Source organism: Leptospira limi (assembly GCF_026151395.1).
GTDB lineage: Bacteria > Spirochaetota > Leptospiria > Leptospirales > Leptospiraceae > Leptospira_A > Leptospira_A limi.
In genome coordinates this window covers 1,722,501-1,837,843 of sequence record NZ_JAMQPV010000001.1, presented here as the reverse complement: position 1 = coordinate 1,837,843, position 115,343 = coordinate 1,722,501, and the positions used below count along the sequence as shown (strand labels likewise).

At 37.3% G+C, this 115,343-nt stretch carries 106 protein-coding genes, 1 tRNA gene, 1 other RNA gene and 1 pseudogene (2 of these 109 cut by a window edge); 63 read left to right on the top strand and 46 right to left on the bottom strand.

Annotated elements, in window-relative coordinates:
- From cysD to ND812_RS08465, 3 genes are all read left to right on the top strand, one after another.
- Positions 1-681, top strand: the 3' portion of a protein-coding gene (gene cysD, locus ND812_RS08475) for a sulfate adenylyltransferase subunit CysD (protein ID WP_265375094.1). 228 nt of this gene lie to the left of the window's left edge; the window shows 681 of its 909 coding nt (coding positions 229-909); its start codon lies beyond the left edge, outside the window; it ends in the stop codon at positions 679-681.
- Positions 681-1,913 (top strand): sulfate adenylyltransferase subunit 1, encoded by a 1,233-nt coding sequence (locus ND812_RS08470; protein ID WP_265375093.1) that lies wholly within the window; start codon positions 681-683, stop codon positions 1,911-1,913. The genes cysD and ND812_RS08470 overlap by 1 nt, the downstream gene beginning before the upstream one ends.
- 69 nt (positions 1,914-1,982) lie before the next feature.
- Positions 1,983-3,053: a TauD/TfdA family dioxygenase gene (locus ND812_RS08465; RefSeq protein WP_265375092.1), complete on the top strand. Its 1,071-nt coding sequence runs from the start codon at positions 1,983-1,985 to the stop codon at positions 3,051-3,053.
- A gap of 70 nt (positions 3,054-3,123) precedes the next feature.
- Here the strand turns inward: ND812_RS08465 and ND812_RS08460 are convergent, their stop codons facing one another.
- Entirely contained in the window at positions 3,124-4,797 is a 1,674-nt protein-coding gene (locus ND812_RS08460; protein WP_265375091.1) for an NADPH-dependent assimilatory sulfite reductase hemoprotein subunit, read from the bottom strand.
- Positions 4,798-4,804: 7 nt separating this feature from the next.
- A complete protein-coding gene (locus tag ND812_RS08455) occupies positions 4,805-6,568 on the bottom strand; it encodes a diflavin oxidoreductase (protein WP_265375090.1) in 1,764 nt (587 codons plus the stop codon).
- Positions 6,569-6,732: 164 nt separating this feature from the next.
- Between ND812_RS08455 and cobA the strand changes: the two genes are divergently transcribed.
- Both cobA and ND812_RS08445 read left to right on the top strand, forming a co-directional pair.
- Positions 6,733-7,530, top strand: a complete 798-nt coding sequence (cobA, locus tag ND812_RS08450) for a uroporphyrinogen-III C-methyltransferase (RefSeq protein ID WP_265375089.1) — start codon at positions 6,733-6,735, stop codon at positions 7,528-7,530.
- Positions 7,527-8,120: a precorrin-2 dehydrogenase/sirohydrochlorin ferrochelatase family protein gene (locus ND812_RS08445; protein WP_265375088.1), complete on the top strand. Its 594-nt coding sequence runs from the start codon at positions 7,527-7,529 to the stop codon at positions 8,118-8,120. The genes cobA and ND812_RS08445 overlap by 4 nt, the downstream gene beginning before the upstream one ends.
- Before the next feature lie 3 nt (positions 8,121-8,123).
- Here ND812_RS08445 and ND812_RS08440 read toward each other — a convergent pair whose 3' ends face one another.
- Positions 8,124-8,723: an LBF_1134 family protein gene (locus ND812_RS08440; RefSeq protein ID WP_265375087.1), complete on the bottom strand. Its 600-nt coding sequence runs from the start codon at positions 8,721-8,723 to the stop codon at positions 8,124-8,126.
- A 43-nt stretch (positions 8,724-8,766) separates the two neighbouring features.
- Between ND812_RS08440 and ND812_RS18440 the strand changes: the two are divergent.
- Positions 8,767-9,156, top strand: a pseudogene (locus tag ND812_RS18440) (nuclease-related domain-containing protein); the annotation flags it as partial.
- 1,151 nt (positions 9,157-10,307) lie between these two features.
- On the opposite strand, the gene rnpB reads toward ND812_RS18440, so the two are convergent.
- Positions 10,308-10,656, bottom strand: an RNA gene (rnpB, locus tag ND812_RS08435) — RNase P RNA component class A.
- Positions 10,657-10,762: 106 nt separating this feature from the next.
- Here rnpB and ND812_RS08430 point away from each other — a divergent pair.
- Positions 10,763-11,215, top strand: a complete 453-nt coding sequence (locus ND812_RS08430) for an LEPBI_I1174 family sigma 54-regulated protein (RefSeq protein WP_265375086.1) — start codon at positions 10,763-10,765, stop codon at positions 11,213-11,215.
- A 17-nt stretch (positions 11,216-11,232) separates the two neighbouring features.
- On the opposite strand, the gene msrB is transcribed toward ND812_RS08430, so the two are convergent.
- Positions 11,233-11,619 carry a peptide-methionine (R)-S-oxide reductase MsrB gene (gene msrB, locus ND812_RS08425; protein WP_135676128.1) on the bottom strand — a complete coding sequence of 129 codons (387 nt, stop codon included), beginning with the start codon at positions 11,617-11,619 and terminating at the stop codon, positions 11,233-11,235.
- Between the two features lie 109 nt (positions 11,620-11,728).
- On the opposite strand from msrB, the gene ND812_RS08420 reads away from it, so the two are divergent.
- Genes ND812_RS08420 through ND812_RS08390 form a run of 7 tightly spaced genes read left to right on the top strand, consistent with a single transcriptional unit; the run spans position 11,729 to position 19,942 of the window.
- Positions 11,729-12,601 (top strand): Rossmann-fold NAD(P)-binding domain-containing protein, encoded by an 873-nt coding sequence (locus ND812_RS08420; RefSeq protein ID WP_265375085.1) that lies wholly within the window; start codon positions 11,729-11,731, stop codon positions 12,599-12,601.
- A complete protein-coding gene (hemC, locus tag ND812_RS08415) occupies positions 12,594-14,129 on the top strand; it encodes a hydroxymethylbilane synthase (protein WP_265375084.1) in 1,536 nt (511 codons plus the stop codon). The genes ND812_RS08420 and hemC overlap by 8 nt, the downstream gene beginning before the upstream one ends.
- A complete protein-coding gene (gene hemB / locus ND812_RS08410) occupies positions 14,126-15,079 on the top strand; it encodes a porphobilinogen synthase (RefSeq protein ID WP_265375083.1) in 954 nt (317 codons plus the stop codon). Before hemC ends, hemB begins: the two co-directional genes overlap by 4 nt.
- Complete coding sequence (hemL, locus tag ND812_RS08405) at positions 15,076-16,353, top strand: glutamate-1-semialdehyde 2,1-aminomutase (protein WP_265375082.1); 1,278 nt, start codon at positions 15,076-15,078, stop codon at positions 16,351-16,353. Before hemB ends, hemL begins: the two co-directional genes overlap by 4 nt.
- Positions 16,354-16,356: 3 nt before the next feature.
- The gene (locus ND812_RS08400; RefSeq protein ID WP_265375081.1) at positions 16,357-17,400 is read left to right on the top strand and encodes a uroporphyrinogen decarboxylase family protein; all 1,044 of its coding nucleotides are present in this window, start codon (positions 16,357-16,359) and stop codon (positions 17,398-17,400) included.
- Positions 17,397-18,737: an oxygen-independent coproporphyrinogen III oxidase gene (gene hemN, locus ND812_RS08395; RefSeq protein ID WP_265375080.1), complete on the top strand. Its 1,341-nt coding sequence runs from the start codon at positions 17,397-17,399 to the stop codon at positions 18,735-18,737. The genes ND812_RS08400 and hemN overlap by 4 nt, the downstream gene beginning before the upstream one ends.
- Positions 18,734-19,942 carry a protoporphyrinogen/coproporphyrinogen oxidase gene (locus tag ND812_RS08390; RefSeq protein WP_265375079.1) on the top strand — a complete coding sequence of 403 codons (1,209 nt, stop codon included), beginning with the start codon at positions 18,734-18,736 and terminating at the stop codon, positions 19,940-19,942. The genes hemN and ND812_RS08390 overlap by 4 nt, the downstream gene beginning before the upstream one ends.
- Here the strand turns inward: ND812_RS08390 and hemH are convergent.
- The 5 genes from hemH to ND812_RS08365 all read right to left on the bottom strand — a co-directional run bounded on the left by hemH (position 19,916) and on the right by ND812_RS08365 (position 25,419).
- A complete protein-coding gene (hemH, locus tag ND812_RS08385; RefSeq protein ID WP_265375932.1) occupies positions 19,916-21,004 on the bottom strand; it encodes a ferrochelatase in 1,089 nt (362 codons plus the stop codon). The two genes, ND812_RS08390 and hemH, sit on opposite strands and share 27 nt — an antisense overlap.
- Complete coding sequence (topA, locus tag ND812_RS08380) at positions 20,994-22,895, bottom strand: type I DNA topoisomerase (protein ID WP_407658535.1); 1,902 nt, start codon at positions 22,893-22,895, stop codon at positions 20,994-20,996. The genes hemH and topA overlap by 11 nt, the downstream gene beginning before the upstream one ends.
- Before the next feature lie 68 nt (positions 22,896-22,963).
- Positions 22,964-23,878, bottom strand: a complete 915-nt coding sequence (gene cysK, locus ND812_RS08375) for a cysteine synthase A (RefSeq protein WP_012388159.1) — start codon at positions 23,876-23,878, stop codon at positions 22,964-22,966.
- Positions 23,879-23,944: 66 nt separating this feature from the next.
- Positions 23,945-24,829 carry a HEAT repeat domain-containing protein gene (locus tag ND812_RS08370; protein ID WP_265375078.1) on the bottom strand — a complete coding sequence of 295 codons (885 nt, stop codon included), beginning with the start codon at positions 24,827-24,829 and terminating at the stop codon, positions 23,945-23,947.
- A 41-nt stretch (positions 24,830-24,870) separates the two neighbouring features.
- A complete protein-coding gene (locus ND812_RS08365) occupies positions 24,871-25,419 on the bottom strand; it encodes a polyhydroxyalkanoate synthesis regulator DNA-binding domain-containing protein (protein ID WP_108958097.1) in 549 nt (182 codons plus the stop codon).
- Between the two features lie 57 nt (positions 25,420-25,476).
- On the opposite strand from ND812_RS08365, the gene ND812_RS08360 reads away from it, so the two are divergent.
- Entirely contained in the window at positions 25,477-26,343 is an 867-nt protein-coding gene (locus tag ND812_RS08360) for a hypothetical protein (RefSeq protein WP_265375077.1), read from the top strand.
- Between the two features lie 28 nt (positions 26,344-26,371).
- Here ND812_RS08360 and ND812_RS08355 read toward each other — a convergent pair whose 3' ends face one another.
- The 5 genes from ND812_RS08355 to ND812_RS08335 are packed head-to-tail and all read right to left on the bottom strand — an operon-like array spanning position 26,372 to position 31,171.
- The gene (locus ND812_RS08355) at positions 26,372-27,145 is read right to left on the bottom strand and encodes a hypothetical protein (protein ID WP_265358351.1); all 774 of its coding nucleotides are present in this window, start codon (positions 27,143-27,145) and stop codon (positions 26,372-26,374) included.
- A 17-nt stretch (positions 27,146-27,162) separates the two neighbouring features.
- Positions 27,163-27,633 (bottom strand): TlpA family protein disulfide reductase, encoded by a 471-nt coding sequence (locus ND812_RS08350; protein WP_265375076.1) that lies wholly within the window; start codon positions 27,631-27,633, stop codon positions 27,163-27,165.
- 41 nt (positions 27,634-27,674) lie between these two features.
- Positions 27,675-28,574: a decaprenyl-phosphate phosphoribosyltransferase gene (locus tag ND812_RS08345; protein ID WP_135591428.1), complete on the bottom strand. Its 900-nt coding sequence runs from the start codon at positions 28,572-28,574 to the stop codon at positions 27,675-27,677.
- Complete coding sequence (locus ND812_RS08340; RefSeq protein ID WP_265375075.1) at positions 28,571-29,584, bottom strand: hypothetical protein; 1,014 nt, start codon at positions 29,582-29,584, stop codon at positions 28,571-28,573. Before ND812_RS08340 ends, ND812_RS08345 begins: the two co-directional genes overlap by 4 nt.
- 60 nt (positions 29,585-29,644) lie before the next feature.
- Complete coding sequence (locus ND812_RS08335) at positions 29,645-31,171, bottom strand: TrkH family potassium uptake protein (protein ID WP_265375074.1); 1,527 nt, start codon at positions 31,169-31,171, stop codon at positions 29,645-29,647.
- A gap of 126 nt (positions 31,172-31,297) precedes the next feature.
- Between ND812_RS08335 and fusA the strand changes: the two genes are divergently transcribed.
- The 7 genes from fusA to prmC all read left to right on the top strand — a co-directional run bounded on the left by fusA (position 31,298) and on the right by prmC (position 38,089).
- Positions 31,298-33,418, top strand: a complete 2,121-nt coding sequence (fusA, locus tag ND812_RS08330) for an elongation factor G (RefSeq protein ID WP_265375073.1) — start codon at positions 31,298-31,300, stop codon at positions 33,416-33,418.
- A 101-nt stretch (positions 33,419-33,519) separates the two neighbouring features.
- Positions 33,520-34,173 (top strand): LIC_10271 family cell wall hydrolase, encoded by a 654-nt coding sequence (locus tag ND812_RS08325; protein WP_265375072.1) that lies wholly within the window; start codon positions 33,520-33,522, stop codon positions 34,171-34,173.
- Positions 34,170-35,399 (top strand): amidohydrolase family protein, encoded by a 1,230-nt coding sequence (locus tag ND812_RS08320; RefSeq protein ID WP_265375071.1) that lies wholly within the window; start codon positions 34,170-34,172, stop codon positions 35,397-35,399. The genes ND812_RS08325 and ND812_RS08320 overlap by 4 nt, the downstream gene beginning before the upstream one ends.
- A 24-nt stretch (positions 35,400-35,423) precedes the next feature.
- Positions 35,424-36,476 carry a tetratricopeptide repeat protein gene (locus ND812_RS08315; RefSeq protein ID WP_265375070.1) on the top strand — a complete coding sequence of 351 codons (1,053 nt, stop codon included), beginning with the start codon at positions 35,424-35,426 and terminating at the stop codon, positions 36,474-36,476.
- Positions 36,476-37,120: a Crp/Fnr family transcriptional regulator gene (locus ND812_RS08310; RefSeq protein ID WP_015677846.1), complete on the top strand. Its 645-nt coding sequence runs from the start codon at positions 36,476-36,478 to the stop codon at positions 37,118-37,120. The genes ND812_RS08315 and ND812_RS08310 overlap by 1 nt, the downstream gene beginning before the upstream one ends.
- A 2-nt stretch (positions 37,121-37,122) precedes the next feature.
- Positions 37,123-37,195, top strand: a tRNA-Arg gene (locus tag ND812_RS08305).
- A 6-nt stretch (positions 37,196-37,201) separates the two neighbouring features.
- Entirely contained in the window at positions 37,202-38,089 is an 888-nt protein-coding gene (prmC, locus tag ND812_RS08300) for a peptide chain release factor N(5)-glutamine methyltransferase (protein ID WP_265375069.1), read from the top strand.
- Here the strand turns inward: prmC and ND812_RS08295 are convergent.
- The gene (locus ND812_RS08295) at positions 38,016-38,492 is read right to left on the bottom strand and encodes a MarR family winged helix-turn-helix transcriptional regulator (RefSeq protein WP_265375068.1); all 477 of its coding nucleotides are present in this window, start codon (positions 38,490-38,492) and stop codon (positions 38,016-38,018) included. The two genes, prmC and ND812_RS08295, sit on opposite strands and share 74 nt — an antisense overlap.
- A gap of 123 nt (positions 38,493-38,615) precedes the next feature.
- Here ND812_RS08295 and ND812_RS08290 point away from each other — a divergent pair, with 123 nt between their 5' ends.
- Positions 38,616-39,470, top strand: coding sequence for an alpha/beta fold hydrolase (locus tag ND812_RS08290; RefSeq protein WP_265375067.1), 855 nt, complete (start codon positions 38,616-38,618; stop codon positions 39,468-39,470).
- A 156-nt stretch (positions 39,471-39,626) separates the two neighbouring features.
- Here ND812_RS08290 and ND812_RS08285 read toward each other — a convergent pair whose 3' ends face one another.
- Both ND812_RS08285 and ND812_RS08280 read right to left on the bottom strand, forming a co-directional pair.
- On the bottom strand, positions 39,627-40,610 hold the full coding sequence (locus ND812_RS08285) for a malate dehydrogenase (protein ID WP_265375066.1): 984 nt from the start codon (positions 40,608-40,610) through the stop codon (positions 39,627-39,629).
- Between the two features lie 29 nt (positions 40,611-40,639).
- Positions 40,640-41,689: a DsbA family protein gene (locus tag ND812_RS08280; RefSeq protein WP_265375065.1), complete on the bottom strand. Its 1,050-nt coding sequence runs from the start codon at positions 41,687-41,689 to the stop codon at positions 40,640-40,642.
- A gap of 163 nt (positions 41,690-41,852) precedes the next feature.
- On the opposite strand from ND812_RS08280, the gene ND812_RS08275 reads away from it, so the two are divergent.
- Together ND812_RS08275 and ND812_RS08270 are read left to right on the top strand one after the other, a co-directional pair.
- On the top strand, positions 41,853-42,170 hold the full coding sequence (locus ND812_RS08275) for a hypothetical protein (RefSeq protein WP_265375064.1): 318 nt from the start codon (positions 41,853-41,855) through the stop codon (positions 42,168-42,170).
- Between the two features lie 2 nt (positions 42,171-42,172).
- Positions 42,173-42,811: a hypothetical protein gene (locus ND812_RS08270; RefSeq protein WP_265375063.1), complete on the top strand. Its 639-nt coding sequence runs from the start codon at positions 42,173-42,175 to the stop codon at positions 42,809-42,811.
- A gap of 47 nt (positions 42,812-42,858) precedes the next feature.
- Here ND812_RS08270 and thrB read toward each other — a convergent pair whose 3' ends face one another.
- The 3 genes from thrB to ND812_RS08255 all read right to left on the bottom strand — a co-directional run bounded on the left by thrB (position 42,859) and on the right by ND812_RS08255 (position 46,667).
- Positions 42,859-43,812 (bottom strand): homoserine kinase, encoded by a 954-nt coding sequence (thrB, locus tag ND812_RS08265; protein ID WP_265375062.1) that lies wholly within the window; start codon positions 43,810-43,812, stop codon positions 42,859-42,861.
- Between the two features lie 34 nt (positions 43,813-43,846).
- Entirely contained in the window at positions 43,847-45,418 is a 1,572-nt protein-coding gene (locus ND812_RS08260; RefSeq protein ID WP_265375061.1) for a phytoene desaturase family protein, read from the bottom strand.
- A gap of 64 nt (positions 45,419-45,482) precedes the next feature.
- Positions 45,483-46,667 carry an acyl-CoA dehydrogenase family protein gene (locus tag ND812_RS08255; protein WP_265375060.1) on the bottom strand — a complete coding sequence of 395 codons (1,185 nt, stop codon included), beginning with the start codon at positions 46,665-46,667 and terminating at the stop codon, positions 45,483-45,485.
- Positions 46,668-47,040: 373 nt separating this feature from the next.
- Between ND812_RS08255 and ND812_RS08250 the strand changes: the two genes are divergently transcribed.
- Complete coding sequence (locus ND812_RS08250; protein ID WP_265375059.1) at positions 47,041-48,513, top strand: HD domain-containing phosphohydrolase; 1,473 nt, start codon at positions 47,041-47,043, stop codon at positions 48,511-48,513.
- 1 nt (position 48,514) lies between these two features.
- Here the strand turns inward: ND812_RS08250 and ND812_RS08245 are convergent, their stop codons facing one another.
- On the bottom strand, positions 48,515-49,864 hold the full coding sequence (locus ND812_RS08245) for an adenylate/guanylate cyclase domain-containing protein (RefSeq protein WP_265375930.1): 1,350 nt from the start codon (positions 49,862-49,864) through the stop codon (positions 48,515-48,517).
- Between the two features lie 84 nt (positions 49,865-49,948).
- Here ND812_RS08245 and ND812_RS08240 point away from each other — a divergent pair, with 84 nt between their 5' ends.
- From ND812_RS08240 to ND812_RS08170, 15 genes are all read left to right on the top strand, one after another.
- Positions 49,949-50,785, top strand: a complete 837-nt coding sequence (locus ND812_RS08240) for a prenyltransferase (RefSeq protein WP_265375058.1) — start codon at positions 49,949-49,951, stop codon at positions 50,783-50,785.
- Positions 50,786-50,802: 17 nt separating this feature from the next.
- Positions 50,803-51,102, top strand: coding sequence for an LIC10362 family protein (locus ND812_RS08235; protein WP_265375057.1), 300 nt, complete (start codon positions 50,803-50,805; stop codon positions 51,100-51,102).
- Between the two features lie 67 nt (positions 51,103-51,169).
- A complete protein-coding gene (locus ND812_RS08230; protein WP_100727621.1) occupies positions 51,170-51,931 on the top strand; it encodes an electron transfer flavoprotein subunit beta/FixA family protein in 762 nt (253 codons plus the stop codon).
- Positions 51,932-51,941: 10 nt separating this feature from the next.
- A complete protein-coding gene (locus tag ND812_RS08225; RefSeq protein WP_265375056.1) occupies positions 51,942-52,901 on the top strand; it encodes an electron transfer flavoprotein subunit alpha/FixB family protein in 960 nt (319 codons plus the stop codon).
- Positions 52,902-52,924: 23 nt separating this feature from the next.
- On the top strand, positions 52,925-53,506 hold the full coding sequence (locus tag ND812_RS08220; protein WP_265375055.1) for a LolA family protein: 582 nt from the start codon (positions 52,925-52,927) through the stop codon (positions 53,504-53,506).
- A 2-nt stretch (positions 53,507-53,508) separates the two neighbouring features.
- Positions 53,509-55,479 carry a hypothetical protein gene (locus ND812_RS08215; protein ID WP_265375054.1) on the top strand — a complete coding sequence of 657 codons (1,971 nt, stop codon included), beginning with the start codon at positions 53,509-53,511 and terminating at the stop codon, positions 55,477-55,479.
- Complete coding sequence (gene trpS, locus ND812_RS08210) at positions 55,476-56,444, top strand: tryptophan--tRNA ligase (RefSeq protein ID WP_265375053.1); 969 nt, start codon at positions 55,476-55,478, stop codon at positions 56,442-56,444. Before ND812_RS08215 ends, trpS begins: the two co-directional genes overlap by 4 nt.
- Before the next feature lie 43 nt (positions 56,445-56,487).
- Positions 56,488-58,317 (top strand): ComEC/Rec2 family competence protein, encoded by a 1,830-nt coding sequence (locus ND812_RS08205; RefSeq protein ID WP_265375052.1) that lies wholly within the window; start codon positions 56,488-56,490, stop codon positions 58,315-58,317.
- Positions 58,271-59,149: a 16S rRNA (adenine(1518)-N(6)/adenine(1519)-N(6))-dimethyltransferase RsmA gene (gene rsmA, locus ND812_RS08200; RefSeq protein WP_265375051.1), complete on the top strand. Its 879-nt coding sequence runs from the start codon at positions 58,271-58,273 to the stop codon at positions 59,147-59,149. Before ND812_RS08205 ends, rsmA begins: the two co-directional genes overlap by 47 nt.
- An 18-nt stretch (positions 59,150-59,167) precedes the next feature.
- The gene (locus ND812_RS08195) at positions 59,168-60,412 is read left to right on the top strand and encodes a sterol desaturase family protein (RefSeq protein ID WP_265375050.1); all 1,245 of its coding nucleotides are present in this window, start codon (positions 59,168-59,170) and stop codon (positions 60,410-60,412) included.
- Positions 60,413-60,667: 255 nt separating this feature from the next.
- Positions 60,668-61,453 carry a M23 family metallopeptidase gene (locus ND812_RS08190; protein ID WP_108958068.1) on the top strand — a complete coding sequence of 262 codons (786 nt, stop codon included), beginning with the start codon at positions 60,668-60,670 and terminating at the stop codon, positions 61,451-61,453.
- Positions 61,454-61,459: 6 nt separating this feature from the next.
- Complete coding sequence (locus ND812_RS08185) at positions 61,460-62,287, top strand: HAD family hydrolase (protein ID WP_265375049.1); 828 nt, start codon at positions 61,460-61,462, stop codon at positions 62,285-62,287.
- Positions 62,284-62,970, top strand: coding sequence for a 16S rRNA (cytidine(1402)-2'-O)-methyltransferase (gene rsmI / locus ND812_RS08180; RefSeq protein ID WP_265375048.1), 687 nt, complete (start codon positions 62,284-62,286; stop codon positions 62,968-62,970). Before ND812_RS08185 ends, rsmI begins: the two co-directional genes overlap by 4 nt.
- Positions 62,971-63,009: 39 nt before the next feature.
- Complete coding sequence (locus tag ND812_RS08175; RefSeq protein WP_100727632.1) at positions 63,010-63,633, top strand: helix-turn-helix domain-containing protein; 624 nt, start codon at positions 63,010-63,012, stop codon at positions 63,631-63,633.
- 2 nt (positions 63,634-63,635) lie between these two features.
- A complete protein-coding gene (locus ND812_RS08170; protein WP_265375047.1) occupies positions 63,636-64,562 on the top strand; it encodes a 50S ribosomal protein L11 methyltransferase in 927 nt (308 codons plus the stop codon).
- Here the strand turns inward: ND812_RS08170 and ND812_RS08165 are convergent.
- Positions 64,559-66,694 carry a 7TM diverse intracellular signaling domain-containing protein gene (locus ND812_RS08165; protein WP_265375046.1) on the bottom strand — a complete coding sequence of 712 codons (2,136 nt, stop codon included), beginning with the start codon at positions 66,692-66,694 and terminating at the stop codon, positions 64,559-64,561. The genes ND812_RS08170 and ND812_RS08165 overlap by 4 nt on opposite strands.
- Before the next feature lie 82 nt (positions 66,695-66,776).
- Here ND812_RS08165 and ND812_RS08160 point away from each other — a divergent pair, with 82 nt between their 5' ends.
- Positions 66,777-68,153 (top strand): flavin monoamine oxidase family protein, encoded by a 1,377-nt coding sequence (locus ND812_RS08160; protein ID WP_265375045.1) that lies wholly within the window; start codon positions 66,777-66,779, stop codon positions 68,151-68,153.
- Here ND812_RS08160 and ND812_RS08155 read toward each other — a convergent pair.
- Positions 68,150-69,262: an acyltransferase family protein gene (locus ND812_RS08155; RefSeq protein WP_265375044.1), complete on the bottom strand. Its 1,113-nt coding sequence runs from the start codon at positions 69,260-69,262 to the stop codon at positions 68,150-68,152. The two genes, ND812_RS08160 and ND812_RS08155, sit on opposite strands and share 4 nt — an antisense overlap.
- A gap of 49 nt (positions 69,263-69,311) precedes the next feature.
- On the opposite strand from ND812_RS08155, the gene ND812_RS08150 reads away from it, so the two are divergent.
- Positions 69,312-69,605: an HNH endonuclease gene (locus ND812_RS08150; RefSeq protein WP_265375043.1), complete on the top strand. Its 294-nt coding sequence runs from the start codon at positions 69,312-69,314 to the stop codon at positions 69,603-69,605.
- Positions 69,605-69,970, top strand: coding sequence for a DUF1292 domain-containing protein (locus ND812_RS08145; protein WP_108958061.1), 366 nt, complete (start codon positions 69,605-69,607; stop codon positions 69,968-69,970). Before ND812_RS08150 ends, ND812_RS08145 begins: the two co-directional genes overlap by 1 nt.
- Here the strand turns inward: ND812_RS08145 and ND812_RS08140 are convergent.
- Genes ND812_RS08140 through ND812_RS08125 form a run of 4 tightly spaced genes read right to left on the bottom strand, consistent with a single transcriptional unit; the run spans position 69,954 to position 75,114 of the window.
- Positions 69,954-70,376 carry a MaoC family dehydratase gene (locus ND812_RS08140; RefSeq protein WP_265375042.1) on the bottom strand — a complete coding sequence of 141 codons (423 nt, stop codon included), beginning with the start codon at positions 70,374-70,376 and terminating at the stop codon, positions 69,954-69,956. The genes ND812_RS08145 and ND812_RS08140 overlap by 17 nt on opposite strands.
- Positions 70,377-70,396: 20 nt before the next feature.
- Positions 70,397-71,638 carry a sensor histidine kinase gene (locus tag ND812_RS08135; RefSeq protein ID WP_265375041.1) on the bottom strand — a complete coding sequence of 414 codons (1,242 nt, stop codon included), beginning with the start codon at positions 71,636-71,638 and terminating at the stop codon, positions 70,397-70,399.
- Positions 71,639-71,641: 3 nt separating this feature from the next.
- Positions 71,642-73,216: an acyl-CoA dehydrogenase family protein gene (locus tag ND812_RS08130; RefSeq protein WP_265375040.1), complete on the bottom strand. Its 1,575-nt coding sequence runs from the start codon at positions 73,214-73,216 to the stop codon at positions 71,642-71,644.
- Positions 73,213-75,114 carry an AMP-dependent synthetase/ligase gene (locus tag ND812_RS08125; protein WP_265375039.1) on the bottom strand — a complete coding sequence of 634 codons (1,902 nt, stop codon included), beginning with the start codon at positions 75,112-75,114 and terminating at the stop codon, positions 73,213-73,215. The genes ND812_RS08130 and ND812_RS08125 overlap by 4 nt, the downstream gene beginning before the upstream one ends.
- Before the next feature lie 123 nt (positions 75,115-75,237).
- Here ND812_RS08125 and ND812_RS08120 point away from each other — a divergent pair, with 123 nt between their 5' ends.
- The 6 genes from ND812_RS08120 to ND812_RS08095 all read left to right on the top strand — a co-directional run bounded on the left by ND812_RS08120 (position 75,238) and on the right by ND812_RS08095 (position 83,150).
- A complete protein-coding gene (locus ND812_RS08120) occupies positions 75,238-75,837 on the top strand; it encodes a CBS domain-containing protein (RefSeq protein ID WP_265375038.1) in 600 nt (199 codons plus the stop codon).
- Between the two features lie 19 nt (positions 75,838-75,856).
- Complete coding sequence (locus ND812_RS08115) at positions 75,857-77,296, top strand: sodium:solute symporter (protein WP_265375037.1); 1,440 nt, start codon at positions 75,857-75,859, stop codon at positions 77,294-77,296.
- A gap of 185 nt (positions 77,297-77,481) precedes the next feature.
- Positions 77,482-78,666, top strand: coding sequence for a 2-isopropylmalate synthase LeuA2 (gene leuA2 / locus ND812_RS08110; RefSeq protein WP_265375036.1), 1,185 nt, complete (start codon positions 77,482-77,484; stop codon positions 78,664-78,666).
- Between the two features lie 104 nt (positions 78,667-78,770).
- Entirely contained in the window at positions 78,771-80,519 is a 1,749-nt protein-coding gene (locus tag ND812_RS08105; protein WP_265375035.1) for an N-acyl-D-amino-acid deacylase family protein, read from the top strand.
- Between the two features lie 53 nt (positions 80,520-80,572).
- A complete protein-coding gene (locus ND812_RS08100; RefSeq protein WP_265375034.1) occupies positions 80,573-81,361 on the top strand; it encodes a DUF4349 domain-containing protein in 789 nt (262 codons plus the stop codon).
- A 10-nt stretch (positions 81,362-81,371) separates the two neighbouring features.
- Positions 81,372-83,150 (top strand): TPM domain-containing protein, encoded by a 1,779-nt coding sequence (locus tag ND812_RS08095; RefSeq protein WP_265375033.1) that lies wholly within the window; start codon positions 81,372-81,374, stop codon positions 83,148-83,150.
- Between the two features lie 7 nt (positions 83,151-83,157).
- On the opposite strand, the gene ND812_RS08090 is transcribed toward ND812_RS08095, so the two are convergent.
- The 7 genes from ND812_RS08090 to ND812_RS08060 all read right to left on the bottom strand — a co-directional run bounded on the left by ND812_RS08090 (position 83,158) and on the right by ND812_RS08060 (position 88,108).
- The gene (locus ND812_RS08090; protein ID WP_265375032.1) at positions 83,158-83,724 is read right to left on the bottom strand and encodes a TetR/AcrR family transcriptional regulator; all 567 of its coding nucleotides are present in this window, start codon (positions 83,722-83,724) and stop codon (positions 83,158-83,160) included.
- Positions 83,725-83,741: 17 nt separating this feature from the next.
- A complete protein-coding gene (locus tag ND812_RS08085) occupies positions 83,742-84,800 on the bottom strand; it encodes an alkaline phosphatase D family protein (protein WP_265375031.1) in 1,059 nt (352 codons plus the stop codon).
- 81 nt (positions 84,801-84,881) lie between these two features.
- The gene (locus ND812_RS08080; RefSeq protein ID WP_265375030.1) at positions 84,882-85,364 is read right to left on the bottom strand and encodes a hypothetical protein; all 483 of its coding nucleotides are present in this window, start codon (positions 85,362-85,364) and stop codon (positions 84,882-84,884) included.
- Between the two features lie 16 nt (positions 85,365-85,380).
- Positions 85,381-85,872, bottom strand: a complete 492-nt coding sequence (locus tag ND812_RS08075) for a hypothetical protein (protein WP_265375029.1) — start codon at positions 85,870-85,872, stop codon at positions 85,381-85,383.
- Positions 85,873-85,950: 78 nt separating this feature from the next.
- On the bottom strand, positions 85,951-86,484 hold the full coding sequence (locus ND812_RS08070) for a hypothetical protein (RefSeq protein ID WP_265375028.1): 534 nt from the start codon (positions 86,482-86,484) through the stop codon (positions 85,951-85,953).
- Positions 86,485-86,535: 51 nt separating this feature from the next.
- Positions 86,536-87,162 carry a hypothetical protein gene (locus tag ND812_RS08065; RefSeq protein WP_265375027.1) on the bottom strand — a complete coding sequence of 209 codons (627 nt, stop codon included), beginning with the start codon at positions 87,160-87,162 and terminating at the stop codon, positions 86,536-86,538.
- A gap of 67 nt (positions 87,163-87,229) precedes the next feature.
- Positions 87,230-88,108, bottom strand: a complete 879-nt coding sequence (locus tag ND812_RS08060; RefSeq protein WP_265375026.1) for an Ig domain-containing protein — start codon at positions 88,106-88,108, stop codon at positions 87,230-87,232.
- A 111-nt stretch (positions 88,109-88,219) separates the two neighbouring features.
- Here ND812_RS08060 and ND812_RS08055 point away from each other — a divergent pair, with 111 nt between their 5' ends.
- The gene (locus tag ND812_RS08055; protein WP_265375025.1) at positions 88,220-88,633 is read left to right on the top strand and encodes an SRPBCC domain-containing protein; all 414 of its coding nucleotides are present in this window, start codon (positions 88,220-88,222) and stop codon (positions 88,631-88,633) included.
- A 93-nt stretch (positions 88,634-88,726) separates the two neighbouring features.
- Here the strand turns inward: ND812_RS08055 and ND812_RS08050 are convergent, their stop codons facing one another.
- Together ND812_RS08050 and ND812_RS08045 are read right to left on the bottom strand one after the other, a co-directional pair.
- Complete coding sequence (locus ND812_RS08050; protein ID WP_265375929.1) at positions 88,727-89,836, bottom strand: MBL fold metallo-hydrolase; 1,110 nt, start codon at positions 89,834-89,836, stop codon at positions 88,727-88,729.
- A 74-nt stretch (positions 89,837-89,910) separates the two neighbouring features.
- On the bottom strand, positions 89,911-90,693 hold the full coding sequence (locus ND812_RS08045) for a hypothetical protein (protein WP_265375024.1): 783 nt from the start codon (positions 90,691-90,693) through the stop codon (positions 89,911-89,913).
- 141 nt (positions 90,694-90,834) lie between these two features.
- Here ND812_RS08045 and ND812_RS08040 point away from each other — a divergent pair, with 141 nt between their 5' ends.
- Positions 90,835-91,344: a hypothetical protein gene (locus ND812_RS08040; protein WP_265375023.1), complete on the top strand. Its 510-nt coding sequence runs from the start codon at positions 90,835-90,837 to the stop codon at positions 91,342-91,344.
- A 50-nt stretch (positions 91,345-91,394) separates the two neighbouring features.
- Here the strand turns inward: ND812_RS08040 and ND812_RS08035 are convergent, their stop codons facing one another.
- Positions 91,395-92,984, bottom strand: a complete 1,590-nt coding sequence (locus ND812_RS08035; RefSeq protein ID WP_265375022.1) for a hypothetical protein — start codon at positions 92,982-92,984, stop codon at positions 91,395-91,397.
- Between the two features lie 60 nt (positions 92,985-93,044).
- Positions 93,045-94,001: an MBL fold metallo-hydrolase gene (locus tag ND812_RS08030; protein WP_265375021.1), complete on the bottom strand. Its 957-nt coding sequence runs from the start codon at positions 93,999-94,001 to the stop codon at positions 93,045-93,047.
- Between the two features lie 238 nt (positions 94,002-94,239).
- On the opposite strand from ND812_RS08030, the gene ND812_RS08025 reads away from it, so the two are divergent.
- A complete protein-coding gene (locus ND812_RS08025; protein ID WP_265375020.1) occupies positions 94,240-94,368 on the top strand; it encodes a hypothetical protein in 129 nt (42 codons plus the stop codon).
- A gap of 206 nt (positions 94,369-94,574) precedes the next feature.
- On the opposite strand, the gene ND812_RS08020 is transcribed toward ND812_RS08025, so the two are convergent.
- The gene (locus tag ND812_RS08020) at positions 94,575-96,263 is read right to left on the bottom strand and encodes a methyl-accepting chemotaxis protein (RefSeq protein ID WP_265375019.1); all 1,689 of its coding nucleotides are present in this window, start codon (positions 96,261-96,263) and stop codon (positions 94,575-94,577) included.
- Between the two features lie 241 nt (positions 96,264-96,504).
- Between ND812_RS08020 and ND812_RS08015 the strand changes: the two genes are divergently transcribed.
- The 3 genes from ND812_RS08015 to ND812_RS08005 all read left to right on the top strand — a co-directional run bounded on the left by ND812_RS08015 (position 96,505) and on the right by ND812_RS08005 (position 100,003).
- On the top strand, positions 96,505-98,991 hold the full coding sequence (locus ND812_RS08015) for a SpoIIE family protein phosphatase (RefSeq protein ID WP_265375018.1): 2,487 nt from the start codon (positions 96,505-96,507) through the stop codon (positions 98,989-98,991).
- 63 nt (positions 98,992-99,054) lie between these two features.
- On the top strand, positions 99,055-99,480 hold the full coding sequence (locus ND812_RS08010) for a DoxX family protein (RefSeq protein WP_265375017.1): 426 nt from the start codon (positions 99,055-99,057) through the stop codon (positions 99,478-99,480).
- A 97-nt stretch (positions 99,481-99,577) separates the two neighbouring features.
- Positions 99,578-100,003, top strand: coding sequence for an LA_2478/LA_2722/LA_4182 family protein (locus ND812_RS08005; RefSeq protein WP_265375016.1), 426 nt, complete (start codon positions 99,578-99,580; stop codon positions 100,001-100,003).
- 40 nt (positions 100,004-100,043) lie between these two features.
- On the opposite strand, the gene ND812_RS08000 is transcribed toward ND812_RS08005, so the two are convergent.
- Entirely contained in the window at positions 100,044-101,345 is a 1,302-nt protein-coding gene (locus ND812_RS08000) for an ATP-binding protein (protein WP_265375015.1), read from the bottom strand.
- An 864-nt stretch (positions 101,346-102,209) separates the two neighbouring features.
- On the opposite strand from ND812_RS08000, the gene ND812_RS07995 reads away from it, so the two are divergent.
- The 5 genes from ND812_RS07995 (at position 102,210) to ND812_RS07975 (ending at position 107,771) form a co-directional block, all read left to right on the top strand.
- Positions 102,210-102,362: a hypothetical protein gene (locus ND812_RS07995; protein WP_265375014.1), complete on the top strand. Its 153-nt coding sequence runs from the start codon at positions 102,210-102,212 to the stop codon at positions 102,360-102,362.
- Positions 102,363-102,572, top strand: a complete 210-nt coding sequence (locus ND812_RS07990) for an ester cyclase (protein WP_322113685.1) — start codon at positions 102,363-102,365, stop codon at positions 102,570-102,572. It abuts the gene before it with no gap.
- Positions 102,573-102,947: 375 nt separating this feature from the next.
- A complete protein-coding gene (locus ND812_RS07985) occupies positions 102,948-105,077 on the top strand; it encodes a PAS domain S-box protein (RefSeq protein ID WP_265375013.1) in 2,130 nt (709 codons plus the stop codon).
- 12 nt (positions 105,078-105,089) lie between these two features.
- Positions 105,090-106,343 (top strand): response regulator, encoded by a 1,254-nt coding sequence (locus tag ND812_RS07980; RefSeq protein WP_265375012.1) that lies wholly within the window; start codon positions 105,090-105,092, stop codon positions 106,341-106,343.
- 189 nt (positions 106,344-106,532) lie between these two features.
- Positions 106,533-107,771 carry an adenylate/guanylate cyclase domain-containing protein gene (locus ND812_RS07975; RefSeq protein WP_265375011.1) on the top strand — a complete coding sequence of 413 codons (1,239 nt, stop codon included), beginning with the start codon at positions 106,533-106,535 and terminating at the stop codon, positions 107,769-107,771.
- 70 nt (positions 107,772-107,841) lie between these two features.
- Here ND812_RS07975 and ND812_RS07970 read toward each other — a convergent pair whose 3' ends face one another.
- From ND812_RS07970 to ND812_RS07960, 3 genes are read right to left on the bottom strand one after another with little or no spacing between them, the layout of a single operon-like run.
- Positions 107,842-108,477 (bottom strand): hypothetical protein, encoded by a 636-nt coding sequence (locus ND812_RS07970; RefSeq protein ID WP_265375010.1) that lies wholly within the window; start codon positions 108,475-108,477, stop codon positions 107,842-107,844.
- Between the two features lie 56 nt (positions 108,478-108,533).
- On the bottom strand, positions 108,534-109,583 hold the full coding sequence (locus ND812_RS07965; RefSeq protein WP_265375009.1) for a hypothetical protein: 1,050 nt from the start codon (positions 109,581-109,583) through the stop codon (positions 108,534-108,536).
- Positions 109,583-110,200 carry a hypothetical protein gene (locus tag ND812_RS07960; RefSeq protein WP_265375008.1) on the bottom strand — a complete coding sequence of 206 codons (618 nt, stop codon included), beginning with the start codon at positions 110,198-110,200 and terminating at the stop codon, positions 109,583-109,585. Before ND812_RS07960 ends, ND812_RS07965 begins: the two co-directional genes overlap by 1 nt.
- A 419-nt stretch (positions 110,201-110,619) precedes the next feature.
- On the opposite strand from ND812_RS07960, the gene ND812_RS07955 reads away from it, so the two are divergent.
- Positions 110,620-111,828: a hypothetical protein gene (locus tag ND812_RS07955; protein WP_265375007.1), complete on the top strand. Its 1,209-nt coding sequence runs from the start codon at positions 110,620-110,622 to the stop codon at positions 111,826-111,828.
- Between the two features lie 289 nt (positions 111,829-112,117).
- Positions 112,118-114,796, top strand: a complete 2,679-nt coding sequence (locus ND812_RS07950; RefSeq protein WP_265375006.1) for an FN3 associated domain-containing protein — start codon at positions 112,118-112,120, stop codon at positions 114,794-114,796.
- 85 nt (positions 114,797-114,881) lie between these two features.
- On the opposite strand, the gene ND812_RS07945 is transcribed toward ND812_RS07950, so the two are convergent.
- Both ND812_RS07945 and ND812_RS07940 read right to left on the bottom strand, forming a co-directional pair.
- Entirely contained in the window at positions 114,882-115,049 is a 168-nt protein-coding gene (locus ND812_RS07945) for a hypothetical protein (RefSeq protein WP_265375005.1), read from the bottom strand.
- Between the two features lie 162 nt (positions 115,050-115,211).
- Positions 115,212-115,343, bottom strand: partial view of a hypothetical protein gene (locus tag ND812_RS07940; RefSeq protein ID WP_265375004.1) — the end only. Its footprint extends 378 nt past the window's final position; 132 of the gene's 510 nt are visible here — the last part of the coding sequence; its start codon lies beyond the right edge, outside the window; its stop codon occupies positions 115,212-115,214.

The window sequence follows — 115,343 nt, the reverse complement described above, 5'->3', positions numbered from 1 at the left end:
CGTGATGCACTCGCAGACCGAATTGGAGAAAAATTAATTGTTCGTTATGTACAAGATTCCATCGACCAAGGAAAAGCAGTCGAAGAAAAAGGAAAATTCCCAAGCCGTAATGCAATCCAAGCCGTGACACTTCTCGATACCATAGCAGAATTTAAATTTGATGCTTGTATTGGTGGCGCCCGTCGTGATGAAGAAAAAGCAAGAGCCAAGGAACGAATTTTTTCTGTTCGAGATGAATTTGGATCTTGGGACCCAAAACTCCAACGACCAGAACTTTGGAATATCTATAATGGAAAAATCCATGTGGGAGAAAACGTACGTGTATTTCCCATCAGTAACTGGACAGAACTTGATGTTTGGGAATACATCCGAAAAGAAAAGATAGAACTTCCTTCTTTGTATTTTTCTCACCAAAGGGAAATTGTATGGAGAGAGGAACTGGTATTCCCTGTTTCCAAATTTATCAGTTTAGATGGTACCGATAAAGTAGAAACAAGAACAGTTCGATTTCGTACTGTCGGCGATATGACTTGTACAGCAGCTGTGGAATCAGAAGCCAATTCAGTGGATGATATCATCCGTGAAATTCAAATTTCACGCACCACAGAAAGAGGCTCCCGTTTGGATGACAAACGTTCGGAAGCCGCTATGGAAGAAAGAAAAAAAGGTGGGTATTTTTAATGGATATATTAAGGTTTATTACTGCTGGTAGTGTGGACGATGGGAAATCAACTCTCATCGGACGTTTGTTATACGATAGTAAATCCATTTTCCAAGACCAACTCGAAGCAATTGAACGTGCAGGACAAGTGAATGGACAAATCAACTTAGCCCTTCTCACTGATGGACTCAAAGCGGAAAGAGAACAAGGGATTACGATTGATATTGCTTATAAATACTTTTCCACTCCCAAACGTAAATTCATCATCGCTGATGCACCAGGCCATGTACAGTATACTCGGAACATGGTGACAGGAGCTTCGAATTCAGACCTTGCCATCATCCTCATCGATGCAAGAAAAGGTGTGATCGAACAAACCTTCAGGCATTCCTATATTGTTTCATTATTAAGACTTCCGTATGTAGTTGTTTGTGTGAACAAAATGGATTTGGTAGAATTTTCAGAAGAAGTATTCTTAAATATCCAAAAACAATATTTGGAATTTGCTAAAGACTTAAACTTAAAATCCATTCACTTTTTACCAATCTCTGCATTAAACGGAGATAATGTTGTGGAACCTTCCGCATCCATGCCTTGGTGGAAAGGAAAATCTTTACTCCACTTTTTGGAAGAAATTGAAATCCATACGGAAGAAGAATCCCCTGCTCCAAGATTTCCTGTACAAAACGTGATTCGCCCGCAAACAACCGAATACCATGATTACAGAGGTTATGCGGGCCAAATCAGAAGTGGACATTTTACGGTGGGAGATTCTATCACAGTATTACCAAGTGGACTCACTTCGAAAATCAAAGCCATCGATACATTTGACGGACCTCTCACCACTGCCTATGCGCCAATGTCTGTGACCATTCGTTTAGAAAACGAGATTGATGTGAGCCGTGGTGATATGCTCGTTGTGACAGGGAAAGAACCTGTTGTCTCTCAGGACCTAGAAGCATATATTTGTTGGATGGACCAAAAGGTGATGACCCCAGGTTCCAAATACCTTTTACGCCAAACGACCAATGCAGTAAAAGTTTCCATTCGTTCTTTGGAATACAGAGTGGAAACAAGTACTCATGAAAAAAAGGAACAACCAAACCTCGGTTTGAATGAAATTGGAAAAGTGACAATACGGACGGCAAAACCAGTTGCTTATGATCCTTATTCCAAAATCAGAGGAACGGGAAGTTTTGTCCTCGTCGACGAAGGAACCAACCAAACGGTAGCCGCAGGAATGCTATTGTAGACAATTAATCCAATATAACAGATTTTTTGATTGAAATAACATAGCTCTAGTAGTTATTGTGACAGTATCATGAGCCAAACCAATACTGTCACAAAAGAATGGATCCGCAAATCCTTTGTGGGAGAAACCAAACTCCCCATTGTGTATGAGCCAACGGAAGAACGAACTTTAGATTCGTTAACCAATTGGTTTCAAAACCATGAGAAGGAATGGCGAGACGATTTAAAAACCTATGGGGCAATTCTCTTTCGTGGGTTTCCCGTTCACGAAGCTTCTGATTTCCAATCCGTTTTGTTTGCTACAAACGAAAAACAGTTAGGTGAGTTTTACCTTGGCACTTCCCCTCGGGATGAAGTATTAAAACATGTGTTCACAGCTAGTGAACTCCCACCGCATTACCCAATCATGCAACATGCGGAAATGAGTTTTCTTGACAACCCACCGAAAGTTTTATTTTTTTATGCGGAAAAAGCATCTGACTACGGGGGAGAAACTCCCTTAACAGACCTTAGGTTAGTCTACCAAAATATCGATCCCAAAATAAAAGAAAAAATCGAACGATATGGAATCCGATACAGAAGAAGGTATGATGGCCCATCTTCACAAAAACGATTTTCTGTTTGGAAAACCAAACGTTGGGATGAAATGTTTGGAACCACAAACTTAGAAGAAGTTGAAAAAATTGCGAAAGAAAATCGTTTCCAATTAGATTGGTATGGTGAAGATTCTCTAACGATCACAAACCACCAATCTGGATTTCGAACACATCCTATCGCAGGTACAATTGCTTGGCATAACCATTCGCAAACGTTTCACTACCAAGCGGGGGTCAGTGAAACGTGGAAAATTTTCAAAAAACAAAAAACCCTTCGTTCGTTTGGTGTTGCCGTTTTACTCACAATCATTACAAACTTCAAAAGACTCTTAGGTCCAAACTCACATGATGTGCACGTCACCTATGGGAATGGAGACGAGATTTCACCAAAGGAAATGAAATCCATCACCAATGTATTTTGGAACCATATGGTGGCGATTCCTTGGCAAACAGGAGATGTTCTTTTCATTGATAACTTTTCAGTCTCTCATGGAAGATTACCTTATACTGGTCCTAGACGAATCCTTGTCGGTTGGGCGGATTGAAGAGAAGATAGTCTTATGATTTTTAAACAAAGGCACCTGAAAACAGGTGCCTAATTTCTATTTAGAAACTCTAAGCTTTTTTCAAAATCCCAATTCGGTTGATATAATCTCCAAAGGATTCTTTACCATTTCGTTCCTTGGAAAATTTACCAAACAGCCCATCTAACTCTTGCAAGATTGCAGATTCATCTAAATCTTCTTTGTATTTTTGATTGAGCCTATAACCTTCTGCATCAGCGCCTAAATGGAGGTTGTATTTTCCATATGAAGTACCAACAAGTCCTATCTCAGAGATATAAGGTCTTGCACATCCGTTCGGGCAACCCGTCATACGGATTGAAATTGGTTCTTCCGAAAGTCCATGTTTAGAAAGGATAGGTTCCATTTTATCAATTAAACTAGGAAGGTATCTCTGAGCCTCAGCAAGTGCCAAAGAACAAGTGTTTAGTGCCACACAAGCGATGGAATTTTTTCTGATTGGAGAAACTTCTGTCGTTTTTCTATGAACACCAAACTTCACCAAAATGGATTCAATTAAGTCTTTGTCTTTCGGAAAGATATCTGATAGAATTAAGTTTTGGTTACATGTAAAACGAAAGGTTGCTCTTCTTGTTTTCGAAACTTCTAGAAGTGCAGTTTTAAGATTATAACCATGTTCGTCACAAACTCGGCCATTTTCCACAAATACTGTATAATGCCAATTTCCTGCTGCATCCTGTTTCCAACCAAAATCATCGGATCTTTGTGTGAATTGGAAATCCTTGGTAGGTTCAAAACTTATACCTGCGCGTTTTTCTACTTCTCGTTTGTAGAATTCTACACCTAACCTGTCCAAGGTGTATTTCAATCGAGAGAGTTTACGATCTTCTCTATTTCCAAAATCTCTTTGGACAGTGACAATTTCATATACAACTTTTAGAATGTCTTTTTTGGGAATAAATCCAAACACAGTTCCTACTCTTGGGTAAGTATCTGGGTTACCATGGGTGGTTCCGAGTCCTCCACCAACAGCAACATTAAATCCTAATAATTGTCCATTTTCAATGATTGCAATGAGTCCAATGTCATTGGTAAAAAGATCCACATCATTATATGGTGGGATCGCAATTGCGATTTTAAATTTACGAGGAAGATAAACATCTTTGTACAAAGGATCTTCGGGTTCTTCCTTTTCAGCTAAAAGATTTTCATCCAACCAGATTTCATAGTAGGCTCTCGTTTTGGGTAATAAGGAACGACTAATCTCACCTGCATAACCAAACACTTCTTTGTGGAGTGGACTTGCGGCTGGATTGGATGTACATGTGACATTACGGTTTACGTCACCACAAGCTGCAATTGAATCCAAAAATACTGAATCAAATGCTTTGATCGTTGGTTTGATTTTGGATTTTAAAATTCCATGTAATTGGACAGTTTGCCTTGTTGTGATTTTAATGGTTCCTGTGGAATTTTCTCCAGCAACATTATGAAGAGCTTCCCAATGTACAGGACCTATCATACCACCAGGAATTCGCAATCGAATCATAAAAGAATACAAACGTTCTAATTTCTTTAACGCTCGTTCGTCCCTTCTGTCTCGATCATCTTGTTGGTACATACCATGAAATTTTAATAATAATTGGTCATCGGAACGTAAAGAACCAGTATGTTCGTCTTTCAAACTTTCGGCAAGTGTGCCTCGGAGGCCACGGCTCACCCGTTTTACTTTTTCTGCTTGTGTTTCTTTTTTTGATTCAGCCATGAGTTCCTCAGTAAACGTCCTTGATATAACGCCCAGATTCTTCTAGTTCTTTTAAATAATCGGAGGCTTCTTTTCCCGTGTCAAAAGTTCTTTCCGATAAAATTTCAATTAATTTTCTATCTACATCTTTACTCATAGGATCTTTGGATCCACAAAGATAAATGATGGCACCATTCTCTATCCACTTGAGTAATTCCTGTGCATTTTCACCCATACGATCTTGGACATATACCTTTTGTTTGGTATCACGTGAAAAAGCTGTATTCAATTTATGTAATACACCTGTGTCCATAAGTTCCAAGAGTTCTGTTTGGTAGTAAAAATCTGAAACAAAGTTTCTCTCACCAAAAAATAACCAATTTTTTCCATTCCCAGCTGATTGTTCTCTTTCAAATAAAAAACTGCGAAACGGTGCAATCCCTGTTCCCGGTCCGATCATGATGATGTCTGTATCGGGACTTGGTAATCGGAAAGAATTGTTTCTTTGGATAAAAAAAGGAACTGTATCCCCTTCTTTTAATGATGCTAAAAAACCAGAACAAAAACCAGATTTGATACCCGTAAAGGTTTCAATTTCCACTTCTGCTACCGTTAGGTGGACTTCTTCTTCCCCATGGGCAGAAGGACTTGATGCAATGGAATAATACCTTGGGACAATTGGTTCCAAAATATCAACCAAGGTCTGGACTTCTAATTTTGTATCAGAAGGATATAGTGTTAATAATACATCTAAATCCAATTTACCAGATGGAATTTCCTTCTTGGAAAGTGTGGCATATTTTTGTAACACTCGGTCCGGTAAAAAACGAATGGATACTTTTTTGCGAAGTAAATCATACAACATCCAAGTTTCACCTTTATAAGTGACTCTTGTTTCTTTATCTGTTTGTAGTAATCCGAGGACTCGATCCACTTCTTCTTCACGATTATAAGCCAAAAACCCAGCGCTGTCCCCAGGCAAATAATCAATTGCTACCGAAGATTTAATTTCAATATGCCTAGTGGATTTTGAAGCTCCAACGTCGTTTAACACTAAGTTTGTGACAACCGTTCCCTCGTAAACAACTTTGCCACCAGTGTTCCCTTTAGTTGCGGTAGATTGTGTTTGTTTTGAAACTTGAGTCGTTGCCGTTTTCGAAATTGTATTGAGTTTTGTGATGAGTTCTGACATCCAAGGTTTTGCAACCAAATCAAAATCTACATCACATTTTCCTAAATCATGAATTCGTTCGGCACCTAATTTTTCTAACATTGAATCCACATCAATTCCTGTTTGGCAAAAAAGTGGATAACTAGTGTCACCTAACCCAAGTACTGCGAATTTTACTTTCGCCAATTTGTCTTTTGCATCTGAAAGAATTTGGATAAAAGGTTTTGCAGCCTGAGGTGGTTCTCCATCTCCATGAGTGGAAACAATCACAAATAAGTATTCTTCCTCTTTTAGGTCTTTTGCTTTGTAAGTGTCTGTACTTTTTAATTTGGCTTGGACACCTAGTTCTTTTAATTTTTTAACAAGTTCCGTTCCCAGTTTTTTAGAATTCCCTGTTTCCGTTCCATACACAACACTACATTGGATGGGGGCGGCTTTTAAATTCCCATGGGAAGGATCATTGGACGAGATACTAACAGGTGGGGTTAGGGACACATCCACACTTCCCCCAATGCTTGCCTGAGTTAGTGCCGACAGATACCCCGACATCCAGACCCATTCATCCTTTGTGGATTCTTTTAATAACTGTAAAAATCGATTGCGTTTCTCATCGGATAACATAAAAACCTATGCTTGTGTTGGATTCCAGTAAAACATCCAAAAAGTCTTATAAATTGAATCTTTTCCTAAGGTTAGAGACGAGTAAACCAAAAAAATGGAGATTTTGTAGAAATAATTAGCCAATCACTTGACGTTTTCTAGCAGGATTGCAAGGTATAGCAGATATGTCCTCCAATAAGACAGAACAAGGTTTCGTGAGTTTTGTGAGTGGTGGTCCAGGCCCCATTGACCTCCTAACCCTTCGTGGGAAATCTCGGATCGAATCCGCCGATGTAATCCTCTACGATGCCCTCCTCGATCCCAGTTTTTTAGAGATTTTCCCTGAGTGTGCCCAAATCCTCTACGTGGGCAAACGTGCCAAAGAACACTACCGCACCCAGGATGAAATCAATTCCCTTCTTGTTCATTATGCACACCAAGGCAAACGAGTGGTCCGCCTGAAAGGGGGAGATGCTTCCATCTTTGGAAGGTTATCTGAAGAAATCCAAACACTGGAAACAAATGGAATCCCATATGAAGTGATCCCTGGAGTGAGTTCAGTGACAACGGGAGCATCCGACCTTGGAATCTCACTGACGGTGAGAGGATTATCACGCCAAATCATCATCCTTGATGGACACACCATTTTAGAAGAAGAACGGAGTTGGATGGGAATGGAAAATTTTCCAGGCACCATTGTCATCTTAATGGGTAGCCAGAAAACAAAAGAGTTAGCTGAACGACTCATCCGAAAAGGGGTAAGTCCATCGACACCCATAGTACTTTTGGAAAATGCAGGTAGTACTCGTGCAGTATATACAGTCTCCACTCTCGACAAAACCCAAGAGGAAGGATTGGAGAAAAAAACAAAAGGACCAGGAATTTTATACGTTGGTGAAGTTGTTCGTCCCCTTTTGTTAGGTGAGAATCAAAAAATAGAAAGTTTTTCTTTTCTTCCGTTTTTATCGGAACCTTTGCAATGAGTGTTAAAAAATACCCAATCTTTCTCAACTTAGAAGGTAGGAATATTTTAATCGTAGGTGGTGGAAATGCTTGCCTCGAAAAATTATTAGGGCTCGAACATACTGGTGCCAATATCCATATCATCTCTTTGGATTTCATGGATGAAATAAAAGATTTTTTACAAAAATACCCAAATATCAAAACGGAAACCAGAGCCGTCACTGAGGCAGATTTAAACGATAGGGATATTATTTTTTTAGCAACAAGTGAACCGAACACAAACAAAAAATTCAGAACCATCGCCAAAGAGAAAGGTATATGGGTGAATTCAGTAGATGATCCTAAAAACTGTGATTTTTATTCTTCTTCCACCATCCAAATTGGACCGGTTCAATTTGCGATTTCCACCGACGGAATGTTTGCTGGTGTTTCTTCCAGTTTGCGTAAACTATTTGAAGAAACCATCCCAGAAGAAGACCATGAGTTATTAGAAACTCTTTTTGCTATGAGGCGGAATCTCAAAGAAATTTTGCCAGACAAAGACCAACGAAGAAAGGTATTAAAAGAAATCATCCAAAAATTAAATTCAGAATACTTCCACAAACCATAATACTCATTCTGGATAAATTTGAACAATAGTTAACGAGTGTTCGCCTGCCCAAACAGAATGTAAGGGAATGTTTACAATCATTTTATCACTGCTATCCAGGCGTACTGTCCATTCGCCTGCGGTTCTAGGATCTAAAAATTTTACTTTTTTGATGGGAAATGGGAAGTGTATTTCAAATTGAATGAACTCCACAAGGGTATTAAAACGAAGTAAATCGTCTCTTAACTTGGCTTCTGATAAAATCGAATTGATGTCTTCTCGCACGATTTCAAGAGCAGAAAGTAGTGGTGAGTTTTGACTTGTATCGATGCCAAGTTGGATCTCTGGTATTTGGTCTTCCACAAACGTAACAAAACGAAATCCAGGAGGTAACATTTGGGTATAATTTCCAAACTGATAAGACCTCTCTTTGAGAGTGATCGTGACCTCTCCCGTATCAGTAAGTCCAGAACCTAAAAAACTCCCCTTTTGTTTCTTTGTGATTTTTTTTTGGTAAATGACAAGATCCCCTGAAAGGTCGGGTTTAATCTTTATTTTGATATTCCCTCCAGCGCAGGCACAAAACAATAGGCAGAATAACAAGGTTCGTGGTATCCGTTTCATATCGTCATTAGAACAGACAATACAAAGATAACAGAACTAAAAAATGATTTATCCGAAACAGTTTCATGGAAAAACGAGAGACATTTCTCTCGAATCCTATTATTACCATCGTTTTTCGAACGAAATTCAATTCCCTTGTAATATTTATTATTCTCTTACTTTAATCACTCCTGATGTTCCCATGCGTGAGATAGACTTTCTAGTTGTATCACCATATGGAGTGATCACAATCGAATTAAAAAACGGTAAATGGAGACAAAAAAAAGGTGAATGGGAATTTTATAATGTAAGAGGCAGGGAATGGGAACCAGTTGTAGGTAAGTCTTACAAAAATCCAATCGAACAAGTAACCACACAAAGAGAAATCATCCGAGAATTTTTCAAAAATCATAACCAACTTGTCGATTTATTTCCAGAAGAGTATTATGATAGTGCAATCTTCTTTTTAAAAAACGAAAGAAAGGAATTCCATCTCCCCAATGACCAAAACTTATTTGTGTTTGGCGGAAGGGAAGTAGGAGAAGATACAAGTCTCAATACAATTTTAGAATCCATTTTTTATCGAAATGGAAGAGAACCACTCCCTGATTCCGTACTTGTCAAAGCACATGAAATCATCAAAAAAAATCTAAACTTTTTCCAAACCTTCCGCTCCAAAAAAGAGAAAGAAGAAGAGAACTTATTATTTTTCACAGAAGAACAATTTTCCCTTGTGAAGGGAATCAATCAATATTCGCATAACTTGGTTTTTGGTAGTTCAGGATCTGGAAAATCTATATTATGTGGGGAACTTGCCTTACAAAATGCAAGGAAAGGAAAAAAAATTCTGTTATGGCAAGGAGCAAAAGCCCTCTTTGAAATTTGGAAAGAAGAACTGAGTCTTATCCCCGAAAAAAACAATATAGAACTCATTTCCCATTACAAAGAAATCAATCACAATCACATCGATCTATTACTTGTGGATGGGATTGAAGAAATCCTTACTGATGATAAACAATCGGAACTTTTTTTATACCTTTCTAAATACTTTTGGGAAGAAAAAGATTGGATCCTGTTTGTATCCAGACGATTCAAATATACATCCACACCTATTTTGGATTATTTACAATCGTTACCTGTCCACGTTTGGGACATCAAAAGGAATATACGAAATTCACCAGAAATTGTTACATTTGCCAATTCCTTACTCGATGATTTTTCAGAAACACCGATTCTTGAAAATTTTTCAGACATCCAATTCATTAAAAATGATGAAGACTTAACCGATCAGATGCGTTGGTGTTATGGTTACGCTAAAAAAGTTTTGGAAATCGAAAATGATGAAATTGTAGTTTTGTATCCATCGGAAGAGTCAGTAATCCAAAATGGTTTAAAACAATTTTTGATGGAAAACCAAATGCGTCATTACTCTTGCAAAGAGTTTGCAGGGATGGAAGAAACATGTGGAATTTTAATTGGATTTGAAAATTGGCACCTAACTGAGACAAAAGTTTTATTAGCAGAAACAATATTAAAAATTCGGAGTTTGGTTTGTGTCTTTTACCCACCTAACGAAGAAAAGGTGATTCAGAACATCTTAAAAAAAAGTGACTCTGGCCCGTAAGCCGGATTCTGTTTTAAGCGATCATTTATCTAATGCTCTCTACCCACAACCTGGCGGGACAGGCTCATAACGGTTGTTTACTTGAGATTGCACATCGGAGGGTTTACCGGCCATTGTTTTTACAAACAAAGCGGTGGGCTCTTACTCCACCATTTCACCCTTACCTACCAAGGTAGGCGGTATTCTTTCTGTTGCACTTTCCGTCCCTTCCTTCCTATTGCTAAAAAGAAAAAGCCCAAGCATTACTTGGTCCGATTGTCCCCTAGTGTCCGGACTTTCCTCCCCTTTGTTTCCAGAGGGAAACAAAAAGGCGATCGCTCGGCCAGAGTCACTTTCATTGAATTTAGGTTTCGGAAGTGCGTCGAGGAGTATTTCAACACTTTGGCACAATTTATGCAAATTGATCTATGAATTGAAAACAGCAAGGAACCAACGTATGAAGTCTTATCATTTCGCTCTCTTTTTCATCATTTCCATTGGTTTGTGGGCAGAACCTCAGCTGGACCAATCTGTGGAAGAAATCTTAGTCCACACTCGCCTTTCTCGAATCCCTATGGTCATTGCCGAATTGGAAGAACGGTCGGCAAAAAAAATGGAATCAGGGGACTTCTTATCCGCACGAGAGGATCTGAAAAAAGCAATTTTACTCAAACAATCAATTGGGATGAAAGACACAGAAGGAAACGCACATTTACTTTTCCAAATGGCAAAATTAGAAACAAAACTCGGTCATAGTTGTGAGGCACTTCATTATTCTTCCCTTGCCAATCAAATTGTGAAACGAGTCGGAATCCGATCTGATTCCTATACATTAGCACAATGGAATGGAAAGGAAGTGAGTCCAAGGAAATGGGAAACTTGCCAAGAAGTATCTTGGTTACAAGAATAAGAAATTCAATGTTACTTTCATTCCGTTTCTTTTTTTTGAAATTTTAAGGAAGCAGAATTCACACAATAACGAAGTCCTGTTGGTTTTGGCCCATCCGGAAAAACATGTCCTAAATGTGCTCCACAATTTTGGCACATGATTTCAGTTCGAACCATTCCATGGGTTTTGTCAGTTTCTGTTGCGATCACTTCTTTTCGCACCGGCTCATAATAACTCGGCCAACCACTTCCTGAATCATATTTTGAATCTGAAGAAAACAATGCCTCTCCACAACATACACATAAATACGTACCTTTTTCTTTGTGTGCATAGTATTCGCCAGTGAACGGCCGTTCGGTGCCCTTCTCTCTGGTCACTTGGTACTGTAGTGGAGTGAGAACCTCTTTCCAATTTTGATTTTCCATTGTATCGTTTGTCTCCCTTATTGAGATTAAGTATCAATATCACATTTATTTTTTTTAGGAACTGACAATCTTGTGACAGTACCCAGAATGTATTTGATAGAATAAAATTATGTGGTCAAACCTGATTCTACTCCATTCGACTGATCCCATCTCTAAGTCTTTAGACGATTCTCATCTAGAGGTTTGGAAAACTTGTCAAAGGACACTCGTCTTCACTGACAATCGGATTTTTCCCATGGAAGGAAATGAGCGTTTTTTTGACGGTTGGGAAGTATACCACGGTTATGATGCTTATCGATTTTTACTCGAAGTGGTCTCCGGTCTAAGGTCCAAGTTATTTGGAGAATCAGAAATCCAAGCACAGTTTCGGGACCGATTCCGGGAAGATAATACTAACGGTTCCAATTTTGGAACGTCACTCCTCCGACTGAGAGACCAAATTTTAGAACACACCAAACAAATTCGTTCCAAGTATCTTGTAGGGATTGGCAGACAAACCTATGGAAGTGTGACAGAGTCCTATTTACACAACCACAAGGAAGTCACACTCCTAGGAACAGGTAAACTTGTAGATTCGATTTTACCATATCTTATTTCCAAACAAAAAGTAGTGCGTTTGATTGGTCGTAACCAAAACCGACTCGAAGAACTGAGTGAACTTTACCCTATCACCACATACCATTGGGAAGATTATAAACCAAACAATGAGGCCATCATCATTGCCTCAAGTTTTTTGCCATTTAACTGGGATGAGATGATCAGGTCATCATCCATCATTTTAGATTTTAGAGAAAATAAAGATGAGAACAAAAATTATGATCACTACATTCCGCTTTCACAAATTCTAAATGACTTACACGAAACCGACGAACAAATCCAAGCTGTCAAAATGGATTTACAATACTTTCTCACGGAACTCACAAGGGAACGGGAGGAAGAACAACTTCATATTATGAATGGATGGGAAGATTTACTTGTCTGAAACAATCAAAATAGGAGGTAGGTCCTCCCTACTGTCTCGCATTCAAGTCCACACTGTTAAACAAGCCTTAAAAGAAAAAAACAAAGAATTAAATTTCGAAACTGTATTTCGAGAATCATCTGGAGATAAGGATTTAACAACTCCACTTTGGCAATTTGCTGGCCAAGGAATTTTTACAAAAGACCTTCAAGAAGACTTACTCAGTCACAAATTGGACATTGTGATCCACTCTTTTAAAGATATGGATCTAAAAGAAAGAAACGATACAACACTGATTCCTATTTTAAGTCGTGAAGATGTGCGTGATGTATTATTATTCAAAAAAAATAAATGGATCAATTTGCCCAATGAGATCACAATTCTCACATCCTCACCAAGGCGTGAATACCATATCAAAGAATTTTTAAAGAATTATTTCCCAACACCTATCAATAATTTTGAAATCAATATTGAATCAGTCCGAGGCAATATCCAAACTCGACTTCGTAAATATTTAGACCATGAGTCTGGTGGCATTTTGGTAGCAAAAGCAGCATTGGATCGAATCCTAAATTTCCAAGACCATGAAAATGTATTACCCGAACTAAAAGAAATAAAACAACTCATAAGAGAAACATTAAATCTTTCTTTATTTATGGTTTTACCTTCTTCTATTTTTCCTAGTGCGCCCGCACAAGGTACGTTATGTGCGGAAATCAGAAAAGAAGACAATCACCTTAAATCATTATTATCACAAATTGTTGATCCTGAAACCGAACTTACTGCAAACGAAGAAAGAGAAATTCTTTCGAAGTATGGTGGAGGTTGCCACCAAAAAATTGGAGTCACAGTTTTAAAAAGGGATTATGGAAAAGTCACCTTCGTTAGAGGAATCACCGAAGAAGGAGAAATTCTACATACGAAGGAACTATCGGATAGTCCTAACTTATCTTTTACCAAAGAAGAAGTTTGGCCACCACATGCAAAAATGGCGGCAAGACAAAGAGAACGCCTCACTTATAGCATTCCCAAAGACGTAGACGTATTTGTATCCAGAGGTTATGCGTTTCCATTGGATTTATCAGTGAATCCAAGTAATCAGATTTTATGGTCAGCTGGACTTTCCACTTGGAAAGACCTTGCTCTTCGTGGATTTTGGGTGAATGGAACATGTGATGGACTCGGTGAAAGTGAACCTCCTGAAATTGATTCAATCTTAGGAAGAAAACCAAATTTTGTAAAACTGACCCATATGGATTCAGATAAACATTCGAGTGTATATCCAGTGATTCCAACTTACTTTGTCTCAGCACCAGAAATACCGATCCCTTTTGACACATCCAAAATCAAAGCTGCATATTGGAGAAGTGGATCTGAATTTGACATCGTTACAAAACGATTCCCTGAACTACTGAATGTAATCCATTTTGTTGGTCCCGGTAGTACATTTAGAAAAATTAAACATGCGCTAGGTGAAGAAGGTTCAAAAAATAAAATTTTTGTTTCCTTATCCTTTGAATCTTGGGCTGAGAAGTACATCAAACAATGAAAACAAAAACCCTTCGACTTCGTTCCAACCAATACTTACGCCATTTGAGTGAATCAGGTTCACTTAACGTAAATAAAATGATCCAACCATTGTTTTTAGTAGAAGGTATCGATGAAAAAGAACCCATCAAAGGTTTACCTGATGTTCATCGCGATACAAACAAAACAATATTGAATCAAATTGAATCGGATTTAAAATCTGGTGTTTCACAATTTTTACTCTTTATGGTACCGAGTGAAAAGTCAGACACAAGTTTCTCGACGAACTTTTATCAATCCAATATCAGTTTGATTAAAAAAACTTTCCCAGAAATGTTTTTGTGGTTAGACACTTGCATTTGTTCTGTGACAACAACAGGTCATTGTTGTCACTTTCATCCCAAAGGAACTATTAATTTAGAGTTAACATTAAAACGATTGTCTGAACTTGCATTGATCTACGCAGATTCTGGTGCTGATGGAATTGCCCCTAGTGATATGATGGATGGACGTGTATTGTCACATCGAAAAATTCTAGACGAAAACAACCATTCACATGTTCCCATTATGAGTTATTCGACGAAGTTTAAAAGTCACTTTTACGGTCCCTTCCGAGGAGCAGCAGACTCCTCACCACAGTTTGGTGATCGTAGTGGATACCAACTAGACGTTAGAGATAGAGATACTGCCATTCATACTTCCATTCGTGACAAAGAAGAAGGTGCTGATTTACTGATGGTCAAACCTGGGATGACTGCTATCGACTTAATTGGTCCCATCAAAGAAAAAACAGGGCTTCCCACTGGCGCCTACCAAGTGAGTGGTGAATATGCAAGTTTAGTATACTTAGCCAAAGAAGGTTTTTTAGATTTTGAAGAAGGTTTAAAAGAAACTTGGGATGTGTTTCGGAGAGCAGGTTCTTCTTTTTTAATCACATACGGTGCAAGGATATCAAAAAGGTTATATTCATGAATTCAGAATCTTTATTCGAAAGATCAAAACAAGTAGTTCCTGGTGGAGTTCATAGCCCAGTAAGATCTTTTTCTTCCGTTGGTGGAACTCCAGTATTTTTTAGTGAAGCAAATGGCGCCTATCTTAAGTCAGTCGAAGGAAAAAACTATATCGACTATTGTTTGAGTTTTGGGCCACTTCTCTTTGGACATAGACATCCTGAAATCCAAGAAGTTGTGGAAGATACAGTCAGGAAAGCCTGGTCTTTTGGTGCTTGTGAACCTTATTCCTTGGAACTTGCAGAATTCATCACAGAAAGAATTCCTTGGGTTGAAAAAATACGGTTTGTAAACTCGGGAACGGAAGCTGTTATGAGTGCCTTACGAGTGGCAAGAGCTGCAACCGGACGAAACAAAATTCTGAAATTTGATGGTTGTTACCATGGCCACCTTGATCAACTTTTAGTGAAGTCAGGTTCGGGCCTTGCATGCCTTAGTTCCAGTGATAGCAAAGGAATTGGACCTGAGATCATTCAAAACACACTTGTCCTCCCTTTGGATGACGAAACAAAACTAGAGGAATTGTTCCAAAGAGAAGGATCAAATATCGCTTGTTTGGCGATTGAGCCACTACCAGCAAATTACGGTTTACTTCCACAAAGAATTGAATTCCTAAAAAAATGCCGTGAACTGACAACAAAGTATGGCGTATTACTTCTGTTTGATGAAGTGATTTCTGGTTTCCGAGTTTCTTTCCAAGGTATGGCTGGAATCACAGGAATTGTCCCTGATCTAGTCTGTTATGGAAAAATCATCGGTGGAGGATTTCCAGTGGGAGCTTATGCAGGAAAACGAGAATTTATGGACCTTGTGGCACCAAGTGGACCTGTTTACCAAGCAGGAACATTGTCTGCCAATCCGATTGGGATGCGAGCCGGGCTCAAAACCCTTACCAAGGCTTGGAACGAAAATCCTTACCCAAATCTTGAAACTACCACCAAACAATTCACAGATGGAATCATAAATCTATTAAAAGAATCTGGTGATCCCAATTGGGAAGCAGTGACATTTGGAAGTTTGTTTTGGCTAAAAGGGAAAACAGAAAAACCTATCAGAACGATTGCTGATATTCCAAGTTCTCACAAATCCAATTTTGCATCTTTTTTCCACAAACTATTAAACCAAGGTGTTTATCTTGCACCAAGCGGTTATGAGGTGGGATTTTTATCTACTGTACATACAAAAGATATCATCGATCTCACACTTGAAAAAATTAAACAGGCATTAAAGGGCTAAACCATGATCACAACCAAATACCACAACGAACGTTTTGCAAATGCGATCCAATTAGTTCCACAAAACACTCCTCCAATTTGGTTTATGCGCCAAGCAGGACGATACCATTCTCATTATCGTAAACTCAAAGAATCCTATAGTTTCATGGAACTATGCAAACAACCTGAACTCGCAGCCGAAGTGGCATTAGGTCCCGTAAAAGAATTTGGATTTGATGTAAGTATCTTATTTTCAGATTTACTTTTCCCATTAGAAGCACTTGGAATGGGTCTTACTTATGACCCCGGCCCCAAACTATCATTCTCACTTACCTCCCATTCTGATCTTAAAAAACTAAAACCCGTTGATGAAGCGATTGAAGGACTTTATTTCCAAAAAGAAGCAGTGATCCGAACGAGAGAAGTGTTACCAAAAGATGTTTCTCTAATTGGATTTGTTGGTGGCCCGTTTACCCTTATGACCTATGCTAGTATAGGTAAACATGACGGAAATTTATCGTTTATCAAAACTAACCAAGAATTTGTAGATCAACTCTATTCGATTCTAGTACCACTCTTAAAACGAAATATCGAATTACAATTGCAAGGTGGTGCGGAAGTCGTCATGATGTTTGACACTGCAGCCGGAATGTTAGATCCATTTAATTTCCGAAGGTATGTCACAGAACCAATTACGGAACTAACAAAATCCTTCCCAAATCAAATTGGTTATTATGCTAAAAACTCAACTGAATCACAAATAAGGCAAATCCATTCCATTCAAAACTTAGTTGGTTTCGGAGTGGATCACAGGTTCTCAATCCCTTCCATATTACATGAATTTGGTGGCAAAGGTTTCATTCAGGGTAATTTTGACCAAGAGTTATTATTTGCAGACCAATCAACTCTCAAACATAAAATAAAAGAATACCTTTTACCAATTAGAGATCTAAACCCAAAAGAACGTGTTGGTTGGGTGGCAGGACTTGGACATGGTGTATTACAATTCACTCCAGAAGAATCTGTTCATCTTCTCATCGACACAACAAGAAAGGTGTTTAATTCATGAAACACTTACTCCAAAAATACGATACACCTGCTCCAAGATACACAAGTTATCCAACCGTACCTTACTGGACCGATTCACCTTCAGTGGAAGAGTGTATCGAATCATTGGAAACACATCTTTCCCCAAAAGAATCAAAACTTGCTATGTACCTTCACATTCCATTTTGTGAAACTTTGTGTACGTTTTGCGGCTGTAATACATCAATTACAAAAAACCATACCGTTGAAGAACCTTATGTCAAAGCAATCAAAACGGAACTTGAAATGTATTTACAAAATGTGCCTTCTTTAAAAGGGAAAGAACTCAGTGAACTTCACTTAGGTGGGGGAAGCCCCACTTACCTTTCCGATTACAACCTACAATCGACCATCGAATCCATCTTAAACCAATTACCCCCTTCTAATGACCCACAATATTCTATTGAGGTAGATCCTAGAAGAACACGAATTTCCCAACTCAAACTCTTACATAATTTAGGTTTCAAACGAATTAGTCTAGGAGTCCAAGATTTTGACCCGGAAGTGCAACGATTGGTAAACCGAACTCAACCTTTTGCACTGACTGAAAATATCACCTTAGAAGCAAGATCTCTAGGATTTAATTCGGTAAATTTTGATTTAATTTATGGATTACCCAAACAATCGCTAAACTCCATGTTATACACCATGGAAAAAACATTAGAACTAAAACCAGATCGAATTGCTTTTTACTCGTATGCCCATGTACCATGGATCAAAGCATCCCAACGTTTATTTACGGAAGCAGATTTGCCAGATCCAACCCTCAAACGCGAGTTATATGAGACGGGAAGATCACTTCTAGAAAAAGAAGGATACAGAGAAATTGGCATGGACCATTTTGCTCTTCCTCATGATAAATTATGGAAAGCTTTCCATTCCAAACAATTGCATAGAAACTTTATGGGATATAGTGACTCCAAAACCGATGTTATGTTAGGACTTGGTTCTTCTGCTATTTCTGAAACACCGAACTTATTTTTCCAAAATATTAAACTGGAAATGAAGTATAGAAAATCCCTTTTGGACGGAAAATTACCGATCCTTAGAGGCCATAAACTTTCCAACTCCGATCGTTTGCGAAAACTTTTAATCTTAGAACTGATGACTTCTTGGGAAGTGAAAGTACCCAGTGATTTGTTAAACCATACGAAAGATTTTTTATCGGAAATGGAAAAAGACAAATTGGTTTTATGGAATAAGGAAACACTATGTGTAACCGAACTAGGTAAACCATTTCTACGAATCATAGCGATGGCGTTTGATGAAAAACTCCAATCTAGTAAACCAGCAGGACCCGTTTTCTCAAAAGCAATATGAAAGAAAACGTTCATATTGTAGGTGGTGGGATTACTGGTCTCTTTATGGCATACCACCAAGTAAAAAAAGGAAATTCTGTCACTCTGTATGAAGAAAAGGATACATTAGGTGGAGTGATAGGCACATTGAACAAACCAGAAGGATTGGTAGAACTTGCTGCCAATGGAATCCTTTTGACCGATGATATCAAATCCATGTTAGATGACATTGGTCTATCACCTGTTTTCCCTAAAAAAGCATCAAAACGTAGGTATTTTTGGATCAACCAAAAATTATCCCAGTTTCCAATCTCAATTTTAGCAGGCACAAAATTACTGTATTCGATTTTTCTCAAAAAACTTAAATTTGATCCCAATCTAAATTTTGAAAATTGGGGAAATCAAATGTTTGGACCCTCAGTGACAAAAAACATCATAGAACCTGCTTTAGGTGGAATTTACGGCACTCGATTATCAGAATTACAACCCGAAACGATATTTTCAAAATGGGATGGCAGAGGAAACAGTACCATTTTCAAAGAGATCAAAAAAAACAAAAAGAAAACATATGGAACTGTTTCCTTTCCCAATGGAATGGGAGACCTAGTAACTCATTTGGTTTCTTACTTATCACCTAGAATTACTATCAAAACTGGATTTTCATTTTCAAACTTTAAAGAAATTCAAAATTTAAATGGATCAGTTAAAATTTGTATCTCACTAAAAAAGCTATTACCCATATTAGATTCAGAGATCAAATTAGCATCAAAACCAAATTTGTTAACCATTTCCACCGTAACAAGGTTTGGTGAAACAAAACTTACGAAAAAACCATGTTTTGGAGTTCTTTTTGGCAAAAATGAAGGTGTTCAAGCGTTAGGAGTTTTGTGTAATTCTGATATTTTTGATGGCCGAGTCCAAAATCAAAAACATTCTGAAACTTGGATTTATCCAGATATAAAGGTAAAAAACGGCAACGATACGATTGAATCTATTTTAGAAAGAGATAGATATTTGATCTCAAAGAAAATGGACCTTCCAACAGCTGTTTACCGAACAACTTGGGAGGGAGTTTTCCCTGCGTATGACTCAAATTTATTTAAGTTCAACCAAGTTTTAGACCAGCTAGAAACAAACTGGTCATCCCAAGGAAAAAACATCAGATTTTATGGAAATTATAGAAAAGGAATTGGTCTCAGATCAATTTTTGAATCGACAATGTTTTAGCGATTCTCCCCCATTTTTTTCACAAATACAATCCTTAACCGATGTATCGGCAAGTAACACTCGTTCTGCTAAATATTCCATAAATGGTTTGTAAGTACCGAAAGCAGGAATTCTAACAAATGATTTTCCACCATTTTCCAATGTGAGTTCTTTAAACTGTTCGCCAATTTCTTCCAATGTTTCTAGGTGATCACTTACAAAACTAATTGGATACACTGCTATGTGTTTACCTTCTTTGGAAAGTTTTGTGATCATTTGAATTGTGTTTGGTTCAGTCCATTTGGCAGGGCCTACTTTACTTTGGTAAGATACATGTACGTTACCTCTAAAACCAAACTTTCGTAATTCTTCAGAAATTCTTTTGACTGAAACTTCTACTTCTTCCATATAACGATCTCCCTTGTGTATGAGTCGCATTGGAACACCGTGTGCCGAAAAAATAAGATCTAGATCTTTCCAATCACATTTCGGAGTTTCTTTTGGATAATGTAAAAATTCATCTGATCTTAATTGGTTTGTAAAAAACTCATAAATAAACTTAGCAGTGATTTGGTGGAAATTTGGCTCCAATCCAAAATGTGGGATATAACCACCACTCCCAACTGGACATTCTCCAAATTTAGTTTCTAAAATTGCTAAAGTTGATAATACGGTAGACCTGGAGAATTGAGGATAAAGCGGTAGATACACCGTATTTGCATCGGGTTTGGTGAATTCATCCTCTCTAATATTAGGAAATCCACACGTCATGGAAACTTTTACCTTCCATTTTACGTTTGTTTGTTGGTTAAGAATTAATTCCAAAACCTTAGCTTGTTTTTCTGTTTCGTCCACAAGGGGAGAACCACCTCCAAAACCCATGGATTCATATGTTTTTTGCACTTTCGGAGCCCGTTTTTTTGCGATGAACTTTGCCAATCGAATGCGTAAAAATTCTGGCAATGGCAAATCAAACACAAATGGATCTGAAAATAAATCTCTTAAAAATACTTCAATTTCTGAGGACGTTCGAGGTCCTCCCAAATTCACAAGGATCAAAGTTTTATCATGATTAGTTGTCATAGGTGATGTAGTCACAGTGTGGGTAACGAGAACAAAAATAAATGGTTCTTCCATTTTTCCCTAATTTGGTTTTGATGGTTCCATCCAAACATTTAGGGCAAACTTTTTTCTCTGTAAGATTTAGACTCTTTTCCTTAGGTAGATGTTGGTTCTTATTTTTTTTTATAGAATCATTTGAATTGATTCCTGAACTTTCAGTTATACTTTTTTCATTCTTCTTACTAGTTCCAAACTCAGGCCCATAAGATTCTTTTTTTTTCCTTGGTGATTTTAAAATCTGTTTCAACTTCCCATAAAATGCTGAAATTAATTCCACCCTTGAATTTTTGTTCTCTGTAATTTGGTCCAATTGTTGCTCTAAGTCCTTTGTAAATGACTCACCAATTAGATCATGAAAGTTTGAATCCAAATAACCATCCACTTTCATTCCCAAAGCAGAAGGACCTATATTTTTTTGGTACTCAACTATATACTTTCTCAGTTTTAATGTTTCAAGAATGTTTGCGTAAGTGGAAGGGCGGCCCACTCCCGTATCTTCCATTTTTTGGATCAATTTACCATGGGTATATCGTTCTGGAGGTTCTGTTTCTTTTTCTAATGTCGAATAAGATTCGTAGAAAAAAATATCTCCCACCTTTGCATCCAATGTACTTTTCTTTTTATCCATCATTGGTTCTGGATAATTTTTGAACCCACCGTCAAAAATCCTTTCAAAAGTATGAGTGAAAAGATGTTTTCCAATTGGGAATTCATACACCACTTCTTCACCTGATTCTGGTTTCATGAGAGAGACCAAAAATCGTTCCCAAATCAATTGGTAAAGTTTCCATTCATCTACTGTTAAATAATTTCGAATTTGATTTGGTGTTAAATTGGGGTTAATAGGGATCACTGCTTCATGAGCATCTTGCGAAAACTTTTTTTGTTTGGACTGTTTACCAGCGCCTTCCAACAAAAGTTTTGGATAATGTTGTTTTAAATAATTTTCACCTAACTGACGTTTTGAATCCGAAACTCGAGTACTATCAGATCTCATATAGGTAATCAGGCCAACCGTTTCTCCTGATTGTAATTTTTTACCTTCAAATAAACTTTGTGCAATTCTCATCGTTTTTTTTGAATCAAATTTTAAAGCACGAAAACTAACTTCAAGTAAACTGGCGGTGGAAAATGCCTTTGGAGGTTTTCGATTCAATTGTTTTACTTTGATATTTGATAAAACAAGTTCCTTTAACTTAGAAGGTTCTGGAATCATTTCGAGTTCTTTTACAATTGCATTTACATCTTCTTGATTCAATTTTTCTTTTGACTGGTATTTGAGTTCGGAACTTTGTTTATTCAGAGTTCCATGAAGTCTGAGTAAAAAGTAAGTTTCTTTTGAGAAGTTTTGGATTTCCCTTTCTCTCTCACATATCCAATGCAAAACGGTAGATTGAACTCTTCCAGCAGATAAGGTTGGTATTTTTAACTGTTTCCATAAGTCGGGAGAAACTTCAAAACCAAAAATTCTATCGACAACCCTTCTTGCAATTTGTGATTCAATTTCCGCTAAATCTAGTCCAGTCTGTTTTTCTAATTGGCTATTTAATTCATCTTTTGTGATTTCTTTTAAACGCAATCGGTAGATTGGTTTTTTTAACTTTGCCAATTCATCAAAACAATGTTTGGCGATAATTTCACCTTCCCTATCAGGATCACTTGCTATATAAATTTTGGAACATTTTTTGGCTTTTGTAACGATGGAGGCAAAGAGGTTTTTTTTTCCTTTGAGCCATTCATATTCAGGTTCAAAAGAATTAGAGATATCCACGCCATATGATTTGGGTGGCAGGTCTTTGATGTGGCCCTTTGTGGCAACAACCAACCAATCCTTACCTAAGTAAGAATTGATGGTTGTTGCTTTTGTAGGAGATTCGACAATAATTAAATTGGTGATTTTAAATTCTCATCAAACAAAAATTAAACGAACAGTCCTTCCACAGATAAGTATCTTTCGCCTGTATCATAACAGAATGTAAGCACTTTCGAGCCTGCAGGAATTTCTTTTAGTTTTTTGGACACTGCCGCAAGGCTTGCTCCAGAAGATGTTCCGATAAAAATCCCTTCTTTTTTTGCAGCTAGAACAGCCATTGTGAAGGACTCTTCTTTTCCAACAGTGATGATCCCATCGAGTAATTCTGTTTTGCAGTTCTTAGGAATGAAACCGGCACCAATCCCTTGGAGAGGGTGTGGACCTGGTTTACCACCACTGAGAACAGGAGAACCTTCTGGTTCTACAGCAAATACTTTTAGTTTAGGAAACCGTTTTTTTAAGTTTTCTGCGCAACCAGTAATATGCCCACCAGTTCCAACTCCAGTGATGATGTAGTCCAAACCATCAGGAAAATCTTTTGCAATTTCTTCTGCCGTTTTTTCTCGGTGGACTTGGATATTGGCTTCGTTTTCAAACTGTTGTGGCATCCAAGCGTTTGGATTGGCTGCTACCATTTCTTGTGCTTTTGCAATCGCACCTGGCATACCTTTTTCTCTTGGAGTGAGTTCAAACTTGGCACCATAGGCTGCCATTATCCTACGTCTTTCCACTGACATATGTTCTGGCATGACGAGTGTGATCGCATAACCTTTCACAGCTGCAACCATAGCAAGACCAATCCCTGTATTTCCAGATGTAGGCTCCACAATGATGGAATCTTTTTTAAGTTTCCCTGATTTTTCGGCATCTTCAATCATCGCAAGGGCGATTCGATCTTTAATCGATCCACCTGGGTTCTGTCTTTCTAGTTTCATATACACTTCGTGATCAGTTCCAAACAAACGAGACAATCGGATATGTGGTGTGTTGCCAATGGCATCTAAAATACTATTAAATTTCATAATTTCTCCGTTTAAGTCACATTTTTAAAGAAAATCTAGATTTGTCCACAATGAAATGAAATAAGTCTAGGGGCTACGAAATGAAAGTAGATAGGAATGATCTTCTTTCATTTGTGATAAAACAGTTGGGTGATTTTCAACTAGAATCGCCTTTTCTAGGTAAGGTGCTGCAATCCGAAGGTCTAAACGACGTAATGCCTGTGAAGCTTTTTTTCTTACTTCTGGATCCTCATGGGAAAGCATCTCTGTCACCGCTTTAAAATTTTGGTTGGGCAAACGCTCTAATCCTACTATGGCCGATAAAATGGAGATTTTTGCATAGGGGACCTGTTCTTTCCCTAGTCCCTCCGCAAGAGAAGTGATCCACTCCTTACGATTGGATTCATACATTGCATCAGCAGCAGAACTTCTGATATAAAAATTAGGATGAGTCAAGGCTTGTTTGATAGTTTGATCGGAGGATTCCGTTGTTGGAAGTGAACCTAACGCACGTAACATTTCACCACAAGCCAAAACCATGGAAATTTCCCCATCTTCGTAAAAATAAGGACTAGAGGTAGAATGACGATCGGCAACTCCGTCACTAATTTTTCTTACTTTGGGAGGGTTGTATTCGATGATGGAAGCCGACTCTTTTTGAAACGTTTTGATGAGAACAGGAATGGCAATTTTGTCCCCTTTTTTCGCGAGAGCTTTTGCCGCATAAAATTTCACAGCGGGTGCATTGTTCTCACTCGTTGGGAAATTGGGTGTCCCTTCTAAGGCAGAAAGAATGTCCCTATAACCTCGATTTGATTTAATAAATGTTAAACGGTCAATAGCATCACGAATTTCGAAGATATCGGAAGAGCTGAGTCGTTTCCTTTGGGTCTCAAAAAAGGCCTCATCTTGTTCTGAAAATATACTTACGTTCCATAAAAAGACAAGTAGTAGAACATGTTGGAATTTCATTCCTTCCTCCTAAAATTGGAGGACATTCTAACTCATTTTTGCTAATTTTCTTTTAATTTTTCTGCGACTTCTTTTAATTTTTCAGATAAGTCGCCAAGAGTGGCTTTGTCTTCTTCCAAAATGGATTGGCTGAATTTTTCCAAATCCTTTTGGATTTGTTCCTTTTTTTCACTCGCACGGGATGCCATCTTTCGGAGTAAATCTTCTCTGTAGAGACTAAAATCTACTTCCTTCAATTCCCCGAGTTCCACCATCGAATTGACAATCCTTTCCAACCGTTCGCGGGTCAGGTAATTGGCACCAATCCCACCTAAAACCAAACGTTCGAATAGGCCAGAAATATCACGACCTGTCTCTCGGATGAGAGAAGTTAACATAAAATTTGAAAAATCTTCGTTCCTTTGCCCAAGACTCACTTTTAAAAATGTTTGTCCGAGGATTTTGGGTGTAATGTCTTCCCCAGAAAGGTTGTCTTGGACTTTGATTTCTTCCCCACCAATGATCATCTTTGCCACATCTTCTAACGTGATGGTGGAACTTGTTTCTGGATCATAGAGCCTACGGTTTGCGTATCGCTTGAGGAGCTTCATCGGAGATGCTTTTTAAAATGACTTTCAAGCCTAGGGGGTCAACTAAAATACAATCGTATGGACTCACTATTCGGAGCCGTTTTGACACAACTTCCAGAGCGGGAAAAAGAACTCATGATTGCTTGGTTACGAGTAAATGGGCCCGTAGTGAAAGAATGTACGAGTAAAAATTGGAAAGATTTCCCTGATTGTATTCGAATTTTTTCCAAACCAAGTCCAGATTTAGCCAAAGAACTTTTGGATTGGAGCATCGAACCAATCTTATGCGGACAATTTTCAAAGGAAGAAAAAGAGGAATACAAATCCGCAGGTGTATCCTTCTTATGGGATAAACCTTTTCAGAAAATTCATACTCTACCTCTCCACCCAGAACCTGAAAAAAAATTAACATGGATTGTTTGTACAAAAAATCAAATCCTCGACCAAAACATTTTTAGGGTTTTAAAAACTTTAGGTTATTTTGTTTTTACGGAATCAAATCCTGAATTTTTACTCAAAAGATTGTTAGTTGGTCCATGTCATTTTTTGGTATTGGATTGGGATCGAGTTGATACAAAGTTGTTAGTGCCAAATTTAGAAAAAATTAAAAGAGAAAAACCATTTTTGTCGATCGGTATCAAAGATTTTAACAGAGAAAATCTATATCGTGATTTAAAAATGGGAATCAGTGGAATCTCAGAAGTACTCATTGATGGTAAAGACTTTTGGAAGGTATTTTTGGATAGTTTTCCACTCACAGAAGAACAAGTAACAGAAAAACATTGGAAAGAATCAGTAAAATCCGTATCCAAATTAACGTTTACTTTTCAGGAAAAACGAATACCCGTATCCATGAAACTAACCGAAGTAACCATTTTATCGGCAGACCAAACATACCAATCCACAAAAGACCATACCGATTTATTTCGCTGGTTTGTGAGTTAAGAAGATTAAAAATAGAAGACAGTGTGATTCATTCAAATAATAACATGTCATCACTCGAAAGTTCACCCGCTCCTCTGTTTGGAAAAGCTTGCTCAAAAAACAATGCAGCTAACAAATCAAAGTCTTCATCCTCTTCCCGATTTTCCATTTCCCAAAGTTCATTCCTTCGTTTGATGAGAAGAGATACGGTTGCATCTTCTAATGCAAAGTCAATTTTCAATCGATTTAACGTTCGTATCCAATAATTCAAATTATAAATGCTATAATCACGAAAATACGTAAGCCCAGCAATGGTTGGTTCGTATTTGAGTAATGCCTCTGTCAGGTAACAGGCAGTTTTTAAATCTTCAGTAGCACCAGTTTCTTTATAATTGCGATAGATATGGTGGATGGTTTCATGCATCGACATGGTGGAATGGTAAGAATCTTCAATGAGACGTATAGAATCGGGATGGGATTCCATATACCCAAAAACATCTACGATTTCATTTTTCTCTTGGGCTTCTTTTCTAGCCAAATCACATTCTTCATCAGTAGTTTTCGGATCAACTAACAAGATAAATAGATATTTGGTTTCAAAAGCAAACCTTGATTCTTTTGGAATGTAATATTCGATCCAAATGGGTTCTTTGTAGTAATCAATCGACTCTTGGAAACTAAGCTCCGGTGTGACTTTAAGTGATTTGAGTTTTTTGACGTCATCGGTGATGACTTTTTTTCCTTCAACCCTCGTTTTACTTCGTTTGATTTGCCGGAGTTCCGACTTATTCAAAAGTGGCTTGGGTTTGAAGCTCGAGTCCATACTAGATCATCGACAGATTAAAAAAAGCGCAAAAGAAAAGAACGGATCCAAAATCCAATGGGACTCAAAATTCCTGAGTCTGCAAAAACAACTTTTCCATTGGCATTGACAAAGATTGTAGTTGGGTAAGCAGAAATCCTCCATTCCTTTAACATTCGGTAATCTGCCGTGTAAATCGGGTATGTTGATTCAGAAGAAAGGTGGGAGAGGATTTCTTTGGTCTCTTCAGAATCTTCCGATTCCAAAACAGACAAAAACATAGTTTCTTTTGGTAAAAATTTTAAATTGGCTTCTAAAATGGGTGTGTAGGCTTTGCATACCGTACACCAAGTTGCCCAGAAATAGACCACCTTGGGGTGGCCTTTCCAGGAACTTGCTTCCGTTGGGGTTGTTGCTAGTGCCTCAATCGGAATGGATGGATTTGTGTCCCTAGCCTTAAAATAAGCAAATCCTAAGGTTGCCGAAAAAAAGAAAACAAAGGCGAACACCACTTTCCAGCCATAAGGCAACTGCTTCCAAATTTTCATCTCTATTGGTAGACTGGTAGATGGCTCGATATGTTCCCAAACATCAAAAATAAGATGAGGACAAGCCATATGACACCAGAGACGAGCACACTCACATCGGTGAGAATGGCTCTTGTGGGGTTATGCCCCATATTCTTGATGTAAATGATATAAAGGGAACGAAAGATCGCATACACAACAATGGGGACTGTATACACCATATAAGGAGTTCCTAAACTTTTAGCTGTATCAGGACTCACCGTATACATCACATAACTCACAAGAGTTAAAGTTGCCACAACAGCCATCATCAAGTCTAAAAATTCAATTGAGTATTCTTCCAAAATTTTTCTGTGTTTGCCAGCATCAGTTTTCAGAATATTAATTTCACCTCTCCGTTTGGAAAATCCCCAAAAGAGTGCGAGCATAAAAGTACAAAGTAATAACCAATGAGAAAATTCAACCCCAATGACAATGGCACCAGCGATGGCCCGAAGTACAAATCCAATGGAGATACTCATTACATCTAAGATCACAATGTGTTTTAAGACCTTACTATACAACATATTGAATAATAGATAAAAAATGGTTAAATAAAAGAAGACAGGTGAAAGTTTATAAGAACCAATCAAAGCGATCGGCAAAATAACTCCTGTTATTGCAAGAGCAATTCCAGAATCTAAATCTCCACTTGCAAGAGGACGGTGTTTTTTTTCAGGGTGTTTTGCATCTTCCTTTTGGTCTAAAAAATCGTTAAAGACATATTGGCAACTCGCAACAAGCGAAAAAAACAAAAAAGCCAAACATACCTTTGTAAAGGAAGGTACATCAAAAATTCGTTTCGAAAAAATTAATCCAGCAAATAGGATGATATTTTTGATCCACTGAGGGATCCTCATGAGTTTTATATATAAATAGATCATTTTTTCTTCACTTTGTGGGCTTCAATGTATTTCATTTTGACTTTGATGGTTTTGGCATTCTCTAATGTAGGAAACACTAAAAGGATTTTTGGATCTCTTCCAGTAGAAATCATTTCAACTAACTCACCTGGCAATTGTCTCCCAGCGGTTTTGATATCACTAATTTCTAAAAAGTCTTGGTAATCTTCTGGCAATAAACTTTGGCTTACAGTGATTTTTTTAGAATACAATACTTTGCCGTTTGTATCCAGGATTTGTAAATCATCCAAAACAAAACGAATTCCTCTTTGTTCCAAAGGATCAATCCTGAGCCCGCCAAATTTACTCATTGGTTCTGGAAGTGTAAAGACATACTCATTCCAAACACCAACACCTGATTTCGTAACAGGTAAGGAAACCATCAGTGATTCAGAAGTTTGTGGGTGTTCCTTATCCACGAAAGTATACATCTTGATGGATTGGTCCTTCAAAACAGGAAATTTATATTGGTAATATAAAACAGAAATGAGTGATAAGAGTAAAATCGATGTTATAGAAATGATACGTATTTTTCGAATTTGTTTGAATCGATCAAGTTTTGTTTCCATTTTGGAACGGAAAAATGATTTTGATTCATCGATTAAAAAATTATAAGTGATTAAACAACCTTCAAAAATCTCGTTTAACTTTGTTTCCGTTACTTCTACATGTTGATTAAAGTTTTTTAAAAACTGAAATGCTTTTGATTTTGTTTCTGGCAATTGGAAAGAAGACAAGTCACTGTCTTTTGGAATTTCCTTTTTGCCATTTAAACTTTGGTAGTAGTTTACCAAATCGTACACAACGTAATTGAATAAAATATTTGCATCAGCAAGTTTATCATTCGATATCAATATCTCAAGTGACTCCAACCGAGATTCGATTTCGACCAGTTTTTGTTTTTTTTCTTTTTTAAGAACTTCTATCTTTACTTCTTCTGGACTAAGAACGGGAGATCTCCAATAGGAGAGGAATAACTCTTTCACTGACATTTTCACAACTACCAATCCTGATTGTGCCTAAATTTACTAAAACTGATTTTTCTATCCATTTTACCCGACTTGGATTTTTACACCGTCGTCGATGGTACCCATTTTTGGGACTCCAGAATGGCCTGTCGCTGCGATGAGAACCGTAAAAATCCCCACCCTACCCACATACATGACGGCAGCATAAAATAATTTCTCGATATCCCCTAATTGGGAAGTCAGGTTCAAACTATAGCCCACTGTGGAAAATGAAGAAATCAATTCAAAAAAGATAACATGGAGAGAGTGTTGGTTCTGGTCTAAAATCCCAAGCACAATGAATACGAATGCTAAAGCGATTGTTGCTAAAAAATAAACCCGAATTGCCACTGCTACTGAATTCTTAGAAACAGTTTCGCCAAATAACATCACAGGTTTGGAAGGTTGGATGACATTCTTTAAATAAGCAAGTAACAAAACAAAAGTTGTGATCTTGATACCACCTGCCGTTCCTTGTGGACCACCACCGATAAACATGAGTACGGTGATGATGATCACAGTGGCATCATTCAAATGGCCAAGGTCCATTGTGGAAAAACCAGCCGTTCGGGAACAGACAGACATAAAAAATGCATTGGAGATTTTATCCACAACTTCCATGCCGTGAAAGGTATGAGGGTTACTCCTTTCTAAGAAATAAATTCCAAGAAATCCAAAAAGTAACAAAGCAAAAGATCCATACACCAAAAGTCTTGATTGGATCCGCGTGGTTTCGCCACGTAAATGTTTGTTGTACTCCGCGATTCGATTTTCTAAAATTGCGGAAAACTGTGCTGGTAATAACAAAAACCTTGGGACATTCCCAGTTTTTAACGCTTTTTCCATCATGAGGGTTTCTGCTACCACCTCAATGCGGTACACAATTCTCACAAAGATAGTGAGTAACACTTTTTCGAGTAGGATGATGACAGGGAATCCAATCCCTCCGAAAATCACAAGACCCGAAACGATGTACAGGGAAAAAGGATCCAAACGTATGGCACTTAGGTCGTCTGTGATCGAGAAACCAGCGTTATTGAAAGAAGAGACTGCCGTAAACAGGGAAAAAAACCAACGGGTGTTCTCACCTTCCACCCCTTCTGGCATATGGAGGTACAAACCAATGGCTCCCAGGATTTCGATGGAAAATGAAATATTGATGATGGAAAGTAAAATCCGGTTCACTTCATTGGTAGCAAGTGACTCTGTTTCCGTTTGGGTGTCAATGGCGGCGCCAACAAAGGCATTAAACCGAGCGTTCCTGGAAATCCCTTTTGTAATGAGAAACCCAACAATCACAGTAAAACTGATGATCCCAAGTCCCCCCAATTGGATGAGGAATAACATGATCCAATGAGTAGAGGGGTTCAGTCCCGAAAGGGGAATTGGTGACAAACCTGTCACACAAATAGACGAGGCGGAGAGATAGAGACTATCGACAAAAGACAACTCACCTTCTTCCGAAATGTACAAGCCAAACGACCCGAGTATGATGGCGGCAAAAAATCCAAGGCACACCACTCGGGCAAAAGACAAAGTACGAAAAAATCGTTTGAAACGAGCAAGTGGCATATTTCCCTATTCTCTACTTTCTCCAGGATTTTCCCTCTTACCAAAAATCCCAAGTACTTTACAAACGCAGTCCATTTCAGATTTTGGTAGAATCAATTCAACTTTAACCTTATTTTTGAGGAAAATATGACCTCTGCGACGCAAGCAACCAAACGTGATCCAAAATTGGAAAGAATCCGTAATATCGGGATTTCCGCACACATTGACTCAGGGAAAACAACCCTAACAGAACGTATCTTATTTTATACGAACAAAATTCACGCCATCCACGAAGTACGTGGAAAAGACGGTGTGGGTGCTACTATGGACAGTATGGACCTCGAACGAGAAAGAGGGATCACTATCCAGTCAGCTGCTACGTATGCAACTTGGAAAGACATTACAATCAACATCATCGATACTCCGGGCCACGTTGACTTCACAATTGAAGTAGAACGTTCCCTTCGTGTCCTTGACTCTGCGATTATGGTTCTTTGTGGTGTTGCGGGAGTTCAATCTCAGTCCATCACAGTTGACCGCCAGATGAAACGTTACAACGTTCCACGTGTTGCCTTTATCAACAAACTCGACAGAACAGGTGCAAACCCATGGAGAGTGATCGATCAACTCCGTGAAAAACTCCACCTCAATGCCCATGCAGTACAACTTCCGATCGGACTCGAAAACGACCTGAAAGGGATTGTAGACCTCGTGGAGATGAAAGCGTATTATTTTGAAGGTCCAAACGGACAGGATATCAAAATCACTGACATTCCTGATGAATTAAAGGACCAAGCGAATGAAAAACGCGAAGCCCTTCTCGATGCAGTGTCTCTTTTTAGTGATGAACTCACAGAAGAGATGTTAGAAGGAACTCCTTCTGAAGCTCGCGTGAAAGAAGCAATTCGACGTGGTGTCCTTGCACTTAAATTTGTTCCTGTATTTATGGGTTCTGCTTTCAAAAACAAAGGGGTTCAAAGACTTTTGGATGGAGTAGCAGACTACCTCGCATCACCTTATGATGTGGAAAACACAGCAAAAGAAATTGGAAACGAAGAAAACGAACTTATTTTGGATTCTGATCCAGAAAAACCATTAGTTTGCCTAGCATTCAAATTGGAAGACGGACGTTACGGTCAGTTAACCTATGTTCGTGTTTACCAAGGTAGACTCGAAAAAGGGATGACGATCTATAACTCATCTAACAACAAACGCCACAACATTGGTCGTCTTGTTCGTATGCACTCCAATGAAATGGAAGATATTTCCAAAGCGGAAGCAGGTGATATCGTTGCTCTATTTGGTATCGATTGTGCATCAGGGGATACATTCACTGATGGAAAAACAAAACTCACTATGGAGTCTATGTTTGTTCCAAATCCAGTGATCTCACTTACAATTGAATGTAAAGAGTCAAAACAACTTCCAAACCTTGCAAAAGCTCTTAACCGTTTCACAAAAGAAGATCCAACCTTCCAAACTGAAATAGATAAAGAGTCTGGTCAAACCATCATCAAAGGGATGGGAGAACTCCACCTCGAAGTATACATCGAACGTATGAAACGTGAGTATGGTGTGGACCTTGTGACTGGTGCTCCTCAGGTGGCGTATCGTGAAACCATCACTAAATCGGCAGAATTTGATTACACTCATAAAAAACAAACGGGTGGTCAAGGTCAGTTCTCTCGTGTGGCTGGTTACATCGAACCAATCCCACAAGAAGAAGGAAAGGACTACGAATTCGTAGATAAAATCGTGGGTGGTTCCATCCCTCGTGAATACATCGGATCTTGTGATAAAGGTTTCCGTTCTTGTTTAGAAAGAGGATCTCTCATCGGCTTCCCTATCATCGGAGTTCGTTGTGTGATCAATGATGGTGCTTACCATGATGTGGATTCATCTGATATGGCATTCCAGATTGGAGCTCGTTACGGATTCCGCCAAGGTTTCTCAAAAGCAGCACCCATCATCCTCGAGCCAATCATGCGTGTGGAAGTGGAAGGTCCAACTGAATTCCAAGGAGCGATCCTTGCTTCTGTGAACCAAAGACGTGGTATGATCTTAAACACAACAGAAGAGAACGGTTATGCTAAAATTGAAGCAGAAGTTCCTCTTGCTGATATGTTTGGATACTCCACAGTGCTTCGTTCTTCTACCCAAGGAAAAGCTGAGTTCGCTATGGAATTCTCCAAGTATGCTCCTGTTCCAAGAAACGTAGCAGAAGAGCTAATGAAAAAATACAAAGTCAACAACAAAGACGAAGAATAAAACTTCGTTTTTGGTTCTGTTTGGTATTGGAAAAGGCGGGTTTCTCCCGCCTTTTTTATTGCCCTCTCGCTTTTTCATGTCGATACTTGCCTTAGGGAATTATGCGAAAACAAGGCATCATATTCAGTTTTGGTTTGGCACTGATCGCCTTCCCCATCCTTTCCAAACAAATCCAAAAACAAACTCCAAACCAAACAAACCCACTGACGTACCGAGTTGTCAAAGGTGATTCTTGGTATGGAATCGCTCGTAAAATGAATGTTCCAGCCGAAACTTTGGCAAAGTTAAATGGAAGGACCACTTCCGAAAATTTATTCGAAAATGAAAAATTACGAATCCCAAGAGATAAGGAAACCAAATCCATTTCGTCTGAAACAAAGATAAAAGAGAAAATCGCTTTCCCACTTGGACAAAAAGAAAAAATCCAAAAGAAGTTTTCTGAACTTACTTATGACCCTTATAAAGGAATTCAATTCCAAAGGGGGAGTTCCTCTCTTGTCCGTGCTAGTTTTTCAGGAAAGGTCGTACATGTGGATTATATGGATGGGTATGAAAACTTTGTGATATTAGAACATGAAAATGGACTTTATTCCGTTTATGGAAATTTAGAAAGGATCCAAGTCACAGAAGGCCAACAAGTGAATGCAAAAGATCGATTGGGAATTTTAGCTAAAGACAAAGGATTGTATTTCCAACTCAACCAAAACAAAACCAATTTGAATCCTGAACTTATCTTACAAAGGGGATTTGAATGACCCGACCTATTCTATTACAATCCGCTTCCCTATTCCGAAATGGAAAAATGGAATCAAAAGATCTTTTATTTACGGGTGAAAAAATCACAAGTATCGAAGATGCTATCACACCTAACAAGGATATGTTTACTCTTTCCTTACATGGCAAAAAACTGTATCCTGGATTTATCAATTCGCATGACCATTTACTTGCGAGTTACCTACCAAAAGTAGGTGGGACAGAAAAACACCTTTCCTGGTTATCCTATGATAATTTGTATAAAAGTTCAGGAGTGTTCGCCGAACGCCAACAAATTGATCCAGAAATTTTATACTACCTTGGAGCTTACAAAAACTTATTTGCAGGTGTGACATCTGTATTTGATCACATTCCTCATTTTGTGCAAAATCCCTTTCGAGGAATTTTACCTGTTAAATTGATATCGGATTATACCTTAGCACATTCGGTTGGGAATTATAGTTTGGATTGGGGAGAAGGCCCTGCATTAGAATACCGAATGGCAGAACATGCAAACCTTCCTTTTGTGACTCATTTAGCAGAAGGATTAGATGATGATTCAAAACAATCACTTCGTATGTTAGAAAAAATGGATGCCCTTGGTCCACATTCAGTTCTTGTTCATTGTTTGCCATTTGGACCAAAAGAAGCCGATAAAATTGCAGAAAAAGGTGCATCGATAGTTTGGTGCCCTACTTCGAACCTTCATATATTTGGAAAAACTACCAATATCAAACTCTTTTTAGAAAGAGGGGTTAACGTTTGTTTGGGGACAGATTCTTCTCCAAGTGGATCCAATCAATTATTGGAAGAATTAAAAACAGCAAAATCCATTTATTTTGGGTTATACGGTGAAGAACTACCAGAAGAAACTTTATTACAAATGATAACAGAAAATCCACGAAGAGCCTTTCGGTTGGGAAATCCAAATGCACTTATGCCTGGTTTAAGTTGTGATTTTGTAGTGATCAGTGATGAGAAAAAAACTTCTGAGATAAACGTATCAGAACTTCATTGGAAACACATTGATTTGGTTGTAATCGATGGTTATCCCATTTATGGATCACTTGAATTTTTGTCACTCTTCCAAGAGTTTGGATTGGGTACAGAAGAAATTTCGATCGAAGGAAAAAACAAGTTGGTTGCGGGTTCGCCAAAAAAACTCATGAAACAAGTTTCTGACAGTGTCGGTTACAAAAAGAGTTTGGCTTTTTTACCTAATTTTTAAAAATGAAGCGCAAGCGAGGCATGAGTGTCAGGTCCTATCGTACGAAATTATAAAGGTGGTTCCATTGTCTATTTTGAAAAAGACAAGGCAGAGGATATCTTTGTACTACAAAAAGGCCGAGTTGTACTAACTTACACGAATATCAATGGTGTGGAACTCAAAGAGGATGTAAAACTCGGTGAGTTTTTTGGAGTAAAGAGTGCCATTGGACGTTACCCTAGGGAAGAAACAGCACAAGTGATTGGAGCGGCAACCGTTCTTGTCTTCAAAGTGCCTGAATTCGAAAAATTTGTTTCTGACAAAACCCATCTCATCATCAAAATGCTCAAGGTGTTTTCAAGCCAACTGAGGCAAGTGCACAGACAGGTTAGGGAAATCCTCGGACAAGGGGAAGCAAAGAACCCAGCATTTGAGCTAATGAACGTAGCCGAAGTTTTTTATAAAAATGGTAACTTTGACCATGCAGCGTATGCATTTGAGAAATACATCCAACATTATCCGGACGGAATGTACTTAGACCGAGCCAAACAGCTTTTAGACTTAGCTCGCAAAAAAACACCATTCCCTCTCACCATACAAGAGTTAGTTTACAAACCTGAGCCCGGTTCCCAAACAGGGAAACTACAAGAAATGCTCAAAACAATGGCTGTTCCTACTTCGAGCACCACTTCCAGTGTCGATCCAAATTCCATTCTTTCTCAATATGACAAAGCATCTACTTTCATGAATGCAGGTAAGTATGCAGATGCGATTGAACTCTTTAAAACTGTATCTGACAGAACGGATTCGGTGACCCAAGAAGAAGAACAGTTTGTTGAAAATTCTCTTTTTTATATGGGGAAATCTAGTTTTAAAGCAAAAGATTATCCAAGTGCCATTTCTCATTTTTCTAATTTCATCAAACGTTACCCAAAAGGACTACTGCTCAAAGAAAACCTTTACCATTTGGCTCTCGCAACAGAAGCCTCAGGGGACAAAGAAAAAGCCAAACAATTATTCCAAAAGGTAACCCAAATGCCTCCTATGGATGACAGCATCTCCGAAGATGCCAAATCCAAACTCAAAGGAGGTAAATAATGAACGACCAAATGTTAGAAGCTATGTTTGGAAAATTTGGAAAAGTGTTCCAACCAAACGAAGTTTTATTTTGTGAATACGAACCTGGTAACGATTTTTACCTCATCAAAGAAGGAAAAGTCAAAATCACAAAAACCATAGGCACAAGTATCAAAACCTTAGATGTCTTGGAAGCAGGTGATATTTTGGGAGAAATGGCGATTTTGGAAGAACAACCAAGGTCTGCTACTGCCATTGCAGTGACTGAGGTAAAAGCACTCAATTTCAATCGTGCAAACTTTGAGATGCTCATGACGAAAAACCCTGCTCTTGCGATGAAATTATTACATATTTTTTCCTTCCGTATTTATGACCAAAAAAGACGACTGATGATCCTTCTTATGGATGACATTGTAGGAAAAGTTTGTGACGTCTTTGTGATGTTATACGAGAAGCAGTATAATAATGATGTTTATAACGAAATCATCCTTTCTGCAACAGTGGATGACATTGCCAATTGGTGTGCCCAACCTGTGGGAGAAGTCCAAAAAGTCCTCATGCAATATGTAAAAACTGGGAAACTTGACCTCTACCCAGATAAAATTGTTATTCACAATATCTCTGATTTCCAAAGGATAGTGAATCAGAAACGTAAACCTACGTAAAAGCTCCCATAGCTCAGGTGGATAGAGCACTAGTTTCCTAAACTGGGGACACAGGTTCGAATCCTGTTGGGGGCAAACATTATGGCGGAACAACCAGGAACCTTACTTTATTATCTCAAACGTTCCACAGAATTTCTGGAAAAAAAAGAAATTCCAAACCCTCGTGTCGATGCTGAATGGCTTCTCTCGGACCTTCTTGGTTTACCTCGTATCAAACTCTATTCCCAATTTGAAATGCCCCTTTCTCAAAAAGAAATCGATTTGTACAGAGAACGGATTGTAGAACGAAGCAAACGAAAACCAGTAGCTTACATCACAGGGAAAAAAGGGTTCCATCAATTTGAATTTTTCGTATCAGAAGATGTTCTCATCCCTAGGCCAGAAACGGAAGAACTTGTAGATTATCTTTTTAAACAGAAAGAAACACTCGCAAGTGAATTTCCAGATGGAATACAAATTTGGGATTTGTGTTCAGGAAGTGGTTGTATTGGCCTTAGTTTATCACAACTTCTAAAGCCAAACCTTGTTGTGTTATCTGATATTTCAGAAAAAGCAATCGAAACCAGTAAATCAAATGCTGAAAAATACAAACTAACGGATGTTCAGTTTTATGTTTCGAGTTTGGACAATTCACTTCCAAATGAATTCCGTTTTGATATCATAGTTTCAAACCCTCCCTATATCCCAGAATCGGAAAAAAAAGACATTATGCCTGATGTTTTGGAATACGAACCCCATCTAGCATTGTTTGTTTCCGATATCCTCTCTTTCCATCGTGAATTATTTGAATCCGTCAAAAGACGATTAAAACCAGGTGGTTGGTTTTTGATGGAAACCCATCCGACTTACATACAAGAATTAGAAAACTTGGCCATCAGTTTGGGTTTTGTTTCCCCTAAGAAGGTTTTGGATAGTTCTCAAAAGGAACGTTTTTTGTTTCTGAAAACTGAATCGAAGTTTGAATCTTAAAAAGAGTTACAAATAATTCTTTTTCATTTTCTTGACTCAGATTTTTTTTAAAAACTAAATCTGCTTCTTTGACAACAGGTATCCCCTTCTCCCATATGGATTTCCCTTTGGTTGTTAATTTTAAGCTAAAACTTCGTTTGTCTTCACTCGATTGGATTCGTTTGACCCATCCCTTTTTTACCCAACCATCAACTAACCTAGAGATTGTGGTTTTATCTTTGGCCAATCGGTCACTTAAGATTTTCTGGTTCAAACTTTCCTTTTCCATTAGGGGAATCAGTTGGATCCATTCTTCAAATCGCATCCCTACTCGATTCGTCTCAAACTCATTTGAGAGAAACTTTCGCATCTTGAGTAAAGTTTCACTTAAGTGAATGCCTAAATAGGAAAAAATTTCATTCATTCCCCAAATTTAAATTAATTATCGTTTTTGACAAGTTTTTTAGTTGCATATTACAACTATATGGTTGTATATTGCAACTAAATAGAAAATGAATACTCACCAAATTGAATGAGAGGGAATGTTATGGAATGGAACTATCAGACAATCCAAAGGGATGGATTTGAATTTTTAATCGCGCAAAACAATACAAAAGGACCAAACCTCTATTGGCTCGGGAGTGCGTTGTACTACCCAAGGGTGATCCCAAAAACGATGGCATCCAAATATCACATCACTGTTGTGGACCATAGAGGATTTGCGAAACATATAAATTCAACTCCTGAAAATGAATCCATGTATGATTTGGATGTGGTATTGGATGATTTTCACTTCTTCCAAAACCATCTCCAAATCCCAGCCTGTACGATTCTTGGCCACTCAGGCCACGGGTACATGGCTCTGACTTATGCAAAAAAATACCCAGACTGTGTTTCTAAACTCGTCATGGTAGCAACGGGCCCTAACCATGGAGCTCCCCTTTTGGAACGGGAAACATACTTTGCAAATTTCGCAAGTGAAGAGAGAAAAGAAAAACACAGACAACTCCAAACCAATTTCCAAAACCAAATTGAGTCTCACCCTGAAGGCCTTCCAAACTTTTTCAATTTGTATTGTGTGAGCCAGGATGCACTCGGTTTTTATAATCTAAAAATGGATTCCACTCATCTATGGGAAGGGATAAAAACCAACAAACTAGCGTTTGATTATTTGTTTGGAAAAGTTTTTGTCGAGATCAATGTCGAAACCATTTTACCAAATTTAAAACATCCAACCAAACTCATATTAGGAAAGTATGATTTCCAAGTGGCTCCTTATTATACATGGGATACAATCATCGAAAGATTTCCAGATGTGAAACGAACAGTTCTCGACCACTGTGGCCATTTGCCATTTTTCGAAGACCCAAATCAATTTATGAAAGTTATGGATTCGGAATGAAGAGATTGGAACTACGGTAATCTGTTTTTAGGTTTAACAAAACTCTTAGACCGAACAATCATAAAAAAAGCCCACTGGCAATATTTCACCATGTGGGCTTTGAAGTCAGAAAAAATCCCTACCAGTCATTTCTGTAGGGAAAATCTGTTTTTGAAATTAACCTAACATATCTTTGACTTCGTTTCTTTCTTCTTTTAATTCATTGTGAGTGATATCAAATTTTTCCTTACCGAAAGCATTGATCTCAAGACCCGTTACGATCTCTACTTTTTTACCATCAGATTTGAGTGGGTATCCAAAGATAAGACCTTTGTCTACACCATACTCACCATTAGAATGGCAAGCGGCACTGAACCAATCTCCTGGTTTTGTTGGTGTCACAATGTTATGCACTGTGTCGACCACTGCATTGGCTGCAGAAGCAGCGGAAGAAGCTCCTCTTGCAGCGATGATAGCCGCACCACGTTTTTGCACAGTAGAGATAAAATCTCCCTTTAACCAAGCATCGTCACTGATCAGGTCAGTTGCTGGTTTTCCTTTGATTTTTGCATTATAAAAGTCTGGGTATTGAGTCGCTGAGTGATTACCCCAAATTGCAACATTAGAAACATCTTTTACAAGAACTCCCGCTTTTTGTGCCAATTGAGTTTTTGCACGATTTTCATCAAGACCTGTCATCGCAAACCATCTGTCAGACGGAACACCTTTTGCATTATTCATTGCAATGAGTGCGTTTGTGTTACATGGGTTACCTACAACAAGAACTCTTACATCACTTGCTGCATTTTTTTCGATCGCTTTCCCTTGGGTAGTAAAAATACCACCATTGATTTTGAGAAGGTCACCACGTTCCATTCCAGCTTTTCTTGGAACTGACCCAACAAGAAGAGCCCAATTGATATCACGGAATGCTTCATCTAAACTAGAAGTAACAGATACTTTTTCGAGTAATGGGAACGCACAGTCATCCAATTCCATGATGACACCTTTCGCTGCAGGGAGCGCTTGTTCCAATTCTAATAACTGGAGTTCGACAGCTGTGTCAGGTCCAAACATTTGTCCTGAAGCGATACGAAATAAGAGTGCGTATCCGATTTGTCCGGCAGCACCTGTTACAGCAACTTTTACTTTTTTGCTCATATAATTTTTCCTTTTTGGTTTATAATCCTTTATTGTTTCAGTTCTTTTTGGATGATCTCATCAAAGTTTTCAAAAGGTAAGGCACCCGATACAAAGATCCCATTGATAAAAAATGCAGGTGTTCCACTGACTCCTACTTTTTGTCCATCTTGGATATCGGCATCGATTTCAGTTTTTAACTTTGATTGGTCTTTCATACAAGTTTGGTATTTGTCCTTGGACAATCCTGTTTTTAATACCAATGCATCTACATTTGATTTACTTAAATTACCGCTGTTATCAAATAAAACATTAAAAACATCCCAATACTTTCCTTCTTCGATGGAACAGTTTGCAGCCATGTGAGCATACATTGCGTCTTGGTGGAATGGGAGAGGGAAATCACGGAATACCCATCGGATTTGCCCTTTGTATTTTTCTCGGAGTTGGCGATTCACATCTTGGCTACGTTTACAGAATGGACATTCAAAGTCTGAAAATTCAATCACTGTAATCTTTGCATCTTTTGGTCCCATACTTGGATTGTTTTTTTCATCCACAGTCACTCGAATTGCTTCAGGTTCTTTGATTAAAAAATCAACTGGGTATTTCGTGATGATCTCACGGTATTTGTTTCTGCTATGTTCTTGTTCTTGTTGGTTTTTTAAAAATCCAACAATTTTATCTTTTGTTTCAGCGAGAGATTTCCCACCTAACTGTGCTTTGTTAGACATATATACGTTTAAGATTTCTTCTTCCGAAGGTTCTCTTAAAACCAATCCTTCATTTAAAACTTCAGAAGGTTTGATGTTTTTTTCTTTTGCAATTAATTCGAATAATTTGTCCTGAGCAAATTCACCAAAGGTATTTTTGAGAAGGGCTTTGTATTCAGATTGGAATTTGGAATAAGCAATCGGTGAGGAGTCTTTCACGTCACTCAAGTCGTATTTTTTTCCACCGATACTCACTGCATCCTGGGTGATGTATTCTTTCACAAAAGAAGGAACACTGACTAAAAAAAGCACGGCAAAGACCAAATTGGTCCCTATGAAGATTTTAGAGATGGGCGAAGCCATCCACGATTTAAAATTATTTTCCATCTCTGCCAGCTTCCCGGCCATAAAGCGGGCAATCAAACGGAAAAATCCTAAAAAATGTTTCGATTTTCGCTAAAGCGAACCTCGATTTGACCGAAAATCTGAGGGAGGGAAAAGGAAAGTTTTTTCTTCAATTGCCGATCCTGAACACGGAGGTTTGGGAACTATGAATACAATCAATATCCAAGGGAATCCTGGCCTATCCATTCCCCCCACCCTTCCCACTCAAACGGGAAAACAGTCGGAGGAAGGAAAGGAATCTTTCCCTAAAAAAACAAACAACGAAGTGGCCGTAAACGAAGCCAAAACAAAATCAGAACCAAAAGTAAAACCAGAGGATTTGGTTTTAAAACCGACACCAGCTTCTCTGGAAGAAAAATTAAACCAAATCATTTCTCCAGAGGAAGTGAAGGACCTTCTTTCACTTGTGACTAGGACTCCTCTACCGGAAACAAAAAGCCATAAGGTTGATACAAAAAGGTAATTTTGTTTTTAAGCATTGCCATTTTAGATAGTTTTGTCCTAGTCCTCAGTGGTGTGCTTACAATCTCCATTTTAGGACTGGGATTAGTTGTGTACAACCAATTCATCCATCCCATTTTTATGCGAAAGGAATCAGATCGATTTATCCCTGTCCAAACAGGTGATAAATATGATTTAGTAGTCGATGAACTTTCCAGATTTGCAAGTTTCCATGTTGGTTGTAAAACAGGACAATTGGCAACACGTTGTAATGCCATCACAGAAGATCATTTGATTTTCCAATTTAAAAAAAGTAGAGATAGCGAAGATTATACGATTACCGTTTTAAAAAATGGACCCAGTTTTTATAAACCTCCAAGAATGGAACATTATGGAAAAATGGAATCCAAAGAAACCTTTGATTCTTATGAGATCATTGGACACCCCGCTGAATTTAGGATCTCTGATAAAATTACAAAAGATAGAATGGTGAATTATATCGAAATTTCACTCACATCTTCCTTTTATTTCAATCGCTCAGGAAAAGAAAGAATGAAGTTTACCTTTGAAGTTGGTAAAATCCAACCGGGGATCAACAGAAAAGTTCGGTTTCGAGGTGATGTTTATGGCTTCGGTAAGGAAGAAGGAGCGGAAGAAGAATAAACTCCGAAAAACAATGCAACCAATCGATCAGAGGTTAGAGAGATAACTCATTTCATTTTGATTCTTACGCCTATTCCATCAGGTTTTACCCTGCGAAATTGATACGTGATCCCAGAATCCTTCATGATCTTTGAAACTTTTGATTCCAATTCATTTAATTTTGATTTTAAGGCCTTTCGTTCTAAAAAAATAAGTAAACTTGGACCAGAACCTGACAAACAATACCCGATCCCTTCCTGTTTTAAAGTATCAGCTAAAGGAAAAAGTGGAGATGAGTTTGGAATTCGATAGGGAGTATGCATCTTGTCTTCCAAACCGACCAGTAGATCACAAAACTTACGTTTATCTAGGAAATGCATCCAAGCCCCTATTCGTGAAAGGTTAAATATCACATCTGAGGTAACATAGGACTTAGGTAGAGTTTTTCTTGATTCTTCTGTCGAAACAGAATACTCAGGAGTTAGGACAAAAATGGAAACAGAAGATGGGAATTTTTTTCGGAAATAACGTAATGTCTCACCAAACGTAGAGTAAGCGAAAACAAATCCACCAAGGTATGCGGGAAGTGTATTGTCAGGATGGCCTTCAAATTCTGCTAAGTATTGAGTGAACTCTTGTTCTGTTGGCAATGATTCGGGATTTAATCTTTTGTGGACTTCTTTGGCTAAACAGAGTCCAGCAACAATCGCGGATGCACTAGAACCAAGCCCACCCTTTAAAGGTAATGCCAATGTCATTTTACAATGATAAGGTGGAGGTGTGATATCTTTTGCAAATTTCGAAAAATAAGACAAATATGATGACAAAACCAAATCTTCTTTTTGGGAGAAAGGTAATGTTTTTCCGTTTTTCAATTCGGTTTTGGTTTCTGTAATTTCTTTAGAAAATTGGAATTCGAATTCATTATGGATGTCAAGGGCAAGGCCCATGAGGTCAAACCCAGGACCTAAATTAGCAGAAGTTCCTGGCACTTTGATGTGAATCTTTGGAAGGCGAACCATCGTTTCGCCCAGGCTCTAGGATTCGGTTCGGAAATCAACCGAACTTTCGGGATTCAAATTGTTCTACGGCATTGAGTCCACCAAGTACAACTGCAGGAATCCCTTGGCCTGGATACACGGTGTCACCTGTCAGTAAAAGTGTTGGATCTTCCGATCGATTGGATACCATTCGAAAAGGATTAAAAAAATAAAAGGAAGGGATTCCTCCCACACGTCCCCATTGGCGTCCAGTCCAGGTTTGCCACGTAACAGGTGTTGCAGAATGATAAAACAGGATATTCGTAAGTTTGAACCAATCTAAGTTTTTTTCCAAAGCAGATAGAATCAGGGATTCGAATTCTTTTTTTCGTATTTGGTATTCTTTGTCACGTTTCCAATTCTCAGGATTTTCTAAATGAGTCGAAACTGATAAGATCCGAATTCCCTCTTTGGATCGAAGTTTGTCTTCTGGGTGTGAAATGGATACAAATACCGATCGCCCTCCTCCGTGGGGAAGAGGTGATTCCAAATGGATTTGGTGGTGGAGGCATTCCTTTTGCAGCGAATGTTCGGGTGAACTAACTCGAATGGCTATACCCATGGTAAAGGCTCCCCATATCCCTTTTTCCATTTGTTTGGCTTTCTTTTCCAAAATTGGTAAATTTTCGGAGATTTTGACTAGGTTCCAAATCGGAAGGTTTGATACGAGGGTAGGTGCACAAAAAACTGAATGTTCTCGATTTTTTGTTTTCACTTCCCAAATCGTTTTAGGATTAGATGAAAAGGAATAACGACCACCTAACCTTTCTTGATTGGCGTGTTCAGAACGATTGTCCCAAACCTTTTTGGTTAAGTGGATCACTTCCTGTTTTGGAAGGTAATCTCCTCCCAATTCCCGTAATCGTTTGATGAGAGTTTGGGATAGTTCCAACATGCCACCACTCACTATATAATTTTGTAAATTTGGATAGGTAAGTCCTGCTGCTGCCATGGCAAAAGGCGCATTGATTGAAACGGATTGGTTTGTGATAAGAAGTTGCTCATCCAAAAACTGATTCCACTCTTCATTTTTGTGTAACCAAAACAACTTTTGTACAAATCGTACGGTTACTAGCGAAAACAGAAAAACGATCACATCATATGGCCGAAACTTTTTTAAACTGATAAAAACATCACGAAGGTTTTGAAACGGAAACAGTTTGTATCTTGCCGACAAACTCCAAAGTTGATCCGAAAGAAAAAAACACAATTTCCAAAACAAAACCATACGGAATCCACCACCAAACACACGCTTGGCTTCATTTATCCATAGAGTTCTATCTTTAAATCTTTCAATGGTTTTTCCGCGAAGGTGAACCACCATTGACCTATCGATTGGTAGGATTGGAAATTGGATTCCCAGTTCTTTTGTGAGTCGGTCCATGGGAAGACCTGGTTCAAAACCAACAAGAGTTGTGGCCCCAGATTCAAACAAATATCCATTTTTCCAAAAACTGGAAGCTGAACCTCCAGGAGAGTTACTCTTCTCGAGCACGAGAACCTGTTTGCCTTTGTTTGCAAAAGATAAAGCGGCAGTGAGACCACCAAGCCCAGAGCCAAGGACAATGACATCCCATTCTTTTTCCATGTAACTAGTAGACTGGCATAAAAATCGAATGGGAAAAAAGTTTTAGTTTAGATGATTTGAACTATTACTCCGACCAAAGTTTTTTGAGATCACTTGCAATGTTCTTTTGCATGGCTTCATTTGTTCCACCACCAATGCTAAGAAGGATTGCATCCCTGTGGAGTCTTTCAACAGGGTATTCTCGGCAATAACCATAGCCACCTAGTACTTGTATGGCGTTTCTTGAAACTCGTTCTGCCATTTGTGTTGCTACGAGTTTTGCAGATGCAGCTCCAAGAGAATTACGAACATCTGGTCCCAGTTCGCTTGCAACTTGGTATACAAGGGCTCTCGCTGCTTGGTAATCTGCGTAAGACTCTGCTACTAACCTTTGGATTTGTCCAAACTCCATTAGTTTTTTTCCAAAAGCCTCTCTATGACGGACTGTATAATCACACATGATGTCCACACAACGACGAGCAATCCCAAGTGACTGTGCTGCAAGTGTTACCCTTTCGATTTCTAAATTACGCATCATATGAGTGACGGCACCGTTTTCATTCCCAAGTAAATTTTCTTCAGGGACTTCCATATCTTCAAAAACAAGTTGGGTTGTGGGAGAAGAACGCATTCCCATTTTTTCTTCTTTTTTACCAACCGAGAAACCTTTGTAAGACGACTCTATAACAAATGAAGTCATTTTTTTTGCATTTTTGTCCAACTTTGTGTAAAGAACAAAAACTTGGCCAACAGAACCGTTTGTGATGTATTGTTTTACACCGTTAATAACGTAACGATCTCCCTTTTTAATAGCATGGGTTGCCATTCCGAGGACATCAGTTCCCGCACCAGGTTCTGTCATACCCATTCCACCAATCCATTCTCCTGTGATGACTTTACTGAGGTAACGGCTCCTTTGCGAAGCATTGGAACTATAAAAGAAATTGTTCACAAATAAAACTTCATGAGCCAAATAGGAAAGTGTAAATCCTGGATCAAAACGACTCATCTCTTCATGGATAATGACAGAGGCAAGAGGATCAAGTCCATGCCCACCCTCTTCTTCCGGTACTGTGATTCCAAAAATTCCAAGTTCGGAACCAAGTCGTTTGAATAACATCTCATTAAACGATTCAGTTTCATCATTCTCTTTCGCTTGTTCGTCTAGTTCCCGTTCTGCAAATGATGCAACGGATTGTCGTAGGGCTAAATGGTCTTCTGTTGGATTGAATAAATCAAAAGAAGATTTTTTGGTCGTAAGAATGCTCATAGAGAAGATTTTTCCGTACTTTTCCTGAAACTGTAAACGAAAAAATCAGAGTCAATTGTCCTCATTTGCAGCATTTTATACCAAAAAAGAACATCATATTAACGAAATATGACAAATGAAAACTAAAATCTTCGTAAATCACCTAACATATATTAACAGATATTTCTTTGCTGACACATCTTTTTTTGATTGGCTACAATTGTTACTAGAAAGAGAACATCCACTACCTTAGTTTAGGATTTCTACTTACGGAAATTCCCTAAAAATAAAAATGGATCTAAAAACAAAGGAATGAATTTACAATTTAAGGAAGAAGATACATCATCGCTTAAACATTCATGAAGTTTAGTTCGTCGAATGGGTGTAGTTTCCAATGAGCACAAATGATACAAATATAGTACCTAGAGAAAAGCTCGCAAAATTTGAGTTAACCGAAGAATCATTAAATAGTTTTCGCAAAAACCAAAACATACCACTCGATTTATACAATAAAGACGGACAAATTTTAATTCATAAAAAAAGAAACCCAACAGAAGCAGACTTTGGTAAACTACTGAAGTTTGAGATGCAAGGGGTTTACTTTTTGATCTCTGAATTAAAAAAATCAAAACCTAACGGTGCAGAAAAACCTTATTTAGAACCAGGAAGAACTACAAAACTTTTAGACATTGAAAAAACTTCTCGCTTCGCCAAACAATCGCAGGCGCTAATTGAAGATTTACGCAAAACATCCTTCTCATCTGACCAAGCAGTGTTTGTACAAAACTCTGTAAATGAACTTCTCACAGATTTTACAAGTAACCCAGATTTTGAATTGGGAATTTTTAACATTTTAGAAATCTTAAGTGTTGCAGGTGTTTCTGTTGAATCAGAGCTTATGACGAAACGTACAGTTGTGGCAATGGGTATGAAGGTTCGTACACGTAAAATTGTCAACGAAGGGAAAGAAGAATCCAATAAAAAAGACCACTTGAGCCTTATGATGGCGAGTTATTTGATGGATGTCGGGTATTCAAGGCTTGAAGTCAAACAAACTCCAAAACTCACAAAAGAAGAGTATGCTGTTGTCCAACAACACCCCATCATTAGTTATTTAATGACCTTACCTGCACCCGAAGTTGAATCTCATGTACGAACTCTGATTCTAAACCACCATAGACCTTACAGAGGCAATGGGGTGAACAATAACTTCCCAGACCCAAGGTCACTTTTCACCAAACTCATGTCAGTTCGTGATAAATACAACAGAGAAGTGGGAAAAGAAAGGATCACACAAGATATCGAACTACAATTGCACTTACAAGAAAACAATGTCACATCTTCCAGTTTTGAAGAAGACATTGCAATTTTATCTCTGGCAAGTGAATATGCTTCCCTAACTTCCAACCAACCTTGGAGGCCAGCTTTTAAATCTTCTACTGCACTCAAGATGATTCTAAACGATTCGTTTTTTTCCTATAGCAATAAAAACATTCGCCACCTTCTTGATTATGTAGGAAGTTCCCTCACCAATAACGAAAATATCATTAACTTTGGTGACTTTGTGATCACAGCTTCTGTGGATTCAGAAAAACGTGCTCACTTTGACATTTGCCTTGTTTTGGATGTAGGGAGATACCAAACAAGACCCAAACTCCAGAGGATTTGTAGCATAAATCCTGTGTTCCAAAAAGGGATTAAATTTAAAATTGCAGACTTTGATTTAAAGAGCATCAAAATTGATCGTAGAAAAGCCATCATGGATTTGGCCCTACAAGCTGGAACCACACGTGTGATTTATATCATCGATCCAGAATTGAATCCCGCCTTACACGAAGCAGTTTACAAATTAAATTTAAATACTTAACTCACAGGTTTTGATAAGCATATAGATTGATTTTTTGTTCCCTTCCAGGGAGTAAAACACCTTCGTATTTTTGCCATTCAGATGGTTTTCCAATTTCATCCCAAACTACTTCAGAAATAAGTAAAGGAAAACCTATTTCTTTACACGCCGATTCGATCCTTGATGCCGTATTGACAGTATCACCAATGACTGTGTATTCCATTCTTTCTTCTGATCCAATGCTCCCACAAAACACTTCACCAGTATGGATGCCGATTCCAATTTTTATCTCGACTTGCCCTTGGGATTTTCTTTCCACATTCCAAAGTTTTAATTCGTTTAACATTGCGTATGCGGCATTCACAGCATTTTTAACATCTTCCCCTGGAATTTCAGAAGGGAGTGGAGTTCCAAAGGTAACCATGACAGCATCTCCAATGAATTTATCCAAACTACCTTTGTTTTGGAAAATGACACGAACCATTCTCCGACGAAATTCTGTTAAGAATACAGATAATTCTTCGGGATCCAAAAGTTCGGAAAACTGAGTAAAACCTCTAATGTCACTAAATAAAACCGTTACCTTTTGACGTTTTCCTTTGCCAATGACTTCTGGGTCGGAAACGATCTCAGATACCAAATCAGGAGAAAAGTATCGTGAAAGTGTTGTCTTTTGTGTTTCAGATGCAGCAAACTTTAACAACATCCTGAGACTACGAAAAATTCCATATGATATCGCAAATACTAAAATCAAAAAAATCACAGGTTTGGAAACAAGCGCATCCAAAAGAATGATATCATCACCTAACACATAACTTGTCCAATCCAAACTGACTTGTGCATCAGGATCAAGTAAAGCCACTGTGATAAAGGAATAATAACTAATGAGAAAACAAACAAAGGTAAAAACAACCAGAGAAAATCGGTATTGGAACAAACACAACGACAGAGGTAACAAATAAAAGATCATAAGGGGGGTTTTCACCAAAAAATTGGGATTCCCATCTCCTTTGATCCAATACCAGTTTAGGATGGTCATTGTAATCAAAACATTGTCTACAAACAAACTAATGTAGTCATATTTTGTTTTCCACTTACTATCTTTTTTTTTCAGAATATGCAAATGTACAAATGTATTCAGAAAATAGAAACTAATGGCAATGAAGTTGACCAAATAACCCCATATGGTATCTATATTACTTAGGTTGGCAAAAGCACTAGCAATGAGGGCAAATCCAATGACATACCGAAATCGAACTGCAAACAAAGCACCCATTTCTTCTTCTTCTAAGAGTAATTCTGACATATACTTGGGGAATTGGTCACGGATACAGTATACAGAATAAATGGCGTTTCGAATGGACCTGAACATTGGCATACATATCAGACTACGAAAGTTTTTGTGGCAAGGGAATTTTCTTTTTGCCTTTGGATTCCTTCTGGGAATAGATGAACTATGTTCCGAATCAAAAACATAAATCGGGCATCTAAAGGTTTATTCACTTTTTCTTATCTGTCTTTTGATATCGTGTTTTCCGTTTTTGCGAATCTATTTTTTTTCAGACATTACTTCCAAACCAAACTTAACCTGAGCTTAGTCTTGCTTTATCTGACTTCTGTTTGGGCCTTGTATTTGACAGACCACCTATGGGATGCCAGAAAAGAAATTGCTCCACTCTCACTTCGTTCCCAGTTTTATTTGCAGAACCAATCCAAAATCCAATGGGCCATCGCGATTTTATGTTTATCGGCTCTCGTATTTGGTTTTGTTTGGGAATGGGAATTTCTGCGCCAGAACCAAACCTATCTTTTTTGTTTTCTAATTGTCCTTGTCCTTGTTGTGAAACAACTCTCTCCCGTTCCCAAAGAAATTTTGGTTTCTGTTTTTTATACTTGGGGGATCCTCCTTCCATTCTCAAATGCGAAAGGATTCCCTTTGATCGTTGTGAGTTTTTTCCTCCATGTACTCGCCAATGTCTTACAGACCTACCAAATTGACAGAGAACGGGACAAAATCCAAAATACAATCACACTGAACCTTTGGCTTTCTCCCAGTTTGGCAAAAGGGTTGGCGATATTGGTTTTCCTCTCGGGGTTTAGCTTCCTATGTTTTGGTTTTGGTTCCCAAACGATTCCATTTGTTTTTTTCTCGGGGATGGGGCTTTCCTACTTTTGGCTTGGGGTTACGTGGTATATCTTCCCAAAACCATCCTTGCAAAAGTTGTTTTCCGAACTTTCCTACCTACCGATGTTTTTACCTCCGATCATTTTTTTCTTCTCTGGACTCCGCTAAAAAATAAGGTTGGGTATATGTTATTTCTCTTTTTGCATATTTTCCTCTTTTTACTCCTTAGCTCACTCTACTGGTTCCGCTTCCGTTCCCAGGCAGAAGGTCCCAAGGGAAACCTTCTCATTGAAATCCAAAACGCTGGTAAACACTGGAAAGAGACTCCCCACCTAGTACTCGTACTCGCTTTTATCCTTTTCCTCCTCCTTCCCTTGGTCATTGGTTTTCAATTTTACCTCCGGTCCGATGCGAATGTCCTCGTTGTCATTGTTTGGATCATTTGGGCTTATAATTGGAGCAAATACAGCTTCTTCCGAGAATAAATTACTTCCCTTATGACTTCCCTCTCGTTTTCTGGTCTAAGGTAATCCACGAAAACGGGGTTAAGGAATGAAAATTGTTGTTCTAGTAAAGCAGGTTCCGGATACGGAAACCAATATCAAGGTCGGTGACAAGTCGATCAACGAAGCTGGCGTAAAATGGATCATCTCTCCTTATGATGAATTTGCAATCGAAGAGGGAATCAGAATTCGTGAAAAAAGCGGTGGAGAAGTCATCGCAGTGTCCCTCGGCCCAGACCGTGTCGTAGAAGCACTTCGCACTGCCTACGCTATGGGTGTGGACAGAGCCGTTCATGTAAAAGTGGATGACTATGTAACTTTTGACTCTACATACACTTCCGAACTTCTTGCCAATTTCATCAAAGCTGAAAATGCAGATGTAGTGATCGGTGGTCGTCAATCCATCGATACTGACAGCTCACAAGTAGTTGTTCAAATTGCAGAGAGATTGAATGTTCCTCACGTAGCAATGGCTCTCAAACTCGAGTTTGATGGCAAAAAAGTAACTGCAACTCGCGAGATCGAAGGTGGAACTGAAGTGGTTGAAACTTCTGCTCCTCTTGCTGTGACTGCGCAAAAAGGTTTGAACGAACCAAGATACCCAAGTTTAAAAGGAATCATGTCTGCTAAGAAAAAACCAGTCGATGTGAAAAAACCAGAAGAACTCGGTGCAACTGGTTCCAAACTCGAAGTTGTTTCTCTTGAACCACCTCCTCCACGTATCGCTGGTCGAAAACTGGAAGCAGCAGATGCACAAGGTTTTGCATCTCAACTTGTAAAAGCTCTTCGCGAAGAAGCGAAGGTCATCTAAGGAGACGAACATGGCTGATGTTTTAGTAGTTGGTGAATTAAAAAACGGCGAACTTAAAAAAATCTCAAAAGAACTTACCTCTGCAGCTCGCAAAATTGCGGATGCAATCGGTGGTAAAGTTCATACTCTCATCATCACTGACAACGTTGACGCGTTTGCAGGTGATTTGAAAGCAGTTGGTGCTGATGCTGTGATCGGTGTAAACCTTGGTGAATTTTCACCTGAAGGTTATGCAAACGGTATTTTTGCCGTGATCCAAGAGAAAAAACCAGCAGTGGTTCTTATGCCACACTCTGCTCAAGGAAAAGAATACTCTGCAAGAGTTGCGATCAAAGCAAATGCTGGAATCGTAGCAGATGCAGTAGGTCTTTCTGTTGACGGAGGTAAAGTGGTAGCAAAAAAACCTATTTACTCTGGTAAAGCGTATGCGAACTTCAAAGTGTCTTCTGACATCCAAATGTTCACTGTTCGTGCCAACTCACAAGAAGTAACTCCAAAAGAAGGAGCAGGTGCGATTGAAAAATCTGGCGCTTCTGCTGGTGAGGTGAGAACAAAATCACTTTCCAAAGACCTTTCCGGGGGAAACAAAGTGCAGTTAGCTGATGCTTCTATCATCGTATCTGGCGGACGCGGAATCAAAGGACCAGAAAACTGGCCTATCATCCAAGACTTAGCAGACACACTCGGTGCAGCACTTGGTGCTTCCCGTGCGACTGTAGATGCGGGATGGATTTCTCACTCACACCAAGTAGGACAAACAGGAAAAACTGTCTCCCCTAACTGTTACATAGCTTGCGGAATTTCCGGAGCCATCCAACACTTAGCGGGTATGGGATCCTCTAAATACATCGTTGCGATCAATAAAGACGGAGATGCTCCGATCTTCAAAGTTGCAACGTATGGTGTTGTCGCTGATTTGTTTGAAGTAGTGCCTGCACTGACTTCTGAATTCAAAAAAGTATTGGGTTAATTCCCAATACGAACCATCTAACTTTGAGAAATTTCCTTCTCAAAATCCAGATCGTTCTCTTTTTCTCTGTCCAATGGGGTTCTCTTTGGGCAGAGGATGGACGAGATCGTCTCAATGCCGTCATCGGCAAAATGAACTCCCTTGAAAGTTTTCGCGCCTCTGTCACTCTAAATGGTGGCCTCACTGGCGTTGTGTCTTACAAAAGCCCGAACCAACTCCATGTTAGGTTCAGTGATGGTAGGATCATCTCTTCCAATGGTAGAATATTATGGTTCTACAATCCTGATTCCTCAATTGCAGGGAAACAAGACCTAAAAGGTGTTTCAGGTGGTCTTGGAGGATTATTATCTGGATATGAAAATGTGACTGTTAGTGGCAGAACATTTCGCCTTACATCTACAACCAAACGTTTTAATGAAATCATTTTAGTCGTCTCTGAGAACGATCTTCCCCGTGTTCTCAAAATGAAACGTTCCGACGAAGAAATCACAGAAATTGCTTTTTCTGGCATTGCTACCAATATTGGTCTCGGAACAGGACTCTTTAACTTCCAACCTCCCACAAGCTCACAGATTGTTGAGAACCCTCTCAACCAAAAGGAGTAATTGTGACACCAGTTTCTCGTACCGAAGCGCATCGTGTTTTTGCGGATTTGTACCGCAAAACCAGGACACCTGAGCACCAACAACTCATTGATGAAGCGATTTTAAAATCGAATGATGTCTTCATACGGATTGACCTCATCCGTAAAGTGGACGAAGACTACGAAAATAAAAACAAACCCAAAAAAGAAGACAGTCGTGACCGTGGATTACCAGAAAGGGAACAACCAAGAAGGGAAGTGATTTCTCGCACATCTACTCCCGATCCAAAACCAAAACGATCAAGTGATTTAGTTACGATAGACAGTGCCAAACAAAAACAAAATCCAACAAGGAAAAAGGCCACCGAACAGAAACAAGGTGGAGGTCTACTTGCAGGTCTATTTGGTGGTGGGAATAATACAAACAGTTCCATAGGTAAATTTGCCAAAGAAACGGGAACCATTGATATTGGTTTATTTGGTAGAAATCCCGCGATCTCAAATAACGTAGAACGGATTTTTCGCGGACTCAAAGAAGATGTCCTCATTCCAACCATCCAAGCCCTCCGTGTTTCAGAACAACAAGGTTGGAGGATTTGGACACCACTCGTTTATAATATCATCAATAATTTTAATAAGTTTTTTAATGCCTTTGCATCACTTGATGCGCTCATCTTGGATAAAATTTCTGCAGATATTTTCTTGGAACGTTCTCTCAAAATGCAGATGTTTTATGTACGCTTTTTACAAAGAGATGATGCAAAAGATATCATTTTGTCCAACCTACCCGACATCGTGAAGATGGATGAAAAACTCACACCCAAACTAAACAAAATTATGGAAGGTGTGAACTATGCGATTAATTTAGAGAACAACAAACCAAAGTTATCTGATGCGATCACTGCTTTTTATATAGTAGCAAAGAAAAAAATGTTCACCTGGCCAGAGATTGTTACTGACTTACGAGTTCCTCCCATCCAAGAACATAAATTCCAAGCCGCTCGTGAAATCCAAAAAGAAGTGGAAATCACCGTAGCCAAAATTTCTGACGATATCAACACTAGAACCTTCAAAAAGGAAGAATTACAAAATCTTAGATCCAGGTATTTTTCCATTGATGATAAAGGAAAAATCAGTTTTGATTTTTTGAACCAAGTTGTAGATGATTTTATGGCTCATCATATGCCTGAATCGGCAAAAAGCCAAACTGTTAAAAACAGTTACAAATCGCAACCCCACCGCCTTGTTTACTTATTACTTCGCGACTTACAAACAGTTTATATCAATCTCATCGAAGGTTATGTTCGGTTAGGTGATAAAAACCAAAACCAAGAACTTCTCATCATCCAACCTGGTCTTTTTAGAAACGAAATTGACCAACTCAATACACTCGTTCGAACCATAGATAATTTTAATAAAAAATTCCCAAGTTTCCAATACAGTTTCCAACAATATGGGATGGATTATAGCACAGGGAATGCTGCAAGTGATCAAATTGCTGGACCAATTGTCCAAGCCCTCCAAGATGCATCTGAATTTTTTGGAAGTTTTGCAGGAAAACTCAATATCATCATCGAAAACCACCTCATGGCAAAGGTGACTGAATCAAAAGGAAAATCAAACGACAAAATCATTTCTACAAAAGACAAAGTCATCGAAGAAGTGAAAATTGCCCAAAGGTTTATCCCTCACTATGACAAAGCAGTTGTAGCAAAAGAACGAATCAATGGAATGAAAGTGGAAGATGTTTTCATTCAATTTACTAAGTATTTGTATAATTATGCTGTTATCTTTAAAGACCCAACGACTACATCCAAACTAACAGCTCATAGAAAAATTGAACAAGAACTGATCAAACTCAATAAAGAATACGAAAGGCTTACCTACTCTACTTTTCACAAAGATAGTGGGAATCCAGAACCAACGTCAGGTGAGACAAACAGTTCGGAAACGAGTGAAACTAACGAAACAACAGGGGAAGAGGAAGATACTTGAGAGTTCTCACAGGATTACAACCGTCAGGAAAATTACATTTAGGAAACTACTTCTCAGCGATCAAAAAAATCTTAGATTACCAATCAAGGGAAGAATTATTTTTATTCATCGCAAACCTTCATGCATTAACTACCTTTCGTTCTAAAGAAGAACTAAAAGACTACACTTTGGGTTGTGCTATCGACTTACTGGCACTAGGTGTTGATCCAAACAAATCTGTTTTTTGGGTTCAAAGTGATGTTCCCCAAGTCACAGAACTTACTTGGTATTTATCACAATCGATTACAGTTTCGCAATTGCAACTTGCCCATTCTTTTAAAGACAAAGTTGCCAAAGGATTTGTTCCAGGTGCTGGTCTTTTTACTTATCCGATCTTAATGGCAAGTGACATCTTACTGTTTTCAGCAGAAAAAGTTCCTGTCGGGAAAGACCAAAAACAACATTTGGAATTTGCTCGGGACATTGCAGAAAAATTCAACTCACAATTTGGATCTTTATTAACGCTCCCTGAACCGGACATTGATGAAAACACTGCAACGGTTCCTGGTGTAGATGGTGCAAAGATGTCTAAATCGTATAACAATACGATTGATTTTTTTGGTACAGAAAAAGAGATCAAAAAGAAAGTGATGTCAATTGTCAGTGATTCAAAAGCCATCGAAGAGCCAAAAGATCCAGACCAGTCCATCATTTACCAAATTCATTCTTTATTCTTAACGAATTCTGAAAAAGAAGTACAAAAACAAAAATACAAACATGGTGGATTTGGATATGGGGATTTAAAAAAAGACCTCTTAGAATCCATACTAAATCATTTTGCACCTTTCCGATCCAAAAGAGAAGAACTCTCACAAAACTTAGATTACGTTCATTCTGTATTAAAAACAGGAAAACAAAAAGCACAAGAAGTTGCGGAACAAAAATTAAGCGAAGTGAGAAACACTCTCGGCATTTATCCTTTCTAAATTTAAAAGAGACCAAGTTTTTCATTTTTGGACCTCTCTCTATGTGAGAGTCAATACAAAACTACTTCCTAATTCTAACTTTGGATGGTTTTGTTTTGGAATTTGTCTTACTGCTACAACATTCAAAATTGGAAACAAAATCCCTGGGATTTACGCCTTTCTCTTTTTGTTCCAACTTCTATTCTTTTGCCTACTCATAATCCTGCCACCAAAGCTCACAAAAAAATACAATCATCGAATCCCTTGGGTGATTCTTGCATCGTTTCTATTTTTACTCTTTGCCGAACCGAACCAAACACTCTCACAAAAATTTCCAAAACTTTTTTTTCGCGATTTTTTAAAACAGGAACTAAACAGATCGCCACTCTCTCCCTTTGAATCTCGAATTGTTTTGGGTCTTGTGACTGGTTCGACAAAGGAAATCCCGAAAGATTTTAAAGAACTAGCAAAGGAATCGGGCATCTTACACCTATTTGCTGCCTCAGGACTCCATTTAGGAATTTTTATTGGATCCATTCAATTTTTAGGAAACTTAATTTTTTCCAAACACCGATGGTTATCCATCCTCCTCTCACTTGGTTTTGGTTTTCTATATTTATATGTTTTAAACTTTCCTGTCTCCTTTGTTAGAGCTTACCTCTTTGCATTTTTGACATTAGTCTCCTCATTATTTTACCGCAAAATCGCCGTTAGTGATCTACTGATCATATCCTCTGCGACCATTGCCTTTTTTTGTTTCTCTGATTTTTTAAGCATTGGATTTTTACTCTCATTTAGTGCAGTTTTTGGAATCTTTTATCTCAAACCCAGTTTGGACCAGATGGTTTTAAAAACTAACAAATCCTTCTTGAAGGAAAATTTTACACTGACAATTGTTTGTTCCTTATGTACGTTCCCAATTCTTGTGTATTATTTTCACTCTTACTCATTTGGAGGGATTTGGATCAATTATTGTCTGGTTCCACTTGCTGGAATCTTACTTCCTAGTTTGTATACGACACTTCTCCTCCAAAGTTTTTTACCAAGTTCATTCTCCCTTATTTTATCGCATTGGATTTGGATTCCGGCAAGTTACCTACTTTCCCTTTTTTTAAAAATCTTCCAATCCTTATCAAATTTCGAACGAGCTTACAAAGAATGGAAAGCGGAGACAAACCTTCTATTGGTTGTTTCAATCCTTCTTATTTTGATCCTTGGGGGTCTACATCGATACAACCTTAACCAAAACAGAATCACCAATCGATTGATCCTTTGTGTATTGTTTCTATTTTTTCCATTTAGTTTTTGGTACGAGGAAGTTAACTCTCTACCAATTCTTACCCAATCGGGCAAAGGTTATTTTACAATCACTCTCGAGAACAAAATGTATCTTTATGGAAATTGTTCTCCTCACAAACGGATCGGGCTCCCAAAAACAATCCATCCAATCAAACAAATCTTATTTGAATCCGAAACCTGTTTGCAAACGGTTTTACGACTGCAAAAAAAAGAAAAAATTAAGGATGTGATTTTTTTTGAATCACATGTTTCCCCTTTCATTCGGCAATTTAAAAAACAAGGAATCCAAATCCAATCTTCACTCCGATTGGGTAACGATCTCACAAAGGATGTAACATTATTTCGATTTGATGGCAATCCGAAGGAAGTGAACTCCTTATTACGTGCTTTAAAAGAATCAGAAAAATTCAAATCCTTACCAAAATGGAAGGGAATCCTTGTTCTCGATTTCCCTCCTTGGAAAAAAAAGGAAGCAAAAGAATGGATCATCTACCAAAAACTACTTGGGATTTCTAACGCATGGAAAATCATCATCGTTGAGGATCAATTTGAAATCTCCTTATTCCACTATCTCACAAATCCAAACCTTCTTTGAACAAAAAGGAATCAGGGCCCAAAAAAAATTTGGTCAAAATTTCCTAATTGATAATAACATTGTGGAATACATTGTAAATACAGCAAAACCTTTGTTTGCTGAAGATGATGTTTCTTTGGCAGAAATTGGAATTGGCCTTGGAACTTTAACCTATCCAATTTTGAGTTTAGGAAAACATACTGATTTATTTGAAATTGATTTTGCTTACATAGAATTGGCAAAGGATGAAATTTTACCTAAGTTTCCGAAAGCAAATTTATTTGCAGGTGATGCCTTAGAAAATTTACACCATATTTTTCCGAAAAAAGTTTTTGTATTTGGAAACCTACCTTACCACCTCACAACAGAAATCATCAACACACTGATCATCCATTGCCGAAACTTCCAAGGTGGAATTTTTATGGTACAAAAGGAGTTTGCAGAACGACTTGTGAAAGAAACCTCTTCTCTCTCCGTATTTTTATCTGCCTTCTGCGAAGTGAAATACCTAAAGACAGTCCATAAAAATTGTTTTTTTCCCATTCCCAAAATCCATTCCGCTCTCATTTTACTCTCTCCCAAAAAAGAAAAGGGAAAACAGCACTGGTCTCCTCAATCAGAAGTGGAAGTGGAAATTTGGTCTCGCATGTTACGAACTGTGTTTTGGGGCAAACGAAAACAAATCCAAGTGAGTTTACGGGAATCTCCCTTTTCCGAGGATCCCATTTTCCGTGAGGCACTGGCAGAAGCATTGGTCCGTTCCGAAATCCCTCCGACCAAACGACCTGAAGAATTGAACCGTGAACAATTTCTGAATCTTGGTCAACATTTACTTGACATTTTGTCAAAATGATGTCAAATATAGTCCGCTATGTTTGAGAATTTCACACCCCCTCCCATTGTAACGTATGCCATCCCCGTTTTTTTCCTTTTGATTGGCATTGAAGTGTACATCGGTTACCGCAGGAACAAAGACCTGTACCGGTTGAATGATTCGATTGCCGATTTGAGTACGGGAATCATTTCACAAATTTGGGGCCTTTTCCAAAAGGGTGTGGGTTTATATGCCTATTTTTATATCTATGAACACTTTCGATTTTTTGAATTTGCCATGACAAACCCTTGGGCATGGGTGCTTTGTATTGTCGGTCAAGATTTCTGTTATTATTGGTCACACCGCTTAGCACATGAAGTGAATTTCCTTTGGGCAGGGCATGTCATCCACCACCATAGTGAAGAATACAACCTTGTGGTTGCCCTCAGACAAACTGGTCTTGGTGGCCTTGTGACTTGGGTATTTTATGTACCACTTGCTCTGATTGGGTTTCATCCATGGATGTATCTTGCCAGTGGACAAATCAATCTTATCTACCAATTTTGGGTACACACAAAAGCAGTTGGTAAAATTGGAAAGATTGGTGAGTACATCCTTTCGACACCTTCTCACCACCGAGTTCACCACGCGATTAACCCGATCTACATCGACAAAAACCATGGTGGGATTTTTATCCTCTTTGACCGAATGTTTGGGACTTTCCAAGAAGAAACAGAACCTTGTGTGTATGGAACCGTAAAACCACTTCGCAGTTTTAACCCTGTGTATGCAAACTTCCACTACTACTGGGAACTTCTAAAACAAGCCTTTGCCGCCGAATACTTTATGGATAAAATCCGTGTCTTTTTAAAACCACCAGGTTGGTACCCAAGGCAAGGAAACCAACCAGCTGGATTTTTACCTATCCCTGAAGTAAGTCCAAATTCGTTTCAAAAGTATGACCCAAAACCGGCTACGGAAGTAAAAACCTATACAACCACTTGGTTTGTTTTGGTCTTACTACTCTCGTTTGCGTTTTTACTCTTTGTTCCGAAGTTCAGTTTTGTCTCTCAAGTCCTTGTTACCATTTGGGTGACACTTTCCCTTGTTTCCATCAATGCACTGATTGAAAACAAAACTTGGGCGGGAGCCCTTGAGATTACAAGATTACTCTTTGGATTTTTAGTGCTTGGTTACTTCGATGTCAATTGGGCTTATTATGCCATTGGCATTGTTTGTTTGGTGATTGCTGGGATTTATCTCTACCGCACAGGCCAACAGAAAACACAAGCTACCTCCTAATCAGAACCAAAAGAAAGGATCGAAAACCAATCGGTCCTTTCCCTTCTCATTTTCCCTGTTTCTAAAACCATTCCATTCTAATTAACAACGTTAATTTTTCATTTCCTTCCAAGAAAAGGAAATGACAGAGACCGGACCCACTTTCTTATGTCACATAAAAGCCATGATTGACGCAAGTTTCAGACCTCTTCGCCTTGACCAGGTGGGTGGCCATGAGAATTTGGCATTGCACCATAGTTTTTGAGGCGAAATGAGATGAAGCGAAATCGCAGTTACTATATCATACTGGTCCTAATCCTCTTTGTCGTGACCTACTCGGCCTATGCGGCATACCAAAAGCAAAAAAATGGTCCTGTTTTTTTGGACAATCATGTGTTCCAACGGTATAACGACCAATGGGGCCTATGGGTAGATCTGAATGCAGAGAAAAAATCCTTATTGGAAAAGGCATCTGAGTTTGGTGTGCTTGCCCAAGAGGTAATGGAAATCAACCACCTGACGGAAACCGAACTCAAACGTTTGAAACGTTCCTTATTTTTCCCTTATTCCGCTGAATACATGCGGAACCTCCAAGAAAAAGAACTCTTTCGTGAAACCATCGATTCTCCGATTGACCAATTCATTTGGCCAGTGTTACCCAATAACAAATCTCGAATTTCTTCGCGGATTGGAAGGCGTTGGAACACTTGGCATACAGGCCTTGACATCGCCATTCCGAAAAACTCAATCGTACTTGCGGCAGCTGATGGAGTGGTAGAAGAAGCTGGGAGAGGTGGAGACTACGGTCTTGCTGTAAAAATTTACCACCATGACATGAACCATTTCCATACTGTGTATGGGCATAATCAGGAGTTACTCGTCAAACCTGGTGACATTGTGAAAAAAGGGCAAATCATAGCTTTTTCAGGAAACACTGGAAAGTCAACAGGACCTCATGTCCATTTCGAAGTTCGATTTCATAATGTGTATTTGAATCCTGAAAACTTTCTCACTCCATTTGAAGAAGGTGTTGCCACAAACCTTGTCGGATTTGCAGACTAAGTATTTGTGACAAACCTTACAAAGCATAGTTGGACAGATGAAATTTATGACCGTCTGACAACACTGATTCCTAAAAAAACAGGCATTGTCTGTTTTGATTTTGATAATACCCTCATCCGTAATGATTTTGGCGAAAAAATCATGGACCAAATCATCAGAGAAGATCTTATATTTTTACCAACTGACCTCTCCCCATTTTTTCGTGATAAAAAACTTTGGAAAGACCACACCAAACTGAGTTTAGCTGAAAAAGAACATTTGATATGGGAAGAATATTCTTTCCAATTAAAAGAATTTGGAATTGAAAGAGGATACCGTTGGACTTGTTTTTTATTCCAAGGACTATCAAAAGAAGATTATTACGAAATCTCGAGACGTGCCTGGAAACGAGTGAACTTACCGGAAGATGAGTCTGGAGTGTTTCCCCAAGTGGAAATGAAAGATTTAATCCAATTCTTACACCACCACAATTGGAAAGTGTTCATTGTAACAGCTTCTCCTGAACCTGGCATTGCTGCCATCGCCCACCACTTTCCCGTGTTAGAAAGTAATGTAATTGGTATGAGACAAACCTTAGATGGAAATGGAAGGTATACTCACGAACTCATTGAACCATATACCTATGGTGAAGGGAAAGTTAAAGCAATAGAAGAAAGAATTGGCCAGTATCCTGATTTGGTATTTGGTGATTCGTTTAATGACTATCCCATGTTAACCAAAGCTAAAGAATTCGGAGTGGCCATTGATAAAGGTGATCCTGAATTTGTTAAAGCCTGCAGTGCAAAAGGAATTCTCATCCAACCTTATTTTACCTACCAAACTTTAATCAAATGAATCGATTGTATTTAGTATCCAATTCCATTGGAAACGACTTAGACCTTCCACCGCGCACCAAACAATTGCTAGAAGAAGCAGATTGGATCTTAGGGGAAGAACAAAGGACCACATCTACCCTACTGAAAAAACTTGGGATTTCTAAACCATTTGACCTCCTCAATGAACATACATCCAGAAGTGAGATGGATGAGATAGGAATGAAACTCGCCATGACAAAACGCACTTGTCTCATTTCCGATTCTGGAAGTCCAGGCCTCGAAGACCCAGGTAAGTGGCTTGTCCCACTTGCTTGGGAAATGGGAGTGGAAGTGAGATCGGCACCGGGCCCCACGGCTCTTGTCTCCGCTCTCACCAGTTCTGGTTTTGCGACTTCGCCTTTTTTATTCCTTGGATTTTTACCGAGAGAAGAAAAGGAAAGGGAAAAAACCTTAAAACAATACTTAGGCCTTGGGATCACACTCGCCTTTTACGAAACCCCTTACCGCGCCAAACATTGCCTGGAAACTCTAGCCAAAATCCTTCCGAATGATCGTATGATCTTTTTGGCTCTGGGAATTTCGTTCGCACATGAAACTTCTTTTCGCGGGACAGCCAAGGAAGTCCAAAAAAAATTCCCACAAGGGATGAAACTCCCACCTGTGTTTGTCATCGAAGAGAAAAAAGAAAGGCACAAACGATAGTTTCTTGACAGTACCTCTGTTATATTGGACGCTTGGACAATGGTCAGTAAAGTAGAACAAACAAGTGACGGATTAGATCCTTTAATTTCAGAATCGGGCGACTATATAACAGACGTTGTCAAAGAAAACCTGAAACTCATCCGCCATACCAAAGGATTTTCTTTGGACAAACTCGCTAACCGTTGTGGTGTCAGCCGAGCAATGTTGTCTCAAATTGAACAAGGGAAATCAGTGCCGACCATCTCTGTTTTATGGAAAATTGCAAACGGGCTCAATGTTCCTTTTTCGGAACTCCTGAAAGAAAAAAACCAAGACGGAATCCATATCTTAAAAGCAGAAAACTCCAAGGTTTTATATTCCAACTCAAAGGTGTTTGCAAGCCGTGCCCTGTTTCCATTCCTAGGAAACCGCAAAACAGAATTTTATGAACTCATTTTAAAACCTGGTGGCCATGAAGTTGCGGAACCACACAAAACAGGGACGACGGAAAACCTCGTTGTTGTCTCTGGGAAACTTCGATTGCGTGTAGGAGAAAAGGTAGTGGAACTTGAGCCAAAAGACTCTGTGTTTTTTAAAGCAGATGTTTCTCATGAATATTCTAATCCTACAGACCAAGAAACTCTTATGTACTTGGTGATGGATTACACGGATGAGATAGGTTAAGTTTGGAATACCGAGAATTAAAAGTCAATTTACCGAAAGAATTATCAGATCCATTTTATGAACTACTAGATTCTTTACAATGTGCTGGGTATTATGAAATTCTTTTTGACGGTGAAGCACCAAAAGAAAAAGACCAAGGCCTCATCCGAGACAATACAAATATTCGTATTTATTTACAAACTGATGAAGTAGAAAAGGAATTAAAAATTCTAATCTTTCTAAAACTTCATGCACCTAACAATTCTAATTCGGAATCGCGTATCATAGAAACCAGGGATTACGAAGAAGCATACAAAGAATATTACAAACCCTTCCCTATTGGAAATAAACTTTGGGTGATTCCAACATGGGAAAAAAATGAACCGAATACAATCGCATTATGGAAACCTACGGGAGGCATTCCTCTTTTTATTAACCCTGGTGTGGCATTCGGAACAGGTCACCATGAAACCACCAAACTCATTTTAGAACATTTGGATTCATTATTTGCAGAAGGTAAGTTTTTATTCCAATCAGCTTGTGATGTGGGAACAGGTTCTGGAATTTTATCCATAGGTCTTGCTAAGTTTGGAGTGAGTAAAATTTTTGCTTTGGACATAGATCCAAATGCTGTCAAAGCAGCATGGTCTAACTGGACTGAAAACGAATACCCAAAAGGATTTCAGTTTAGTGTAGAAGAATCAGGGATCGACAATCCAAAACTTTCCAAAGAAAAATATGATTTGGCAATTGCCAATATAACGTTTGCAGTTCTTTCACAAAACATCCGTCACTTGGCAAAAATCAATGCACCTAGAATTATTTTTTCAGGAATCATCACAGAGAAAAAAGATGAATTTTTAAGTTTATTACAAAGTCATTTGCCAGGAAAACTCCTTTATTCCAAAGAATGGAATGAATGGTGGGTTCTCGACTGGCAAAAAAATTAATCACGATTTATAAATTTGATCAAACTGACCTGATTCCCTTTGTCGTTGTATTCAATTCGGTCAAAAACCGATTTTGTCATAAGGATCCCTCTTCCATGTTGGACATGTGCCTCGTTCATTTCATCTAACGATTTTTCCATATGTTTTTTATGATCAAATCCTCTACCTTCATCGGTGATTCGATAGGCGACATATTCACTGCTAAAAGAATATTCTATTTTTACTTTTTTGTGACGATACCTTGGGTCCTCTTGTCGTTTTTGTAAAAACTCTAAGTAATTTCCTTCCAACAGTGCTTTTGATTTTTCATCAAAACTGATATTCAAATTTCCATGTTCTACCGCGTTGATGATAATCTCTCGTATAGAAGACCGAACTTCCGTTTGTTCTATGTTGGTTAAGTACTTTGCTAATTGGGAAGTTATCTTTTGAGAAACAAGTTCTGCATTCCGAAGATAATTATTCATCGAAAGTTCAATTTTTTCAGAATCAATGAGTTGGATAATGGTATCTTCATTTTCGGGAGATAAGGTCATTAACACTTCTCTAGTTTCTTCAAAATCAATGTATTGGATACGACATACCATTTCCTTTGGTTCTTTTACATACTTTTGTGACAACTCTGTTCTAAAATTAATTGCAGATCCGGTCATCTTTAAGTCTGTGAGTTTGTCATTCACATACATCACGTTATAATCTGATTTTTGGTCTCTTCCTGTATAAAGGATTTCTGTAATTTTTTTGTTTCTCAAATCATCTAATCGATAACCAAGGTGTTTTGATAATGATCGATTCGCATTGATGATTTCAAAATCTTCGTTCATCATCAAAATCACTTCATCGGAACCTTGGAAAATTTCTCTAAAACGTTTTTCAGACTCTTCAATTTTTATTTTAGCATGAGATAAATCTCTTAGATTTTCCCGCAAACTTCTGGTTAAAAAATTGATTCTGTCTGCCAACCCTAATGATAATAAAATTGTTTGTAAGGCTGTTCCAATTTGAATGGTCCATCTTGTGATATGATTGTCTGATAAAAATCCCAAACTTTTTAAAGAATATAACAAAACACCTAACAAAAAAAACAACCAAGAGATTAGATAATACCGCGCAGTTCGAACATTTGCCAAAAATGTATACGTTCCACTATACACAAGTAAAAGTGCTGTGGGAACAGTTAACAATATAGAGGTGACCATCGCAACTCGGTAGTGTAAAAAAAACGTAATGAAAGAAAACAAAACAAGGATTCCTACCCAAACCCACATCAATTTGGAAACCTTTGGGAGGTGTTTTTTCAAACTTAAATAATTATGAGTAAAAATGATTCCCGTGATGCAGGACAAACAGATAAAAAATGGCAAAGAATAATTTGCCCAAAAGACCCAATTAGGCCAAATGTATTGAAATGCAAATCCATTGTTCACTAGGTGAAAGAAAAATATAGAGCTGATGAAAAAAAGATACAGTAGATAACTTTTTTCATACGTAAAAATATAAATGAAAAAGTTGTAAGCAATCATCACAAACAAAATTCCGTAAAAAATTCCGAAGATCATCTGTTCCTTGTTTATCTTTTCATTAAATTCTCGTTCTGTCCAAAGTTCCAATGCCAATGGAATGGTTGATTCGGATTTAATTTTGAGATAATAGACAGAGTTTGTTTTAGGAAGTGTTTCGAAGGGAAAAACTGGATTTCGGTATTCCACGTTTCGTTCGGAAAAAGGAGAAGTGTCACCAAGTTTTCGTAACGAATTTTTGGGAACTGGATCACCCAAAATTTGGATTTCGTCTATCAGTGGAAAATCAAATAACAAATTCCATCGCACCACTTGAGAATTTGGATTGGTAACATCCAATTTGACCCAAAACACCGACTGAGAAAAACCTAAATTAGGCGAAGTGAGTTGTTTGAATTCTCCATCTTTTTCACCAGATACAATTGTCGCCTCTGAAATGGATTGGGTAGGATCTTCCAAAACCAAAACTTGGTTCCAGATTACGACTCCACTCATTTCAGTAGCCAAATCAATTTTAGGTGCCGCCATTAAGAAATTGGCAGGATGGATTAGAAGGTACGCAGAAAAGAAGGAGAGGATTGGAATATTAAAAATTGTCTTTGTATTTCGCATAAAAAAGCCAAGGCCAATAGAATCTATTTTTGTAATTTTTCTAGCCTTTTTTGTTTTGAGTGGTAAAATAGGGGAAAGTTCTATGAATCGAAAAACATTCCTCAAAAATTTGACTGCCACAGCAGTGGGCTTAAGCCTTCTCTCCCCTAAAAAATTCTACGGACAATCCACAGGTGTGGTAAGCGCAGAAACTAAAACACGAAATTCTGGTGCAAAAAAAGCCATCGTACTAGGTGGGGGTTTGTCTGGACTTTATTCTGCCTATTTACTAAAACAAACGGGATATGATGTGACAGTCATCGAAAGAGGAGACCAATTTGGAGGAAGAATTGCCACTTATTCCAATCCTAGTTTGGGAATTGTACAAGACTTAGGTGGTGAATGGATCAGTGAAAACCAAACAGACATTAAGAGCCTTGTCAAACAATTGGGTCTTGAATTAGTGAATTCCAATGTCACAGAACGTTTTTCACTCTCTAAAAACAATTCCGACCTACATAAAATTTCTAGTTCATCCATCGATACATTAGATAAGGTCATTGACTTACACAAATCTTTAGGGACAGGCCAAAAACAAGGATTGGATAAAATCAATTTTTCATCCTATGCAAGGTACCAAGGATTAACAGAAGAAGAAATAAGGTCAATGAATGATCTATATCGTATCATTTTGGGTGCTGACTTAAACCAAATCTCCAGTGAATCGGTATTAGATGACCTCTCAGCACTGCAATCTGCACTCAAACCAAAGTATTTGGTTAGTGGTGGAGCAGAACAAATCATCCAAGCCCTTGTAACTCAATTAAAAGGACAAGAATTGTTACTTGGGGAATCAGCAACAAAGGTTTCCCAACAGAAAAACCAAGTGTCTGTTGAGTTATCCTCTGGACGTATCATCAAAGGAAATTTGATTGTTTGTACATTGCCTTCTGCAGCTGTGTTAGACATCAAATGGACACCAACTTTACCAAAGGACCTAATATATTCTGCACTCCGTATGCAAACTGGTAAAATTTCAAAAAATATCTGTTTTGTAAAAAGTAACAGTGGTTATTCGATTTTTTTCCAATCCACAAATACGGCCGCTGAAACTTTATATGTTTCTGACCAAGCGATTGGCCAAAATATAACGGCTCTTACTTCAATTTCAACAGGAGATAAGGCTTCCTTATTTGAAAAAGGAAGTGATCGTCAGAAAAAAAATCTGATGTCGTCTGCTCTGGAAGAATTAGGTAATTTCGAATTAGTACAAGAAAACCCTTTCCATTTTCATAGTTTTCAAAAAACAACAGGTAGGTCTGGGTTTGTTTCCCTGTTTCCACCAGGTAGTTATGGAATCAAAGATGTTTGGAACGAACCGTTTGAAAGGGTATTTTTTGCAGGAGAACATCTTGCATTACACACAGGGAGTATGGATAGTGCAGTTGCCTCTGCCATACAAGCCATTAGTAAAACTTAATTTATTTTTAATCCAAAGATAAAACGTAACGATCGCGATCTTTTGATTAAAATTTCATACAGTAAAAAACTAAGTACCAAAACAAAAAGATTATGAAAGAGAAACTTACCCCAAATCGGGTAAGGACTCTCTTTCATAAAATAGGCATAGATCAAAGAAATAGGATGGTGTAATAAGTAAATTGGCAAACTTGCCTCTATGATATATGTTCCCATTTTACCTTCTTCATTTCCGAACCGAACGAAGGTGAATACAAAAAACACAGTCCATAAAAAAGGAGAAAGGACCCATAGAAAAATATGGAGAATTCGATACATTGGATTTGCATAGGAAAAATAAATCCATAGAGGATCGGAGATTTCTAACTCCATGAGTAACAAAGAAACTAAAATTGCCCAAACCAAAATCGCATAAGGCTTAATTTTTGGCATAGAAACTTCAAAAAGAATTTCCTTCCAAAAAAAACAAAACACACCCACAATAAAAAATGCAAATTGGTAAACAAAGGTTAATTTAAAAATACCATAAATCGATTCCCCTTTTCCAAATTGTGTATGTGCAAAAAGTACAAGAAAAAAAGAAAAACAAATTAGATAAAACAGCTTTCCAGGCAATGTGTGGAAAGCTTTCCAATTTGCAAAACGATTCAAAGGTTTTTGTATCAGAACATAAATCATGCTAAACAAAAACAAATCGACCAAAAACCAAATATGAGAATGTTGAAACTTATCTTTTGTAAAGAACGAAGTCAAAAACTCCATCATGCTTAAATTAGGTGAATTTAATTTTTCCATCAAAAAGTATTGTATGGGAGCAAGAAATACCAATCCAAAAATGGTAGGGATAAACACTCTCTTAAACCTTCCATCTAGATAAAATGATGTTCCTTTTTTTTCAATGACCATCGCTGAAAAAAAACCTGAAATCATATAAAACATTGGCATTCGAAAACTATGGATCCAATAACAGAAGTAGGATAAAATCTCACTTCGTTCTTCTGTTTGGATGGCATATTTGATATCTGAAGCGTAAACAATCGCAGAATGGAAAACAATCCCAAGCAATAAGGCAAAAGAACGTAAATTATCTAGGTATATGAGTCGTCCCATTCCTCCATCTTTTTCTTGACGAAGGGAAAATAACAGATTTTTTTAAGGTATGACCGATCCTCCGCTAGAACCGTTTTTCTCTGATGTCAGCGATGAAGAAATCAGTAGAGAAAGGAAAAAAGCCAAAGACTTAAAAAATACAGCTTGGTGGAAAAACAAACGTGCCTCAGGAATTTGCCATTATTGTGGGAAAAAATTCAAAGTAGAAGAGTTAACAATGGACCATCTAATTCCACTTATACGAGGCGGGAAGTCAGTCAAAGCAAATTTAGTTCCTGCTTGCAAAGAATGTAATTTCAAAAAAAAACATAGTCTACCATTTGAGAAGGAATTCTTTAGCTAATGGAAAATAAGGAATTTGGATTCCAAGCAGATGATTTTTTACCCAATCGAACATCGGAAGAAATTGATTTGGTGGATGAAAAAGGAAATAGTTACCAGTGGGAAGTTTTTTATTCTTTTTCCTTAATGGGAAATGATTATCTTGTTTTTATACCCACAACAGAACAAGAATACCAATTTGTAAATGTAGAAATGGATGATCCAGATTCGGAAGTGCCTGGTTACATTGTGATGCGACTTGGACAAGACGAAGCAGGAGAAGAAATCTTAGAAGAAATTTTGGACGAAGATGAACTGGAAGAAGTCCGTGAATTCGTAGAAGATGAAATTGGTTTAGTTGGCCAATTCCTCAACCAGGAGGAATGACCAAAGTTTCACCTTTACTCACCACTTCTCCTTTCTGATTGGACCAAACAATTTTCATTTTAACTGCTTTTATCCTTTCGACTTTTTCAACAACTTCCACCAAACAGGTGATTGTATCTCCAAAATAAACTGGTTTTCGAAACTTGGTTGTTGTTTCTAAGGCGACTGTTCCAATACCAGGCAACTTCATTCCCAATACAGGAGCAAGTAAGGAAGCAGCAAGTCCCCCATGTGCGATTCTTGTTCCAAAACTAGTTGTTTTGGCATATTCCTCATCCACATGTAAGGGATTAAAATCTCCACTAATCCCAGCAAAAAGATAAACATCTGTTTCTGAAATTGTTTTTGTGAAAGATGCTTTTTCTCCAATTTGGATTTCTGAATAACGTTTTCCTTGATTGTACATAAAACCTACAACTATGTATATTATTTTAAATTTGTTCTTTTAGGAGAAAATGAAAAATGATAAAAGACACCTTGTCCAGGACTTGAGGAACATTCAATTTCTCGGCCGTTCAATTGGCTACTCAATGAAAAGATAACTGACAATCCAATGGTTTCTGCTTTCCTAAAATCAAAACCGACGGGGAATCCACTTCCATTATCACGATATTTTAATTCAAATTGACCATTCTCTTTTACAATAAATTCGATTTTGATTTGTGCATCTTCTTTTGGAATTTTAAATGCATGTCTAAAACTATTGGTTAACATCTCTGTTATCATAAGTCCCATTGGAATCGCATCTATGATATTAAACTCCATTTTTTGAATATCAAGTTCGATGAGAATATCTGCACGCATATACATTAGTTTTATATTCTCAACAAGACTTGTGATATAATCTACGGAACTTAAACCTGATAAGTTTTTACCGCTATATAATTTTTCATGAACAAGAGCTATAGCTTTAATTCTAACAATACTTTGTTCCAAAATATCTGCAGTTTCAGGGGGAGAAGAATATACTTGTAATTGTAAAAAGGAAATAATAACAGCTAGATTATTTTTAACACGATGGTGGACTTCTGTTAATAAAGTTTCATTTTCTTTTAAAGATTGTTCCAGTTTGGTCTGATTCTCCATATAACTGGTCATATCCGAAATAACTGCTACAGCTTTGTTGGGACTTCCGTCGATTGATGGGATAAACAATCGGTGTTCCAATGCCCATTTGATGTTTCCATCCCTCATCTGAATCCGATACAATAAACCTGTATGATTTTCTCTTAATTGATTCATCCATATATGAGTCATTCGTGCTCGGTCAGCTTCATAAACACGATCAATCAATACTTGTGGATTCGATAAAATATCTCCAGTTTTGGCATCAAATAACCCACAAACTTGTTCACTCAAAAAATCAATTTTCCAAGTATCTAAATTAAATACGATCACTGCATCTTCAATTCGTTCCAATATAACTTGGAATAATTGATCCGATTCAAACTTCTCGGACAAAACTTTTTTTTGATATTTTAACTCGCGAACTAACAGAAAATAGATGATGAAGGCGGAGATTGTGACAAATCCCCACCCTTTTAAGCTTTGAATTTCCCTAATATCTTCTGTTGAAAGAGAAAATAAGGAAATTGCATAATCAGAGTAATAAATCCACAGATACCCGAAAAACAAATAAAAAATAGCAATTCGGGCAGCTGCTTTCACAATTTAGGCTAACTCCTGGAGAGAAGAGAACCTTGTATGAACCGTTTCCTCAATTGAATTTGCTAACTCTCTATAGAGATTCCAAATTTCATTAAGTTCTTTTGGTACGAATTGATTGAGTCGGCTCATGGACATTAAATACTTACCCACAAGATAATACGAAAGTAACTTCCGATCTATCATTTTTTCTTCTTTTGGATAAGAATCTATCGTTTTATGAGTGTCAATTTCAGATAAACATAGGATCACAAAAACCGATAACACATCTGCAAAAGCAAATTCAATGGATTGTTGTTTTTTACGGTTTGGTTCTCCATCCATTTTTAGAATGATATCAAAAAGTAAATTTTGAATGGAATCCGATACACTCTGTGGATTTCCAATGGCACTAAATTCTTTTTGGAATTTTTCCTTTCCTGGGTATAAGGAAGAAATGATCGATCTTTGGATCTCACTTGTTCCACCACCAATCGTTCCCAATTTCACATCACGGTAAAACCTTTCAACGGCATACTCTTTCATGTAACCATACCCACCAAACAACTGTACAGTGTCTTTTGCTACGTCTTCTGCGAGTTCTGATGAAATTAATTTACCTAAACTACTTTCAAGCGGAGAAGGGATTCCCCTATCTTTTCTCTCTGCCACCCAATATATCAATCTTCTGGCTGCTTGGATATAAACCCAGTTTCTTACTAGTATATCTCGCATTCCATAAAAACTGGATATCGATTTTCCAAATTGGACTCTTTCATTGGCATATCGCATTCCTTTACGGAAACAGAACTCCATTGCGCCGGATAATCCAGCTACAAAAACAGTCCTTTCCCATTCCAAGGTTTCCTTTCCAATTCTCATAAAACCAGTGTTTAATGGTCCAAGAAGGTTTTCTTTTGGAATAATCATATCTTCAAAAACCAATTCAGCAGTCATCGAAGTATGATGTCCTAATTTTTTTAACACCTTACTTACCTTAAAACCTGGTGTGTTACTTTCTACGATAAAGGCAGAGATACCCATGGGCCCTCTTCCTTTTTCTGAAGTTCTCGCCATGACGATAAAGACCTGACCGACAGGTCCATTTGTGATAAATGTTTTTGATCCATTTAACTTCCATCCACCTTCCACTTCTTCTGCTTTTGTCAAAAGAGAAGCTGCATCTGAGCCTGATGCTGGTTCTGTGAGCGCAAATCCTGCCATCCATTCACCAGTTGCTAATTTAGTGAGGTATTTGGCTTTTTGGGCATCAGTTCCTTGGAATACAATTGGCATCGTTCCGATGACTAAATGGGCAACCCAAGACAAACCGATTCCACCGTCTAATGAACCAGAAGCAAATGCATCAGTTGCGATTGAGCAGAGTAAACAACTTGCACCTTCACCACCATATTCTGCTGGTATTGTTAGACCAGTTAAACCAGCTTTCGAGAACTCTTTCCAGAGATCGTCAGACCAAATTTCTTTTTCGTCCCTTTCTTCAGAAGATGGGTATACCTTATCTTCTGAAAATTGAAAGACTGTATTGTAAAAACTTCTTTCCTCATCACCCAGATAAGGATTTAGTTTAGGATTAATCATTGGTAAATTCCTTCGATTTGTTTTGTAAATACTTCCGAAATTATATTTCGCTTCATTTTAAGAGTTCTTGTCATTTCCACATCTGGATCAAATGGTCTTGGCACCACATAGAAATTGTTAGCTGGAATCATTTCAAAAGACTTAAATCCATTATCCTTAGAGATAATTTTAGAAATCTCAGATCGAAATAGTTCGCGAACCTTAGGATTCGTGTTCCATTCATTAGCTTTGTCTTTTGATAAACCTGGAATTTTTGCTTCAACTGCCTCAAAATTTGGGACAATCAGTGCTGCTAAAGTTTTTTTATCATGGCCAACGACCATCACTTGATCAATATAAGACGATGTTAAAAGTTTGTCTTCGATTGGGATTGGTTCAACGTTTTCACCACCAATGAGAGCAATGGTATCCTTTGATCTACCAGCAAACACAAGTTCATTTCGATGTGAAATCATCATCAAATCACCAGTGTCAAAAAATCCATCTGCATCAAATACAACCTGATTGAGTTCTGGTCTCTTATAATAACCCTTTAATATTTGTTTGGATTTAATCCAAAGAGTTCCTTTATCTCCTGTTTTTGTTAGGATTTTTCCTGTTTCATCTTTTAAACGAATGGAATATCCATCAATTGGTATTCCTACAGTTCCTTTGGTTGGTTTTGTATTGGATCGAATGGAAACAACAGCTGACGTTTCTGTCATTCCATATCCTTCTAAAACTTTTAATCCAATGGATGATAAAAATCCATCCACAACACTTGGTAAAGCAGATCCAGCAGAAATACAAATCCTTATCCTTCCACCTAATGCTTTGTGGATGGTCGAAAAAATTTTAATACTGAGTAATTTTAAAGGGGAGAGTAAAATTAAAATTAATAACGCATAACTACGTTTGCATAAAGAAACAATTATGTTTGGTTTTTTGATTTCAAACTCAAAACCCATAAACATCGCATAGAAACGTGCCCATGTAGCACCAACTTTTAAAAAGAAATGAAATAATTTTTCTTTAAAACCACCTTCTTTAGCAACCTTAGCCATAATCCCATTATAAACAGATTCCCAAATCCTTGGAACGGATGGAAAAATTGTGGGACGAAAATCACGAAGGTCATCCTTTAAGCTTGTCATATTGGAAACCAAAAAATCTAAACCAAGGAATAAACCTGCATATTCAATGGCTCTTTCAAAGGCATGCCAAGGTGGCAATAAACTAACAGCATTGTCATTTGAATTCATATCCAAACGTGCAATCGTATTTTGGATGGCAGTGATCCATCCTTTTTGAGACAACATCACACCTTTAGGATTTCCTGTAGTCCCTGAAGTATAAATTAAAGTGGCCAAAGCATCAGGATCAATTTGTTTGATTCGGTTTTCTAAGTTTTGTTTTCCATTTGTGTTCCAAATTTCTTTCCCTTTTTCAGCCAAGGATAGAATTGAATTTGGTCCAGAGATGAGTTCGCCTTGTTCATTTTCCAAAACAAAGATTTGTTTTAAATGAGGAAGTTCACCTAACAGATCCTCTATGCGCTTTTTGTCTTTTGGTTTTTGAACCACCAAAAATTTTGCTTCCGAATGGTTTAAGATGTATAAAATTTCTTCCCGAACAATATCTGTCCCTCTTGGGACAACAACCGCTCCTGCCGTTAAAATCGAAAGATCGGTCCGAAGCCAATTAACAGATGCATCACAAAAAAATCCAATTCGGTCCCCTACCTCAACACCAAGATCGATGAATCCCGAAGTCAAGTGGTCGACAAACTCTTTCAATTCTCCAAAACTGATCCCAGGAAACTCAGTGGTCGACTTCCGTTTCCGGAACGAAATTTTCGTTGGGAAGGTATTTGCGACGGATTCTAATGCTTGGTACAGGATTTGGTAGTTTTGGTTCATGGGTTTTGCCTTTTTCAGTTCGTTCTTTTTACAGGAAATGTAGGATGGATAAAAAATCACTGTTCGTTTTTTGCAAGTTTTTTCTTATTTTTGACAAACTTTTCAGAAAGGTAGGGCATAACTATGTTCTTTTGGATCCATGACGGCCGAATTTCCCCTAATCCCCCGCAAATCCAACCCAATCGTGTCCCTATGGTCCACCCATCCGGCAAATCTTCTGCACCTGCCATCGGGGAGGGAGAACCAGGGACAACTCCCACTGGCTCTTTTCTCCACCGAACTCCAGAGGATGTTTACAAAGAATCCTCCCTTCCGACAGAAAAACCTGTCTTTTTCCTCCACGAGATCATGACAACTCCCGTTTGGACCAAAACCCAAGACGAAACGATCGAAACTTGCCTCGACTTTATGATGGAAAAAGGAATCAGGCACCTTCCCATTACCAACGTGTCGGGAAAACTAGTGGGATTTGTTTCAGACAGGGATTTGTTAGATAAAATGAAATCCTATGAAAAGGGAATGCCTGTTTCAGATGCCATGATCAAACGCGTATTAGTTGGAACTGCAGGTGCCGAAATCAGGCAGGTGACAAAGGTTTTACTTGAAGAAAGAATTGGTTGTTTGCCGATCGTAAATGACGATAATTTACCTATTGGTATCATCACAAGATCAGATTTACTTCGACTTCTTTTGAAATATCCCAATTTGAGTTTAACGATTTAGTGATTGTAAAAGGAAATTTATGATTTGGGACATTTTTGTCATATTGATTTATTTTATTATCGTGTTCTATTTTGGGTTTCACTTTGCAAAGAACACTCAGAAAGAAGAGGACTTTTATTTAGCGAAAAAAGAAATCCATTGGGTGTTTTTAATGTTATCTCTAGTGGCAACTGAAACTTCTAGTTTAACTTTTTTAAGTATTCCATCCTTATCTTACAAAACAGATTTTCGTTTTTTAGAAATCGCTATTGGTTATATTTTTGGAAGGACCATAGTCGCTTTGTATCTTTTACCCTCTTATTTTTCGGGGAATACCATTTCAGTATATGAATATGTAGGAAATCGATTCGGAAAACCCCCTCAAAAAACAATCTCTTTTGTATTTACGATTTCACGTTTACTCGGTGATGGAATCCGTTTGTATGTAAGTTCCTTACCGATTGCCTTTCTTTTGGAACGAATGGGATTTTCTATATCACCAGAGATACTTGGAATTTTAGCTCTCACAATTCTGAGCATAGCCACCATCATTTACTCTGTGTTTGGTGGATTTAGAGCTATTGTTTTTACAGATGTCTTACAATGGATCATTTATATTTTTGGCGGGATATTTGCACTCGTATTGATTTTTTCGCAATTTGGAAGTATAGAGTTTTCAAACGCAATTGAACATTTACAATCTCTCGGAAAATGGAAAGTGTTTGTCTTCGACTATAACCAAACAGGAGATAATAGTTATTTCATTCTGTTTGCCATCATTGGAGGAGCTTTTATCTCGATTGGTTCTCATGGAACTGATTTGATGTTAGTCCAAAGAGTGATTGCGACAAAAAATTTACTCTCTGGTCAAAAGATTTTGATCGGAAGTGGTATCGTTGTTTTCTTTCAATTTTTACTCTTTTTGTGTATAGGATCTCTTTTATTTGTTTTTTATGATGGAAAATCCATTCCGCCTGATAAGGTGTTTAGTCATTTTATCATTACGGAAGTGCCATCTCCGTTCCTTGGGATCCTTGTTGCTGCTATCCTTGCCAGTGCGATGTCCACTCTCAGTTCCACTATCAATTCCTTATCTCTCACTTGGGCTCGCGACTGGGAAATGGACAAATGGTTTAGTCCGAGAATTTTGTCTTTGTTCTTTGGGGTTCTTCTCTTTTTAGCTAGCCTCATTCCCTATGCCCTCGTCGACACGTGGGAAAAAGGAATTTTGGAAATGGGACTCACCATATTTTCTTACACACTTGGCCCATCCATCGCTGTTTTCTTTTTAGCCAAAGGGAAAAAGGACCTTCCCATCACTGGTTCTCTTTTTTCTCTATTGTTTTTATTCAGTATCCTCACTACGGTAGGTATGGGTTTGGTTTGGAAACTTTCCTTTACCCTTCTTGTCCCCATCGGTTTTGGCTCTTTACTTGGTTTTGTTTCGATAGGAAAAATGCTAAAAAAAGTTGACAGATAATCCGAGATTTGTTCGTCTAAAAGTTAACAATGAAATTTTTCGCACACATTCAGCTTCTCCTCCTCCTCGAAATCTTATAATTCGAGGGAGAGAGTGCTATGTGACAAAGCCCACTCCCAACCGGGAAGTGGGCTTTTTTATTTGTTCCCCCGGTCGGTAGTGAGATCGAGAAATACGGAGGAACCATGAAACCAAAAACCATTCACATCCAAGACGTTACTTTAAGGGACGGAAACCAAGCGTTAAAAAGACCTTGGACACTTAACGAAAAAATCGAAGTTTTCGACTTACTTGTAAGTATGAACGTAGATGGTATTGAAGTGGGATTTCCTTCTTCCAATGAATCCGAATTTTTTACCTGCCAAGTGTTGTCCAAACGAGCACCAAAGGGCAAACCAATTGCTGCCTTGTCGAGAGCCAATGAAAAAGAAATTGCTGTTACATGGGAAGCCATCCAACAGGCAGACTCACCTCGTATGCATATTGTCTATCCTGTAAGTGACTTTTCCATTAAACATGTGTTAAAGATTTCTGAGAAAGAAGTCCTTCAAAAAATCAAATCTTCTGTTTCTTTTGCACGTTCCATTGTTGGACCCAACCACCAAATCCAATTTTCAGGGGAACATTTTGGAGATGCCATCCAAAACTTCGAATTCACAAAACTTGCATTTATGACTGCTATTGAAGCAGGTGCCAATATCATCAACTTGCCAAATACAGTGGAACGTTATCGCCCGATGGTTTTTGTCAATATGGTAAAAGAAATTAAGGAAACCATTGGAGACAAAGCAATGATTTCCATTCATACACATAATGATTTGGGTATGGCAACAGCTACATCGGTAGAGTCTGTGTATGTTGGTGCAGAACAAATAGAGGTGGCTTTGAATGGACTTGGTGAAAGAGCGGGTAACACTAATTTGTATGAAACAGTGATTGCCTTACACCAAAATGGTGAATCTTTGGACATTCATTTTGATAGGATTTATCCAACTGCAAAACGAATTTCAGAATTAACAGGAATTCCGATTGGAGAAAAAACTCCCATCATCGGGGAAGACATCTTCTCACATCGATCAGGAATCCATCAAGACGGAGTCACAAAAACTATGAACCAAACCAAAGGTGCTTATAGAACCTTTTCACCAGAATTTGTAGGTAGATTTGACAAAGAAACGATCTCGTTCACTAACCAATCTGGCCACAAAGCCATTGAATTTTTGTTACGCCAAAAAGGGATCGAAGTTTCAAAAGAAGAAATTCACCATTTGTTCTCAGTTGCAAAATCAATTTCTTCCAAAGAGAACAATCGAGAAATCACCGAAACAGAGTTAGTGGAACTTAGCCGATCGATTCTCACCTATCAGTGAACAGAGAAGGGTTTTGTCCAGAGAAACTTGAGTCAAATCATCAGGAATCGTTGACAAATCTTTGTCAATCTGCCATAATTTCGAATGGTTTTTCTGGAGGTATCATGGCAGAAACTCTTATCAAACAAGCACGTATTTTTGATGGAAGCACAAACCCATCGTTTATTGGAGATGTGCGGATCAAAGACGGAATTGTGGAGACGATTTCTAAAACTGAATTGAGTGCAAAACCAGGAGAAACAGTCATTGATGCAAAAGGCCAATGGCTCACTCCAGGTTTTATCGATTTTCATACTCATTATGATGCTGAAATTGAAATGGCTCCAGATCTTTCTGAATCTGTAAGACATGGAATTACAACGATTTCTCTTGGAAGTTGTTCATTGAGTTTGGCAGTGGGAGATCCAACAGACCTTGCTGATATGTTTAGCCGTGTAGAAGCAATCCCTAGAAAAAATGTATTATCGATATTAGAGAGTAAAAAAAATTGGAACTCTGCCATTGAATACAAAAAACATTTAAACGATCTTCCTTTAGGACCCAATGTAACATCCTTTGCAGGTCACTCAGCAATCCGTGCTCATGTCATGGGACTAGAAAGATCTTTAACAAAAGGAGAGAAACCAACCAAACAAGAGTTAGATAAAATGAACCAACACTTAGAAGAAGCATTGGATGCTGGTTTTATGGGTTTATCGATTAATACACTTGTTTGGGATAAAATGGATGGTTCCCGGTTTCGTTCAAGACCACTACCTTCAACGTTTGCTAGTTGGAGTGAATACGAATTTTTAAATAAAACTCTTAGGAAACGAGGAAAAATTTTCCAAGGGGTTCCAAACGTTTCCACCAAAATCAATGTTTTGATGTTTTTAAAAGAAGCATTTGGTATTTTTAGAAAACCACTAAAAACAACCATCATCTCCCTAATGGATGTAAAATTTGATCCAGGTTTGTATAAATTATTAGGAGTGATTGGAAGGATTACAAATAAACTTTTCCGATCTGACTTTCGATTCCAAGCTCTTCCTGAACCATTTGATCTGTATGCCGATGGGATGGATGTGGTTGTGTTTGAAGAGTTTGCAGCTGGTGCAAAAGCAAACCATATTGAAGATGAATTGGAACGTAAAACACTAATGAAGGATCCAAACTATCGATCTTGGTTTAAAAGACAATGGACAAATTGGTTTTTACCTCGAGTGTTCCATAGAAACTTTAGAGAAACAAAAATTGTTGATGCACCAGACAAATCCCTTATCGGTAAATCAATCGATGATGTAGCGAAAGAAAGAGGTGTCCATTCTGTGACAGCATTTTTAGATTTAGTCGCTGAACATGGAAACAAAGTTAGGTGGTATACTGTCATGGCTAACCATAGAAAGGAACCACTCCAAAAAATAGTTTCCTATCCAGACATTCTCATCGGATTTTCAGATGCTGGTGCTCACCTTCGTGGAATGGCACATTATAACTTTCCTCTTCGTATGTTAAAACTAGTAAGAGATGCTGAATTGGAAAACAAACCATTTATGAGTATAGAAAGAGCTGTTCATAGACTTACTGGTGAAATTGGTGATTGGTTTGGAATTGATGCAGGTTATATCAAAGAAGGAAAACGTGCTGACCTCGTCCTCATTGATCCAAACAAATTGGACGACTCTTTAGCGAAAGACGTTGAGGCTCCGATGCCGTTTATGGAGGATTTTAAACGATGGGTTCGTCGTAACGATGAAACTATCAAAAAAGTATTCATCAATGGAAAACTGGCAGTGGATGGTGGTAAACCCGTCGCTGGACTAGGAAAAGAACGAGGGTATGGTCGCTTTTTAGAATCACAAATCGGCGTTTAAAAAAGGTTTGAAGTTGGATTCTGGATCGATTAGATTCAGTATCCAACCAAACCATGAAACCAAACTCGATTTCAATTTTTTATTCTTCCTTCCTTCTCACCTTACTACTCTTACACATCCAATGTTCTAGTGCGAGTCGCAGCGAACGAGAATATGCCTCGCGGATTACGGGAGATGAATACGAGGAATCCAAAGCCTCACCAGGTGTTTCTTCCTCTCCAAAACCTGAAAGCAAACCACAAGAAAACAAATCCCAAAAAAGGATGATGATCTATACTGTTGTTGTGAATTTACAATCAAAGGAAATTGAACCAAAAGTATTAGAAATCATCAAATTGGCAGAATCGTTTGGAGGATATGCACTCCAATACAGTTCCCAAGGTACCATCCAGTTAAAAATCCCGCAGGAAAATCTAAAAAACTTTCTCAGCAGTTTAAAAAAGGAATCACATAATTATTCTGAAGATGTTTCTGCCAAAGATGTTACAGAAGATTATTTGGATACAGAGATACGATTAGAAAATGCACAGAAGATGCGGACTCGGTTATTAGAAATTTTAAAGACTGCCAAAACTTTGGAAGAAACATTAAAAGTAGAAGCCGAACTGAATAAAGTATCTGAATCCATAGAACGTTGGGAAGGAAAACTTAAATATTTATCCCAAGCAGTCCAACTCTCCACTGTTACCGTTCATGTAAGGCAAAAATGGGAACCAGTTGTTCAAAAAGAATACCAACCCGGACCAATTGGATATCCTTTCTATTGGTTATACTTGGGACTTGGCAAAGTAAAAGATGGATTCATCTGGTTATTCATCCAAGAAATTCCAAAAGAAAAATAATTTTTAATGTATGAGAAAACTATTTTTCACTCTAACTTTCGTTAGTATTCTTTCATGTAAAATGCCTTTTGGTTCTTATCCTGAACTCACAGGACCCATGGTTGATCCAAGTGGATATTTGCCAATTGATACCAAATCAAAACTAGAAACCATTTTACTGGAAGAGGAAAAAATCACTTCCAATCAAGTTGTGGTTTATATTACAGAAAGTTTAAAAGAAAGTACGATTGAAAAAGAGGCAGTTGCTGTTTTTGAACAATGGAAACTCGGGCAAAAAGACAAAGACAATGGAATTTTGTTGTTACTTGCTCCAAACGAAAAGAAAGTAAGGATTGAAGTTGGTTATGGACTAGAATCAATTCTTACTGATTTAATTGCAAAACGTATTATTGATGAAATCATCATCCCCAATATGAAAGCTGAAAATCCTTCTATGGCGATGATCTCAGGTGTCACTGCCATTTTAGAACAACTCCGGACTCAATCACCAAAGTTAACGAATGAATCCTGTCCAACCCCATTTAGTGATACCAATTCAGAATTACACTCTGATACAATTCCGTACCTCATAAAGGAAACAAAACAATTTCGATCAATCGATTTTAAATTTTGTGTACTTCCATTGGGATCCCAATTGGCTCTAGAGGGAGCAGCCAATCACCTACTCTTACAACGACAAAAATCTTCGCCAAATGTAAGTTCCGTGATTTTTGTCACTTCACCTAAAAATGAGTACAAAGGCACAATTGTAACAAGCCCAGATTTTTACTGGTCCCTTAGCCAAAACAAAATCAGGAGTATCTTCCGTAATCGATACCATGAAAGCCGAACAGGAGATTTTACAAATTATACATTCCGCGCATTTTTAGAACTGTTAGATCATATCCGTCATAATAACAAAATCGAAATCGAAAAAGGCACTGGAATCTATGATCCTTACGATTCTTTAGAACGATTCTCTTTTGACAGGGCGGGTGAAACCATTCGAAAGTTAGAAACAGAATACAAGATTGGAATTCAAATTCTCTTTTTAGATACAAAAAGTGATTTAACGGAAGAAGGAAAAAAATACCACCAATTGGCTTTTGGAAAGTCACCCGGAATCACCTTACTCTTTTCCTTAAATCATAAAAAATTCATGGTTTATACCGATCAAAACTCGATGGTTGAGTCAACAAATAGATCCAATCGTTTCCTCATTGAAACTTCAGAACTGGAGCAAACGATCACAAATGCGATCACATCAGACTTAAAAAGTGCAGACATTGATTGGATCTGCATTCGAGGTGCGGAAGGAATTGACACTTACCTCAATTCACTTCGTTACCAAAAAGATTTTAATTATGAAAATTCATCTCAAACGACATCGTCGAACTCAAGTAAACAAATCATCATGAAGGAACCACATTTTGTGTTTCAATTGTTCTTCATGTTGATGTTTTTTTTCCTATGGATTGGGTTGGTTTCGGGTGAGGGAATTATCTTCTTTTATGGACTCTTTTATGTGATCGGTGTCATCATTCGAACAAAGATGTATCTTTTACCTAATTCGCCTAACATACACGTAATGTTTTCAATGTTGGTTTCAGCCATTTTAACTACGATCTTCATTTTTATCTTTCGGAAACTCGGTTGGTCAACCACTGTCAGTTCCCGCACTCGGGACTTTTTTACAAGTTCCGGTTCTAGCTCAAGTTCGGGATCAGGATCCAGTTACCGTTCCTCTAGTACCTCCTACTCTGGTGGAGGAGGAAGGTCAGGTGGTGGTGGTGCAAGTGGAAGTTGGTAATCAAACTCTAAACTTTGATCAACCTTTGTGCCGAATGGATCATTTGTGATTTCATCCTTTCAATGACCTTGCGATCTTTTGTGAGTGCGTACAAACGTAATCCACCTAAATAACTCATATAAAGTTCATAACTCAGGGATTTTACAAGATCGGGACGTAAACTCGGTTCGAACTTTAGGATACAAATTTCAACAGTTTCTAACACATGTTGTATGGCACGATTTCGATAAGAATCAAATTGGTTCAGGTGGGAAATTTCACCGGAAAACAGTGCAATGGGACAATCTTTTCTAGAGGTATTCCTCTGATTACGAACAATAAAATTTACCCATTTATCAATGAAGTCAGAAAGGTTGTTTGCTTTCCCTAACACTTTTAACATCACAATCCTTTGTTGTTCGGACAAATAGTTTAGGTATTCAAAACCAATGTCATCCTTGGATCGAAAATGATCATATAGAGTTTTTTTATAAGCACCAGCCTTGTCTAAAATTTCTGCGATACCTGTGGCCTGGAATCCTTTCTCTCGGAACAAAGCAAATGAACTTTCTAAAATTTTATCTTTTGGTTTCAAAATGATGACTCCATTCTCTATTTTTTTTCATACTGGTTTGTTGGCAAATTAGAATGAAGCTCTAAAACAGAATTTCCATTTAAGTCCTTGATGGATGTCGACCAATGTAACTTTCCATCTTTCAAAAAGATTTGAATGGTTCCATAGTTTTCATTTTTATATGCACTGCCAATTTTCAATTCGGAATCATATTCCAAGGGTAAAAAAGGAAGGGGCAAATTGAGTGAACTGGATGTGATTTCAATCAAAGACGATTTGTTTGGAATTTTGAATTCATGGATTTCGGCAATATGCCTATCCCCTGATACAAGTAACAAGCCTTTGGTATTCGCATTTTGTAAGGCTAATAATAACCTATCTCTCTCATGTGGAAAATTATTCCATTTTTCAAATGGTTGTTCCGTTGGTAATACTTGGATACTCGATACAAAAATGAGTAAATCAGAAGGTTTTGAAAGTTCTTTTAAAAGCCATTCCCACTGCTCTTTTCCCAAAATGGTTCGAGTTGTATCGGAAGAAGGACTGTATTGGCTTTTTCCAGTCAAATAGGAATAAAAACTCTTTTCTAAAGGAGAACGAAAGTAACGCGTATCGGGAATGATGATATGGATCTTTTTTCCCTGAAAGGGTATCCAATAAGAATAGAAAATGCCTTCGTTATTTTCTGTGCCAACAGAGATTTGTTTTGGCATCATTGGCAAAACGTATTTTAAAAATACATTTCTGGAATTGATTTTATCACTATATTCTGCACCACTATCATTGATCCCATAATCATGGTCATCCCAAGTAAACAGTAGTTTGGTGTCTTTCTGAATGGCCTTCCATTCTGGTCGATTGAATTGTTTTTCATACGCAGGAATTTTATCATTTGCAAATAATTGGTCTGCATAAATGTTATCACCTAACATGATCAAGTAGTTCAATTTTTCTGTTTGGATGGTTTTTAAAATCGGGCTTTCCTTTTCTTGGTGCAAACAAGAACCAAATCCAATCTTTAGTTTTTTTGACTCTTTTGCAAGCAGAGGAATGGTAAGTGAACTAATACAAAGAAGAATGATGAAAAAATGTTTCATTAGAGAAATGATAGAATTTATAGAGTCCTATCTCCTAATAGAAGTTTGGATGGATGATTGGGTACCGTCAATCGTAAATCCTTATCTACCGTAATGGTAATATCCATGCCTTGGGTATTGGTAGGAAGGCCTTGTCAAATAAGGAACAATGGTCGGATATGAAGATTGTCTATAATTCCGGAAGTCTGATTTTCGAAAAAAGGAACCTCTGTATAAAATCTCATTTTGGTAGTAGGTTTCGTTTACAAAAGGTGAATACACCATCCCTGTCATTTGCCATTCAAATTGTGCAGTTTCACCCGAGACGGTCACTTCCGTTTCTTTATACATCATGGATGCGGACCGCACATCACCAACAACACATGGTTCCAATCGGCTTGGCACAGGCCCTTCCATCAAAACCAAACATTCGGAATTGTAACCATACTTTTTTGCAAAGCCTACTGAACTTACTTTGATGGGGATCGCAGGTTCATCCAAAGTTGTATACTCATGGTTCGTTTGCCGACCCGTACAATCGATACAAAAGGCAAAAGTGAAAAATAGAATCCAATATTGAGTCATTTGAATGCCCCTTCATTCATTTCGAATATTGTAAGGTAGGAATCTTTCGATTTTGATTTTGGCTTTGAGACATGGATTGTCGGAGGATATTTTCCTTTAATGATCGGTTATGGAATGGACCTCGTCCAAGTGTGACGTCTTGGTAAAACTCTAAATTGGAATGTCCTTCTAATACATAACTTGGAACATACCATACATGGAGACGACCTTCTACTTTGATCAATCGATCATAATCGACACTTCTGAAATCACCAACAGGACAAGGTTCCATTCTCGAAAATGGAATCGATTCACTTGGCAGGACCAAACATTCCGAATTGTAACCTAAAGCAACTTGCCGGCGAAGGTAGTCGTTTCTCTTTTCTCTTACCGAATCATCAACGATGCCTAAAAATACCATACGGTCAAAACTGGTACAAGAAATGAAACTTAGGAAAATCAAAAAGAGCCACCGCATATAGAAAGTATAACCTCCTAACGGAGGGAAAGCGATGGTAGTTATCCGCATTTGCGGATACTACCTAAAGTAATGATTCAATTCTCTTTATTTGGTTATGGATTTGGAATGAAGGGAAACAAAAGGAAATTATAGTTTTTGGAATTGGATGCGGTAAGCTGTAACCGCTGAGGAAACAGGTCGCCCTTGGCACTGGTACAAATCAGGATCAACAAGTCCAGAAGCCATAATTTGGTATTGTTTTCCCGCTTCGAAATTGATTTCACTCGGTGTGGGATTTTGAGATGAAAAAAGTTCAGTGCTTCCCTCTTTCAATTTTACATGAAAATCAAATGAAAGGGAATTACACTTGGAAGAAGATAAAGTCTGTTTACCAGCAATTGATTGGACCTGGTATTTTCCCGATTTTTCTGCCTGAAGGGTACCATTCACAAGTTGTAGACTACAAATAGATGTTTGCCCTTCTCGTAAAACGAAGGTTACTCCCGCATTTTCACTTGTTAAAAATTGGCATGGTGGATTGGATAATGCAAGAAATACCAAAACATCACCGAGTGGATCACCTGTGATTTTAGTTCCAGGAATGAGGTCTTTGTCTTCTTGTGAAGAACATTGGAAAACAAACAGTAATAAACAGAGATGGATTAAACAAAACTTACGCATACTTTACCTACTTGTCGAATCAAATAGGTAAAAAAATACGAAGTTGGTCCTCTATTGTTTGAGAATGGTAAACTGTTTTCGAATTTGTTCCATCATTTGGATTTTTTCCTGACTCGATTTGTCTGTACTTTCTGGTGCATCTTGTAAAGTTAAGATCCTTGTTCCTTGTTTTGTTGGGATTAGATATATTTCATAAACAAGATCCACACCAGATATTTTCACAAATAATTTTTTTCCTAAGTAGGTCTGATTTCCAAAACGATCTTCTACATCAAAGATTTGTGTATTTTCTTTTCCCATACGATCGGCAAATGCGTTAGTATAATCTTCGATTGTGATCGCCTCGGACAAAACAAAATACATGATTTTGAAATCATTACCAGACAAAACCCAACTTTTATCAATATCGGATTGGATATCAGCTTCCCAAGTAAAGGAAGCCAAATAGGAAAACTGAATTCCACCATATGAAAACTCTTTCCATTTACCTGCTTTCAGTAATAGATTCAAATTTTGGAAATTTCCATTTACTTTTTTAGGAATATCAGCGATGAGATCATAGTCCTTTCCATTGATTTGGAGTGTATATTGAACATTTGGTTCTTTACTTTCATCAATGGCAAGGAGAGGGAAAATAAGAGTTAAAAAACTAACAAAAAATAGATGTGAATATTTCAATGGTGACCACCTGACTTTCACATCATTTCGGATTGGTTTTGATTTGTAAATAGAGGTTTTCCTTTTTTTAAAGCCCACACTCTGTGTCTGATACACAAGCTAGTTTACTCATAAAACATTTGTCACTATTGGAGCAAACATGAGGTGATGGGCCCTTACAAGTTGACGTAGCAGAGATCTCACGACAGGTTCGGTTGTTTTTTTCTTCACTCGTTAGAACAATGAGTTGGAAATCAGAATGGATTTTGAGTTTTGGATTCGTTTTTAATGAAGCTGTCACTTGAAATGGTTGAAACAGTTGATTGGTAGAACTCGTTGGGATTCCTGTAACAATTCCCGTCTTGGTATCGAAAGAGATTCCACTCGGAAGCTCAGGTTCAATTCCAAAAACAATTTCTCCCAGATTTACTAACCCTTGTAAGGAAGGATTCAATTCCCTTGGTTCAAAATTTACGATCTCTTGGTTGGTTTCCAAAAAGTAAGAACGGAAGGAATAATAAAACGAACCGAGACATGGTAAAAATCGATTTTCTTTTCCTTTCGAAGGGATAACAAAAAGAACTTCTAAAATGGGCTTGGAACACCGTTTCACTTGGGCCTTAATTTCATCATCAGAAGTGTTTGTAAAGGAAACATACTTTTCTCCACCTTCTCCCCATAATTCATTCGGTGATAACAAGTGTAGATTTTTTCCTGTGATCACAAAGTTAGTATTTTCCAAAAGTACATCGGGAGTGATGGAGTGGATCTCAAATTCATTCTCTAATGTTGGCTTGTCTGGTTCATTCGGTGTTTCAACTTGTGGAACTTTGACAACAAGTAGGATTCCTTCCATCCAACTAGAAAAATTTGTATTCGAATTGTCGGAACAATTAAGCAAAACGAAAACGAATGAAATCATCACGATAATTTTTGCATAACGATTGTTATAGATTTTTTTCCCCATTTGTTGTACCACCTTGTAACACAATGGGGTAAATTTTTCGATCGGCTGGTTTCAAAAAAGATGGGAAAATTTCATTGACTCAGGAGTTACAAACTGAATCCATTTTCCCTTATGCCTACAGAAATTACAATTAACGCGATCATTACTTCCGATCGAAAAAAAGTTTGGGAATATTATACAAACTCAACTCACATCACATCATGGAATTTTGCAGATCCCTCTTGGCATTGTCCTGCTGCAAAAGTGGACTTAATCGCAGGTGGAAAGTATTTTGCAAGAATGGAAGCAAAAGATGGAAGTTTTGGATTCGATTTTGAAGCTATTTTCGATGAAGTGAAAGATTTTCAATCTTTGTCATACACAATGCCTGACGGACGAAAGGTTAAAGTTCAATTTTTGGACAAATCTCCAAATACGGAAGTGATTGTTGTTTTTGATGCTGAGAGTGAAAATCCAATAGAAATGCAGAGAGATGGATGGCAATCGATCCTAAATAATTTCAAACACTATGTTGAATCCAATTAAAATTTGATTCCTGTTTCATTTCCAACTAACAATTCTTAAATCAAGATGAACCCCAACAATCCAACTCTTAATTGGATTGTTGGACAAAGAAACTCAATCGGTTTCTATGTATTTTTTCCACCACCGTTCCAGAAGATTTGGTTCCTTTAATTTTACCAATTGTCCAAATTTTGGAGTCATCAAATCAATGTTATGCTTTTTTGATTCTCTTTCAATGTTTTCAGCTGGTTCATACCAACTATGAAGGGATAAATTAAACATCCCCCAATGTACAGGCACTAATCGTTTTCCTTTTAAATCTAAATGAGCTTTCGCAGTTTGTTCCGGTAAAACATGAACTGCTTCCCACATAGGATTGTATTGTCCATTTTCAATGAAGGTTAAATCAAATGGACCAAAGGTATCACCAATTTGTTTGAAGTGGATGTCGTATCCAGAATCTCCACTAAAATAAAACCGTTCCTTTTCACCAATCACTGTCCAAGAAGACCAAAGGGTTTGGTTCCCATTCATCCCTCTCCTTCCGGAAAAATGTTGTGCAGGTGTACAAACAATTTGAATGTTTCCTATGGTAAACTTTCCCCACCAATCAAGTTCGGTGAATCGATCTTCTGGGATTCCCCATTCTTTTAAGTGAGAAGTAACACCCAGTGGGGTGAGAAAACGAGTTTCTTTGGTTTTAAAGAATTCAATCGTTTCCATATCCAAATGGTCATAGTGGTCGTGTGAGATTATGATATAATCGATTTTTGGCAATTCTTCTAACTTCACAACAGCATCTTGGAATCGTTTGACCATAATGGCAAAAGGAGCTGCCGACCCAGAAAAAACTGGATCAAAAAGTAAAATGGTACCTTCAATGTTCACAAGGAATGTAGAATGACCAAACCATATAAATTTGATACTTTCGTCAGGTTTTAAAAATTCCTGAAAGTCAGGTTTTTCTTCAGGTAATTTTACAGAAGGTTTCTGGTATTTGTCTCCACCAAACATAAACTTAACAAAAAGTGAAAAGAAGTTTTGACCCTCTCTCATTTTCTCCAGTACATCTGGTCGTCGATTTACAAACTGTTCTCGTGAGTGATCGTAATGGGTTGATTTTTGAATCAATTCCTTATGGGGGCCCTCTGGGTCTTTTCCAAACGCCTTACATTGTACAAATGAAATAGAAAATAAAACTGCGATTGATAAGGAAATAAGGATGGTAGGCAAAGAAGTTTCTCCAAACACGGCTGTTACAATTAGACATTTTGTATTTGGAAAAAATGATTTCAAACTTATCTTGTAAGATTTTTTAGATTTTCTTTAGCCTTTTCATACCAAAACCCAGATTTCTGCATCTCCAAAATGGATCTCAAAAATTGAATTTCTGCTGATTTTTGATTTTTGCCAAATTGAGGATCAAAGATTATTTTTTCTTGAACAGGATCAATCCGTCTATGGTAGAATTCTGAGTCGTCCGAGATTCGGTTGAATTCAACGGAAAAATTCGAAGTGCCAGAAATTTGATTTGTTTTGATTGTAAAAATTCCTAGAAAAACAATTTCTCCCGGTGTCCCTTTGATTTTCAGTGTATTCACACTTTTGAATGGGTTTAGCCTTGAATTCATGTTGATTCTACATTTATCTCCGCAACTCCGAGTCCAATTCAGTTCTCGAATCAAATATTCTTTGTCACCATCTAACTTGTTTGGATTAAAAATTGATTTTTTAGGATGATTGGAAAATGAAACGTAAGATTCTTTTTCTTCTTCAAAATAATAAAAGGAAGTTTTAATATAAGAACCTCTGTATATGTCCAGAGATGGATTTAGTTCTACAATCTCGTCTATTTTTACATTTTCCCCTAATAATGGTTGTAGGCTAACATAACTAACCGCAATCGCAAGATTATTTCGTTCTGTCTCATCTAATAATAAAAATCCGACTAGAGTGTTTTTTGCCTCGGATTTTGGATCACTCGGATCAAACACTCGTTCTGTTGTCGCTTTACACCCTGCAGAAATCAATAAGTGAGTGAGAATGATGATAATGACTGAAGTTATACGGTAAAATGCCATGGTAGAATATAATGTTTTGCAAATTAGATGTGTCAACAAAAAATAACTTGCCATTAGGCGGGGAGTACTCATTCTTTGGCGATGCGTTCTAGAGTTGGATTCTATTTTTACATACTTTGTTTGTTATTCATTAACAACTGCATGACGTTTGCTGAAAATTTATCAGACGTAGACACAAAATTCATCCTATCCTTAAAACAAAATCCTTCTCAAAAATCCATTACCATTTACAATCCATCTACATTTGATCATCCAAGAATTGCCATTAATGAAGGAAAACTGCTACAAAAAGCATTTGAAACAGCTGGTTATTTCAAATCTGTCAAAGTGGGATACAAGGATGATGATGTTTTTGCTTTAGTGTTTCTAACCAGAAAACATGAAGAAGGCATTGGTGTTTGGATTACGGGACTTTCATTTGGAATCTTGCCGAGTATCACCTATGAAACAATCACAACAGAGGTTAGCATTCGTGATCAAAAATCGGGTAACGCAAGTAACTACAAAAGGGAATCAAAATTCAAAATATATAATGGATGGATATTTTTACCTCTCTGGCCCTTCTTCCTCGAAAATCCAGAATACCAAAAATTATTAAACCACCATATCCAATCCATCTTAAAAGAAGCTAAGTTAGATGGAACTATCTAACTAAAGGCTTAGATCGATTTTAATGATAGTAAATTAAACTTTCGATTGTATTATTTTTTTTCTTCTTTGACTTTGATTCCGTAAAATCCTTCTTTTCTTCCCAACCAATACAATCGATCCATTTGGTCTTCTGTCATCATACGTTTGTTAAATGTTTCTGTATAAAAATCCCACTCCGTATTTCCTTGGTAATCCCGAGGCCACTCTTTTCTCCTTTGATAAGGATGGTCTTTTTTAGGGAAATTGGATTTGTGGTATGCCCATTCCAAAACATGGAACAATTCATGGTAAATGAAAATGGGATGATTGGCATGATTCCCACTTGCGATACTTTTATTGGAATCGGAAAGAATAGTCAATCTCACTTCTGGATCTGAATCAGTGCCGTAGTTCCATTCAGTCCCACCGCCATTGGTAATGAGTACTCGATCAGGTTGTTTGACACCAGGCCATACAACAATCACTCCATCACTTGTTTTGATCTCATCCAGTATTTCCTTCGAAAGGGATGGTTGGATGGATTCGATAGAAGGTTGCATCACAAAGCGAAAGGATTCATCCCTAAAATTTGTGGAAGTGATTTCTGAATTTGTCCTTATCACTTTATAATCCCAATGGATTCCCTTCGATACATCTTCGAATGAGTCTCGAAAGTATATAAAACTTAGTAACAAATCAGATAAATCCTTTTCCGATAAATCTGCATCCATATTTCCGTAAGAACTTAATTGATTTGGCAATGGATCTTTGAATCGGGTACGAGGGATTACTAAAAAAATCATTTTTAAATTCCGACGAGGTTCTTCTTTCAATTTTTTTGTTTTAAATTGTAATGCTTTGTATTTAATGATGAGTTGGTCTCGTAAAAAATTCCAATAAGAAGTTACATGGGCATCCATATCTGGGTACAACATTGATATAGTATCAAATGCGTAATTGTATTTTCCTTTTTTTACAAATTCATCAGTGAGTAAGGAAGTATTCCAAGCAATTGCTGGAATGAGTGGGTTGGACAATTTTTCTTTGAACAGATTATTCTGAAATAGTTCATGCCATTTTTCCCTTTCCTCCATTGTGATTTCTGAATCGATAAACAGATCACCGATATTATAACCAGTGTTCATGGCCGCATCTTGTCCTGATAATGTAGAAAGGCCCTCGTATAAAAATTCCCTTGCCTTTTCCCTCTCATTTAACTTCATAAAGGCGATTGTTAATACATTGATCAACAATCCATAATTACCTTCCCCAATTTTTTCTCTTGCTTTTGGAATGACCTTAGGGATGAGGGAAACCATTTCAGAATACCGAGCATCATGATTGAGACACCAGACTGCTGTTGTCAAACTAGATGCTTCTTCTTCGGGAACAAGTATAACATGTTGGTTCGCACTCTTAATGCATTCGTCTGGCCATTTGCCCTTTTTACTCGCCAATTGAGAAGAAGAGGCCAAACGAAGCCACCAACCAAAACTATCTTTTGGATCAGATTGGATGATCTTTTCCGATAGTTTGAATGCAGAGAGATAGTCTTGTTTTTTTAAATATTGGTCTGCCTGGTTCCAGGACACTTGGTCAACTGCAAACAATTGGGAAAAAGAAAAACTAAATAACAAAAATAGGTATTTCTTTAGATTCATCGAATCACCTCTGGCAATAAAAACCTAGAGTCTCAATAGTTTTTAAAAAGAATCAATCGTTTATTTTTGTTCTTTGGAAATGATTCTCTCTTGGTGGCCTGGGTAAATGTATTTGGTTTTTTGATAGGTCGCAAGGCTCTGTAAAGTATCCAAACTCTTACGATTCATTTTTGGGTCTGTTGTAAATGTTCCTGGAATTACATTTTCTAACCAACCAAAACGAGTATGGCAAGTGTCACCTAAAACCAAGTGACCACCATCCTTAGATGGGATAAAGAATGCTAAACTTCCCCGAGTATGTCCTGGAACAGAGAGGATAAAAAAACTTTGGTCTCCAAAAAAATCATAAACGAAACTATTTGAATTCCTATCTCCAAAATCAAGTTGTAATAAATTTGGATTTTCACCTAACAAACGATTGGTAGAACCTTGTACAAAAACATTAATGAATTGAGAATGATCCATCTCACTTGGACCAACATAAAATGGGATTTTACGGTCTAACTCACTGGCACCCATAACATGATCGAGGTGTAAGTGTGTAAAAAAGACTCCCTTCAATTGGATTTTATTGTTCTCTAAAAATTTTTTTGTCGTTTCATAAACTTTTAATTTATCAAAATTCATTTGAGAGGCAACAAGGGAACTGACTGGAACTTGGTCTTTCCCTTTTGTAAAACTTTCTCCTATTCCAGAATCGATCATAAAGGTTCCATGTTTTGGGTGTTTGATCAAATAAAAATAAATCGAAATTGGTTCTAGTCTGTCTTTTAGATTAGCAAGTTTTGATTTTGGATCCTCCAAATCCAATAAACCCGCAAGTGGCACTTCCCAATCAGCTGCCTTAACGGTTTGGAAATCAACATACACATTTGGTTTGATGGGAAGTGTAAATGCTTGGTTAGAGGAAATGATGGGATAGTTTTTGTAAGAATGTGAACTCACATGGCAATTTGAAAAAAATAAGAGTAAAAAAAGGAAAGGAATGAATCGTTGGACCTGTTGGATATGTTTCATCGGAAGAGAACCTCTTTTTGCTAAATTTCCACAAGATCCTAAAAATTGTAAAATACAACTTGAGTAGAGATATCCACAAGAAAACGCTTACGTCAAAAAAAGACACAATCCGAATCGAAAGGTCCAAATTCCAGTACGAATCCAATTTGTGAAAACCAAACGTTTGATTTGAATCCGATCTTTCCCTTTTAACAGTTGATTATGAATTGGAACACTTACAAAAAAAGTAACAAACCAAATGAATAAAACGAGAATCAAATTAAGGCGAAAAAGATTTGAATTCATTTCTAAATACCAAAGGAAACTTGCGCTAACAAGTTCAACCATCATCAATGGAGCAACAATCCAAGTGATTCGGAAGGAATGAAACTGGTGAAATTTAGAAAAGTCCGATTCATTTATGTATAAAAAAGTGGGGTAATGAAGGATTTGAATGATCCAAATAATGGCCACCATCATGGAACAGGATATGAACTGTATCTGAATGAGGAGCGTAATTGAATCCATAGAATGTAGACGAATGGAAAGTTTATTGTGACAACTTTCCATCCAAAAAAACTTTACGTTTTTAGTCTAAGCCAACCATTTCCAAGCCGCTTCCATATTGGGAACTGACTTCATTTCCACGAGTCCAGTTTTTAATGTGGTGTCTTCAATGGAAATGGCAGACAGTGCTGATTCAGGTAATACAACAGCCATTTTCCGAAGTGTAGAATTACTTGCTTTTGGAAACCATTCGAGGTTGACCCAATCTTGTCCTGATTTTGAAACTAAACCGATTTGTCTTGTGTCAGCCAACCACTTTGATATCTTCCACTTTTCAATGATTTCCAATGCTTTTAAGAGAATGGATTTGTATCCTTCATCCGAGTAATTTGGTTTCCAAACAACTTCAATTAAATGATGATTAGGAACATAGTAAATGTCTCCTATTTCAGATGAATATTCTATCCTATGTGTTTTTGTATCCCTAACAAAATCATTCTGATGAGAAACAGTCACGTTGGTTTTAAAAAGATTCACCATGGAAATCAATTTCTCTGTGGCACTGCTAAATTGATTGAGGTTATCAGCTAAAAACTCACTTTGTTCGGAATTTTTAAATGAAATTTCACTGATGGAAGATACAGACACCGTTACTTCATTAGTTGCTGTTTTATGTTCATTGACAGCATTTTTAATCTCATCAGATCTTTCTTTAACAAATTGAGCTAAAGTAAACAGTTTACCTTCAACATTCTTTTGTGATATGATTGCATTCTTTACTTCTTCAATATGCTTAGAAATGACATCAATGGTACCAATGATGGATTGAATCTCTGAAGTTGTGGAATCAATTCGTTCTCTACCTAACTCAACATCCCTTTGATTTTTTTTAATTAAATGATCAATACTCTTCACTGCATTTGCAGTTCTTTCTGCTAATTTCGAAACTTCATCTGCAACAACAGCAAATCCTCTACCTGCATCTCCAGCTCTTGCTGCTTCAATAGATGCATTTAATGCCAACATATTCACTTGTTCACTAATTTTATTGATGATATCAACTGTACGAGAAATTTCAGTAGAACTAGATGTAAGATTTTCCATTGCATCGTTCATGAGCTTCAATGAAGTTTTTCCTGATTCTGCTTTTTCAATGATCACTTGGATGGAAGTCAAAGTTTCATTCACGGTGTCAGCAGTTTCATCAATGGCCGTTGACAGTGATTCAACTTTCTCTTTCAGATCAGACATACTTTCTTTGTTTTCATTTGCAATATTAGAAATGGATGTTGCAACACCTGAAATTTGCTCAATGGAAGCGGACACCTCTTCTGTTGCTGCCGACTGGGATTGCAAATTCATTGCAAACTCACTTGTAATTTTTTTCATCTCAATTGATTCATTCGACAGAGTTGATGCAGAAGATTTGATGTGTTGGATTAGTTCACTTTGTGCTAAAATCATCCGATGAAAACTATGATAAAAATCTTTAAAAATATCAGTTTGTTTATATGGAATCTGGATTCCTAAATTCCCTAAACCAACTTCTTTAAAGGCAGATTCTAGTTTCATAAAAATGGATGTGATCCAATTTCCAAAAACAATCCCAATTCCAAAACTAACAGGCGTAATAATTAAAAGAGTAAATCCAATTTGGATTAATAATTGATCCTCAAAATTCTGCATCAAATGCAGTGATAAAAAAGTACCAAGGGAACATAATATCCCGAACGCTAAAAAACTAAGGAGAAAGTATATTTTGAGTTTCGTTTGCATATCCTATACTACGACTAAAATTTCAATGGTCTGGTAACGAGTACAATTTATACTCTAAGTTAAAAATAATGGGATCAAAATTGGAATTTTTGAGACAAAAGAGAATTCAGGTAGCCTTGGTTCTTTTTCCCGCAATGACTAGGAATTACCATAATTCGAATCCATTCAATCACTCATTTCTCTTAAATGGCATGATGGAATTCTTGACTTTCCGAACTCAATCTGATTCATTTTTTCCAACATGATCCAGATTTTAACCTTTGTTCGCTCACTCTTCCAAGCACCAGATGGAGTCGAATTGCGATACCAAAGATACTACGTTGCTACAAACTCAATTTATGTTTTAGCAGGTCTTATCCATTTTACTTTTGTCTTTTTTTTTCTTCTCGTTGGTGCTTTGGAGATGGCAATCTTCAACATTGGAAGTGTATTCTGGTTTGCTTTTACAATTTGGATCAATCGAAAAAAATATCTATTTACTTCCTTGTATTTATGTTTTTCTGAGGTGTTTTTACATGCACTAACAGCCACTTATTTTTTTGGATGGGGAGCTGGATACCAATACTACATGATGTTATTTGCAACAGGAATTTTCCTTTTGCCTCCAGGAAAAAACATTCTTAAATTTGGAAGCATAGTGATTGGGTGTCTCTTATTTGCATCCACCTATTATTATTCGATGAATTATCCTCCGATTTATGTATGGAGTACAAATTTTCTCACACTCATCAATGTATCCAATATAGTTTTTTCCACCTTATTCCATGCAGGTTTTGCTTATTATTTTACCTTAGCTGCAAATATCGCCGAAGACTCGTTAGAGAGAGAGAATAAAGCACAAACAGCTTTTTTTCAAAACATTTCACATGAGTTAAGAACACCTCTTACTTTAATTTCTGGACCTTCTGAATCCGCTTTGAATCGTGAGGAAGGATTAAATCCACAGGAAGTCAAAATCATAGCCAACCAAGGAAGAAGATTAACTCGATTGGTAAACCAACTACTTGACCTGCAAAAAATCACTTCTGGGAAGATGGAAATCAAAACATCACCTATACTTCTGGATGAATTTTTATCATTGGTATCAGAAAATTTTAATGCTTATGTCAAAAGAAAGAACATAAACTTTGAACTCGTTTTAGATGGAAATGATCTAATTGTTGCTGCTGATCCAGAACAATTAGACAAATGTATTTTTAATTATCTTTCAAATGCTATCAAGTTCACTGAGTCTGGCGGGAATATCAAATTACAGACAAAAGAGAAGGATGGGGAGGTGATTGTCTCAGTTTACGACACTGGAATTGGGATGAATGAAGATCAAATGAAACGCCTATTTTCCCGTTTTGGTATCAGTGAAGCATCACTTACCAGAGAACAAGAAGGAACAGGACTTGGTTTAGCACTTGTAAAAGAATTAGTGGAACTACATGGAGGCAAAGTTGGAGTAGAAAGTGAAATCGGAAAAGGTTCTCATTTTTATTTTTCATTGCCCATTATAAAAAATGTAAAAACAACTGATATCTTAAGTTGGAAAGAAAAACAATTCCATCTTTTCCAACATGAATACATTCCCGAAGAATCCAAATCACTCATTTCCGATACAGAAAAAGAATCTCCCAAACGATTTGTTAAACTTCTGGTTGTTGAAGACAATCCAGATTTACGATCCTATTTAGGTTCAATCCTCACGAGGGCCGGTTACCATGTCCTCGTTGCAAAAGATGGGGAAGAAGGTTTAACCATGATTTTATCTGAGAATCCAAACCTAGTAATCACTGACCTTATGATGCCAAAACTCAGTGGTCTTGATCTAATAAAAGAAATTCGAAAAAAAGAACAATTCCATTCATTGCCTGTCATCTTATTAACAGCCAAAGCAGATGTAACAACAAGAAAGGAATTACACAGTGAAGGCGCTGACTTATATCTTTCAAAACCTTTTTTAGAATCGGAATTATTAAGTGTGATTCGAAATGCCTTACGATTGAAACAAAAAGAATTCTACTTACAAGAAGAATTAGCACGTGGTGTCAAAATCCAGAAAAAACTATTACCAGAACCAAATTTTGATAAAAACCAAATCGATGTTAAATTAGAATTTTTACCAAGTGATGGAATTGCAGGTGATTATTATTGTATCCAATCCTTAGAAAATGGTAAAACTTTTGTTCTATTAGCAGATGTATCAGGGCATGGATTCTCTGCAGGAATGGTCTCTACCTTATTACATTTTAGCCTACAACTTCCTATTACCAATAAAGAAAACCCTGCCGAATGTTTGTCCCAACTGAATTCAATTTTATTTGGAAACACGGCAGGATTATTCATCACTGCAGTTGCTGTGGTTATTGATTCTCATGAAAAAAAATTCATCTGGTCAAAAGCAGGTCACGAGGACATTTATTTTGGCCATCAAAACCAAATCACTGCCCTCTTAGGAAAAGGGAAACCTCTTTCCATTCTTCCCGAATGGGAGGGAACTAATTTTGAAGTACCATATGAAGTGGGAGACAAACTCTTTTTATTTTCAGATGGAATTTTTGACGTTCGTTCAAAAGATAATGCGATGTTCCGTGAAAAAGGATTTGTTGTATGGTTAAAGGATCACTCCCTTTGGAAAGGGGACAATACACTCAGTACTTTGTTACAATCAGCGATTTCCCATCAAAACTCAGAACTCTTTGAAGACGACGTTACTTTACTTTCCATCCAATTCTTAAAGTAACTATTTTTATTAAAATCAGATTCATTTAACATCGAATTTATGTCTAAAACACCGAGGAAAATGATGCAAACAAATCTATTACAAAATATTTTACGGACCGTACTCGGACTTTTTATGACAATAGCAGGTGTAGGTCACCTTACTTTCCAAAGGCAAGAATTTTTAGCCCAAGTTCCACGTTGGTTACCCCAAGATCCAATGTTTATGGATTTTGTTGTATTGTCTTCAGGAGTGGTCGAAATCACATTTGGATTGTCCTTACTTTTTTGGGCGAAGGAAAGGATTAAAGTGGGGATCCTACTTGCTATCTTTTTTGTTTTAATTTTCCCAGGAAATATATCTCAATATACGAATGGAATCAGTGCCTTTGGCCTTGATACCGATGAGAAAAGACTGATCCGTCTATTTTTCCAACCTCTCCTCATTCTTTGGGCATTATGGTCAACGGGTGCTTTACGATATTTGATCGATAAACGTAAAAACAAATAAATATATTCCATTTGAAAAAACCAAATTTATAAATTTTCCTTTTCGAATCATTTGGAAAATGATAAGTTTGGTAAAATTTTATCAATTGGAAGTCTCTATGAAATTTCTTTCAAAAACAAATCTGACTCTGCTCACACTTTTGTCTCTACTGGCTTGTAACAAACTTTCACAATCACCAGAAGCAAAACTCAAAGAATTAGTTCCAAAATTCCAAAAGACCATGTGTTCAAAAACAATTGAATGTACAAAGGACGAATTTGCTAAAATTCCACCTGCTTATCGAAACATGATCCCACCTTTTATGCAGTCGGAAGAAAACTGTGTAACTTTTTTTGACCAAAAAATGAAGGAAGCTGAGAAAAAGAGAATCGAAGAAAAGAAAGAAGTGACGGAAGAACAAGTGCAAGCCTTTGAAAAGTGTATTTTAGCATTTGATAAACTAACATGCGACACATTCAAAGGTACGAAGGGAAAAGTTTCCATACCAGAATGTGAAGAAGCACAAAAATTTTCAGGCGAATAATAGACAATTAGAGGATTGGGATATCCAATCCTCTAATGACTTACTCTGCATAAAGTTCAATTTTGTTTACTAGATCCTCTGGCAGAAATGGCTTATGAATTATATCTAAAAACCCTGAATGTTTCACATGATTGCTTACATCGATTGAAACATCAGCAGTTAGAGCTATGATAGGAGTAAGGATTCCACTGGCACGAATTTTTTCAGTTGTGACAAAACCATCCCATTCAGGCATTTGCAGATCCATTAAGACCAAAGATATTTTTTCATTACTAACAATCTGTAATGCTTCTTTACCATTACTAGCTAATTGGCATTCAAAACCACATTTTCTAATAAATTGAAATGCTACTTTTAAATTGAGTTCATTATCGTCTACAACAAGGATTGTTTTATTCTTTCTTTGATTTGAAGATTTTTTTTGAATTACAAAGCGATTCTCTTCTGGAATCAATTCTGATTTAGTAAATTCCAAAAGAAATGAAAATTCACTTCCTTCATCTTCTTTGGATTTCAAGTTGATGTTAGAACCATAGAGTTCAAGGAGCTTTTTTACAATTGATAATCCTAAACCAGTACCACCAAATTTTCTCGAAGTGGAAGAATCAGCTTGGGAAAAATGATCGAATATGATTTTTTGATTTTTTTCTGGAATACCAATTCCAGTATCTCTTACAATAAATCTTAGTATTACTTTATCATTTAAAGTATCTTCAAGTTTGATTATTAAAGCAATTCCACCATCTAATGTAAATTTTATAGCATTCGAAATCAAATTGATTAAAATTTGCGTTAAGCGATTCGGGTCACCAATCAAAAATTTACTGATACCTTCGTCTATTTCTAGTTTGAATCCAAGATTTTTCTCATCCGCTTTAACCTTCATAGAATGAAAGATTTTATGGATTAAAGATAGGAAATCAAACGGAATGAATTCAAGTTCTACCTTCCCCGCCTCCATCTTATTAAAATCCAGAATATCATTTATGATAACTAATAGATTTCTAGAGGAAAACTGAATCATGGATAAAAAATCCTTATGTTCCTCTTTAGGATCATCATCCAATATAATATTTGTAAATCCTATGATTGAATTAATCGGAGTACGAATCTCATGACTCATGGAAGATAAAAACATCGACCTGGATTGTGCAGCCTTCTCTGCTTTTTCCTTAGCGACACTCAATTCCAGTAACGAATAGTTTAATTCTTCTGCTTTTACTTTATAAGAGTTTTCTAATTCATGATTCACACGTATAAACATGAGCATGATTAGAAATTCACCAAGAAAACTCAAAAAAAGATTAAACTGAAAAATTGTATCCAGATCAATCTTAGCCATATTACCAAACTTAAGGATGGAATATTCAGAATATTCCAGACAAAAATAAGAAAGTAACGAGACCAAAGTCCAATAAATAATCCATCTCCACTGGATCGTTTCAAATACCAGAAAATACAAACTCAAAAGTGGAAAATACAATAAAATCGAACCGGAACCTTTCCCTTGCGTACTCGATAGATTTAAGATCGCAAAATTAAATAGTAATAAAATTAAATTTTTAGAAAGGAAATGGAAACCTTTTTGATTCAATTTAAATGTAATATAAAACAATAGAGCAACGAAGAAGCCAAAAAAGGAAAAAAATGTTTTCCCAAAAAACAAGAGCATGGCAAGCGAATTAATGATCGCTAAAGTGATAAAAATACCACTCAGATACCCTATAAACCGAACTTGTTTTTGCCTCATTGTTGTCATACTATTAATCAAAAGATCTTTTGAAACTTACTCCCATAATATGGAAATTTTATATTCAATTCCGGCAAAAAGTCCAGATTATTTCATATCCCAATCCAACCTTTGAATTAGACGAAATAATTTTAGAAAAAACCTTTGTATCAAAGGAATTTTGTGAATTAGAAATCGTTACAGATTTTTTTCATTCGATTTTCTATGGAATTGATTTCACAGGGAAAGTTTACATTAGATATTGTTTCCATAAAATATTCTTTTGATTCGTTAGCAACCAAATCGAAATAATATTCACCTAACAAAACAAATCAAAAACGAATTAACCATGGAAATGTTTAAATGAGAATTTTTGAAAATTGAATATTCAATGGAATCACATTCGCAAACATGATAAGAACCAGAATGGATTATTTAGAAAAAAACAAAGAAATTGTAATAAGATTCAATTAAGAAGTGATCCAAAACTGCAATGAGGATACTTTCCAAGAACTCATGCATTTGGAATTTATCAATCACACCGCTCCTACCCATGCAAATGATGCACAAGGAATGTGGAACACTTTCCATTCTATTCTAAAACCAGCTTTCCCTGATTTGAAAGTGTAAATTTACGACCAAATTGCCGAAGGTGATAAGGTTACCACTCGCAAGGCGATTCTTGGTACACGTTTAGGTCCGCTTATGGGAATTAAGCCAACACAAAAACAAATTCGGATTGATGTCATCGATATTATTCGCTTACACGACGAAAAGTTCGTTGAACATTGGGGAATCAATACTTTACATACTTTTCTTTCGGAATTGAAATCTATATAAATTAATTCAAATATTCTATCAAACAAATTCCTAACTCACTGTTTATTGGTCATATTACCGACAAGAGTTTACTCGCTTAACGATCAACTATTTAGAATAAGAATCATTCTACTTGCGGATTACCAACGTTCCGTATGAGAATTTAAGAAACCAACAGCATCTAAGTAATTTGCGTATTAATTAATAGTCAATTAATGTAACATCTTAATTCATTTCGACACATTTTAATGAAACTTATTTCACCGATTCAAGTTTTGCCCTAAACTTTCTTACCATACTAAAATTTTGCTGGTATTTTTTTCCATGATCTATATCAATTGATAACAAATTTAAACCTGCTTCCGTGCAATAAATTTCTTTAATATGAACCATAGTATGTTTAAAGAAAATAAAGAAGATGGAATGACAAGTGCATATCACAATTCTTTACCTATCCCACTCTTTCAAATTTCGAAACAAGGAATCATCAATTTTATAAATTCTGAAGCTCAGAATTTATTTTCCATTACACAAACCGATCTTTATCAAAAATCATTCACAACACTTCTATCTGAAAAATCAAAAGAGGTATTTAAATCATACATAAATAACATATCACTTGGAATAAACGAAAAGTACTGCTTAACCGAAATCATCGTTAACGAAAATCTCACAAAACAAGTTTCACTTTTTGCAAATCTCTCTCTAGACGATAAGTGGATCCAGTTAATTGTAATAGAGGCAACAAATGAATCTGAAATCTTCTACAAAAAGGAATTTGAAGACATCTCCAATGTTGCTCAAGTTGGTAGATGGGAATTAAATTTAATCACTGGTACGCTAGAATGGTCAAAAAAAATATATGAAATATTTGAATTGGATCCCGACCTCTTCCAACCAAGTTATGAAACATTTTTATCAGTAATCCACCCAGATGACCGCGAAAAAGTAAACCAAGCATATTCACAATCGTTAATCGATAAAAAAGAATATGAAATTGAACACAGACTCATTCTGACAGAAGGCCGTATCAAATGGGTAAGAGAAAGCTGTTATTCGATATTTGATTCAAAAGGGAACCCCGAAATTTCAATTGGTACTTGCCAAGACATTACCAAACAGAAGGAAATGGAAATTCATCTTATAGAAAGTGAAAAAAAATATTCAAATTTGGTAGAAAATACTGCAAGTCTTGTCTGGAGTATTGATGAGAATGGATATTTTAAATATCTTAATCCAGCATGGGAAAAATTGCTTGGATATACCAAAGATGAAATGTTGAATCATCCTTTTTTGGATTTTCAACCATCCTTGATTGCAGCAAGAGACAAAAAAGCATTTAATAAATTTAGCTTAGGTGATTATGAAGCTATCAAACATGGTTATGAAACTTTATTTATAACCAAAAGTGGGGAAACAAAGTTTTTAATTTTCTATCCAACTCCATTTTTTAATTCTTCTGGTGAGTTTAAAGGTTCCCATGGAACTGCAAATGATGTAACCTTTAAACGTACAGTAGATGCTAAACTTGAGGAAATTTATTTTGAGTTGGGGCAAAGGCAATATGCAATCGACCAACATGCAATTGTTGCAATTACGGATTTGAATGCAGATATTATTTATGTAAATAAAAAGTTTTGTGAAATAAGTAAGTATACAAGAGACGAATTAATCGGTGAAAACCATCGCATTATAAATTCTGGATACCATCCGCCTGAGTTTTTTAAAAACTTATACAGAACAATTAGATCAGGAAATACTTGGCATGGCGAAATCAAAAATAGGGCTAAAGATGGTGGTTATTACTGGGTAGCTACAACCATTGCACCTATCAAAAATTCACGTGGTGAAATTGAAAAATTTCTCTCCATTAGAACTGATATAACAGAAATCAAAGAAGCGGATGAAAAAATCAAATCACTTTTAGAAGAAAAGGCACTTATCTTAGTTGAAATACACCATCGAATTAAAAACAATATGAATACGATTTATAGCCTCTTAAAAATGGAGGCAAACTCCCAAAAAGACATTTTACATAAGTCCATTTTACTCGATGCATCTAACCGAGTTCGAAGTATGATGCTATTATATGACAAATTATACCGATCAGAAAATACAGATACTATATCCATTAAAGATTACTTTCCAACTTTGATTTCCGAGATACTAAATATTTTTCCAAGTCAAGGGAAAATTACGACAGATATACAAGTCGAACCTATTGCGATTAGCACAAAAATCCTATCTTCCATTGGAATCATCATTAACGAACTCGTTACCAATTCCATGAAATACTCCTTCAGTGAAGGCCAAATAGGAAAAATTACTTTCCATGTTAAAATTCAAAATCAAATTTTAATGATCCATTACGAAGATGATGGAATTCCAATCGAACAAACTAACTTACTTCAATCAACAAATAGTTTTGGTTTAAACCTAATTCACATGTTAGTGAAACAATTAAAAGGAATAGTTCATATAGAAAATACTAATGGAACAAAATATAAAATTGAAATTAAGATTTAGGGATTTATCGATATGAATGAAAAACGAATTCTCCTCGCTGAAGATGATTTGATATCTGCCACGTTACTGCAAGAGTCTTTAGCTTCAGTCGGATACAAGGTAACACTGGCGGAAGATGGACGAAAGGCAAAAGAGTTGTTTTTAGAAAACCAATTCCCAATTGTCATTACAGATTATGATATGCCAGATGTAAACGGAATTGAACTCATCGATTTTCTAAAAGAGGAAGAGTATGAACCCATCATCATAGTATTAACAAATCATTCCGAAACTTCCATTATTATTGATATCATGAGAAGAGGGATTTACGATTACATTGTAAAACCCATTGAAGCCGAAGAACTTTCCCTAAAACTTAAACGTGCATTTGAAATTCACAATATAAAAAAATTAGAAAAGGTTGCAAAGCGAGAACGTGAAATGCGCCTGGAAAGTCACTTAGATTGGATCAAATGGAAAGAAAAAATGGGAGGATCTGGTAAATTTAAAAATTTGAACCAAAATTTATTTGAGAGTTTAAAAACTAGTTTTAACCAAGGAACTGGATTTGGAGCTCTGGTCTCCTTAATAAAAATCGTTTCGGATTCCGCAGAAATTGAAGGAGATTTTTACAAAATCGATACAGAGATTATGAGTCTCATCAAAACAAATGCAGAGATGGCCGAAAAGGCTTTAATCACTTTTTCCGAAATAGATGATATCTTAAACGGAAAAATCGAATTGGATATAATCTCATTAAGTAATTTGTATAGTGAAATAAAGAATATGACAAATCAAATGAGTGCACTCCTAGACATTCAAAAAAATTATCTTTACATAAGTGAAAAAAAATCATCATTTGATCAAAACAAAATCTATATAAACAAAAACTACTTTAGCATAGCATTGAAAGAAATCCTAACCAATGCATGTAAATTTTCGATCCCAGAAAGTAGCATCCATATTGTTTTGTATATTGAAGCTAGATCACTAATAATTTCTGCTTATAATTCGCCCATCAACAATTCCGATAGAACCGAGGGAATTCCGGTAGAATTTGAGAATATGATATTTGAGCCATTTTTTCGACTCACGAAATTTGTTTATGATGACTACAAAACTCTCGATTTCGGATTAGGATTAACAAAAGTGGAAGCAATCATCAAAAGATTTGATGGTAAAATCGAAATTAAAAATATTATCGATCATCTATATGCAAAATCCCAACCTAAAACTAAAGTCATATGCCGTATTTCGATTCCACTTGTTTCAGATAATGGAATCTAGAAAACTCCAATTCTAACCAATTTAAGGTAAGACGATCCATTGATTCCTCATTGATTACAAAAAAAGAAAACCAAATTATGGCTGAAACTGATTATTTTAGTTCTAGAGATTTAAAACATCCCTGAATAAAATTTACAGCGTATGTCATTATATGGGAATCTTTGGATGCATTTGAGTTGGAGTTAAGAAATGAAAAAATCAATTGTCGATGAAATTTTAATCTCAAGAGAGATCAAAAATGAAAAAACAGTCGCGGTTGTTCGATTTGCCATTTTTTCCTTCGCTTCACTCATGGATTATTTGTCCTACTTCCATGTGATCAATTATACAATTGTGCCTCCAACTAACATCACACTTTTGTTAGACACAACATTCTTAGTCTTTGCAGGTTTTGTACTTTTTTTTGTAACTCATTTTTCTTTCCAACCATATCTCAAATTTTTTACCATTACATTAGATTATACGATTGTTGGGTTCATGATATTTTTTGATCCTACAGTCCAAAGAGGTGATGGTGTTATTTATTTTATCGCAATGATTGGGGCCATTTTCATCTACCAATTTAACTTACTGAGACATTCCAAAGTTGGAACCATCTACGGAGCATTTTTATCTTTTGTTTTCTTGTTTGTGATTTCCATTGGATTAGGAGGAGGATATCCTATTGATTTAATCCCTATGTTATTTGGATTGGGGATGATACTTGCAATTGGTTATGTGACAACAGTTTCCAACATCGAAATGGTCAAAGAAGCAAATGCAAAACAAATGATGGAAAGATACCTCCCTTCACAATTAGTCAGTGAGTTTTATAAAAACAATGCTCAGTTAGAACCAGGCGGGGAAATGAAAGAGGTAACAATCCTTTTTTCTGACATACGATCCTTTACAAAATATTCCGAACAAAGGTCCGCCGAAGAAGTGGTTCTCTTTTTAAATGACTATCTCTCACGAATGACAGATATTATATTTCGATTCAATGGAACCATTGATAAGTTTATTGGAGATGCGATCATGACAATCTTTGGTGCACCATTTAAACGAGAGGATGATGCTCTCCGCGCAGTTAAGTCTGCTGTCGAAATGATACGAGAGATACAACGATTCAATCAAAAAAGGGAACACCTAGAAGATCAAATCCAGGTGGGAATTGGAATCCACTCGGGAGAAGCCATTGTTGGAAATATTGGTTCCGATCGTAGATTAGATTATACTGTTATTGGTGACAATGTAAACCTAGCATCAAGGATTGAAGGATTAACCAAACACTACCAATGTCCAATTTTGATTTCTGAAGTAACCTTTAGACAAATTGAAGCAAAGTATAATGTATCGGATGGATTTGAAATCAGAGAGATTGATAAAGTCATTGTGAAAGGAAAATCAAAACCCATTTCTGTGTATGAAGTTGTTTGTTTCACCGACTGAGTGAAAAGAAGTTTGGTCAGTTCAAAATCAAAAACTTCCATTCACCTTCTTATGTTAGACCTGATTTGATTTAATAACACTTTCCTTGGGAAGTAATATCCACAACCCAGGCTCCTGAACTGTCCTTAGCTAACATAAAATCAATATCCTTACATTGAATCGTTTGACCTTCCGAATCAGTCCGATTGATATCCCCTTCATACCGGTAAAACCCTCCATTAGAACCTTTGTTAAACGTCCCATCATCAATGAGAACTTTCGACCAGGTGTAGTCTGGGTATTTTTCAGAAAAAGCTTTTACAACCAGTTCCTTTACCTCGGGTTTTTTAGGTGCCTTCTCACTTTCTGAAGCGATAGCTTTAACATCACCAATTCCTATTTCTGAAAATTTCCACTGGTTGCCTTTTTGGATATAGTTTGCACCCGCTTCAAATTCTCTCTGCGTTCCAGACTTTTCTGCTACAACTTGAAACGGAACTTTAAGTTTTCGTTCTAAGAGTTTTCCTTTTTTATCCACTTTCTCAAGTGTTCCTGGGTCTCCAGCGGATGTGATAGAGATAATCGTTTCGCCGGGGTATTTTTTTGACCAAGTAGAACGCAGGTCTCGTTCGGCTTGTTCCGTTGGTACTGGATCTGGAATCGTATCTGCAAACACTACAGATAAAGATAAGAAAATTAGAATTAGATAAGGTTTCCTGGTTTTCATAGGCATCGAAAATTTTACTTTTACTGGAGATTAAATCAAGAAAAATATTTCTAATTCTAGGCTTGCTTCAATGATTCATAAACGCGCGATAATGCAATTTCAGAATCACGAAACCATACAAGTTGCTTTGATGGATCGATAACTCGATCGATATCAGTCACACATTGTTCCATATACCCTTTTAGATGGTTCTGTAATTCTTTCGCTGATTTGATTCCTTGTTCATTAAAAATTTCCTTACCACCTCCAAAAATGGTTCGTTCAAAATAATCCCAAATCCTTGGATTTCCAAATATTTCATTCCAATTTGTTCCATAAAAATCACAAACAAATTCATACGCTTGTTTCGTATCTTCCTTGTGTTCTTTAGAACCTGTCATACGAAATGAAATCAAAGGAGATAAAAAAGACTGAAATACAGCAAAGAGAAAATTGGAATCCCATAGATTTGAAAATCGAGAATTTTCCGCTTCTTCAAAAGCCAAAACTTCCATCTCAATGATTGTTTTAGCCTCATTCATTTTGGTTTGCATGGATTGGAAATAATGTTCCATTTGTGGACTCGAAACAATTCCCAGAGATTTTTCCGCAGATGTGAGTTCAGGTTTTCCAGAGTTAAGAAGTTTTTCCAATCCATCTCGCATAACATATACAAGGTGGGACTTAGACATTCCTAAAAAAAGATCTTCCTCTTCCATTCTAAGAATGAAGTTGGGACCAGAGGTGGATTCACTTTCTAATTGGAATACTCGATTGTAAATTTTTGCAACATTCGGATCCTTTTTTGCATCACCTAAAGATTCAAATGATAAGTGATACCCTTTTGCAATCTCTTGCGGCGAAGGGATATGATTCGATTTAGGTTTTAATTGGTAAGCTTCATTTCCTAATTTAGAATAGAAACCGATGATTTCAGTGAAATAGTTTCTATTTTGGGCCTCAGCCATGAAAGCAGAATAATCTGTGCTAGATTCAGCGAGGGATTCCATGTCAGATAACAATTTTTTTGCATTTAATACTTCTTTGTTATCTTCAGGTAACGAATCAATATAGTTTTTAAGGCCACTTCGATAAGAATCAAGTAAATCTTTCAGTGCTGGTTCCATTATAATTCTTCACCTAATATTGATTCTATTCTTTGAACCAATCGATTCATTTGAGTTTTTGTGAATGGATTTAGCAATCGATAAGGATTTTTAAAAAAAGAATCAATGCTAAATTTGGCATCTAACGCTTTTAATTTCAAAAATTCTTGTTTTGTCTGTTTTGCTTTTTCTTTCTGATGGGAACCATTTGCAATTGTGTTTACTTGGAAGAGTAACTGCAATACTAGCACGGATTGATTGATTTTCTCATTTGCTTCACTTTCTGTAACTGGTGATATCGTTTGCGGAAGTTTGGTTGCGAGATCTGCATAACTATTACAAACAAGTGCCACCTCTTCTCGTTTTGCATAGACTCTCGAATTCTCTTGTAATCCGAATTTCTCATACAATTGTTTCATCGATCGGTAACGATCGATCTGTTCACTCTTGGCAATGGAAAATAAATCTGAGTCGGTACCCAATTGTTTGGTATACTCTTCATAATTAGAAGAATCGTTTGCGATATTCAAAACCTTTTCATATGCCTTGATCTGCTCCTTGTTGAACCCAGGATTCTCTTTCAATTTTTGAATGCGAATTTTGAGATAGGATACGTGGTCAGATGTATGTTGATCCATTCTTCCCCCTTTGATTTCAGAACGAGTTTAGTTTCGAAAGAATGAATTGAAAAGAATTATTCACTCTAAAAATATTTTTTTCGCCAAAACCAGTCAAAAAAACACCGTAGAGAAACAATACTTAACGTAAGTTAGCTTATTATAGACACCGAAAGTTTCCCTTACCAATTTGTAAAATGTAGAATTGGAGAATTTTCGCTGAGCCTCAAAGTTTGTTTTCCAATCTTGAATTCATTATACTCTCATACCTTCATTCTGTAAACATTTGGAGTCTGGTTTTCCAAAACTTTGTTCAATACTTACAACAACAAACACTCATTTTATTTCCATTCCGATGACGTATCTGCTGTTATGTTCTATTTTTTCCTCCATTCAAAAAATAAGTTGAGAAAAGTTAAGGATTTCCTAAGGATTGCTCCATGTGGAAATGTAAGTGGATTTTCTTATTATTATTACCCAATATACTATTTGCTGAAGGGTTTCGGAAAGGCAATCTCACCTTATTTGGTTCTGGATCGTATGGCTTGGGAATGTCGTCTGGAAGTTTAGAACGTTTTGCGGAAACATATAATTTCCCAACGTATTTATCGTTTCGCGAAGGGCTAAGTCAAGAAACAAGTGCCCTTTTCTATTATGGACTGACTGAATTCAATTCAGACCAAGTCCGATTGAATAGCCATCTCGGAGAAATGGGTGTCCAATATGCATTCTTCAAATACCTTTCAATTGGTCTCACTGGAGTTTACCAGTCAATTGAAGCGTCGAACTTACGCCAACTGGAACCTACATTTGTATTTCTATCGGCAAATCAATTGCAACGGCAATATCCTACAAGTTCGTATTACGATAGTTTATTTTCTGCCGAATTGTTTTCATTTTTAATCCGAAAAGACCAAAGAATTTCTTCGATCACAACAGGAAACTTAGACTTTGGAATTCATTTTTTACCAAATTCAGTGTTTGATCCGTATATTAGATTTGGTGGAGGAATGGGAAACGAACGCCAATCAGGTGGTAAAGTTGAGCGTTTTTTTGCTGGTGTAGGTTTACGTTACCATTTTCTGTCTTCGTATTTCATCTTTTTAGAAGCATTAACTGCAAATACTTACATAGTCGATTTTAAACCACAAGTAAACACTTTCCGAAACAGAGGAAATTTTGAAGAAAGTTTTGTGAGCCTTGGAATAGGAAAACAATTTTCACTCGCTTCATCCAACGAAGAATCGAATGTTACTTCAGTTGTCCAATCCATTGATAAAACACCAACCATCGAATCACCACCTCACATCAAAACATTTTCATTTCTCGCAAGTGAACTCTTTGAACCAAGGACAACTCGGATCCATGTGGAAGGTAGAGCAAAATTGGATGCACTTGCCCGTAGTTTTGCTATTGAATACCCTGAATATGAAATTGTCATCATCAACTTTGTGGCACCTTTTCCTGGAACAGAAGAGGAAGACCCTTTTCATGAACAGTTTGGTATCAACAGGTCATTTGCCATTTTCCAAATTTTACGAGAAAAGAATATTCCTGCAAAACGAATCGTGAATGCAACAACAGGATCCACTCGTTATGAATTGGATTCTTCTGAAAGAGTGATATTCGAACTTCGTGCCAAGCAGTGATAAAATAAAAAACAATCAATTTCAATTCTCATACAGTTTAGATCGTTAGAATTGAATCTGAGACAATCGAAGTATGTCGATCTGTGAATGACAAAACGGAACGAACTTCACAGAGATCCGAGATTATAATGACTCACGGTCACCGTTTTTTACGGTATTGTTGCGAATATAGAACGTTTTTAACGGAATTTTGGAATTTTTTTTCATCGCAGTGAAATTCGGCTAGAAGGTGATCTCCAATTTTTTAGAAGATGTACGCAAAAAGAATCCAAATTGGATACAATAGGTCATGCGAAATTTTACCAAACGACTCCATTCTCTTTCCCTCATTTTCATTTGTTCATTTCAGTTTTGTATATTGTTACCTAACAATGGTTCCAATCCAAATGCCATTTTGGCTCTCCTCCTAGGTTTGGGAGGACGTTCCTCCACAACTGTCAATTTGGAACCTGGAACTGTTGTCGATCTAACTAACAATGGTTCGTTCGAAGGAACACTTGTTGATTCCGATGGGAATGGTGTATCCGACGGTATTGATCTTACGGGAAATGGTGTCCCGAATCTTTTACTCATCGATACCAATGCAGACAGTATCCCTGATGCAGTGGATACAAATGGAGATGGAGTTGCCGATTATTACATCAATCCAAATCCACCCGCTTTTCTTACATCTGGACCTGGCGGCTCAGGAAGTCCAGTGTTTGCCATTGTAGATTCCAGCGGAAATCTGATTGGTTTTGATACAGATGGTGATGGAACATCTAATGATACTTTGGTGGCACAGATTCTTGGAGATACAACACCACCCACAATCACTAGCTCTTTGTCATCAGGGACTTATTCTACAACGCAAACAACTACGTTAACATGCGCTGACAATTTTGCCCCGGGGAACATGATTTATACTTTAGATGGTTCGACTCCCAACTTCCAACTGAAAGTAGGAACCATTCTATCTCCACCATCCAAAACTGTTAGCCTGTCCTTTGAAGGAACTCGAACCTTGAGAGCATTTTGCCGAGACATGAATGGAAACCTGTCCTCCACAATTCAAATCAATTATACGGTTGATACTTCAGTGCCTGCTTTAACTTTAGTGAGTCAATCTTCATTAGCTGTAACTTCATCTGCAAATGGCATTCAATCTTCTACTGCCACATGGCAATCAAATCGTTCTGGATCATATGCAATTTACGAAGGCAGTGCCTGTTCGGGAACAAGTTTATCAACTGGGTCCGCTTCCGCCAATCAGGACATAACGTTTGTTCGCTCTTATACTCACTTTCCTGGTGAAGGAACAAAATCTTACCGAATTTGTGTGACTGGATCCAATGGTTTGGTTGGTTTTGTTTCTTTTTCTCTGCAAAGAGACGACACGGCGCCCGTTGTGTCTACTTCTCCAAGTACAGGGAATTATAGTTCTGCTACTTCCGTTACTGCAAGCTGTTCTGATGTAGGTGGATCTGGTTGTGATAAAATATCCTACACTACCCAAGTAGGAAGCGCACCAACTAATCCCGCCATCCAAGGATCAACAGGAAACATTACGAATGGTACATTATATAACTCAAGTATCAATATGTCCGATGCTTCTGTAACTTATACTAAATTTATAGCGCGTGACAAAGCAGGAAACCTATCGTCTATCAATTCACAAACTTACACTGTCGATACCCAAGTAGCAACCATTACTGTAAACTCTTTCACTTCAGCAGTCAATGGAACTAATAACGTAAGTCTAAATTGGCAAAGCACAAAAGCGGGAGAATACCAAATTCGAATTGGAGGTAGTAGTTGTGCAACAGGAACTCTCTTAAGCTCAGGTTCCGGAAATTCCAACGTGACAGGTTCCGCACCTGCTACCACAGACATAAGTTCCACGATTGCCAATACGCACCTCACTGAAGGCGATAATACAATCCGAATTTGTGTTTCAAATTTAGTTGGTAGTTTTGGCTTTACAACCCGTAATACAACTAAGGATACTACAGCTCCTGTGGTAAATATTGCTTCACCATCTGGTTCAAGTCCTTTTAATTCTGGAACACAACTACAACTCAGTTGTTCTGATTCTGGGGGAACTGGGTGTGATAAAATTGTTTATACTTTAAACGGCACTGATCCCACTTTTGATGCCAATGGCACCGTCACAAATGGATCTGTTTATTCCTCTGCATTTGCCCTTTCCGATGGTAGTATCCAAGTCAAGTACCGAGCAATTGATTTAGCAAAAAACAGCAGTACTGTCAGTTCTCAAAGCATTTACGTTGGTCCACCTGTCATTTCTTCCATAGGGGTTGGAACGTCACAGTTAACTGTTAACTTTTCAACCATCTCTGGAGCAACGGGATATAAAGTGTATTATAGTTCCAGTTCAGGTGTCACAAAATCAAACTCAAGCATATCAGGCACAAGTTCACCCATTGTCTTAACAGGCCTTACGAATGATACAACCTATTACATTAAGATCACATTAACAGCCGCTTACGGAGAAAGTGATTTGGGATCAGAAACTTACCAAACTCCATCTAATCTACCGTTAGTAGATTATTGTAATCTTCAGTATCCGAGTACCTTAACTTTAACAAGAAATACGACTGCCAATGCGTCCAATGCGATCTATATTCAGTTTTTTCATACAAATGTAACGAATATCTTCCCTCAAGCAGCTGACTCTAGAGTCCAGTTACAAGTAGGATACGGACCCAATAATTCAAATCCCATTACCGAACCTCAAAACTGGACATTCTTTTTTGCGTCCTACAATTCCTCTTGTTTAAGTTGTGGGAATAACCATGAATATTATTCATTTATCACAGCTCCCGCAAACCCCGGAACTTATAAATATGTAGGAAGGGTAAAGATTACAGGTGTTGCACGAGAAACGTATTGTGATATAGATGGGAATGGTACGAACGGTGGCCTAAACTTTTCAACTTCTCAACTGGGAACTTTGACGGTTCAGTAATTTTGGGAATCAAAAAACGATAAAACTACTATATTAACTAAGGGCAACTTGTAGTCGTATGGCTTGATCCTATGTCATTTTGAGTTTATGCCACTGTGAAGGATGTTCCAGATGGCGAGATTGTGATTGAAAGATTATATGTTCCTTGGATACCGGTGTTAGCTCCGTAATCTCTACCAATTGTTAGTTGGTATTTGCCTAATGCAAAAGTAGAACAAGATCGATTGTCACCTAAATCTTGCCCGTAACACATTGCAATTGGTAAAATTGCCTAAATAAGCAATGCCAAATTTCAAAAGTAAAAACTTTCAAAATAAAAAAGAAAGATCCACCAGTTAGGAAATACACTTTCAAATCAAAACTTATTAAGTCAAAATACCTTCAAAGCTTTACATAAGTCCAATATTCTGAAAATTTAATTACAAAATCCGCCAGAACAAGTATTGTTTATACATTGATTGTTAGCAGTGCAAGCAGAACCAGTTCCACCACATAATTGAGTGCAACTTGTGCTAGAACAAGTTAATGTTCCACATCCTGGATTATT

Coding starts and splice junctions, on each gene's coding strand:
- ND812_RS08470 (WP_265375093.1), top strand. CDS start 681: ATGGATATATTAAGGTTTATTACTGCTGGTAGTGTGGACGATGGGAAA.
- ND812_RS08465 (WP_265375092.1), top strand. CDS start 1,983: ATGAGCCAAACCAATACTGTCACAAAAGAATGGATCCGCAAATCCTTT.
- ND812_RS08460 (WP_265375091.1), bottom strand. CDS start 4,797: ATGGCTGAATCAAAAAAAGAAACACAAGCAGAAAAAGTAAAACGGGTG.
- ND812_RS08455 (WP_265375090.1), bottom strand. CDS start 6,568: ATGTTATCCGATGAGAAACGCAATCGATTTTTACAGTTATTAAAAGAA.
- cobA (WP_265375089.1), top strand. CDS start 6,733: ATGTCCTCCAATAAGACAGAACAAGGTTTCGTGAGTTTTGTGAGTGGT.
- ND812_RS08445 (WP_265375088.1), top strand. CDS start 7,527: ATGAGTGTTAAAAAATACCCAATCTTTCTCAACTTAGAAGGTAGGAAT.
- ND812_RS08440 (WP_265375087.1), bottom strand. CDS start 8,723: ATGAAACGGATACCACGAACCTTGTTATTCTGCCTATTGTTTTGTGCC.
- ND812_RS08430 (WP_265375086.1), top strand. CDS start 10,763: ATGAAGTCTTATCATTTCGCTCTCTTTTTCATCATTTCCATTGGTTTG.
- msrB (WP_135676128.1), bottom strand. CDS start 11,619: ATGGAAAATCAAAATTGGAAAGAGGTTCTCACTCCACTACAGTACCAA.
- ND812_RS08420 (WP_265375085.1), top strand. CDS start 11,729: ATGTGGTCAAACCTGATTCTACTCCATTCGACTGATCCCATCTCTAAG.
- hemB (WP_265375083.1), top strand. CDS start 14,126: ATGAAAACAAAAACCCTTCGACTTCGTTCCAACCAATACTTACGCCAT.
- hemL (WP_265375082.1), top strand. CDS start 15,076: ATGAATTCAGAATCTTTATTCGAAAGATCAAAACAAGTAGTTCCTGGT.
- ND812_RS08400 (WP_265375081.1), top strand. CDS start 16,357: ATGATCACAACCAAATACCACAACGAACGTTTTGCAAATGCGATCCAA.
- hemN (WP_265375080.1), top strand. CDS start 17,397: ATGAAACACTTACTCCAAAAATACGATACACCTGCTCCAAGATACACA.
- ND812_RS08390 (WP_265375079.1), top strand. CDS start 18,734: ATGAAAGAAAACGTTCATATTGTAGGTGGTGGGATTACTGGTCTCTTT.
- hemH (WP_265375932.1), bottom strand. CDS start 21,004: ATGACAACTAATCATGATAAAACTTTGATCCTTGTGAATTTGGGAGGA.
- cysK (WP_012388159.1), bottom strand. CDS start 23,878: ATGAAATTTAATAGTATTTTAGATGCCATTGGCAACACACCACATATC.
- ND812_RS08370 (WP_265375078.1), bottom strand. CDS start 24,829: ATGAAATTCCAACATGTTCTACTACTTGTCTTTTTATGGAACGTAAGT.
- ND812_RS08365 (WP_108958097.1), bottom strand. CDS start 25,419: ATGAAGCTCCTCAAGCGATACGCAAACCGTAGGCTCTATGATCCAGAA.
- ND812_RS08360 (WP_265375077.1), top strand. CDS start 25,477: ATGGACTCACTATTCGGAGCCGTTTTGACACAACTTCCAGAGCGGGAA.
- ND812_RS08355 (WP_265358351.1), bottom strand. CDS start 27,145: ATGGACTCGAGCTTCAAACCCAAGCCACTTTTGAATAAGTCGGAACTC.
- ND812_RS08345 (WP_135591428.1), bottom strand. CDS start 28,574: ATGATCTATTTATATATAAAACTCATGAGGATCCCTCAGTGGATCAAA.
- ND812_RS08340 (WP_265375075.1), bottom strand. CDS start 29,584: ATGTCAGTGAAAGAGTTATTCCTCTCCTATTGGAGATCTCCCGTTCTT.
- ND812_RS08335 (WP_265375074.1), bottom strand. CDS start 31,171: ATGCCACTTGCTCGTTTCAAACGATTTTTTCGTACTTTGTCTTTTGCC.
- fusA (WP_265375073.1), top strand. CDS start 31,298: ATGACCTCTGCGACGCAAGCAACCAAACGTGATCCAAAATTGGAAAGA.
- ND812_RS08325 (WP_265375072.1), top strand. CDS start 33,520: ATGCGAAAACAAGGCATCATATTCAGTTTTGGTTTGGCACTGATCGCC.
- ND812_RS08320 (WP_265375071.1), top strand. CDS start 34,170: ATGACCCGACCTATTCTATTACAATCCGCTTCCCTATTCCGAAATGGA.
- ND812_RS08310 (WP_015677846.1), top strand. CDS start 36,476: ATGAACGACCAAATGTTAGAAGCTATGTTTGGAAAATTTGGAAAAGTG.
- prmC (WP_265375069.1), top strand. CDS start 37,202: ATGGCGGAACAACCAGGAACCTTACTTTATTATCTCAAACGTTCCACA.
- ND812_RS08295 (WP_265375068.1), bottom strand. CDS start 38,492: ATGAATGAAATTTTTTCCTATTTAGGCATTCACTTAAGTGAAACTTTA.
- ND812_RS08290 (WP_265375067.1), top strand. CDS start 38,616: ATGGAATGGAACTATCAGACAATCCAAAGGGATGGATTTGAATTTTTA.
- ND812_RS08285 (WP_265375066.1), bottom strand. CDS start 40,610: ATGAGCAAAAAAGTAAAAGTTGCTGTAACAGGTGCTGCCGGACAAATC.
- ND812_RS08280 (WP_265375065.1), bottom strand. CDS start 41,689: ATGGAAAATAATTTTAAATCGTGGATGGCTTCGCCCATCTCTAAAATC.
- ND812_RS08275 (WP_265375064.1), top strand. CDS start 41,853: ATGAATACAATCAATATCCAAGGGAATCCTGGCCTATCCATTCCCCCC.
- thrB (WP_265375062.1), bottom strand. CDS start 43,812: ATGGTTCGCCTTCCAAAGATTCACATCAAAGTGCCAGGAACTTCTGCT.
- ND812_RS08260 (WP_265375061.1), bottom strand. CDS start 45,418: ATGGAAAAAGAATGGGATGTCATTGTCCTTGGCTCTGGGCTTGGTGGT.
- ND812_RS08255 (WP_265375060.1), bottom strand. CDS start 46,667: ATGAGCATTCTTACGACCAAAAAATCTTCTTTTGATTTATTCAATCCA.
- ND812_RS08250 (WP_265375059.1), top strand. CDS start 47,041: ATGAGCACAAATGATACAAATATAGTACCTAGAGAAAAGCTCGCAAAA.
- ND812_RS08245 (WP_265375930.1), bottom strand. CDS start 49,864: ATGTTCAGGTCCATTCGAAACGCCATTTATTCTGTATACTGTATCCGT.
- ND812_RS08240 (WP_265375058.1), top strand. CDS start 49,949: ATGTTCCGAATCAAAAACATAAATCGGGCATCTAAAGGTTTATTCACT.
- ND812_RS08235 (WP_265375057.1), top strand. CDS start 50,803: ATGTTATTTCTCTTTTTGCATATTTTCCTCTTTTTACTCCTTAGCTCA.
- ND812_RS08230 (WP_100727621.1), top strand. CDS start 51,170: ATGAAAATTGTTGTTCTAGTAAAGCAGGTTCCGGATACGGAAACCAAT.
- ND812_RS08225 (WP_265375056.1), top strand. CDS start 51,942: ATGGCTGATGTTTTAGTAGTTGGTGAATTAAAAAACGGCGAACTTAAA.
- ND812_RS08195 (WP_265375050.1), top strand. CDS start 59,168: ATGTTTGAGAATTTCACACCCCCTCCCATTGTAACGTATGCCATCCCC.
- ND812_RS08190 (WP_108958068.1), top strand. CDS start 60,668: ATGAAGCGAAATCGCAGTTACTATATCATACTGGTCCTAATCCTCTTT.
- rsmI (WP_265375048.1), top strand. CDS start 62,284: ATGAATCGATTGTATTTAGTATCCAATTCCATTGGAAACGACTTAGAC.
- ND812_RS08175 (WP_100727632.1), top strand. CDS start 63,010: ATGGTCAGTAAAGTAGAACAAACAAGTGACGGATTAGATCCTTTAATT.
- ND812_RS08165 (WP_265375046.1), bottom strand. CDS start 66,694: ATGCGAAATACAAAGACAATTTTTAATATTCCAATCCTCTCCTTCTTT.
- ND812_RS08160 (WP_265375045.1), top strand. CDS start 66,777: ATGAATCGAAAAACATTCCTCAAAAATTTGACTGCCACAGCAGTGGGC.
- ND812_RS08155 (WP_265375044.1), bottom strand. CDS start 69,262: ATGGGACGACTCATATACCTAGATAATTTACGTTCTTTTGCCTTATTG.
- ND812_RS08150 (WP_265375043.1), top strand. CDS start 69,312: ATGACCGATCCTCCGCTAGAACCGTTTTTCTCTGATGTCAGCGATGAA.
- ND812_RS08145 (WP_108958061.1), top strand. CDS start 69,605: ATGGAAAATAAGGAATTTGGATTCCAAGCAGATGATTTTTTACCCAAT.
- ND812_RS08140 (WP_265375042.1), bottom strand. CDS start 70,376: ATGTACAATCAAGGAAAACGTTATTCAGAAATCCAAATTGGAGAAAAA.
- ND812_RS08130 (WP_265375040.1), bottom strand. CDS start 73,216: ATGATTAATCCTAAACTAAATCCTTATCTGGGTGATGAGGAAAGAAGT.
- ND812_RS08125 (WP_265375039.1), bottom strand. CDS start 75,114: ATGAACCAAAACTACCAAATCCTGTACCAAGCATTAGAATCCGTCGCA.
- ND812_RS08120 (WP_265375038.1), top strand. CDS start 75,238: ATGTTCTTTTGGATCCATGACGGCCGAATTTCCCCTAATCCCCCGCAA.
- ND812_RS08115 (WP_265375037.1), top strand. CDS start 75,857: ATGATTTGGGACATTTTTGTCATATTGATTTATTTTATTATCGTGTTC.
- leuA2 (WP_265375036.1), top strand. CDS start 77,482: ATGAAACCAAAAACCATTCACATCCAAGACGTTACTTTAAGGGACGGA.
- ND812_RS08105 (WP_265375035.1), top strand. CDS start 78,771: ATGGCAGAAACTCTTATCAAACAAGCACGTATTTTTGATGGAAGCACA.
- ND812_RS08100 (WP_265375034.1), top strand. CDS start 80,573: ATGAAACCAAACTCGATTTCAATTTTTTATTCTTCCTTCCTTCTCACC.
- ND812_RS08095 (WP_265375033.1), top strand. CDS start 81,372: ATGAGAAAACTATTTTTCACTCTAACTTTCGTTAGTATTCTTTCATGT.
- ND812_RS08085 (WP_265375031.1), bottom strand. CDS start 84,800: ATGAAACATTTTTTCATCATTCTTCTTTGTATTAGTTCACTTACCATT.
- ND812_RS08080 (WP_265375030.1), bottom strand. CDS start 85,364: ATGACTCAATATTGGATTCTATTTTTCACTTTTGCCTTTTGTATCGAT.
- ND812_RS08075 (WP_265375029.1), bottom strand. CDS start 85,872: ATGCGGATAACTACCATCGCTTTCCCTCCGTTAGGAGGTTATACTTTC.
- ND812_RS08070 (WP_265375028.1), bottom strand. CDS start 86,484: ATGCGTAAGTTTTGTTTAATCCATCTCTGTTTATTACTGTTTGTTTTC.
- ND812_RS08060 (WP_265375026.1), bottom strand. CDS start 88,108: ATGGGGAAAAAAATCTATAACAATCGTTATGCAAAAATTATCGTGATG.
- ND812_RS08055 (WP_265375025.1), top strand. CDS start 88,220: ATGCCTACAGAAATTACAATTAACGCGATCATTACTTCCGATCGAAAA.
- ND812_RS08045 (WP_265375024.1), bottom strand. CDS start 90,693: ATGGCATTTTACCGTATAACTTCAGTCATTATCATCATTCTCACTCAC.
- ND812_RS08040 (WP_265375023.1), top strand. CDS start 90,835: ATGACGTTTGCTGAAAATTTATCAGACGTAGACACAAAATTCATCCTA.
- ND812_RS08035 (WP_265375022.1), bottom strand. CDS start 92,984: ATGAATCTAAAGAAATACCTATTTTTGTTATTTAGTTTTTCTTTTTCC.
- ND812_RS08030 (WP_265375021.1), bottom strand. CDS start 94,001: ATGAAACATATCCAACAGGTCCAACGATTCATTCCTTTCCTTTTTTTA.
- ND812_RS08025 (WP_265375020.1), top strand. CDS start 94,240: ATGAATAAAACGAGAATCAAATTAAGGCGAAAAAGATTTGAATTCATT.
- ND812_RS08020 (WP_265375019.1), bottom strand. CDS start 96,263: ATGCAAACGAAACTCAAAATATACTTTCTCCTTAGTTTTTTAGCGTTC.
- ND812_RS08015 (WP_265375018.1), top strand. CDS start 96,505: ATGATCCAGATTTTAACCTTTGTTCGCTCACTCTTCCAAGCACCAGAT.
- ND812_RS08010 (WP_265375017.1), top strand. CDS start 99,055: ATGCAAACAAATCTATTACAAAATATTTTACGGACCGTACTCGGACTT.
- ND812_RS08005 (WP_265375016.1), top strand. CDS start 99,578: ATGAAATTTCTTTCAAAAACAAATCTGACTCTGCTCACACTTTTGTCT.
- ND812_RS08000 (WP_265375015.1), bottom strand. CDS start 101,345: ATGGCTAAGATTGATCTGGATACAATTTTTCAGTTTAATCTTTTTTTG.
- ND812_RS07985 (WP_265375013.1), top strand. CDS start 102,948: ATGTTTAAAGAAAATAAAGAAGATGGAATGACAAGTGCATATCACAAT.
- ND812_RS07980 (WP_265375012.1), top strand. CDS start 105,090: ATGAATGAAAAACGAATTCTCCTCGCTGAAGATGATTTGATATCTGCC.
- ND812_RS07975 (WP_265375011.1), top strand. CDS start 106,533: ATGAAAAAATCAATTGTCGATGAAATTTTAATCTCAAGAGAGATCAAA.
- ND812_RS07970 (WP_265375010.1), bottom strand. CDS start 108,477: ATGAAAACCAGGAAACCTTATCTAATTCTAATTTTCTTATCTTTATCT.
- ND812_RS07965 (WP_265375009.1), bottom strand. CDS start 109,583: ATGGAACCAGCACTGAAAGATTTACTTGATTCTTATCGAAGTGGCCTT.
- ND812_RS07960 (WP_265375008.1), bottom strand. CDS start 110,200: ATGGATCAACATACATCTGACCACGTATCCTATCTCAAAATTCGCATT.
- ND812_RS07955 (WP_265375007.1), top strand. CDS start 110,620: ATGTGGAAATGTAAGTGGATTTTCTTATTATTATTACCCAATATACTA.
- ND812_RS07950 (WP_265375006.1), top strand. CDS start 112,118: ATGCGAAATTTTACCAAACGACTCCATTCTCTTTCCCTCATTTTCATT.
- ND812_RS07945 (WP_265375005.1), bottom strand. CDS start 115,049: ATGTGTTACGGGCAAGATTTAGGTGACAATCGATCTTGTTCTACTTTT.